Below are 115,343 nucleotides of genomic sequence, written 5' to 3'. Positions count from 1 at the left end.
AGGGGGATGCCCCGCTCCGCGGCGGCCGTGATCAGGGGTAGGCAGATGCCGGCCTTGTCGGGATCACAGGGACCGGGGGAGAGGACGATGGCCTCCGGCTTCAGGGCCAGGGCGTCATCCACACTCAGGGCATTGTTACGCCAAACGGCCACGTCGGCGCCCAGCTCGCCGATGTAATGGACGAGATTGTACGTGAAGCTATCGTAATTATCGATGAGCAGCAGCATGATCTGGGAACCCGTTTGGGGAATTGGACGTGGCCAAAGGTGGCCTACACTAGTCCTGAGGCCGCGCGCAGGGCAACCGGATTGGGTGCGGGTCCGATAAGCGGCATACTCCACCTTGGAGATTGCCAGCATCAGCGGGGCTGTAGCAGTACTGGTGGCCGGCCCTCACCACAACCGGCCACGCGCGCGAAGGGGCAGTCATGACCGTTTCCACCACATCCGTTTTCCACAACAGACGGTTCCGCTGATGCCCCGCCGCGTCACCCCGCCGCCGCCCTTGGGGCGGCCGGGACAAAAGACCCCCAAGCGCGCGCCTGCCCGGCGGCGCAAGGGCGCCAGGATCAGCCTTACTCGGGCGCAGCTGGCGGGTATCGTCGGCCTGACGGCCATCGTGGCCCTGCTGGGCGCTTATGTGCTGGGCAATCGTCATCCGCACAAGCCCACGGTGGCGACGGCACCGCCGCCATCGGGGACGGGCAAGACCAGCCCCCGTCTGCCCAGCGCGCCGCCGGTTCCCCCCGTGCCGCCGCCGGAACAGCATGCCGAGGCACCGGTGACGCCGCCGCCGGCTCCTCCTCCCAAGACCGAACCGCCGAAGGTGGAGCCGGGCAAGGGGGGCGCCGCCTGGCGGCGCAACGCCGTGCCGTCGCCCCAGATGGCGGCTCCGGCGCCGGGGGCGGCGCATGCCCGCATCGTGCTGGTGATCGACGACCTGGGTGTGGACCGGCCGCGCTCCACCCGCGCCGTGGCGCTACCGGGGCCGGTCACCACCGCCTGGCTGCCCTATGCCCACGACCTGGCCGACCAGACCAGGGCCGCCAAGGCGGCGGGGCATGAGCTGATCGTGCATGTGCCCATGGAGCCGGTGGGCAAGGCCGATCCCGGTCCGGGCGCCTTGACCGTGAACCTGAGTGACGAGGAGGTGCAGCGCCGGCTGGAGGCCGATCTTGCGTCGTTCGACGGCTATGTCGGCATCAACAACCACATGGGCAGCCGCTTCACCGCCAATGAGGGCAAGCTGTCCATCGTTCTGGCCGAACTGTCCCGCCGGGGCCTGATGTTCCTGGACAGCCGCACCACCCCGGACACCAAGGGGCCCGAACTGGCCGCGCGCTACCGCCTGCCGCTGGTCAGCCGCGATGTCTTCCTGGACGACGACCAGTCGCCCAAGGCGGTGCAGGCCATGCTGGCCAAGGTGGAGGAGGTGGCGCGCCGCCACGGCACCGCCGTCGCCATCGGCCACCCGCATGACGTGACCCTGACCGCGTTGGAGCATTGGTTGCCCACCTTGGCCGCCAAGGGCTTCACCCTTGTGCCATTGACGGCCGTCATAGCGGCCACGCCTGGCGGCACATAAAGATCATTAATTGACCGGCGGCAGTTGGAGAGCGAGATGAGTGCTTCTTATCGAATCGACGGCATGACCTGCCAGGGCTGCGCACGCTCGGTGACGAAGGCCATCCAGGCCGTGGCGCCAGCGGCCGAGGTCGACGTGGATGTGGAGGCGGGTGTGGTGACCGTCACCGGTCCCGCCGACGGCGCCCAGGTGAGGGGGGCCGTCGAGGATGCCGGCTTCGACTTCGTCGGCCCTGTCTGACAGTTCGGTTGAGCGGCACCATGCGTATCCTGGCCCTGTCCGGCAGCTTGCGGGCGGTCTCGTCCAACACCGCCGTGCTGATGGCGGCGGCCCTGCTGGCTCCGGCAGGGGTGGAGATTCGCCGCTGAAACCATCGCGGTGGATCCGGAACTACCGGGGCCGTTGAGGGATGCGTTGATGACATTGGTGGATGGGGACAATAAGTGATTTCGTATATACAATAATGGTGTTTGCCGTATTATCGTATATACGAAATTAGAGCATGGACATCTGGGACGAAGCCAAACGCCAGGCCAATCTTGAAAAGCATGGCGTGGATTTCATCAGCCTGGATGCATTCGATTGGGCTAACGCGATCTATGTTGAGGACCTGCGTCAGGAATACGGCGAGGTTCGGCTGATCGCTTTGGGCCTCTTAGGGAACCGCGTCCATGTCGTGGTGTTCACCGAGCGTCCTGAAGGCCGGCGCCTTATTTCAGCTCGTAAGGCCAATAGCAGAGAGATAGCACGCTATGTCCAAGAGATTGGCATATCCCACCCCTGAGGAAGATGCCGACATTCAGGCGGCCGCGGCTGATGATCCAGACACAATTCCGGATTTGGATGAGGCGTTGGCGACTGGTCAGGTTCGTCGTGTCGGTCGTCCAAAATCGGCAATCGTCAAGCAGGCCGTCAGCATTCGCTTGGACCAGGACATCCTGGACCATTACCGAGGCACGGGCGCCGGTTGGCAGACCCGGCTTAATGAAGATCTTCGCCGTCTTTTGAAAGACAGCGCGGCTTAAACTCTGAGCCAGGAATCAGGAAGGGGCGGCCCGTTGGGACCGCCCCTTCCAAAAACACTGAACCTAAGCCTCAGATGTTCCGCGTCGACCGCTTTTCCTGGGCGTAGCGCACGGCTTCCTCGGCGGCCTTGAACAGGGCCTTGGCCTTGTTCACGGTCTCCTGGTATTCGGCTTCGGGATCGCTGTCCGCGACCACGCCGCCGCCGGCTTGCACATGCATGACGCCGTCCTTGATGACGGCGGTGCGCAGCGCGATGCAGGTGTCCATGGTGCCGTTGGCGGCGAAATAGCCGATGCAGCCGCCGTAGATGCCGCGGCGGGTGCCTTCCAGCTCCTCGATGATCTCCATGGCGCGCACCTTGGGCGCGCCGGAGACCGTGCCGGCGGGGAAGCCGCCCACCAGGGCGTCGATGGCGTTGAAGCGGGACTTGTCCAGCTTGCCCTCAACGTTGGAGACGATGTGCATCACGTGGGAATAATGCTCGATGGTGAAGCGCTCGGTCACCGTGACCGTACCCACCTCGGCCACCCGGCCCACGTCGTTGCGGCCGAGATCCAGCAGCATCAGATGCTCTGACAGCTCCTTGGGATCGGCCAGCAGGTCGGCCTCCAGTTCCTTGTCCTCCGCCGGGGTCTTGCCGCGGCGGCGGGTGCCGGCGATGGGGCGGATGGTGACGGTGTCGTCGCGCAGCCGCACCAGGATCTCCGGGCTGGAGCCCACGACCGACAGGTCGCCGAAATCCAGGAAGAACAGGAAGGGCGAGGGGTTGATGCGGCGTAGCGCGCGGTACAGCGCGAAGGGCGGCAGGGCGAAGGGGACGGAGAAGCGCTGGCTGGGCACCACCTGGAAGATGTCGCCGGCGCGGATGTATTCCTTCGCCTTCTCCACCATGGCGTGGTAGTCGGCGCGGCTGATGTTCGAGGAGGGGTCGGGCAGGGCCTCGATCTCACTGCCCGCGTCATGCCCCACCGGCAGGGGCCGGTCCAGGTCGGCCACCGCGTCGGCCAGGCGTTCCCTGGCGGCGAGGTAGGCCGCCTCTGCCGACACCCCGGCCTGGGGGCGTACCGGAGTCACCAGGGTGACCACGTTCTCGATGCTGTCGAAGATGGCCATGATGGTGGGGCGGATGAGAACGGCGTCCTCCACCCCCAGCGCGTCCCGGTTCTTCTCCGGCAGCTTCTCCATCAGCCGGACCATGTCGTAGCCGAGATAACCGAACAGGCCGGCCGACATGGGCGGCAGGTGGGCCGGCAGGTCGATGCGGCTCTCCTCCAGCACGTCGGCCAGGGCGTCCAGCGGGGCGGCGGACAGCGGCTCGAACGCCGCCAGGTCGGTGGCGGCCCGGCGGTTGATCCAGGCCTGGGTCCCCTTGCTCTTCCAGATCAGGTCGGGCTTCAGCCCGATCAGGGAATAGCGGCCGCGGACGGAGCCGCCGGTGACCGATTCCAGCAGGAAGGAGAAAGGGCGCCCTTGCGCCAGCTTCAGCATGGCGGCGACGGGCGTCTCCAGATCGCTGACCAGCCGCGTCCAGACGACCTGCGCCTGGCCCGCGGCGTAGGCCGTGCCGAAGGCCGTCTCATCGGGGAAGGGGGTCACGACGCCTTACTCCTGGTGTTCAAGGCGCTGCAGCAGCGTCCGGTTCTCGGTGATGCGATAGCGCTGGCGCAGGGCGTCCAGGAACTGGACGTAGAGGTCGCCGGCCACGCCGTCGCGCAGCTGCTTGGCGGCCACCGTGGCGCGGTCGGCCAGCAGCGGTTCCGGCATGGGCACCAATGCCGCCAGGCGCACCACCATCTGGCCGTCGGCGGCGGCGCCGGTGGTGACTTCACCCGGCTTCAGGGTGAACAGGGCGTCCACCAGTTCCGGCGTCAGGGGGCTATCCTTGGGTGGGGTGCGGCCCACGGGCGGCTGGCGGGTGTAGACGGCACCCGTCTCCTTGGCCACCTGCTCCGCCGTGGCGCCGGCCTTCAGCTTGTCGGCGATGTCCTTGGCCTTGGCCTTGGCGGCCTCGTCGCGCTTGGAGGATTTCCAGTCGGCAATGACCTGATCCTTCACTTGGTCCAGCGGCTTCAGGGCCGGGGCCTGCACGCTGTCCACGCGCACGGCGAAATAGCTCTTGTTGCGCTCGCCCTCGGTGGTGCTGCTGTTGTCGCCCGAGGCCAGGCCGAAGGCGGTCTGCACCACCTTGGCGATGGGGACGGCCAGGCCGGTCACCGGCTTGCCGGCAGGGTCCTTGCCCTCGCGGTCCACGGCGGCGATCTTGGTCACCGCCGCGTCCACCTTCTTGGCGGCCTCTTCCAGGGAGGCGCCGCCGGAAATGGCATCGTCCAGCTTGTTCGACAGGTCGTACAGCTGGTCAGTGGCGCGCTCGGCCTTCACCTGCTCCACCAGCTGGGCCTTCACCTGGTCCAGGGTCTGGGTGCTGCCGGGGACGATCTTGGTGACGGCGACGACGTGCCAGCCGAAACCGCTCTTCACCGGTTCCGACACCTTGCCCTGGGGCAGGGAGAAGGCGATGTCCTGCAACTCGGCAGGCAGGTCCGCCTTGGTGATGTTGGCCAGCGGCAGCATGGACACGCCGGCGGCCTTGGCGGCGTCGGCCAGCGACTTTCCGCCGGCGGCGGCCTGCGCCACCTTGTCCGCCTGCTCTTTGGTGTCGACCAGCACCTGGTCCAGGTCGCGGCGTTCCGGCTTCACGAATTCCTTGGACCGGGCGTCATAGGCCTTCTTCAGGTCGTCATCGCTGACCTCCTCGGTCTTGGCGATGGCGTCGGTGGACAGGGTGACGACGGTCAGGGCGCGGTATTCCGGGGCGGTGTAGCGGACGGCCTGGGCCTTGTGGAAGGCCTCCAGCGCCGCCTGGTCGGGCGTGCCCGGGTCCGGCATGGCCTTGTCGGCCACGAACAGCGTCTCCGCCCCGCGCTGCTCGCCGCGATAGCGCACCAGGTCACGGGCCAGGGTCTGGGGCACGCGGATGCCGGCGGCCAGGGCCTCCGTCACCTCGGTGCGGGCCATGTCCTCGCGCACCTCGCCGACGATCTCTTCCTCGGTCAGCTGGTTCTGGCGCAGCAGGGCCCGCATCAGCAGGGGATCGAACTGGCCGGACTTGTCCTTGAACACCGGCATCTCGGCGATCTTCTGCGCCGCCGCCTGTTCCGAGACGCGCAGGCCGAAGTCGTGCGTCGCCTGCTTGATCAGGGCGCGCTGAATCTCGTCCTGCAGCGCCGCGCGCATCAGGCCCATCTGCTTGGCCTGCTCGGCCGTCAGCTCCGGCCCCATGGTCTGGCGCAGCCGGTTCATCTGCTGGCGGAAGGCGCGGTCCACATCCTGCGGGGTGATCTCGGTGTCGCCGACGCGGGCCACAGCTTGGTCACTGACGGTGGTGCCCACCCGTCCCACACCCCAGATCCCGAAACTGATGATCAGGAACACGAACAGGATCTTGGAGAACCATGAGCCCGAGAATTTGCGGATGAACTGAAGCATGTGCCTGCTGCGTCTTGCGAATTGCTTGTCAGTGGGAACAGGGCCTGAGCCCTGGATATCCCACCCTCCCATCAGGGCGCGGCATCATAGAAGCAGGGGGCGGGGGCGGCAATAGATGGTTGGGCGGGCGACGCGCATGGGCCGGACGTGCCGACTCACGGTCTTGTCACGGCCTGAATCATGGAAATGCCGGCCCATGACTGTTACAGCATGACGACAGGGACAACCGTGACAAGGCGGGCCACCCAAACCTAAAAGGCCCCCGCGCGGATGCTTCCCTTTTGAGTGCGTTAAACTCGGGGAGAACAAAGGAAATGCGCCGCAAATTCATTGTCGGTAATTGGAAGATGCACGGCCTGCGGGAAGGGGGGACGGCATTGGCCTCCGACCTCGCCGGCCGCATGCTGGGGGCGGGTGACGTCGCTTTCGACATGCTGCTGTGCCCGCCCGCCACCCTGATCCACACCGTGGTCCAGGCCGTGTCCGACGCGCCGGTCAGCGTCGGCGGCCAGGATTGCCATGGCAAGGATTCGGGGGCCCACACCGGGGACATCGGGGCCCCCATGCTGGCCGACGCCGGCTGCCGCTACGTCATCGTCGGCCATTCCGAGCGGCGGCAGGGCCATGGCGAGCAGAGCGTGGAGGTGAGGGCCAAGGCCGCCGCCGCCCACCGCGCCGGCCTGATCGCCATCGTCTGCGTGGGTGAGACGGAGGCGGAGCGCGACGCCGGCCGCGCCATGGACGTCATCGCCCGCATGGTGGACGATTCCATGCCCGAAGGCGCCACGGCGGCCAACACCGTGGTGGCCTATGAGCCCGTCTGGGCCATCGGCACGGGGCGCACGCCCACGCCCAGGGACGTGGCAGCCATGCATTCCATGATCAGGGGACGTCTCGCAACGCTGGTTGATCAGCCGGACGCGGTGCGCATCTTATATGGCGGTTCCGTTAAGCCGGACAACGCGGCCAGCCTGTTGCACATCGACGATGTCGATGGGGCCCTGGTTGGCGGCGCCAGCTTGAAGGCGGACGAATTCTGGGCCATCGCGGAAACTTGCCGCTAGCGCCCCGGGTTCGGACTGGGTAAAGAGATGCGCGAGCAGGTCGGCCGCCCCCGGACGGGGCGGCCGGCTATTTCATGTTTTGCCATAACCATTGTTTGGCCTGCTGGATAGGATTGCTGCTTCGATGTCCACCGTCGTCCTGGTTTTGCACATTCTGATCGGCATCGCGCTGGTCGGTGTCGTCCTGGTCCAGCGCTCTGAAGGTGGCGGGCTGGGCATGGGCGGCGGCACCATGGGCGGCTTCATGACGGCCCGGGGCAGCGCCAACCTGCTGACCCGCACCACCTCCATCCTCTTCGGCGCCTTCCTGGTGACCAGCCTGGTGCTGGCCCTGCTGAACCGCGCGGCCACGCACCACGATTCGGTGTTCGACAAGCTGCCGGCCGCCGCCGCTCCGGCCCCGGCCGCGCCCGCCCCGGGTGCCGCGCCTGGCACCGTGCCCTCCGGCGACCAGCCGGCGGCCCCTGCGGGCGCTCCGGCGGCGCAGCAGCCGGCACCGGCGACCACCTCCCCGGCTCCCACCTCTGGCGAGCCCAAAGTTCCGACCGGCCAGTAAAGGCAGGCGACACTAACGGAGGCGGCGAAAGCCGCCTCTTTCAATTCGGGGGGCCGGCGCATTCGCGTTGGCCCGACATGCGGCCTTTAGCTAAACTAGGCTTCCATGACGCGCTTCATTTTCATCACCGGCGGCGTGGTCTCTTCCTTGGGTAAGGGACTGGCGTCGGCCGCTCTGGGTGCTTTGCTCCAGGCCCGTGGCTACAAGGTCCGCCTGCGCAAGCTCGACCCCTACCTGAACGTCGACCCCGGCACCATGAGCCCCTACCAGCATGGTGAGGTGTTCGTGACCGACGATGGCGCCGAGACCGACCTGGATCTGGGCCATTACGAGCGTTTCACCGGCGTCTCGGCCCGGCAGACGGACAACATCACCACCGGCCGCATCTATTCCAACGTGATCGCCAAGGAGCGCCGCGGCGACTACCTGGGCGCCACCGTGCAGGTGATCCCGCACGTCACCGACGCCATCAAGGAGTTCATCCTGGGCGACGTGAAGGATGAGGACTTCATCCTGTGCGAGATCGGCGGCACCGTCGGCGACATCGAGAGCACCCCGTTCCTGGAGGCGATCCGCCAGCTGGGCAACGATCTGGGGCCGGAGCGGGCGCTGTTCATCCACCTGACCCTGCTGCCCTACATCCCGTCGGCGGGTGAGCTGAAGACCAAGCCCACCCAGCACTCGGTGAAGGAGCTGCTGTCGGTCGGCATCCAGCCGTCCATCCTGCTGTGCCGCTCCGACCGTCCGATTCCGGAGAACGAGCGCCGCAAGATCGCCCTGTTCTGCAACATCCGGCAGGAGCGGGTGATCGCCGCCCTGGACGTGGACACCATCTACCACGTGCCGGTCAGCTATCACGAGCAGGGCTTCGACGAGCAGGTGCTGCGCTACTTCGGCCTGCCGGCCGACGAGGCGCCGGATCTCTCCCGCTGGAAGGAGATCGCCGCCCGTGTCCGCCAGCCGGAGGGCGAGGTCACCATCGCCGTGGTCGGCAAGTACACCAGCCTGCTGGACAGCTACAAGTCGTTGGCCGAGGCCCTGACGCACGGCGGCATCGCCAACAACGTCAAGGTCAAGCTGGATTGGATCGATAGCGAAATCTTCGAGGGCGGCGGCGCCGTGCAGCGGCTGGAAGGGGTGCACGGCATCCTGGTTCCCGGCGGCTTCGGCGAGCGCGGGTCCGAAGGCAAGATCCGCGCGGCCCAGTTCGCGCGTGAGCGCAACGTGCCTTATTTCGGCATCTGCTTCGGCATGCAGATGGCGGTCATCGAGGCCAGCCGCCACCTGGCGGGCCTGGAGGACGCGGGCTCATCCGAGTTCGGGCACAAGTACAAGCATCCCGTGGTCGGCCTGATGACCGAGTGGGTGCGCGGCAACGAGATGGAGAAGCGCGGCGCCGAGGGAGACCTGGGCGGCACCATGCGGCTGGGCGCCTATCCCTGCCAGCTGCTGCCGGGTACCAAGGTTGCGGAGGTCTACGGCGCCAACCATATCGAGGAGCGTCACCGCCACCGGTATGAGGTGAACATCACCTACAAGGACCGGCTGGAGAAGGTGGGCCTGAAGTTCTCCGGCCTGTCGCCCGACGGCGAGCTGCCGGAAATCGTCGAGATCCCGTCGCACCCCTGGTTCATCGGCGTGCAGTTCCACCCGGAACTGAAGTCCAAGCCGTTCGAGCCGCACCCGCTGTTCACCAGCTTCATCAGCGCCGCCATCGCGCAGAGCCGGCTGGTTTAAGCAGGGCACCCCGTGTAACCCTTGGCATGGGGCTTGGTCCCAGGTCAAGGGAGGCCGGCGACGGCCGGCCCGGGCCGTTAGGCCCGTAAGCCAAGCCGGCGGATGCCGGCGCCCGGCGCCTGAGGGCTAAAAGAGTCCCCAGGGGCCGCCGCATTGTCAGCGGCGGCCCTTTGGCTTTTGGGAGCATTCTTGAGATGACCGATATCCGCACTGTCCGCATCCGTGACCTGGACGTGGCCAACGACAAGCCCTTCATGCTGATCGCCGGCCCCTGCCAGCTGGAAAGCCGCGAGCACGCGCTGGAGATGAGCCAGGCCCTGGTGGAGATCACCGCCAAGCTGGGCATCGGCCTCGTCTACAAGACCAGCTTCGACAAGGCCAACCGCACGTCGGTCAGCACCGCGCGCGGCCTGGGCATGGAAAAGAGCCTGCCCATCCTGGCCGAGGTGCGGGAGAAGTTCGGCTGCCCCGTCCTGACCGACGTGCACACGGCGGAGCAGTGCGCCCCCGTGGCCGAGGTGGTGGACGTGCTGCAGATCCCGGCCTTCCTCTGCCGCCAGACCGACCTGCTGCTGGCCGCCGGCGAAACCGGCAAGGTCATCAATGTGAAGAAGGGCCAGTTCCTGGCGCCGTGGGACATGAAGAACGTGGCGGCCAAGATCGCCTCCACCGGCAACGAGAACATCCTGCTGTGCGAGCGCGGCGCCAGCTTCGGCTACAACACCCTGGTCAGCGACATGCGCAGCCTGCCCATCATGGCGCAGACGGGCTATCCGGTGGTGATGGACGCCACCCATTCCGTGCAGCAGCCGGGCGGGCAGGGCACCACCAGCGGCGGCCAGCGCGAATTCGTGCCGGTGCTGGCCCGCGCCGCCCTGGCCGTGGGCGTGGCCGCCGTCTTCATGGAGACGCACGAGAACCCCGACTGCGCCCCCAGCGATGGCCCCAACATGGTCAAGCTGAAAGACCTGCCGGCCCTGCTGGAAACCATGGTCGCCATCGACCGCATCGCCAAGGCCAACCCGATCTTCTGATCGGCGACTTCGGCCATCGCGTTTCAAGGATGGACACCGGCGGCGGGGCGACCTGCCGCCGGTGTTTCATTTGGAGGAATGCGCCGCCAGCCAGCGCGCGGTGGCTGGCATGGCGTAGAGCACCGTGCGTTCCGCCAGGGTGTGGCCGTCCTCGTCGCGCCCGTCCGGGCTGGCGCCCGCCCGCAGCAGGCGTACAGCGATAGCGTCGTTCCAGGTTGCGAAGACAGGTCCCAGGCCGTTCTCGTCCCGGATCGTTACATCGGCGCCGTTGGCCAGCAGTGTCTCCACCATGTCCAAATCGTCTGCTTCGAACAGCGGAGTGCGGCCCCGCCTGTCACGATGGTTGGGGTCGGCCCCCAAGGCAAGGAGCCGTTTGGCGGTGGCCAAGCGGGCGTCACGGGATTTCCATCGGAAACTTTGGAGGGAAGCCAGCGCCGTCTGTCCACCGACGTTCTGCCGGCTTGGCTCAGCCACTGTGACGGCATCGACGGGGATCCCTGCCGCCACAGCGGCTTCAGCCAGGGCTGGGTCGCACGCGGCGGCCCAACGCGCGAATAGGTGACTGGCCTCACCGGGTCGCAACCGGGCCAGCCAACCGGCGGCGACCAGTCGTTGGAAAACTGGCGCGCGCCCCTCCTTTATCGCATCGCGCAGCAAATCGAGGCCCAACAAGCTGTTGGACTGGCCGTCACGTCCCTTGGTGACCGTCTCCAGCGGCAGGCCACGGTCGATCATGCTCAAGAGTGTTTCAGTGGGCGGCACATCGGGACCGTGCAGGGCGATGGCGGCGGCGGATACGGACGTGAAGTCGAACCCGGTGGCGGCCAGCCAGTCAACCAGCCCCGGTGCACCGTTAACCCATCGGGCGGTATCGGCGACGCGGTCGACCTCATCCTCCAGCGTTTTGACCACGGCGGGCATTCCCATCCCGGTTCCGGCATAATCCTCGACATGCTTGGTGCCCCTGTCGGTTTCCAGGGTCAAGCTGTAGTGCGGCGCATCGGTGACCATGGCGAGGTCGCTGTCAGCCAGTTCGAAGAAATGCGCCTCTTCGAAACGGCGCGCCAGCGCGGCCACCGCTTCGGGCGGCACATGGTCCTCCTGCCGGCCGGGCACGACCACGTCGGAGGAAAAGAAGGGCGGACGGCGATAGACGGTGGTGGGAAAACGCTGGCCCGCCGGCAGATCGCCGCCGCCGTCGAAGACGACACGGCCCGATCCCTCGATCTCCACACTGTACTGTGGGCAGCGCCCTATGCCGCATCCCAGGCGGGTCAAGGTTATCCGCAGCTTGCTGGCGTCCCCGGCGGGAAACGACTGCGGCTCGGGAGCCGCCCGGGCTGGGAGGCCCGCCAGGGCCAGGAGCAATAGCCCGGCCATGCTGAACCGGTGGAATGGCAAGGCAGGAGCCCCTGGCAACGGTCTCATGTTTTGCCGCCTGGGGACGTCGTTTGTCTGTGCGCGGCCAGCCAGCGGGCGGTGGCGGGCATGTTGTATTGCTCTGTCCGTTCGGCCAGGGTGTGACTCTCCTCGTCGGCAAGAAGCGGGAGCAGGGCGGCGAGTAGGGACGCGATATGGCGCGGCGCTTGCGGCAAGGCGGACTCCCCAACGGCAAAGTCCCGACAACTCTGCCATAACGGGTATAAGACAGCCAATCTTCCCGTAAGAAAGAGGCGGCCCAGGCAAGCGGGGTAGGGGCTGGGCCACCCCACAACCGCAGCCTTCAAATCGTCATAGGCGATACCGCGCCTGCCGGTCTTGCCTGGGGCCGGCCCTAAAGGCTATGACGGGCACCGTCCCGCCACGACGCATTCGCCGTCACGACGCATAAAGGGAAGAACCCATGTCCGCGATCATCGATATTCAGGGCCGCCAGATTCTCGACAGCCGGGGCAACCCGACCGTCGAGGTTGACGTTCGGCTGGAGTCCGGCGCCTTCGGCCGCGCCGCCGTGCCCTCCGGCGCCTCGACCGGTGCCCATGAGGCCGTTGAGCTGCGCGATGGCGACAAGAGCAAGTACCTGGGCAAGGGCGTGCTGAAGGCGGTCGAATCGATCAACAGCGAGATCTTCGACACCATCGGCGGTCTGGAGTCCACCGACCAGGTGGCCATCGACACCGCCATGATCGAACTGGACGGCACCCCGAACAAGGCCCGCCTGGGCGCCAACGCCATCCTGGGCGTGTCGCTGGCCGTGGCCAAGGCGTCGGCGGCCGAGCTGGACCTGCCGCTGTACCGCTATGTCGGCGGCACCAACGCCCGCATCCTGCCCGTGCCGATGATGAACATCATCAACGGCGGCGCCCACGCCGACAACCCCATCGACATCCAGGAGTTCATGGTGATGCCGGTGGGCGCGGAGAGCTGCGCCGACGCCATCCGCATCGGCGCCGAGATCTTCCACGCCCTGAAGAAGAAGCTGAAGGACGCCGGCCACAACACCGCCGTGGGTGACGAGGGCGGCTTCGCCCCCAACCTCGCCTCCACCGACGAAGCCCTGTCCTTCATCATGAAGGCCGTCGAGGCCGCCGGCTACAAGCCCGGCGACGACGTGGTGCTGGCGCTGGACGCCGCCTCCACCGAGTTCTTCAAGGACGGCAAGTACGTGCTGGCCGGCGAGAACAAGACCCTCGATCCGGACGCCATGGTGCGTTACTGGACCGACCTGGTGGGCCGCTACCCCATCGTCAGCATCGAGGACGGCATGGCCGAGGACGACTGGGCCGGCTGGAAGGCCCTGACCGACGCCATCGGGTCCAAGGTGCAGCTGGTGGGTGACGACCTGTTCGTCACCAACCCGGCCCGCCTGTCCGACGGCATCAAGAAGGGCGTCGCCAACTCCATCCTGGTGAAGGTCAACCAGATCGGCAGCCTGACCGAGACGCTGGAGGCCGTGCGCATCGCCCAGAGCAACGGCTACACCGCCGTGATGTCGCACCGCTCGGGCGAGACCGAGGACGCCACCATCGCCGACCTGGCCGTGGCCACCAACTGCGGCCAGATCAAGACCGGCTCGCTGTCGCGTTCCGACCGGATCGCCAAGTACAACCAGCTGATTCGGATTGAAGAGGCGCTGGACTTGGCGGCCGTGTTCCCGGGCCGTGGCGCCCTGAAGCGCGGCTGAAACCGGGCATCGTTCCGGTATCGTCCGGAATAGCCGGAAAGTGGGGGTGGAGGCGCTGCTTCCACCCCTTTTTCTTGGTGAAGTCGTGATTCAACGCCGACCGGCGGTTGGTATTCACATGAATTAAATACGGCGCACAGACTAGATGCCGCTTTCCATTTGACGGTTGCGGAACCCTTGTGGAACCATGGCCCCCATGATTGGCGCCCGTTCTTTCCGTACCGCATTGAACCGCGCCCTACGCCAGGTGGTCGCACCGGTCGTGGGGGCGTCCGTTGTCGCATACTTCGCCTACCACACGGTGCAGGGCGAACGCGGGCTGATGGCGCTGACCCAGCTGCAGACCCAGGTGACCCAGGCCAAGGCCCAGCTGGACCAGGTTCGCGCGGAACGCGAGGCCATGGAGCGCCGCGCCCGCCTGCTGCGCCCCGACAATCTGGACCCCGACATGCTGGAGGAAGAGTCCCGCAAGGTGCTCGATTTCTCCCGTCCGGATGACCTCGTGATCCTTCTTCCGGGCAAGCCTGCCCCGCATGAAGATAAGGACGCGCCGGCGAAAACGCCGTAAACCGCTGATAATCCTTCGATTAACCTGAATTCTGTTAATCGTAAATAATCCTTTTGAAGCAATGTTTTGCAGTGCACACTCCTTGCGTTGCGCTGCACTTGTGGTTAGCAGTGATGCCGTGCCGGCCGACCCGGCCCGGAATGCCCCCGGGGCTGCCCCCTAGGGAATTGCGACGCTAAACGCCCACGCTTGAGAAGGGAGACGCCAGTGGCCACGACCACGAGACGCCGTGCCAAGCCCGCTGAGAACGCAGCGCCGGAGCCGACCCAGGAGGAACTCCTCCACTACTACAAGGAGATGTTGCTGATCCGCCGCTTCGAGGAGAAGGCCGGTCAGCTGTACGGCATGGGCCTCATCGGCGGTTTCTGCCACCTCTACATCGGCCAGGAGGCCGTGGTGGTGGGCATGCAGGCGGCGCAGCTGCCGGGCGACAGCGTCATCACCAGCTACCGTGACCATGGCCACATGCTGGCCTGCGGCATGGAGGCCAAGGGCGTGATGGCGGAACTGACCGGGCGCGCGGGCGGCTATTCCAAGGGGAAGGGCGGCTCGATGCACATGTTCTCGCGCGAGAAGAACTTCTACGGCGGCCACGGCATTGTCGGCGCCCAGACGCCCATCGGCACGGGCCTGGCCTTCGCCCACAAGTACAAGAAGGACGGCTGCATCGACGTCTGCTACCTGGGTGACGGCGCCGTCAACCAGGGCCAGGTCTATGAGTCCTTCAACATGGCCGCCCTGTGGAAGCTTCCGGTGATCTACGTCATCGAGAACAACAAGTACGCCATGGGCACCTCGCAGCAGCGCGCCTCGGCGGGTGAGCTGTACCTGCGCGGCAGCGCCTACGGCATCCCGGGCAAGCAGGTCAACGGCATGGACGTGCTGGAGGTCAAGAAGGCCGCTGACGAGGCCGTGGCCTACGTCCGTGGCGGCAACGGCCCCATGATCCTGGAGATGAAGACCTACCGCTACCGCGGCCACTCCATGTCCGACCCGGCCAAGTACCGCACGAAGGAAGAGGTCAACAAGATGCGGTCGGAATATGACTGCATCGACCATCTGAAGTCGCTGCTGTTCACCAAGGGCTACGCCGACGAGGAAAGCCTGAAGGTCATCGACCGCGATGTGAAGGCCGTCGTCACTGAGGCCGCCGACTTCGCGACCAACAGCCCCGAGCCCGACGCGTCGGAGCTGTGGACCGATATCCTCGTCGAAGCCTGACCGCTGGCCGGAGAATAAGAAAATGCCCATCGATATCCTGATGCCGGCCCTGTCCCCCACCATGACCGAAGGCAAGCTGGCCAAGTGGGTGAAGAAGGAAGGCGACACGATCAAGGCTGGTGACGTCATCGCCGAGATCGAGACCGACAAGGCCACCATGGAAGTGGAAGCGGTCGACGAAGGTACCCTGGCCAAGATCCTGGTGCCGGAAGGCACCGAGAACGTGGCCGTGAACACCGCCATCGCCCTGCTGGCCGGTGAAGGCGAGAGCGCCAGCGACGTGAGCGCCGCCAAGGCCCCCGCCGCTGCCGAGGCCCCCAAGGCCGAAGCGCCCAAGGAAGAGGCCAAGCCGGCCGCCGCCCCCGCCGCCCCGGCGGTGAAGGCCCCGGTGGCCCCGCCGCCGTCGGACGAGGACCGCTTCTTCAAGAACACCCAGACCATGACGGTGCGCGAGGCCCTGCGCGACGCCATGGCCGAGGAGATGCGCAAGGACGGCAGCGTCTTCGTCATGGGCGAGGAAGTGGCCGAATACCAGGGCGCCTACAAGGTGACCCAGGGCCTGCTGCAGGAATTCGGCCCCGACCGCGTGATCGACACCCCCATCACCGAGCACGGCTTCGCCGGCCTGGCGGTGGGTGCGGCGTTCGGCGGCCTGCGCCCGGTCGTGGAGTTCATGACCTTCAACTTCTCGATGCAGGCCATCGACCACATCATCAACTCCGCCGCCAAGACGCTGTACATGTCCGGCGGGCAGATGGGCTGCCCCATCGTGTTCCGTGGCCCCAACGGCGCCGCCGCCCGCGTGGCCGCGCAGCACAGCCAGGAATACAGCAGCTGGTACGCCCACATCCCGGGCCTGAAGGTGGTGTCGCCCTATAGCGCCGCCGACGCCAAAGGCCTGCTGAAGGCGGCCATCCGCGACCCGAACCCCGTGGTCTTCCTGGAAAACGAAATCCTGTACGGCCACAGCTTCGAGGTGCCGACCGATCCGGACTTCATCATCCCGATCGGCCGCGCCAAGATCGAGCGCGCCGGCACGGACGTGACCATCACCGCCTTCTCGCTGCAGGTGGGCATGGCGCTGGCCGCCGCCGACAAGCTGGCGGAGCAGGGGATCAGCGCCGAGGTCATCAATCTGCGCAGCATCCGTCCCCTGGACGTCCACACCATCGTGGAAAGCGTGAAGAAGACCAACCGCCTGGTCTCGGTGGAAGAGGGCTGGCCCTTTGCCGGCATCGGCGCGGAAATGTCCGCGGTGATGATGGAACACGCCTTCGACTACCTGGATGCGCCCGTGGTGCGCGTGCACGGCAAGGACGTGCCCATGCCCTACGCCGCCAACCTGGAAAAGCTGGCCCTGCCGCAGGTGGATGACGTCGTCACCGCCGCCAAGGCCGTGCTGTACCGCTGAACCGGCCGGGAAGGCGCCCCGACCCTGTCATGGGAAGGGGCGCCTTCTGCCGCATCCGTCAGAGATTTGGGGCGCCTGGCCTGACGCCACGGCCCCCTGGGGGAGATCAAACCCATGCCGATCGATATCCTGATGCCGGCCCTGTCGCCCACGATGACCGAGGGCAAGCTGGCCAAGTGGGTGAAGAAGGAAGGCGACACGATCAAGGCCGGTGACGTCATCGCCGAGATCGAGACCGACAAGGCCACCATGGAAGTGGAAGCGGTCGATGAAGGTACCCTGGCCAAGATCCTGGTGCCCGAGGGGACCGAGGGCGTGGCGGTGAACGCCAAGATCGCCGTCCTGCTGGAGGAAGGCGAGAGCGCCGACGCCCTGAACGCCGCGCCGCCGCCCGCCGCCGCGCCCGCGCCGGCCAAGACCGAAGCCGCCGCTCCGGCCCCGGCCAAGAGCGAGGCCGCCCCGGCCGCCGCCACTGCGGCTCCGGCCGCCGCGCCGGCACATGACGGCAAGCGCGTGTTCGCCAGCCCCTTGGCCCGCCGCATGGCCGCCCAGTCGGGCCTGGACCTGGCAAAAGTCTCCGGCACCGGCCCGTCCGGCCGCATCGTGAAGGCCGACGTGGAAGCAGCGTTGAAGGGTGGTGCCGCCAAGGCCGCCCCGGCCGCCGCTGCTGCCCCCACCGCTGCTCCGGCCGCCGCCACGCCGGCTCCGGCCGCTGCCGCCGCACCGAAGGGCATCGACGCCAAGGCTTTGGCCGACAAGCTGGGCATGAAGTACAAGGTCCTGCCCAACAGCGGCATGCGCAAGACCATCGCCAAGCGCCTGACCGAAGCCTGGCAGACCATCCCGCACTTCGGCCTGCAGGTCGATTGCGAGATCGACGCCCTGCTGGCGCTGCGCGCCCAGCTGAACGAGAAGTCGGGCGAGAAGGTGTCGGTCAACGACTTCGTCGTGAAGGCCGTGGCCGTCGCCCTGCGCAAGGTGCCGGAGGCCAACGTCTCCTGGCATGAGGACGGCATCCTGCAGTACGAGGGCGTGGACGTCTCCGTGGCCGTGGCCACCGACGGCGGCCTGATCACCCCCATCGTGAAGAACGCCGACCAGAAGGGCCTGGCCACCATCTCCGCCGAGGTGAAGTCCCTGGCCGCCAAGGCCAAGGAAGGCAAGCTGAAGCCCGAGGAGTTCCAGGGCGGCACCTTCAGCGTGTCCAACCTGGGCATGTTCGGGATCAAGAGCTTCACCTCCATCATCAACCCGCCGCAGAGCTGCATCCTGTCCGTGGGTGCCGGTGAGAAGCGGCCGGTGGTGAAGGGCGATGCCCTGGCCGTGGCCACGGTCATGAGCCTGACGCTGACGGTGGACCACCGCTCGGTCGACGGCGCCGTGGGTGCGAAGTACCTGCAGGTCCTGAAGAAGCTGATCGAAGACCCCATCACGCTGATGCTGTGATGCCGTATCCCCGGAAGCGCCCGCCGCTTCCGGGGATTTCTCCTGTCGTTGACCAAAAGCGCAGGGCGAGCGCCCCACGGGTTGGGCGGTCCCGGCGCCTTTTGAAGGGAACAGACCGAAATGGCCGATACCGAATTCGACGTGCTGGTCCTGGGCGCCGGCCCCGGCGGTTATGTCGCCGCCATCCGCGCCGCCCAGCTGGGCCTGAAGGCCGCGGTGGTGGAACGTGAACATCTGGGCGGCATCTGCCTGAACTGGGGCTGCATTCCGACCAAGGCCCTGCTGCGCTCCGCCGAGATCTACGGCTACATGAAGCACGCCGACGCCTACGGCCTGACCGTCAGCGGCGTGGGCTTCGACCTGCCCAAGGTGGTGAAGCGCTCCCGCCAGGTGGCGAACCAGCTGTCGGCCGGCGTCAAGGGCCTGCTGAAGAAGAACAAGGTGCCGGTGTTCGACGGCACGGCCAAGCTGGCCGGCGGCGGCAAGGTCACCGTGACCGCCAAGGACGGTGCCAGCCAGACCCTGGCGGCCAAGCACATCATCATCGCGACGGGCGCCCGCGCCCGCTCCCTGCCGGGCCTGGAGCCTGACGGCAAGTTCGTCTGGTCGTACAAGGAGGCCCTGGTCCCCGACACCATGCCGAAGTCGCTGCTGGTCGTGGGATCCGGCGCCATCGGCATCGAATTCGCCAGCTTCTTCCGCACCCTGGGTGCCGAGGTGACGGTGGTGGAGGTCATGGACCGCGTCCTGCCGGTGGAGGATGAGGAAATCTCCGCCTTCGCCCGCAAGCAGTTTGAAAAGCAGGGCATGAAGATCATCACCGGCGGCAAGGTGACCAAGCTGGACAAGGGCGCCACCACGGTGACGGCCCATGTCGAGGTGGGCGGCAAGGTAGAGACCCTGACGGTGGAGCGTGTCATCACCGCCGTCGGCATCCAGGCCAACACCGAGAACATCGGCCTGGAGAACACCAAGGTGAAGCTGGACCGCGGCCACATCGTGACCGACGGCTACCTGCGCACGGGCGAGCCGGGCGTCTACGCCATCGGCGACGTGGCCGGCGCCCCCTGGCTGGCGCACAAGGCCAGCCATGAAGGCGTGATCTGCGTGGAGAAGATCGCCGGCGTGAAGGACGTTCACCCGATGGACAAGCTGAACATCCCGGGTTGCACCTACTGCAATCCGCAGGTGGCCAGCGTTGGCCTGACCGAAGCCAAGGCCAAGGCCGCTGGCTATGAGATCAAGGTCGGCCGCTTCCCCTTCATCGGCAACGGCAAGGCCATCGCCCTGGGCGAGGCCGAGGGCCTGGTGAAGACGGTGTTCGACGCCAAGACCGGCGAGCTGCTGGGCGCCCACATGGTGGGGGCCGAGGTGACGGAGCTGATCCAGGGCTACGTCGTCGGCAAGACCTTGGAGACCACCGAGGCCGAGCTGATGCACACCATCTTCGCCCACCCGACCTTGTCGGAAATGATGCATGAGTCGGTGCTGGCCGCCTACGGCCGCGCGATTCATTATTGATTTTCCCTCAGGTGCCGGGCGCCCGCGTCCGCGGGCTTGGCTTCCTCGCTGCGCCCTGCGGTACTCGCTGCGGGGCTGGCGGTCGCCAGCCTGGCTAGAGTTGAGGGGTAGAGTGCTGGGGCGATATCGGGGTCGGAACGGAGGGGCGATGCATGCGTGGGGTTCGCCCGGCGCACTTGGCCTTCCGCTCCGGCCCCCTTATGTTTCAGGAAACATTCGTTTCAAAGGCTGCATGCCCATGACCGCCGACAAGATCCGCCATCCGGAAAAGCAGAACCGCCCGGACAACCCCATCCAGCGCAAGCCGGAATGGTTGCGGGTGAAGGCCCCGGCCGGCGGCGTGTTCAACGAGACGCGCAACCTGATGCGCGGCCTGAAGCTGAACACGGTGTGCGAGGAGGCGGCGTGCCCCAACATCGGGGAATGCTGGAAGCAGCGCCACGCCACCTTCATGATCCTGGGCGCCGTCTGCACCCGCGCCTGCGCCTTCTGCAACGTGGCCACCGGCCGCCCGGACCTACTGGATCCGCATGAGCCCGACAACGTGGCGGAGGCCGTGGCGCGGCTGAAGCTGCAGCACGTGGTGGTCACCTCCGTCGACCGCGACGACCTGCCCGACGGCGGTGCCGAGCATTTCGCCCGCACCATCCGCGCCATCCGCCGCGAGGCGCCAGAGGCCACCATCGAGGTGCTGACGCCCGACTTCATGAAGAAGCAGGGCGCCATCGAGACGGTGGTGGAGGCCCGCCCCGACGTCTTCAACCATAACTTGGAAACGGTGCCGCGCCTGTACCCGGGCATCCGCCCCGGCGCCCGCTATTTTACCTCGCTGTCCCTGCTGGCGCGCGTGCGCGAGCTGGACCCCAGCATCTTCACCAAGTCCGGCATCATGGTCGGCCTGGGTGAGACCAAGGAAGAGGTGGGCCAGGTCATGGACGACCTGCGCGCGGCGGATGTGGACTTCATCACCATCGGCCAGTACCTGGCGCCCACGCCCAAGCATGCGCCGGTGGACCGCTTCGTCACGCCGGATGAGTTCGCCAGCTATGCAACCTTGGCCCGGGGCAAGGGGTTCCTGATGGTGTCCAGCTCCCCGCTGACCCGCAGCAGCCATCACGCCGGCGATGATTTCGTGAAGCTGCGCGCCGCCCGCGAGGCCAAGCTGGCCGGCCGCCCGCTGCCGTCCCAGACGGTTCCCGGGGCGACCGCCGCCGAAGCCGCCGCCGAGTAAGCCTGATGCCCACGCACGCCGAGAAGCGCGTCCTGCCCTACACGCCGGAACAGCTGTTCCAACTGGTGGCGGACGTGGAGAAGTATCCGGAGTTCCTGCCCTGGGCGGTGGCGGCCCGCATCCGCCGCCGCGAGGGCAACACCTTCTGGGCCGACCTGGTGATCGGCTTCAAGATGGTGCGGGAGCGCTTCACCTCCAAGGTGGTGCTGAGCGAGCCCGGCCGCCGCATCGACGTGGCCTATACCGAGGGCCCGTTCCATTACCTGAACAACCACTGGATCTTCGAGCCGCACGCCGACGGCTGCCTTTTGGACTTCTACGTGGATTTCGAGTTCCGCAACCTCATCCTGCAGAAGATCATCGGCGCCCTGTTCGGCGAAGCCGTCCGCCGCATGGTCGCCGCCTTCGAGGCCCGGGCGCACCAGCTCTACGGCGCGCCCGGCGGCCGGCCGGTGGGGGCGGTCTGAACTACTGGAATGTAGCTTGGTTGACAGAGGCCGATGTCCCGCCCATTTGCTCGTTTTGAGCAAATTGCATAAACTGCTCGGACTGATGCGATGGGAGCGGCGGACATGCTGAAGGTATCGGCGGCTGATTTTCAGCGCGATCTAGGGCGCTACCAGGACATCGCATTGCATGAGCCAGTGGCCATTAGCCGCGATGGCCGGGATGCCACCATCCTGATCTCCATCGAGGAATATGCGCGCCTGAAGCGTCGGGACCGGCAAGTGCTGGGCCTGAACGATTTTTCGGATGCAGACATTGCGGCGCTGGAACAGGCGCGTCCCGACCCGGAATCGGCGGCGTTCGACGCTGAAGTCCCGCGCTGACCCGTGACCTTTCCGAAGCCCACCCAAGGGTTGGTGTTGTGCTACAGTTATCTGTGGCGGCGGGAGTATTTGCGTGGGCAGGATGAAGGCGTCAAAGATCGCCCCTGTGCCGTCATTCTCGTGACTACCGCGGAGGACGGGGACGAGGTGGTAACGGTGTTGCCTATAACTCATACCCCGCCGTCCAATCCCGATCATGTGGTTGAAATCCCATCGGCGACTAAACGCCGCTTGGGATTGGATGGTGAGCGGTCATGGGTGGTGCTCACTGAAGCTAATCGCTTTGTTTGGCCTGGCCCCGACTTACGGCCGTTACGCGTGGGGGATGCTGCGAGCGTCGCTTATGGCTTGCTACCCTATGCGCTGATGGACGCCATTCGGCTTAAATTCATCGCTTTGCTGAAAGTGAACCGCAGTTCTGTTGTACAGCGAACGGAGTGAGGCTGTTTCAATGGCGCGGCGTTTAACCCAGGCTTAAATTTTGATGCCGTTCCCCCGCCCTGGTATGGTTCCCCCAACGCGGGAACCATAAATAAGGCAGGGACAGGAATGAGAAAGTCTGTGACGCGCGCGCTGGCGGGCGCGCTGTTGGTCGGCTGCGCCTTCACGGCGCTGGGCGTGTCGGCCCAGGAGAAAAAGCCCCTCACGCACGAGACCCTGTGGATGATGAAGCGCGTGGGCGCGCCCCTCACCAGCCCCAACGGCAAGTGGGTGCTGTTCTCCCTGGTCGAGCCCTCCTATGAGCAGGACAAGTCGGTCACCGACCTGTGGCTGGTGCCCACGGACGGCAGCGCCGCCCCCCGGCGCCTGACCAACACCAAGGGCGGCGAGAACGACCCCGTCTGGTCGCCCGACAGCGGTAGCATCGCCTTCGCCGCCAAGCGTGAGGGTGACGAGGTCGAGCAGATCTACCTGCTGGACCTGGCCCAGGGTGGCGAGGCACGGCGCGTCACCACCGTCTCCACCGGCGCCAGCCATCCCCAATGGCGCCCTGACGGCAAGGCCATCCTGTTCGAGAGCCGCGTCTTCCCCGGCGCCACGGACGATGAGGCCAACAAGAAGATCGCGGCGGAGCGCAAGGCGCGGAAATACAACGTCCGCACCTATGAGCATTTCCCGGTGCGTTACTGGAACGAATGGCTGGACGACCGGCAGCCCACGGTGATGGTGCAGGGACTGGAGCCGGGGGCCGTGGCCAAGGACATCCTGTCGGGGACGGCCTTCGCCCACACCGACGGCTTCGGCGGCATGCAGGGGGAGAGCAGCGTCTCGCTGTCTCCGATCTGGAGCCCGGACGGCGGCGAGATCGTCTTCGAGGCGACGCAGGCGCGCTGGAACGCCGCCTTCGCCCATGTGCCCTATCATCTCTACCGCATCCCGGCGGCGGGCGGGGCGGAGCCGCGGGAGGTCACGGCGGCGCCCGGTATCTACGGCCACGCGGCCTTCAGCCCGGACGGCAAGAGCCTGTACTTCACCTACATGCCGCAGAATGAGGAGGTCTACAACCTGCCGCGCTTGTCCCGGGTGGGGTGGCCGGCCGGCGGCGCCACCACCGTGGTGGCGCGCGACTTCGACCGCCAGCCGACGCAGTACGCCCTGTCGCCCGACAGCCGCACCGTCTATCTGCTGGCGCCCGACGGCGCGTCGGAGAACCTCTACAGCGTGCCGGCCGAGGGCGGCAAACCTGGCCTGGTGGCGCAACCCAAGGTCGGCGGCTACACCGCGCTGTCCCTGCCCAGGAACGGCAAGGTCCAACTGATCGCCCAGTACGGCAGCTCGGTGAACCCGGCGGAGATCGTGAAGATCGACCCGACCGGCAAAGCCGGCGGGACGGAGGGCGAGAAGGGCGGCCACACCAATCTCACCACTATCGACACCGCCATCGCCGCCGGCATCGACTGGCAGCCGCCGCAGCACTTCACCTTCACCTCGGCCAAGGGGCGGACCATCCACAGCATGATCGTGCTGCCGCCCCATTTCGATCCCAACAGGAAATACCCGCTGTTCGTCTTCATCCACGGCGGGGCGGCCAGCAACAACCCGGATCAGATCGGCCTGCGCTGGAACTATCACCTGCTGGCGGCCAGCGCCGGCGGCACCGTCATCCTGATGACGGACTACACCGGTTCCACCGGTTTCGGCGAAGCCTTCGCCCAGGCCATCAAGCTGGACCCGCTGAAGACCCCGGCCGATGAGATCAACCAGGCGGCGGATGAGGCCATCAAGCGCTTCCCCTTCATCGACGCCAGCCGCCAGTGCGCCGGCGGCGCCAGCTACGGCGGCCACCTGACCAACTGGCTGGAGGCCACCACCACCCGCTACCGCTGCCTGGTCAGTCACGCGGGCGAGGTCGACCTGCTGACCCAGTGGGGCGAGAGCGACGGCATCTATAATCGCGAGATCAACAACGGCGGCCCGCCCTGGGAAGGCAACGCCATCTGGCGCGAGCAGAGCCCCATCACCTACGCCGCCAACTGGAAGACGCCCATGCTGATGAGCATCGGCGAGCGCGACTACCGCGTGCCCCTGGGTAATACGCTGGAGGCTTGGGCGGTCCTGCAGCACCAGCACGTGCCCAGCCGCCTGCTGGTCTGGCCCGACGCCTGGCATTGGATCACCAAGCCCGAGGACAGCCGCCACTTCTACCAGGAGGTGGGGGACTGGCTGGCCAGGTACCTGCAGGCGACCTCACCTTAAGGCTAGGGACTGATCCTTTTCACCGCCTCAGGCGTATCGCCCACCGTCGCCAGTCCTTCCAGGCCGGCGGCAGGGTGGCGTGGTCAGGATGCGTGAGGGTGATGGGATGATGGGCTGCAACGGTCTGGCGCCGGACGGATGCGCCGTGGTGGTCGGGGCAGGGGGGCTGGGCCGGGCCCTGGCCGTCGCGTTGGAGGAACGTGGCGCCCACGCGCGCGTGATCCTGACCGGCCGGTGGGAGAATCCGCCCTGCGATATCACCGACGATCGCGCGGTGGCCGCCCTGGCCCAGCGGGTGTGGGATACGGGCCTGTCCCTGCGCACCGCCATCGTCGCGACGGGCTTCCTGCACGGGCCCGGGCCGGAGCCCTATCAAGCCTTCGCGCCGGAGAAGACCTGGCGCCAGCTGGACCCCGCCCACCTGGCCCATGCCTTCGCCGTCAACGCCATCGGCCCGGCGCTGCTGGCCAAGCACCTGCTGCCCCTGTTCCCGGCCAGCCGGCGCTGCGTTTTCGCCGCCCTGTCCGCCAAGGTCGGCTCCATTGCCGACAACAGCGCCGGCGGCTGGTACGCCTATCGCGCCAGCAAGGCCGCGCTGAACCAGATCGTCCGCACCGCGGCCATCGAGTTGGCCCGCACCCGTCCCCTGTCGCTCTGCGTCGCCGTCCACCCCGGCACCGTGGACACGCCCCTGTCGGCCCCCTTCGCCAAGACCGGCCTGGAGGTGCGCAAGCCGGACCGGGCGGCACCGCAAATTCTGGACATGCTGGACCGCTTGACCCCCGACGACACCGGCCGCTTCTGGGCCTATGACGGGCGGGAGCTGCCGTGGTGACGGGATCAGGCCCCCGCCAGGACCGCCCACTCCAGCCCGAACCGCTGCAGATACTTCCGCAGCCGGTCCGCGTCGTTGGATGACGTGCGGCGGGTGCGGGAGGCACTGAACAATAGACGTCCTGCCTCCGACAGGCTGCGGCAGGCGCGGCAGACACGGACCACTTCGGCCAACTGCACCCGCTCGAACGGGTCCAGGGTATCCAACGCATCGGGCGTGAGCAGCGCCGCCAGGCCATCGTCTGTCGCGGCGGGGGCCCACAGGCGGCGCAGGCGGGTAATCTCCTGTTCCACCGTGTCCTGGTCGATGCGTGCCGAGGGGGCCAGGGTGGCCATGCGGGTGACGCTGGCCCCCAAGTCCCGGAAATTGCCTGGCCAGGGGGCCTCCGGCCCAGTGGCGAAGGCCAGGTAGCGCGCCCGCGCCTCCTTGTTGAAGGTCACGCGCTGGCCGTCGCGCTGGGCATGGCGGTCCAGTTCATAGTCGAGGTTGGGCTCGATATCCTCCCGCCGGGCGCTGAGGCCGGGCAGGGTGAAGGTCCACAGGTTCAGGCGGGCGTAGAGATCATCGCGGAAGGCGCCCTTGGCCACGGCGGCGCCCAGATCGCGGTTGGTGCCGGCGATCAGCTGGAAATCCGACGCCACTTCTTTGTCCGAGCCCACGGGCAGGAAGCGCTTGTCCTCAATGGCCCGCAGGATCATGGCTTGCTCGTCCAGGCCCAACTCCCCGATCTCATCCAGGAACAGCATGCCGGTGTCGGCCGCGCGCAGCAGGCCAGGCCGGTCGCTGACGGCGCCGGTGAAGGCGCCCTTGCGGTGGCCGAACAGGGCGGACATGGCGCCCTCACCCCGCAGGGTGGCGCAGTTCACCTCCACGAAGGGGCCGGCCACCTGGTGCTTCAGGCGCTTCAGCTCATAAACGCGGCGGGCCAGGTGGCTCTTGCCGGCGCCGGTGGGGCCCATCAGCAGTAAGGGGGCGCGGCTGCGCAGGGCCACACGCTCGATCTCATCCACCATGCGGTTGAAGGCGGCGTTGCGCGTCTCGATGCCGGATTTTAGGAAGGAGGACCCTTCCGCCGCCGCTGCCGCGAAGCGGGTGGCGATGCTGTCATAGCGCGACAGGTCCAGATCGATGCTGCTCCATTCCCCGGCGGGGTTGAGGCCTTCGCCGCGCGCCGGCTGGGTCTGCAACAGGCGGCCGGGCAGGAAGCGCGCCTCCGTCAGCAGGAACAGGCAGATCTGGATGACGTGGGTGCCGGTGGTGATGTGGATCAGGTAGTCCTCGCGCTCCGGCTCGAACGGGAAGGCGCGGGCGAAGTCCAACAGTTTGCCGTAGACCTCCTCGAAGTCCCACGGGTTGGTGAAGCCTAGGGTGCGCTGTTCCACCGTCGTCTCGGGGGAGACGGTGCGGATGTCCTCCACCACCTGCTCGGCCAGGCGGCCGTGCCGCTCCCCATGCAGCAGCACGAAGCGGTCCACCCGCAAATCCTCATGCATGCAGATACCCACGCTGGGCCGCCACTTCTGCCAGCGGCTGGGCCCGAACTTGGCGGCGTCCAGGGTGGAGCCCAGGAAGCCGATGACGGTGAGGGGGCGGGACACAGGACTTATCCGTTTTTATAAAGTCGTATCGCTTAATATCCGATTTTCTTGATCACCAAAAGAGGCTTTATGGAAGCTGATTTTGAATGATCGATGAATAATCATTAATTATCAATATGATGTAAAATTTCTTCATCCTATCACCGCTCTCTGGCACGGCCGTTGCTTTATATCCCTGCATCGGATCGGGGCCGCCGGAATGTGCCGGCGGCCCTTGGGGCGACAGCCCCCAGGAGAGAGGAGTGAGGACCATGGCCAACAAGCAGCTGTTCGCGTCGATGATCGCGAAACTGATGCCGGATGCGCGCAATCGTGAGGGCGCGCCGGCCTACAGCTATGGTCCGGAGCACACGCTGGCCCAACTGGCGGCCACCGGCACGCTGAATGACGGCTTCTACGGCACGGCCGAGGCCCAGTTGGCCGAGGTGCTGGCCGTGGCGAAGGCGGTTGACCCGCGCTTCGTGGCCCAGGCCGCCGTCTATGCCCGCACCAAGGGCGTGATGAAGGACATGCCGGCGCTGCTGACCGCCTGGCTGACCGTGGCCGATCCCGACCTGTCGGTGGCCGTGTTCCGCCGCGTCATCGACAATGGCCGCATGCTGCGCACCTTCGTGCAGATCATGCGGTCGGGCGCGGTGGGCCGCACCTCCCTGGGGACGCGACCCAAGCGTCTGGTGACCCAGTGGCTGGAGCAGGCGTCGATGGCGCAGTTGATGCGAGCGGCGACGGGCAGCGACCCATCACTGGCCGATATCGTCAAGATGGTGCACCCCAAGCCGGTCGATGCGACCGCCCGCGCCTTCTACGGCTGGTTGATCGGCAAGCCGTACGACGTGGCGGCCCTGCCGGCGGAGGTCGCGGCGTTCGAGGCCTGGAAACGGGACCGTTCGCTGCCCCTGCCGCCGGTGCCCTTCGAATGGCTGACGGCGGAGCCGCTGACGCCCGCGCAATGGGCGGAGATGGCGGACCGTATGGGCTGGCAGGCGCTGCGCATGAACCTGAACACCCTGGCGCGCCACGGCGCGTTCGCGGTGGAGGGGTTGGCGGAGCGGGTGGCGGCGCGGCTGGCGGACGCCGACGCCATCGCCAAGGCCCGTGTTCTGCCCTATCAGCTGATGGCGGCGCGGGGCATGGTGGGCAAGGACGTGCCGCCGGTGGTGGCGGCGGCGCTGGAAACGGCGCTGGAGCTGTCGCTGGCGTCGGTGCCGGTTCTGCCCGGCCGGGTGGTGGTGTGCCCCGACGTGTCGGGGTCCATGACCAGTCCCATCACCGGCCACCGCAAGGGGGCGACGACGGCGGTGCGCTGCATCGATGTCGCCGCCCTGGTGGCGGCGGCGGTGATGCGGCGCAACCCCGGCGCCCTGGTGCTGCCGTTCGAGACCAAGGTGGTGCCGCTGGACCTGGACCCCCGGGCCCCGGTATCGGTGAACGCCGCCAAACTGGCCGCCATCGGCGGCGGTGGCACCACCGTATCCGCCCCGCTGGCCTTGCTGAACGCGCAGCGGGCGGTGGCGGACCTGGTGGTGATCGTTTCGGACAACCAGTCCTGGGTCGACGCCCGGCGCCAAGGCGCCACTGCGACGATGCAGGAGTGGGAACGCCTGAAGCGGCGCTGCCCCCGGGCCAAGCTGGTCTGCATCGACTTGCAGCCTTATGGCACCACCCAGGCGGTGGAGCGCCCCGACGTGCTGAACGTCGGCGGCTTCTCCGACGCCGTGTTCGAAACCCTGGCCCGTTTCGCCGCCGGCGGATCAGATCGGGATTGGGTTGCGGAGGTGAGCGCGACGGTCGTCTGACCGGGATGATGCGTTGGGTCGTGGCGAATGCTGATGGAACTACATCTTCCACAGAAAGCCCGTGGTAGAGCGCCCAGCCTGCGAGGGAGGGGAGATGCGGTTCGAGCCCGCCTTGGAAAAGATAGCTCAAAGGGCGGTTCCATCCCCCCTGGTCGCCACGACCCAGCCCGTCCGTCTTCGGTCACCGCCGGTGAATGCGGTGGGGAGTCCATGTCAGGAAGGGCCGAAAGGCCTGCGGTTCGACTCCGCTAACCTCCCCATTCCCCTTGTCACCGGCGGCTTGGCCGTCGTGCTTTCCGACGCGAGCGGCGCTGGCGAATGCTGGCCGGACTACAGGTAGAGCGCCCGTCGCAAGGCGGGAGGTCGGCGGTTCAATTCCGCCTCCGGTCCATTCTCTGGGATGGCTGGATAGCTCAGTCATTGTCTGGCCATCCCTCGTCGTCGGCACCGTTTTTTCCAGGATGCATCTTCCGGGCGAATGCCGTGGGGAACTCCGTCACCTGCAAGGTCGCCGGTGCAAGTCCGGCCGCGCCAGGCCCATTCGGGGCCGGGCGCGTAGCTCAGCAGCAGAGCATGCAGCCCCTGTTTCCCACACCACCTCGTCGCCTCGTTTTTGTCGTTGGCGCCGGCGAATGTCCCAATCCCGCCGATACCGTTTTTGATTTTGCTGAGTGCGGATTTCCGGGCGAATGCCGCGGGGAACTACAGGGTTGCCGGTTCGAGTCCGGCCGGGCGCCTACCTTCCGGTGCCTGTAGCTCAATAGGTAGAGCATGTGCCGTTTCTCGCACTCCCTCGTCGCCACTTTTGCCGTGCGCTGTTAGAGATATGAAGGACTTGAAGGAAATGACCATGACTGAACATGGCTTCGAGGTGACGGTGGCCGATGGCGCCGTGCCCATCAAGATGTGGACCAAGGGCGTGGCCGTGGACGACCAGGCCCGTGCCCAGCTGGCGCGGGTGGCGCGTATGCCCTTCGTGTTCAAGCATGTGGCGGCCATGCCCGACGTCCATGTCGGAATCGGCGCCACTGTTGGTTCCGTCATTCCCACGCTGGGCGCCGTCATTCCGGCGGCGGTGGGGGTGGACATCGGCTGTGGCATGATGGCGGCCCGCACCTCGTTGGCGGCCGCCGACCTGCCGGACAATTTGGCCGGGCTGCGCACGGCTATCGAGCGCGCGGTGCCCCATGGCCGGGATGTGGGGCGCGGCCGGCGCGACAGCGGTTCCTGGGGTGACCCGCCCGCCGACATCGTGGCGGCGTGGGGCACCCTGGCCGAGCGCTTCGCCGGCATCACCGCCAAGTATCCCAAGCTGGCCGGCGCCAACACGCTGGTGCATCTGGGGACGCTGGGCACCGGTAACCACTTCATCGAGCTGTGCCTGGATGAGGCGGGCCAGGTGTGGGTGATGCTGCATTCCGGATCGCGCGGGATCGGCAACGCCATCGGCACCTTCTTCATCGAGCTGGCGAAGAAGGATATGCGCCGCTGGTTCATCAATTTGCCGGATGAGGATTTGGCCTACTTCCCCGAGGGCACTGACCACTTCAACGACTATGTCGAGGCGGTGGGCTGGGCCCAGGATTTCGCCGCGCTGAATCGGCGCATGATGATGACCAACGTCATCGCCGCGATGCGCACCGTCATCACCAAGCCGTTCGACGCGGCGATGGAGGCCATCAACTGCCACCACAACTACGTCCAGCGGGAGCGTCATTTCGACCGAAACGTCCTGGTCACCCGCAAGGGGGCGGTGAACGCAGGCAGTGGGGTGATGGGCATCATCCCCGGATCCATGGGCGCCAAGTCCTTTATCGTGCGCGGCAAGGGGAACGCGGAGGCGTTCAACAGCTGCTCCCACGGGGCCGGGCGCCTGATGTCCCGGCATGAGGCCAAGCGGCGCTTCACGCTGGAGGACCACGCCCACGCGACCGAGGGGGTGGAGTGCCGCAAGGACGCCGACGTCATCGATGAGACGCCGGCCGCCTACAAGCCCATCGAGGCCGTCATGGCGGCGCAGGCCGACCTGGTGGAGATCGTTCATACGTTGAAGCAGGTCCTGTGTGTGAAAGGCTGACGCCTTCACACGGGGAAGCAGGTCCTGGGCATGAAGGGGTAGGATCCTTCACGCTTCAGGACGGGGGGATACAGTGATCATCATTGATGGATCGGAAGGCGAAGGGGGTGGGCAGGTGCTGCGCACCGCCCTGTCCTTGTCGCTGGTGACAGGCCAGGCGTTCCGCATCGACAACATCCGCGCCAAGCGGGAGAAACCCGGCCTGATGCGCCAGCATCTGACGGCGGTGGAGGCGGCGTGCGCCATCAGCGGCGCCACCGCCGACGGGGCGGCCATCGGCGCATCCTGCCTGACCTTCACGCCGGGCCGGGTGAGGGCGGGCGACTACACCTTCGCCGTGGGCACGGCGGGCAGCACGGGCCTGGTGCTTCAGGCGCTGCTGCCGCCCCTGTTGCTGGCGGATGGCCCGTCACGCCTGGTATTGGAGGGCGGGACGCACGCCCATGCGGCACCGCCCTACGATTTCACAGCGGCCACCTTGTTGCCGTTGCTGTCGCGTATGGGGCCGACGGTGACGGCCAGCCTGGTTCGCCCGGGCTTCTATCCCGTTGGGGGCGGGCGCATCGAGGTGTCGGTGACTCCGGGCCCCCTGCGGCCTCAGGAGCTTGTGGAGCGGGGCGCCTTGCGCGGGGTGCGCGGCCGGGCGCTGCTGTCCAACTTGCCAGCCAACATCGCGGAACGGGAGGTAGCGGCCGCCCGCCAAGTGCTGGGCTGGCCGGATGAGGCCTGGGCCGTTGAGACGGTGGCGGAGGGGCGGGGACCCGGCAACATCCTGATGCTGTCGGCCTGCTTCGACCAAGTGACGGAGGTGGTCAGCGCCGTGGGCCGCATTGGCCTGCGGGCCGAGGATATCGGCCGCCAGACGGCCAACCGCCTGGCGGGCTACATCGCCTCGGGCGCCTTCGCTGGGCCCTATCTGGCGGATCAGCTGCTGTTGCCCCTGGCGCTGGCCGGCGGCGGTTGTTTCACCACCGTGCGGCCGACGCAGCACAGCCTGACCGGTGCCGCCATCATCCGCCGTTTCCTGGATCGGGATATCCAATTCCAAGCCCGGGAGGACGGCACCCATCTGGTAACGGTGGCGTAAGCCCCAACCGGGGCGCCTACTTCGCCACCGTCGTCACCTTGACCGCGTTCTGCGGGCCGGCGGTGATGGTGGTGCCGGTGGCGTCGGGGATGAAGCGGATGGGCACCTCGATCTGCTTGGTGCAGGTGCGCAGGGTCCACACCTCACGCCAGGGTGGGGATTTGCCGCCGGGGGCGGGGGTTGCGTCACGGTCCACGAAGCGGGTGTCGGCCACATACTCGCGGGCGCAGCCTTCCTCGGTGGCGCCGGGGGTGATTTTCACCAGTTGGTCCACCTGCTGTATGGCGTCGCGCTGCAGCAGCACGTCGGTATGCGTGCCGCCGGGCAGCAAGGCGCCCATGCCGATGGCCTGGCCCGCCTGCTTCCAGCCGATGACGTTCAAGGTGCGGGTGACGCCGCAGCCGGCCAAGGTCACCTGCTGGCGCCAGATGCCGGTCTGCAGCTGGCCGGCGGCATCGAACACCAGGGGCTGGAACACCGCCACATCGGTCGACACCGTGGCCTGGGCGCTGGGGCAGGGCTCGTTCATGACCACGGCCGATTGCTGGGCGGCGGCCAGGGTCATCTGCCGCACCCCGGGATCGGCGAACAGCCTGGCGGTATTGGCCTGGTCATCGGCCAGGGCCGTGCCTGATGCCAGGAACAGGGCGAGGGCGGTGGCGATCCCGGTGTGCGTCATGGTCTCATTCCCCGAGGCTATACTGCGCCGGTTCCCAGACATAGCTCTTGGGGTCGGCCTTGCCGTCGGTGGCGTCCTTGGGACGGATGTGGCCGATGCCGGGGAAGGAGATATGGGCGGCGGCCACCCAATAGCCGTCCTTGGCGGCCTCGGCGAAGATTTTGGCCCGTTCCTTGTACGCGGCGGGGCTGTCGCTATCGAACTGGACGGTGGTGGCGGGGGTGTCGAACTGCACCGCCGCCACATGCATCAGGTCGCCCCAGAACAGGATCTTCTGGCCCTTGCTCTCGGCCGCGTAGACAGTGTGGCCGGGGGTATGGCCGTGGGCGGGGATGGCGGTGATGCCGGGGAACAGCGAGGTCACGCCATCGAAGGTCTTCAGCTTGCCGGCGGCGGCATAGGCGTCCAGCAGCTTGTGCGCGGTGGTGAAGCCGCCCCGTTTGTCGGCGGGCGCCTTGGCCTCGGCTTCGGCGTTCAGCCAGTGGCCCTTCTCCGCCGCGTCGACATAGAGGGTGGCGTTGGGGAAGGTCATCTGGCCATCGGTCATCAGGCCGCCGATATGGTCAGCGTGCATGTGGGTGATCAGCACCGCGTCCACCTGGTCCGGCGTGTAGCCGGCGGCCTTCAGGTTGGCCAGCAGATGGCTGGGGGCCTGGGGACCCGCCAGGCCGTTCAGGCCGGTATCGACCAGGATCAGTTGCGCCCCGGTGTTGATCAGGAAGGCATTGACCGAGGTGGGCGTGGGGCTGGGCTGATGGTTGCGCGCCAACGCCGCCGCCACCTTGGCCGGCATGGTGTTGGTCATCAGCTTGTCCATGGGCAGCGTCAGGATCGTGTCATTCAGCGCCGTGATCTCGAAATCCCCCAGCATCAGGCGGTAGTAGCCCGGCGCCTGGGTCTTCACCTGGGGCGCGGCGGCGCGGGCGGTAGAGGGCAGGGTCACCAGGGACAGCGACAGGGGCGCGGCGGCGAGCGCCAGGGCCAGACCAAGGGAACGCGGCGACATGGGGAAACTCCGGCAGGCGGGACCGTGAAGGTGGGGTCCGACACGTTGAACTGGGCGCCAGACTATGCCCCAGCCTCCACGGCATGCAACCGGGGCAGAGCCCTGGCGCCGCTCTTTCTCCTGCCGCCCTATTCCCCTGCCGTTAGGTGTCCCGGCGCCTTCGGTTGACGTGGGGTCGACCCGTCCCCCAAGCTGCCAGGGTGGGGAAGCAGGCTGGGGGACGGGATGCGCGGGCGTGTCGTTGGGGTGTTGGCCTGCCTGCTGCTGCTCATAGCGGTGCCGGCGCGGGCGGATGACCTGGTTCATCTCACCGCCCGGCCGCAGGTTCCGCCCCCGGTGGCGGAGGGAACCGTTGGACCTGTGCGGCTGGGCGATGGCATCGTCCTCATTCCCGGATCCTACCGACCGGGCCAGCCCTTGCCGCTGCTGGTGATGCTGCATGGCGCCAGCCAGCGGGGTGCCGACATGGTGGCCCGGCTGGCGCCGGTGGCGGAGGCCCGGGGCGTCATTATCGCGGCCCCCGACTCCGGGGATTATACCTGGGACATGCTGGCGGCGCGCAAGCATGAGGCGGATGAGCGCTGGGGACCCCGGTATGGCACCGACCCGGCGCGCATCGACGCCTTCCTGGCCCAGGTCTTCGCCCGCTACGCCGTGGACCCGACCCGGGTGGCGCTGGCGGGATTCTCCGATGGGGCGACCTACGCCCTGTCGCTGGGGCCGGAAAACCTGGACCTGTTTACCACGCTGATCGCCTTTTCCCCCGGGCGCATCGCCCCGTTGCATACTCAAGGGGATCCGCCCGGCGTTGGCCAGGCGCGGGTCTTCATCAGCCACGGCAAGGCCGACCGTGTGCTGCCTCTGGAAGAGACGGCGCGCACCACCGCGCCGGCGTTCAAGCGGCGTGGCTTCCTGGTGGAGGTGCGGGTGTTCGATGGCGGGCATGTCCTGCCGCCGGAGGTGATCGAGAGAGCGTTGGACTGGTGGTTGGGCTCTCGCTGACTCTGTCCTACGCTGTCGCGCCGTCACCCGTCGCGGCCAAGCCCATCGCCAGCGCCCGTGCCACGGCCGCCAGGCGCACCGCCTCACGGTCGCCGGGGAAGACGTGCCGCTCCACCACCATGGGGTGGTCGCGGCGGGCGCAGCCCAGGTAGACCAGGCCCACCGGCTTTTCCAGGCTGCCCCCGCCGGGGCCGGCGATGCCGGTGACCGACAGGGCGATGTCGGCGCGGGAGCGGGCCAGCAACCCCTCCGCCATGGCGTGGGCCACCTCGCGGCTGACGGCGCCGTGCAGGGCGATCAGGCCGTCGGGCACGCCCAGCAGGTCGACCTTGGCCTGGTTGCTGTAGGTGACCACGCCCCGGTCCACCACGGCGGAGGAGCCTGAGATCGCGGTGAGGCTGGCGGAGATCAAGCCGCCGGTGCAGGACTCGGCCGTGGCCAGCCACAGCCCGTTCGCCTGGCAGGCGGCCAGCAGGCGTTCGGCCGCGCGTGTGATCTCCGCCGGGAACATGGGGGTCAGGCCTTTGAAGCCGGCCAGGGCAGGCGGACCGTGCAGGTCGCCATGGCGGCGATGCCCTCGCGCCGGCCGGTGAAGCCCAGGCCTTCGGTGGTGGTGGCCTTCACGGAGACACGGTCGGGCGCGATCCCTAGCAGGTCGGCCACGCGGGCCACCATGGCCTCGCGGTGGGGCCCCACCTTGGGACGCTCGCAGATGACGGTGATGTCGCAATGGGCGATGGCCCCGCCCTTGGCCTTCACCAGGCTGGCGGCGTGCTGCAGGAACTTGCCGCTGTCGGCGCCGCGCCAGCGCTCATCCGTGGGGGGGAAGTGGCTGCCGATGTCGCCTGCGCTGATGGCGCCCAGGATGGCATCGGTCAGGGCATGCAGGCCCACGTCGGCGTCGGAATGGCCCTCCAGCTTGTGGGTGTGCGGCACCTTCAGACCGCAGAGGACGATGTGGTCGCCTTCCGTGAACTTGTGCACGTCATAGCCGTGGCCCACGCGAACGTCGCCCAAATCGTTCATGATGATCTTCTCCGCCCGCGCCAGATCCTCGGCATGGGTCACTTTCAGGTTGTCGGGGTTGGTGGGCACCAGGCGCACGGGGAAGCCGGCCTTCTCCGCCACGGCGGCGTCATCGGTCAGTTCCTGGCCCGCCAGGTCGCGGTGCGCCTTCAGGATGTCGGGGAAGCGGAAGCCCTGCGGGGTCAGCGCCCGCCACAGGGCGGTACGGTCCACCGTGGCGGCCACGGCGCCATCCTGGTCCGCCCGCTTCAGCGTGTCGCTGACGCTGGCCGCCGCCAGGGCGGCCGGCACCTCGGCCAGCGCCTTGATGACGGCGGAGATGCTGGCGGCGTCCACCAGGGGGCGGGCGGCATCGTGGATCAGCACCAGGTCGTAGCCGCCATCGGCGGCCGCAGCCTCCAGCCCATTGCGCACGCTGTCCTGGCGGGCCGCACCCCCGGCCACGGGCGGGAGCAGGTCCAGGCCGGCCACCGCCTCTTCATACAGGTCGCGGTGGGCCGGGTTGATCACCACCCGCACGGCCGTCACCTCCGGATGGTTCTGGAACGCGGCCACGGTGCGGGCCAGGACGGGCTGGCCGGCCAGGGACAGATATTGCTTGGGCATGTCCCCGCCGAAGCGGGAGCCGCTGCCGGCGGCGACGATCAGGGCAAGGCAGGACGGCATGGTTGGTCAAGACACCATGAATATGAGACGCGGACGAGGGATGGTGACAATTATCCCTATTTCCCGATGAGAGATATCTCCCCTTAAGACCTTGCCGCTAGGCTTGTTTGTCCGCCGGCGTCCACGATCTGCCATGCCACCGCGCCATACCATAGTCGCATCCGCCGTCTTCGGCGGCGTCGCTTCCCTTTGGCGGGGGCTCATGATAGCTTGAACGCCTAATTTTGTAGCAGTCATGGAAAGCGCCTAGGAAATGGGCAGTAAGTTAGCGCCGATTCAGGTCGGTCCCGTCACGATTCAGGATCCGGTGATCCTGGCGCCCATGTCGGGCGTGACCGACACGCCCTTCCGCCGTCTGGTGAAGCGCGCCGGCGCGGGCTTGGTCGTTTCCGAGATGATCGCCAGCCAGGCGATGATCCGCGCCACCCGTGAATCCGAAAAGAAAATCGACCCCAACGCCCAGGAGGGCGTGCTGTCCGTCCAGCTGGCGGGCTGTGAGCCCGAGGTGATGGCGGAGGCGGCGAAGCTGTGCGTGGACCGGGGCGCCTCCATCATCGACATCAACTTCGGCTGCCCGGTGAAGAAAGTGGTGAACGGCTATGCCGGTTCCGCCCTGATGAAGGACGAACCGCTGGCCGGCCGCATCCTGGACGCTGTGGTCAAGGCCGTGTCCGTGCCCGTGACCCTGAAGATGCGCAAGGGCTGGGATGAGCGGAACCTGAACGCGCCGCGCCTGGCCAAAATTGCGGAGGAGTGCGGCATCCGCATGATCACCGTGCACGGCCGCACCCGCAACCAGATGTACAACGGCGTCGCCGACTGGGCCTTCATCCGCCAGGTGAAGGACGCCGTGTCGCTGCCGGTCATCGCCAACGGCGACATCGTGGATTTCCCCGACGTGACCCGCTGCCTGGAAGAGAGCGGCGCCGATGGGGTCATGATCGGCCGGGGCACCTATGGCCGCCCCTGGTTCATCAACCAGGTCATCCAGATGCTGCGTACCGGCGCGGCCCCGGCCGAGCCCACGCTGGTGGAACAGCGCGACCTGGTGCTGGAGCATTACGACGCCATCCTGGAGCATTACGGCACCGACGCCGGCCTGAAGATCGGGCGCAAGCACATCGCCTGGTATTCCAAGGGCCTGCCCGGTTCCGCCGAGTACCGCGCCAAGGTCAACACCATCGAGAAGGCGGAGCTGGTGCAGGACTTCGTGCGCGGCTGGTACCAGGATCTGCTGGACCGGGGCATCGTGGGGCGCGATCTGTCCGGCCGGGGCCTGACCGCGGAGGCCGGTTGCGACGTTGAGGACGACGACAGCGCCGGCGAAAAGAAGGTGGCCGCCTGATGGGGCGGACGGCGGCCCTGCCTGCCCCGGCGCCCGGCATGGTCGATCCCACGGCCATCCTGTCCGCCCTGCCGGAACCCATCCTGGTTATCGACCGGCAGCGCCGCATTCATTTCGCCAACCTGCAGGCGGAGGAATTCTTCGACGCCAGCGCCGCCCTGCTGGTGGGCAGCCAGCTCGACACGCTGATCCCGGGCGACAGCCCTGTCCACTCCCTGATCGATCAGGCGCGGATGACGGGCGGCAGCGTGTCGGACTACAGCATCATGCTGGAGACGCCGCGCATCGGCCTGCATTTCCTGACGGCCAAGGCGGCCCCCCTGTCCGATCCGCCGGACCTGGTGGTGCTGTCGCTGCATGAGCGGTCCATCGCCCGCAAGATCGACAACCAGCTGACCCACCGGGGGGCCGCCCGGTCCGTCGTCGCCATGGCGGCCATGCTGGCGCACGAGGTGAAGAACCCGCTGTCCGGCATCCGGGGGGCGGCCCAGCTGTTGGAAGAGAACGCGTCCGAGGGGGACCGCATGCTGACCCGCCTCATCTGCGATGAAGCCGACCGCATCGTGGCCCTGGTGGACCGCATGGAGGTCTTCACCGACGGCCGGCCGCTGGAAAAGACGGCGGTGAACATCCATGGCGTGCTGGAGCATGTGCGCCGCGTGGCGCAAAGCGGATTCGGCCGCGCCATCCGCTTCGTCGAGCGCTACGACCCGTCGCTGCCGCCGGTGCTGGGCAACCGCGACCAGCTGATCCAGGTCTTCCTGAACCTGGTGAAGAACGCGGCCGAGGCCTGCCCGGAAAAGGGTGGGGAAATCGTCCTGTCCACCGCCTACCAGCATGGGGTGCGCCTGGCGGTGCCGGGGTCCGACAGCCGGGTGCACCTGCCGCTGCTGATCAGCGTGCAGGACAATGGCGACGGCATTCCGGAGGACTTGCGGGCCAACCTGTTCGATCCCTTCGTCACCACGAAGATGAACGGGACCGGCCTGGGCCTGGCGCTTGTCGCCAAGATCATCGGCGACCATGGCGGGGTCATCGATTTCGACAGCGTGCCGCGTCGCACGATCTTCAAGGTTTCGCTGCCGGTCGCCCCTGGGCGGACGGCGTCAGAGGGGGGCGTTTAATCCATGGGTCCATCCACCATCCTTGTCGCTGACGACGACAGGGCCATCCGCACCGTTCTGAACCAGGCCCTGCTGCGCCTGGGCCATGACGTGCGGGTCACCGGCAACGCCGCGACCTTGTGGCGCTGGGTCCAGGATGGGGAGGGGGACCTGGTCATCACCGACGTGGTGATGCCGGATGAGAACGGCCTGGACCTGTTGCCGCGCATCAAGAAGCTGCGCCCCGAACTGCGCGTCATCGTCATGAGCGCGCAGAACACGCTGCTGACCGCCGTGAAGGCGGCGGAGCGCGGCGCCTTCGACTATCTGCCCAAGCCCTTCGACCTGAAGGATCTGATGGGCATGGTGGAACGCGCCCTGTCCACGCCCCAGCCAGCCCCGCCGGCCGCCGCCGGCGCCGCGGCGGCGCAAGCCGAGGAGGAGGCGCTGCCCCTTATCGGCCGGTCGGCGGCCATGCAGGAGATCTACCGCGTCCTGGCGCGCCTGATGGGCACAGACCTGACGGTGATGATCACCGGCGAGTCGGGCACCGGCAAGGAGCTGGTGGCCCGCGCCCTGCACGATTACGGCAAGCGGCGCAATGGACCCTTCCTGGCGGTCAACATGGCCGCCATCCCCCGCGAACTGATCGAGTCCGAGCTGTTCGGCCATGAGAAGGGGGCCTTCACCGGCGCCACCGTGCGGTCCACCGGCCGGTTCGAGCAGGCGCAGGGCGGCACCCTGTTCCTGGACGAGATCGGCGACATGCCGCTGGACGCCCAGACCCGCCTGCTGCGTGTGCTGCAGGAGGGGGAGTACACCACGGTCGGCGGTCGCACCCCCATCAAGACCGACGTGCGCATCGTGGCCGCCACCCACCGCGACCTGCGCACCCTGATCCGCCAGGGCCAGTTCCGCGAGGATCTGTTCTATCGCCTGAACGTGGTGCCCATCCGCCTGCCGCCGCTGCGCGAGCGGACGGAGGACATCCCGGCGCTGGTCCGCCACTTCTTCGGCCTGGTGAACCAGCAGGGACTGCCGCTGAAAAGCATGGACAACGCCGCCCTGGACCGCCTGCGCCGCCATCGCTGGCCCGGCAACGTGCGTGAGCTGGAGAATATGGTGCGGCGTCTCGCCGCGCTGTACACGCAGGAAGTCATCACCATCGATGTCATCGAGCAGGAGCTGGCGGACTTCGCGCCCGCCGCCGCCCCCGCGGAGGAGCCGCAGAACGAAGGCCTGGGGGCCGCGGTGGAGCGGCACCTGAAGGACTATTTCGCCGCCCATAAGGACGGCGTGCCGGCCGCCGGCCTGTATGATCGCGTGCTGCGCGAGGTGGAACGGCCCCTGTTGTCGCTGTCGCTGATCGCCACCCGGGGCAACCAGATCAAGGCCGCGCATATGCTGGGCCTGAACCGCAATACCCTGCGCAAAAAGATCCGCGACCTGGACATCCAGGTGGTCCGTGGCCTGAAGTAACAGCGGACACCTCTACCAACGGGCGTAAGACGGACGGCTGGAAACACGCGTGGCATTCTGGTAACAGAGGTGGGCGCCCGGGCAACAGCAGCCCCTGCCGGGTGACGCTCCTTCGGCTTTGGCCAGACGGGCGTCGCCTGACGGATGTTGTCCGCACCACCTCCGCGCCGGGGGTGGCGTTTGCGCCGTGCAAACCACCGGCCTGGCAGGAACCGTGCTTCGTTTCGCCTTTTATGCGGTCTCACCCCCCGTCGCAGCGACGCCCACCCTGGCGCCGGCCTTGATCTTCGCGCCTCTGACGATGTCCGGGGTGGCGGCGGTCCGGATGCCTTTGCCATGACCGAGGTTCCTCCGGCGCTGATCACACCGCCCAGCCCCCCGGTTCCACCGCACGTCCCTCCCAAAAGCGACAGCTGGTGGCGGCGCCTGTCCGTCTGGTCGGCCCGCCTGGGCCTGGGCAACAAGCTGGCGGTGGCCTTGGCCTTCGCCGCCGTGCTGTCAGGCTTCGCGACATACGCGGCGCTGACACAGCAGCCGCCCTTCGGCAACAGCCCCAACACGGTCAGCCTGCTGCTGACGCTGGACGGCGCGCTGCTGCTGATGCTGCTGGCGCTCATGGCCCGGCGCATCGTCGGCCTGTGGATCGAGCGGCGCCGGGGCCTGGCCGGATCGCGGCTGCACGTGCGGCTGGTGGCGGTGTTCAGCCTGCTGGCGGTGCTGCCCGCCATCGTCATGGCCGCCTTCTCCGCCTTCTTCTTTTACCTGGGCCTGCAGTCCTGGTTCAGCGACCGGGTGCGCACGGCGGTGAATGAAAGCCTGGTGGTGGCCCAGGCCTATCTGGACGAACACCAGATCGCCATCCGCAACGACGCCTCGTGGGTCGCGAACGACCTGCTGGCCGCGCGCCAGGGGCCGCTGGTCACGCTGGACCCGCTGTTCATCTACGCCTTCCTGCGCAACGAATCCTTCCAGCGCTCCTTCACCGAGGCGGTGATCTTCGACGGGCAGGGGCGGCAGTACGGCAGCTATACCCTAGGCTCCGTCTTCCAGCCCGACGTCATGCCCAAGGAACGGCTGGAGCGGGCGCGCAAGGGCGAGGTGGACTTCGAATTCAATGAGAAGGAGAAGCGTGTCACCGCCCTGATCCGCCTGGATCCGGACTTCGACATTTTCCTGCTGCTGGGCCGCCCGGTGGAAGCCAAGGTGATGGAGCACCTGAACGCCGCCCAGACGGCGGTGCGCGAATATACCGAGCTGGAAGGCCAGCGCTTCGGCCTGCAGACCAAGATGACGCTGATCTTCATCATCGTCTCGCTGCTGCTGCTGCTCGTGGCTATCTGGGCCGGCCTGAATTTCGCCAACACCCTCATCACACCCATCAGCGCGCTGATCATCGCGGCGGAGCGCATCCGCACCGGTGACCTGACGGCGCGCGTGCCGGAAACCTTGCCGGGACCGGAGGATGAGCTGACCTCGCTCAGCCGCGCCTTCAACCGCATGACCAGCCAGCTGTCGTCGCAGCGTAGCGATCTGGTGGAAGCCAACCGCCAGCTGGACCTGCGCCGCCGTTTCACCGAGGCGGTGCTGGCCGGCGTGTCGGCCGGCGTCATCGGCCTGGACGAGCAGGGCTTCATCAACCTGCCCAACCAATCGGCGGCCCAGCTGCTGGACATCCCCGACGTGCACGAGATGATGGGGCGCGACATCCTGGCCGTGGTGCCGGAGCTGGAAGATCTCATGTCCGCCATCCGCCGGCGCCCGTCGCGCCTGGTGGAAGGCCAGGTGCAGATCCGCCGGGGCAACACCCAGCGCACCCTGCTGGTGCGGGTGGCGGCGGACACCAGCGGCAACGGCATCCGCGGCTTCGTCATCACCTTCGACGACGTGTCGGAACTCTTGTCGGCGCAGCGTAAGGCCGCCTGGGCCGACGTCGCCCGCCGCATCGCGCATGAGATCAAGAACCCGCTGACCCCCATCCAGCTGTCGGCCGAGCGCCTGCGGCGCAAGTACCTGAAGGAAATCCAGAGCGATCCGGAGACCTTCAAGGCCATGACCGACACCATCGTTCGCCACGTGGACGACATCGGCCGCATGGTGGACGAGTTCTCCGCCTTCGCCCGCATGCCCACGCCGGTGATGAAGCCGCAGAATATCCAGGAGCTGTGCCGTCAGGCCGTGTTCCTGCAGGCCACCGCCCAGTCTGGCATCAAGTTCGACAGCATCCTGCCGCCTGAGAAGGTGGAGGTGGAGTGCGACGGCCGCCAGATCTCCCAGGCCCTGACCAACCTGCTGAAGAACGCGGTGGAGGCCATCGAGGGACGCATGGAAGAGGACGCGGCCGATGGCCACGACTCCCCGCCGGGCCATATCTCCCTGAAGGTGGAGGCCATGGACGACCACATCGTCCTGACCATCGCCGACAATGGCAGGGGCCTGCCGGCCGAGGGCCGGGACCGGCTGACGGAACCCTATGTCACCACCCGGGCCAAGGGCACCGGCCTGGGCCTGGCCATCGTGAAGAAGATCCTGGAAGACCACGGCGGCACCCTGGGGCTGGACGACAACCCTGGTGGCGGCGCCCGCGTCACCCTGATCCTACCGCTTGTGCAAGCGGCGGCTCCGCAGGACGCGGAAACGGCCGCCAGCCCGGCCCTGGTGGCCGGGACCAGTGCCTCCAAAAGCGTTTGACCCAAAGGCGTTGACCCATGGCGCATGATATTCTGATCGTCGATGACGAGGCCGATATCCGGATGCTGATCTCCGGCATCCTGGAAGATGAAGGCATGAAGACCCGCGAGGCGGCGGACGCCGACCAGGCGCTGGCTGCCGTCGCCGCCCGCCGGCCCAGCCTGATCATCCTGGACATCTGGCTGCAGGGCAGCCGCCTGGACGGCCTGCAGATCCTGGATGAGATGAAGCGCGATCATCCCGACGTGCCGGTGGTCATGATCAGCGGCCACGGCACCATCGAGACGGCGGTGGCGGCCCTGAAGAAGGGCGCCTACGACTTCATCGAGAAGCCGTTCAAGTCTGACCGCCTGCTGCTGCTGGTGGAGCGCGCCATCGAGGCGGCCCGCCTGCGCCGTGAGAACCGCGAGCTGCGCCTGCGCGCCGGCGGTGAGGTGGAACTGATCGGCCGGTCGCTGATGATCAACCAGCTGCGCCAGTCGCTGGACAAGGTGGCGCCCACGGGCAGCCGCGTCCTTGTCAGCGGCCCGCCGGGCAGCGGCAAGGAGATCGTGGCCCGCATCATCCATGAACACTCCCGCCGCGCCGACGGTCCCTTCGTGGCGCTGAACTGCGCCACCATGCGGCCCGACCGGCTGGAGGTGGAGCTGTTCGGGACGGAGCATCCCATCGACGGGGCGGGCCGCAAGGTCGGCACCTTCGAGCAGGCGCACGGTGGCACCCTGTTCCTGGACGAGGTGGCGGACATGCCGCTGGAAACCCAGGGCAAGATCGTGCGCGTACTGCAGGAGCAGACTTTCGAGCGCGTGGGCGGCAGCACCCGGGTGGAGGTGGACGTCCGCGTCATCGCCAGCACCAACCGCGACCTGGCGGCCGAGATCGAGGCGGGTCAGTTCCGCCAGGACCTGTACTACCGCCTGGCGGTGGTGCCGCTGAAGGTGCCGTCGCTGCGGGAACGCCGGGAGGACATCCCCCTGCTGGCGCGTTATTTCCTGCAGCGCTCCGCCACCGCGTCGGGTCTGCCGCAGCGTGTCCTGGGCGAGGACGCCATGGCCGCCCTGCAGGCCTATGAATGGCCCGGCAACGTGCGCCAGCTGCGCAACGTCATGGACTGGCTGCTGATCATGGTGCCGGGCGACCCGGATGAGCCCATCCGTGCCGACATGCTGCCGCCGGAGATCGGCTCCATCACCCCGACGGTGCTGCGCTGGGAAAAGGGCGGGGAGATCATGTCCCTGCCGCTGCGCGACGCCCGCGAGGTGTTCGAGCGTGAATACCTGCTGGCCCAGGTCACCCGCTTCGGCGGCAACATTTCCCGCACCGCGTCCTTCGTGGGCATGGAGCGTTCGGCCCTGCACCGCAAGCTGAAGTCCTTGGGCGTGCATGGCAATGAGCGCGGTGATGGGAAAGGTGAGGAATAAGCGGCAACCCGCTGATCTGTTGGTAATATCTGCCGCTTCTTAAGATTTAAGGTGAGGTTTGCCCTATGCCGCGGACAGCCTATGTCAACGGTCGCTACGTGGCCCACGGCGACGCCCATGTCCATATCGAGGACCGGGGTTTCCAGTTCGCCGACGGTGTCTATGAGGTGGTGTCGGTGGTCGATGGCGTCTTCGCCGACGAAGACGGCCACCTGGCCCGCCTGTCCCGCTCCTTGAATGAGCTGGAACTGCCCTGGCCCATGCACCCCATGAGCCTGCGCTTCGTGATGCGCGAGGTGGCGCGCCGCAACCGGGTGCGCAACGGCCTGGTTTACGTCCAGATCACGAGGGGGCAGGCGCCGCGCGACTTCCGCTTCCCGGTGGACCCGGCACCGACGCTGGTGGTCACCTGCCGTTCCACCAAGTTCAGCGCGCCGCAGCAGCTGGAGAAAGGCGTCTCGGTCATTACCATCCCCGACATCCGCTGGGCCCGGCGCGACATCAAGTCGGTGGCCCTGCTGCCCCAGGTGCTGGGCAAGCAGCGTGCGGCCGAGGCCGGGGCGTTCGAGGCCTGGCAGGTCGACCCCGACGGCACGGTGACGGAGGGCTGCTCCAGCAATGCCTGGATCGTCACCAATGAGGGCGTGCTGGTCACCCGCGCCGCCAGCACCCGCATCCTGAACGGCATCACCCGCCTGTCGCTGCTGGCCGAGGCCGAGGCGGCGGGTATCCCGTTTGAGGAGAGGGCGTTCACGGTGGAAGAGGCGTACGCTGCTCGGGAAGCCCTGATCTCCAGCGCCAGTACCTTCTGCGTGCCGGTCACCCGCATCGACGGCAAGCCGGTGGGCGATGGGGTGCCGGGCCCCCTGGGGCGGCGTCTGCGCCAGGCCTACCTGGCGCATGTGGGGGTGGATGACCCTGTGGTGACCAAGCTGTGACCGTGACCGCGCGCGATATCCTGGAAACCCCCGCCCTGGCCCTGCCGCCCCTGACGTTACCAAGGGCGGTGTTGTTCGATTGGGACAACACCCTGATCACCAACTGGCGCTGCGTCCACGCCGCCACCAACGCGGCGCTGGAAGCCTTCGGCATGCCCGTCTGGACGCTGGAGGAAAGCTACACCCGCGTGCGCCAGAGCCTGCGCGACGCCTTCCCGGCGCTGTTCGGGGATGGGTGGGAACGGGCGCGGGACATCTTCTACGCCCATTTCGAGACCCACCACCTGGACTACCTCGATCCGCTGGCGGGGGCGGGCCAGTTGCTGGAGGCGCTATCCGCCCGCGGCGTCTATGTCGGCGTGGTCAGCAACAAGACCGGCCGTTTCCTACGCACCGAGGCCCGGGCCCTGGGCTGGGATCGCTGGTGCGGCGCCCTGGTGGGGGCCGGTGACGCCGAAGCCGACAAGCCGCATCCGGCGCCGGTGCATCTGGCGCTGCAGCCGGCGGGCTTGGCCCCGGGGCCGGATGTCTGGTTCGTGGGCGACGCCGACGTCGACATGGAGGTTGCCCACCGCACGGGCTGCGTACCCCTGATGGTGGGGGCCACCCCGCATGGGGAGGGGGCGCTGAGCATTTACCCGCCGCATCGCCGCTTTGCCGGCTGTGACGAACTTTGCACCTTGGTGGATGGGCTCTAGCACCCCATATCACTTCCTGTGCTAGGATGGCGGACGCCCCGGGGTGTGCCCAGGGCCGCCGGCACTTTCACGCACGGCTCCATAACCGCCGGAAAGGCAACCCCGGGCGCTCCGTAGAGGGCCCCAATAAAGAGCGAGGCATGCAATGTCCGAAAAGTCGCAAAACGTTCAGGACGTGTTTCTGAACCACGTGCGGAAGAACAAGACCCCTGTGACGGTCTTCCTCGTCAACGGCGTGAAGCTGCAAGGCATCATCACTTGGTTCGACAATTTCTCGGTGCTGCTGCGCCGCGACGCCCATTCGCAGCTGGTCTACAAGCATGCGATTTCGACCGTGATGCCGGCCCACCCCATCCAGTTGTTCGAATCGGCCAAGGAAGGCGACCACGATTGATGAGTGTAAACAGTCGGCGGCCCCCCATCGTGGGATGGTCCAGCCGGTTGACGGGAAGGACGGCGGCGCTGTGACGGATCGTCCGGCGGATGAGCCCGCCCTGCTTCCTTCCCTGAATCCCGAAGGGTCGCCGGAGGCGCCGCCGGCGGAGAAATCCGCCCGGCGCGCCCTGGTGATCCATCCCATCCTACGCGAAGAACTCGACGACAAACGTCCGCCGGAGTCGCGGCTGGAAGAGGCCGTTGGCCTGACCGCCGCGATTGAGCTGGACGTGGTGGCGGCGGAGTGCGTGCGCGTCACGCGGCCCAAGCCCGCCACCCTGCTGGGCGGCGGCTACCTGGAAGAGGCGGCCAAGCGCGTCGCCGAGCTGGGCATCGGCCTAGTCGTCGTCGACCATGCGCTGTCGCCTGTGCAACAGCGCAATCTGGAACGCGACCTCAAGACCAAGGTCATCGACCGCACCGGCCTGATCCTGGAGATTTTCGGGGCGCGTGCGCGTACCCGCGAAGGCCAGTTGCAGGTGGAACTGGCGGCACTGACCTACCAGCGCTCGCGCCTGGTGCGGTCCTGGACCCATCTGGAACGCCAGCGCGGCGGCTTCGGCTTCCTGGGCGGCCCTGGCGAAAGCCAGCTGGAAATGGACCGCCGTCTCATCGGCGACCGCATCATCAAGCTGAAGGCCGAGCTGGAGGAGGTGCGGCGCACCCGCGGCCTGCACCGCAAGGCGCGCGAGCGCGTGCCGTATCCGGTGGTGGCGCTGGTCGGCTACACCAACGCCGGCAAGTCCACGCTGTTCAACCGCATGGCGCGGGCGGACGTGTTCGCCAAGGACCTGCTGTTCGCCACGCTGGACCCGACCATGCGGTCCATCGTGCTGCCGTCGGGGCGCAAGATCATCCTGTCGGACACGGTGGGCTTCATCTCCGACCTGCCGCACCATCTGGTGGAGGCGTTCCGTGCCACCCTGGAGGAGGTGCTGGCCGCCGACATCATCCTGCATGTGCGCGACGCCGCCCATCCGGACAGCGAGGCGCAGAAGCGGGACGTGGAGACGGTGCTGGCTGAACTGGGCATCGAAGCCGAGACCGATCCCCGGGTGGTCGAGGTCCTGAACAAGATCGACAAGCTGCCGCCCCTGGATCGGGAGACCCTGGTGCGCCAGAGCCGCCGGCCGGATGGCCTGGTGGCTGTGTCGGCCCTGACCGGCGACGGGCTGGAAAGCCTGTTCAACGTCCTGGACCGCCGCATGGTGGCGGGCCGCGATGTGGTCAAGGTCAGCGTGCCGGTCAGCGACGGCGCCGCCATGGCCTGGCTCTACGCCAAGGGCGAGGTGACGGAGCGTGAGGACGATGACGACTACGCCCACTTGACGGTGGCGCTGGAGCCGGCGGACGTGGCCCGTTTCCGCGATCGTTTCCCTGCCTGTTCCGTGACCGAGACCCCGCCGCTTGCCGAACGGGTTGCCCCGGACAGGCAGGCCCAGGCGTCCTGACCCCCACCATTCGTACCGCGCCCGCGCATCTGCGCTTCCGGCCGCCGCGGCGGCTGGGGTAAGGTGCCGGCCACCCGACGCCGGTCCGATTCAAGAGAAGGGGCCGGCGCCTATTCCTGGAGGTTCCAAATGAGTTTCAGGCCCCTGCACGACCGTGTGGTGATCCGGCCCATCGAGCAGGATCAGAAGACCGCCGGCGGCATCATCATCCCCGACACCGTCAAGGAAAAGCCCCAGCAGGGTGAAGTCCTGGCCGTGGGCAGCGGCGCCCGCAACGAAAAGGGCGAGATCGTCGCCCTGTCCGTGAAGGCCGGCGACAAGGTGCTGTACGGCAAGTGGTCCGGCACCGAGGCCAAGATCGACGGCAAGGACGTGCTGATCATGCGCGAGTCCGACCTGCTCGGCATCCTTGAATAAAATCAGCGGCATGGGGAACCCCATGCCGTAGCCCGCGACTGCGGGCGCCGGAGGTTTTCGGGAAGCGTCAGCGGACGGGAAACCGAGGATAAGCCAAGCGGCCGGATGGCCGCGCCCGGCGCCTGAGGGAAAACGATAAAGGAACTAAAAATGGCTGCCAAGGACGTGAAGTTCAACACGGATGCCCGCGATCGCATGCTGCGCGGCGTGGACATCCTGGCCGACGCGGTGAAGGTGACCCTGGGCCCCAAGGGCCGCAACGTGGTCCTGGACAAGAGCTACGGCGCCCCGCGTATCACCAAGGACGGCGTCAGCGTCGCCAAGGAGATCGAGCTGGCCGACAAGTTCGAGAACATGGGCGCCCAGATGGTGCGCGAAGTGGCCTCGAAGACCAACGACGTCGCCGGTGACGGCACCACCACCGCCACCGTGCTGGCCCAGGCCATCGTGCGCGAGGGCGTGAAGGCCGTGGCCGCCGGCATGAACCCGATGGACGTGAAGCGCGGCATCGACCTGGCGGTGACCGCCATCGTCGACGACCTGAAGGGCCAGTCGCGCAAGGTCTCCACCTCCGGTGAGATCGCCCAGGTCGGCACCATCTCCGCCAACGGCGAGGCCGAGATCGGCGAGATGATCGCCAAGGCCATGGACAAGGTCGGCAACGAGGGCGTCATCACGGTGGAAGAGGCCAAGAGCTTCGACACCGAGCTGGAAGTCGTCGAGGGCATGCAGTTCGACCGCGGCTACCTGTCGCCCTACTTCGTGACCAACGCGGAGAAGATGACGGCTGAGCTGGAAAGCCCCTACATCCTGCTGCACGAGAAGAAGCTGGGCAGCCTGCAGCCCCTGCTGCCGGTGCTGGAAGCCGTCGTGCAGAGCAGCCGTCCGCTGCTGATCGTGTCGGAAGACGTGGAAGGCGAGGCGCTGGCCACCCTGGTGGTGAACAAGCTGCGCGGCGGCCTGAAGATCGCCGCCGTGAAGGCCCCGGGCTTCGGCGATCGCCGCAAGGCGATGCTGGAGGACATGGCCATCCTGACCGGCGGTCAGGTCATCTCCGAAGACCTGGGCATCAAGCTTGAGAACGTGTCGCTGGACATGCTGGGCACCGCCAAGAAGGTGGTGATCACGAAGGACGCGACCACGATCGTGGACGGCGTCGGCGCCAAGGCCGACATCGAGGCCCGCATCGGCCAGATCAAGGCGCAGATCGAGGAGACCACCTCGGACTACGACCGTGAGAAGCTGCAGGAGCGTCTGGCGAAGCTGGCGGGCGGCGTTGCCGTCATCCGCGTCGGCGGCGCCACCGAGGTCGAGGTGAAGGAGCGCAAGGACCGCGTTGACGACGCCATGCACGCCACCCGCGCCGCGGTGGAAGAGGGCGTGGTGGCCGGCGGCGGCACTGCCCTGCTGCGCGCCACCCGGTCACTGGCCAATGTGAAGCCGGTGAACGACGACCAGCGCGTGGGCGTGGACATCATCCGCAAGGCCCTGCAGTCGCCGGTCCGTCAGATCGCCTTCAACGCCGGCACCGACGGTTCCATCGTTGTCGGCAAGCTGCTGGACAACAACGACGCGGCCTTCGGCTACAACGCCCAGACCGGCGAGTTCGGTGACATGTTCGCCTTCGGCGTCATCGACCCGACGAAGGTCGTGCGCACCGCCCTGCAGCATGCCGCCTCCGTGTCCGGCCTGCTGATCACCACCGAAGCCATGGTCGCCGAGAAGCCCGAGCCCAAGTCGGCCCTGCCGGACGGTGGCATGGGCGGCGGTATGGGTGGCATGGGCGGCATGGGTGGCATGGGCTTCTAAGCCCTTGCGTCATCCCGACGCCCGGCTTTCCGGCCTGGTTTGAAGGAAGGGATCGCCTGCTGGTTCGTCCAGGGGGCGGTCCCTTTCTTTTTGGGGCTTTATGGTTTGGCCTATCGATTCTATTCCTAGGGGGCACGACCGCCGCCGCCAACCATAGATGTCCCCATGACCGCGCCCCTGCCTGCACCCGACATCCCCGCCATTGATGTGGCCGTTGTCGACGCCCTCATTCGTTCCGTGGCCGAAACGGAAATCCTGCCCCGCTTCCAGCACCTGGACGGCGGCGATATCCGGGAGAAGGGACCGGGCGACCTGGTGACCGTGGCGGACGAGGCCTCGGAACGGGCGCTGACCGCCCGGCTGACGGCGCTTTTGCCCGGCAGCACCGTCGTGGGGGAAGAGGCCGTCTCGGCTGACCCCGCCGTGCTGGATCGCCTGCTGGGTGCGGATCCCGTCTGGATCGTCGACCCCATCGATGGTACCGCCAATTTCGTGGCCGGCAAGCCGCGCTTCGGCGTCATCGTCGCCCTGGCCGCCCATGGCCGCACCGTGGCCGGCTGGATCCACGACCCCGTGGGGCGGCGCACTGTGCGCGGCCGGTTGGGCCAGGGCGCCTGGCTGGTGGGGGCTGACGCCGCCGAGGCCGGCACCCGCTGCGTCGCCCTGCCGCCCGTGGCGGTGGAACAGATGCGCGGCATCGCCAACATCCGCTTCTTCGACAGCGACATGCGCCGCCAGCTGACCCAGCGGCGGGAGCGGGTGGCGGAGGCCTACACCCAGCGCTGTTCCGCCCACGACTACCTGGACCTGCTGACCGGCCAGGCGCACTTCAGCCTGAACAACATGATCAAGCCCTGGGACCACGCGGCAGGCGCGTTGCTGTTTGCCGAGGCCGGCGGCCACGCGGCCAAGTTGGACGCCAGCCCGTACAATCCCACCGACCGTACCGGCGGCCTGCTGATGGGGCCCGACCCCGACAGCTGGCGGGCGTTGTATTCAGCGTTGTTCGACGCGTGATCGGTGGGCCGCAGCTACCAAGCTCCCCGGCTCAGCATGTCAACCATGATATCCTGGGCCGGATATCCCGACTGGAAGGCGCTGCGATCATGACGTCTCGAGCCCACTTTCCGGCGGTCGCCCCGTTTCTGCGGCTGGCGCCCCTTCCTATCATCGCCGCGGCCTCGCTGGCCATTCGCACGCCGTGGGCGGCGGCGCACGCCGGCTTGGCGGCTCTGCTGTTCCTGTGGATCACGGCGGACAGCTTGGCCACCGGCCTGATCGTGGCGGAGCGGATGCGTTTGGGCCGGTCGCCGGCGGCGCGGGTGGTGTTGGCCGCCATCGCCCTCGGCTTGGTCAGTGGTGTGCTTGGCCTGACGCCACCCTTACGTTCAGCCCTGGTGGACATGCCCTGGGTTGTCACCGTGGGGACCGCCTTGGTTGGGGGGCACCTTCTCTATGGGGTGGCCGGGGCTTGGACCGTGCTGCGCCGGCCCGGTGTGGCGAAGTTGGAGGCCGCCGTCGCTTGCCTTGTTCCGCCGCCGCTCGCCCAGTTTGTGGCCAAGGAATTGGCGTTGCTGCATCTGGCCTTGTTTCGCTGGCGCTCGCCGCCGGACGTGCCGCCGGGCTGCCAGGCCTACAGCTATCATCGCGATCTGATGCCCCTGATGGGGGGCCTGCTGGCGGCCCAGGTCATGGAAATCGTAGTGGTGGATGTGGCGCTGGGCATCCATCACCGCACGGCGGCGCTGGTCCTGTTCGCCGTGGGGGATATCGGCTTCATCTATCTGCTGGGGCTGACCAAGTCCCTTCGCCTGCATCCGGTACTGCTGACGCCGCAGGGCGTTCGGATACGCTTTGGCCTCCTGGCCGACCGGCTGATCCCCTACGACGCCATCGCCCACGTCGGCACCGCCGACGGTCTGGAACGGCGCGGGCCGGAGAACCTCAGTCGGCTGGTGGTGCCCAATGTGACGCTGACCCTGGCGGTGCCGGAGGCGCGCCGTCGCTTCCTGCGGCCCGCCCTGACCCTGACCAGGCTGGCCTTCGCCGTCGATGAGCCCCGGGAATTCATTGGCGCTGTGCGCGAAAGACTAGCCGACCCTCAAAAACCCCTTGAATAGGATATTGTATAAATTCTTAAATGGCTTCTTCGATCAAGGGGGAGCCGTTCATGCGCCGTCGTTCGTTTATTGCCGCCCTGCCTGCCGCCGCGGCGGCGGCCCATGCCCTGGGCGCCCGCGCGGCGGTTGAGACGGCCGGGACGGCCGCGCCACTTCCCACGAGCGCAGCGCCGGCTGCCGGGCTGGTGCCGACGGAGGCGGATTACGAGCGCGCGCTGTCCTTGCGGGACCGCTGGATCGGCCTGACGGAGAACGTGGCTTGGCCCGCCCGCTGGGTGGGCAAAAGCGGGCGCCTGCTGTACCGCAAGACCGTGCCGGGCGGTTTCCAGTTCACAATGGTTGATGCCGCCACCCTGCGGAAGGAACCAGCCTTCGATCATGACAGGCTGGCGGCGGAGTTCAGCAAAGCCGCCGGGCAAAGCTTTACCGGCCTGCATCTGCCGTTTGAGCGCGCGCGCTTCAGTGAGGACGGCCAGACCCTTACCTTCGAGTGGGAGGAGGCGGAGTGGTCCTGCCGACTGTCGGACTACGCCTGCAAGCGGGAGCCGGAGGAGGGCGGCCGCCGGCCCCGGGGCTTCGGCGTGGTGCGCGACCTGACCCAGCAGGGCGACAACGGCCCCAAGGCCTCACCCGACGGACGGTGGGAGGCGCTGATCCTGAACCAGAACCTGGCGCTGCGCGAGGTCGCCACCGGTACCGTGACGCCGCTGAGCACCGACGGCAGCGAGGGCGATTTCTATGATGGCGAGACCATCGCCTGGTCGCCGGATTCGCTGCAGCTGGCGATTTATCGCGTACGCACTGGATTCCGCCGGGACGTGCACAAGGTGGAGTCCTCGCCCAAGGACCAGATCGAGCCCAGGCTGCACACCCAGCTCTACCCCAAGCCGGGTGACGCCGTGGATCAGGAGCAGCCGGTGTTGTTCCATGTGCCCCGCGCCGGTGCGCCCGGCCGGAAGCTGGATGTCGACGCGGCCCTATTCCCCAACCCCTACCTGATGACGGATTTCGAGTGGCGGGCCGACAGCGCCACCGTGGTGTTCGAATACACCCGCCGGGGCCACCAGATGGTGCGGGTAATCGAGATCGACGCCGCCACCGGCACCCCGCGCGCCGTGGTGACGGAGACGGCCGCCACCTTCGTGAACAACGAACGCCGCTTCCGTCATGACGTGAAGAAGGGCGGCGCGGAAGTCATCTGGCTGTCGGAAAGGGAGGGCTGGAGCCACCTCTATCTCATCGACGGCCGCACGGGGAAGGTGAAGACCCAGATCACCAAGGGCGACTGGGCGGTGCGCCACGTGGCCAAGGTGGATGACGAGCGCCGCCAGATCTACTTCGCCGCCAACGGCATGCGCCCGGGCGAGGATCCCTACCTGCAGCATTTCTACCGTGTGGATTTCGACGGCCGGAACCTGGTGCCGCTGACCACCGCCGACGCCTATCACGACGTCAGCCTGTCCGATGACCTGGCCTATTATGTCGACACCTATTCCCGCGTCGACATGGCCCCGGTCATGGAACTGCGCCGTACCGCCGACCGGTCGCTGGTGGCGGAGATCGAGCGGGGCGACATCAGCCGCCTGCTGGCCGCCGGCTTTCGCCCGCCGGAGGTGTTCAAGGCCAAGGGCCGCGACGGCAAGACCGACATCTGGGGCGTCATTGTCCGCCCCCTGGGCTTCGATCCCGCCCGCCGCTATCCGGTCATCGAGAACATCTACGCCGGGCCGCATGACAGCTTCGTGCCCAAGACCTTCTGGCCCTTCGGCTTCCATTCCGGCGGCGACAAGGTCATCGGCATGCAGGCGCAAGCGGAGATGGGCTTCGTCGTCGCCCAGATCGATGGCATGGGCACCATGAACCGATCCAAGGCCTTCCACGACGTGTGTTGGAAGAACCTGAAGGACTCAGGCTTCCCCGACCGCATCAAATGGTGGCAGGCGGCGGCCGCGCAGTACCCCCACCTGGACATTGCCCGCGTGGGCATCTACGGCGGTTCCGCCGGCGGGCAGAGTTCACTGGCCGCCCTGCTGTTCTTCGGTGATTTCTACAAGGCCGCTTTCTGCTACGCCGGCTGCCATGACAACCGCATGGACAAGATCAGCTGGAATGAGCAGTGGATGGGCTGGCCGGTGGATGAGAGCTACGCCCAGTCGTCCAATGTCGACAACGCCCACCGGCTGACGGGCCAGGTGGCCCTGGTGGTGGGCGAGTTGGACGACAACGTCGACCCGTCCTCCACGATGCAGGTGGTGAACGCCCTCATCAAGGCGGACAAGACCTTCGATTTGTTGGTGGTGCCGGGCGAGGGGCATTCCGCCGGCCGCTCCACCGGGCCCATCCGCTATGCCTTGCGTAAGCAGTACGGGTTTTTCCTGAAGGCGCTGGGCGGCGCCGACGCGCCCGACTGGAACGCCCGCACCAGCACGGCGGCGGTCGTGCCGCCAGCTAGCGGTAACGGCTAAAGCTGGGCTGGAGGGGCGCCTGCAGGATCTGCTCCCTGAACTCATAGACCAGGGGGTGGAAGATGTCGCCCAGCAGCTCCGTCCATTTCAGCGGGTAGGGCGATGGCGTACCGTCCGGCAGCAGAATGCCCTGGCGGTCCAGCGGGTGGATGGCGGGATGGCGCCGCAGATCCGGCAGCTTCCGGTCCAGCAGCGCCTCCGTCCGCGCCAGCCAGGCGGCGGTGAGGGGCGTGCCCTTGCGGAAGATGAAGGCGCAGAGGCCGATGAGGTCGGTATAGGACCGCCGCAACTCGTCGCCCAGGGGGCCCTCCAGGGGGGCGACGCCGTTGGCCAGCTCCTGATAGCCCAGGGCCAGCTTGTCCGACTGGCCCAACTGGTCGAAGAAGGGGCCCCAGGCCTTCGACGTGGTCTTGATGTCGGTGTAGCCGCCACCGTAGTGGTGCATGAGGTAGCAGCGCAGATAGTCCGCCTTGTGCGTGGCGCTGAGGTGGGGCCAGGCCGGATGCAGCGGATGCTCCGGCTTCACCCAGTCGCCCAGCGTGTCGCGGTTCAGGAAGGCGACGGCGCAGCCGGTGGTGCGGAAGATGGTCCACAGCGCCCGCAGGCGGTCGTCCGACATCGCCTCATGTCCCGTCCACAGGCAGAACAGGGTGCGGCTTTCCAACGCGTCCAGGTCGTGCGGCACGGATCACACCATCTCGGGCGTGACGGGGATGTTGAAGCTGTTCAGCAAGGCGGCGCGCCGTTGGCCCAGCTCGGCGTCGGGGGCCTTATGGCGGCGGTAGACGTAGAGATAGTCGAACACGGCGTTGTAGTCGTGGGACTGCTGGCTGACGCCGCGCCGCTCCGACTCCGCCCCGCTGTCCTTGAAGATGCGGGCGCCGATGACCGGCACGTGCTGGGCCTTCTGCCGGGCATAGACCGCCAGCATGAATTCCCAATCCTCGTACGCCCGCATGTGCACGTCGAACTTCAGCCCGGCCAGCAGGGCGCGGGGGAAGGCGAAGCAGCAGACCGGGATCTGGTTCTTCAGGTAAATCTCATCGGTCAGGCGGCCGGCCATATCGACGCCCCCCTCCGACAGGATGGCGGCGTCCGCGCCCCGGCGCTCATTCACTATGGCGCAGTTGAAATAGACGGGCAGGCCCTGGCGCACCGCCGGCTGGTCCTTCAGGGCGGCCAGGAAGCCCTCGTACCAGGCGTCGTCATCATCCAGGAAGAGGATATAACTGCCCTTGGCCAGGCTCAGGCCCATGTTACGGCTGGCGGAGGGACCAGGCGCTCCGTTGCGGCGCACGTACATGTCGGCGGGGGTCAGCAACTCGGCGCAGACGGCGTCGGTGTCGCCGTCGGTGGCGTCGGAGACCACCAGAATCTCCACCCCGCCCACGCCCTCGCGCTGGGCGTTGATGGACGCCAGCGTCCGGCGCAGCAGGCTGGCCCGCTTATGGGTGGGCACGATGACGGAAAAGAACGGCAACTCGGCCATCAGGCCCCCCCAGCCCCCGAAAGGACATACCCGGAATGAAGACGGCCCGCGCTTGGGACCGTGACGTCAGTCTCTCAAACCGGCGCGGAGATGCCAAGGCGGGCCTGATGCGCGGTTAGTTGGACGCCGAACGCCTCAATTCTTTTTAAACCGGTGGACAGCCAAGCCGGCCGGTGCTTGGACCGTAGGCATGATTTCCACACGGTTGACATTGAAGTGCGGGGGCAGGGTGGCGGCCCAGGTCACCGACTCCGCCACATCCTCCGCCGTCAGCGGCGTGGTGCCAGCGTAGACCTTGGCGGCCTTCTCGGCGTCGCCCTTGAAGCGCACCAGGCTGAAGCTGGTCTCCACCATGCCCGGCTCCACCGAGGTGACGCGCACGCCGGTGCCCAGCAGGTCCGCCCGCAGGCTGAGGCTGAACTGGGTGACGAAGGCCTTGGAGGCGCAATAGACATGGCCGCCGGGGTAGGGGTAGCTGCCGGCGGTGGAACTGAGGTTGATGATGTGGCCGCCCCCTCGCTCCACCATGCCCGGCAGGATCAGGCCGGTCATGATCGCCAACGCCTTGTCGTTGGTGTCGACCATGATCTCCCAGTCGTCCAGGTTGGCCTTCTGCGCGGGTTCCATGCCCAGGGCCAGGCCGGCGTTGTTGATCAGCAGGTCGATGGCGGCGAAGTCCGCCGGAATGCTGGCCACCGCCGCCTCCATGGCCTTGCGGTCGCGCACGTCGAAGGCCAGGGTGTGGGTGGGCACGTCCAAGCTGTCGGCCAGGGCCTTCAGCTTCTCCGTATTGCGGCCGGTCAGGATGAGACGGCTGCCCAGGGCCGCGAAGCGGCGGGCGAAGGCGGTGCCGAAGTCACCGGTGGCCCCGGAGATCAGGACGATGCCGGGGATGTGGGGCGGGGCGTAACTCATCAGACTGCCTCCTTATTTGCTTTGGCGTTCCAGGCCCTTGGCCTGCTGCCACAGGGATTCCATCTCTTCCAAGGTCGCGTCGCCGGGCCCGCGGCCGCCTTCGGCCAGCCAGGCCTCGATCTGGCGGAAGCGCCGCTCGAACTTGGCATTGGTGCCGCGCAGGGCCGTTTCGGGATCCACGTCGATATGGCGGGCCAAGTTGGCCAAGGCGAATACCAGGTCGCCCAGCTCATCCTGCATGCGGGTTTTCTCCGGCACCGCGTGCTCCATCTCCGCCCGCAGCTCGCCGATCTCCTCCTCGATCTTGTCCAGGATCTCCTTGGCCTGGGTCCAGTCGAAGCCCACGCGGGCGGCGCGCTTCTGCAGCTTCACCGCCCGGGTCAGGGCTGGCAGGCCGCTGATGACGCCGTCGAGGGCGGAGGCCTTGGCGCCGCTGGCGGCGGCCTTGGCCGCGCGCTCCCCCGCCTTCTGGGCTTCCCAGTTCTTCACCTGGTCGGTGGCGTCGGCCACGGCGCCGACCTCCTCACCGAACACATGCGGGTGGCGGCGCACCATCTTTTCGCTCAGCGCCGTGGTGATGTCGTTGAAATCCCACAGGCCCCGCTCGCTGGCCATCTGGGCGTAGAACACCACCTGGAACAGCAAGTCGCCCAATTCCTCCTTCAACGCCGCCATGTCGCCCTGCTCGATGGCGTCGGCCACTTCATACGCCTCCTCGATGGTGTGCGGGGCGATGGTGGGGAAGTCCTGTTCCAGATCCCAGGGGCAGCCGCCGTCGGGATCGCGCAGCTTGGCCATGATGGCCAACAGGCGGTCGATGGGGGCGGTCGCGGACGGGCGGTCGGTCATGGGCTGGTCCCGGAAAGGCGAAAGGGGAGCCGGATGGCCCCCCTTCCTACACCGAACCATGCGCCCGAGGCCACCGGCCCGGCGGCATGCGACATCACTTCTTCAGGCCGATCTCGCGCAGCCGTTGGTCCAGGTACTCCCCGGCGGTATAGGCGTCGCTCAGGCGCACGTCCGGCCGGGGGTGGAGGAACATGGGCATGGAATAACGCGAGACGTTGTGCTCCGGCGGCGGGTTCACCACGCGGTGGGTGGTCGCCGGGAAGTAGCCGCCGGACGCCTCCTTCAGCATGTCGCCGCCGTTGACGGCGATCATGCCGGCGTCGCAGGGCACGTCGTGCCAGTTGCCGGCGGTGTCCTTGGCCTGCAGGCCGGGCTCGCTGCCCGTGACCAGCAGGGTGATGAGGTTGATGTCCTCATGCGCCGCGGCGCGCACGGCGCCCGGCTCGAAGCCGTCCGCCAGGGGCGGGTAGTGCAGCACGCGGAACAGGCTCTGCGTGCTGCCCACCATCATGTCCGGCAGGGCGACGGAGAACTTGGCCTTCACCGCGTCCGGCGTGTGCTGTTGTAGCCAGCCCAGCAGGTCGGCGCCCAGCTGGGTCAGGGCCGCGTACATGGCCTCTGTCGCTTCCTTCACGCCCGCCGGCAGGGGCCGGTTGGGATAGACGTGATAGAATTCCTTCAGGTCCTTGATGGGGCTGTCCTTGGCGTTTTCCGAGCGGAAGGGGAAATAGCCGTCCTGTGTCTCGGGCGAGAACAGGTGGTCCATCTTGGACTCCGACGCGAAGAAAGCCGCCCATTCCTTGTACAGGCGGTCGATCAGCGCCGGATCGATGGGGTGGTTGCGCAGCACGGCGAAGCCGGTCTCGTGCATGGAACGCACGAACTCGGCCGGGGCCGTGGACTCGGTGCAATCAACGCTGGCGATATCGAACATGGGTGTTCCCTGATGGCGCCCGTCCGCCCCGCCTTTGCGGGTAAGGGGTGGCACGCGGACGCCGTTACATCCGCCCCCGGGCCGCGGGCCAGGGACTGTTTTAAGGATCAAGGCCGGCCGCGGGCAGCCATGTCGAATTTCGGCGACTATCAGCAGGCGGGCGGTCCGCCGTCAACCACGCAGATGTTGGAGAGTGTTTCCGTTTTTTGCAGGGGTATGGTGAAGTTGCAGCACCCCGTCCGGAGGTCTCCATGCGCCTATTCCTGGCCGCCGCCCTGATGCTGGCCTCCACCACCGCCTGGGCGCAGCAAAACCCGCCGGCCTACAACCCGCCCACCTTGGCGCCCGCCCTGGTGCCGTTGGGCTTCCTGCTGGGGGATTGGAGCGGTGGGGGCAACACGGCGGACGGCGGCACGGCGCGCGGCACCTCCACCATCCAGGCCGTGGCCGGCGGCGGCGGGCTGCTGCGTCAGGACCATACCGACCTGATGGGCAAGGATGGCAAGCCGGTGCCGGGTGCCGGCTTCGACCAGATCATGCTGATCTATCCGCAGGACGGCACCCTGCATGCCGATTATCTGGATGGCCAGCACACCATCCACTACACCAGCGGCCAGGTGACGGCCGGGGAAAGCGTGACCTTCCTGGCCGACGCCACGCCCGCCACACCGGGCTTTCGCCTGGGCTATACCAGGCTGGACGCCGGCACCCTGCACGTGAAGTTCGAGATGCTGCCCCCCGGCGCCCCCGGCTACATGACGGTGGCCGAGGGCGACGTGAAGCGGCGCAAGTAGGCCTCAGGCCCTCTTTTTCCGGGCCGGTGCCTTGGCCGCCTGCGCCGCCGCCTTGTGCACCCAGTCGCGCAAGGCCGGTGCATCGGCCAGCAGGCCGTCAGGCACCACGACGTAGGTCTTGCTGACCGGCTGGTCCGGTCCGTACTGCAACGGCTTGGCGCCCGGCAAGGCCAGCAGCACCGTCTGGTCAGCGCCCGCCAGCTTCAGCGCCAGCCCGACGTCGGAGAGCGAGGCGACGGGCTTGCCCCCCGCATAGGCCAGGATGCCGCCGAACATGGGCTTGTAGGTCAGTTCCAGATCCGGCACCGCCGTCGCCATGATGGTCTGAAGTTTCTTGGGATCGTGCGCCATAAGGGGCCCTGTCGTTAGGCTGGTAACGGGGAATTTAGCATCCCGGGCGTGACAGGTGCTGGCAGGATGGTGGCCCCCACCCCGGCGAAGGTGCGCCCGTCATGAACTCCCCCCAACTGACCTGGCAATTCTGGGCCGTGCTGTCGGCCCTGTTCGCGGCGCTGACCGCCATCCTGGCCAAGGTGGGGGTGGAAGGGGTGAACTCCGACTTTGCCACCCTGGTACGCACGGCGGTGATCCTGCTGGTCATCGCGGCCCTGCTGCCCATCACCGGGCAATGGCAGCCGCCGGGCAGCGTGTCGGCCCGCAGCTATCTGTTCCTGGGGCTGTCCGGTCTCGCCACCGGCGGTTCGTGGTTGTGCTATTTCCGGGCGCTGAAACTGGGGGAGGCGGCGCGGGTGGCCCCCATCGACAAGATGAGCGTGGTGCTGGTGGCGCTGTTCGGCGTGCTGTTCCTGGGCGAAAGGCTCAGCCTGCCCAACTGGCTGGGTGTGGCCTTCATCGCCCTGGGCGCGGTGTTGGTGGCCTGGCGGGGGTGACGGCGGTAAGGGTTTTTTAACAGCTTCGGCACCATCCTACAGTGATAAAATAAAAATATTTTCAACGGGGGATGGTTAATGGATGGGCTGGAGCTGGAACAGTCGAGCGAGCAGTTCCTGGCGGCGGCGCCCAAGCTGCGCGCCATTTTCCGCGCGCAGAACCAAGCCTGTGCCGGCAGCCTGCACATGGTCGGGCTGGACAGCCTGCGCGAGCGACTGGGGACCCGCTGGCCGCGGGTGGCGGACCGTGTGCACATGTTGGCGGAACGCCTGCTGGGGCAGCTGCTGACGCCCAAGGATACCTGGTTCCGCCATGGGGAGGAGGGCTACATCGTCGTCTTCGCCCAGCTGGGCAAGCGCGAGGCCGGCTTGGTATGCGCCAAGGTGGTGGAGCAGTTGCAGCGCCTGTTGCTGGGCGATGTCGACACGGCCGCCGTGCGCGTACATTCCGCCGTTCATCAGATGGGCCGCGAGTTGCTGTTCCAAAGCAACAGCCTGAACGAAATGCTGGCGGGCGCCGCCACGCTGGCCGTGGAGTCCACGACGGCCGCGACGGTGGCGGAGACCGGCAAGGCGAATGCCTGGTGGACCCATGCCGCCTTGCAGGAGCAGCCGGCGCAGGTCGTCTACCGGCCCATCTGGGACGTGCGCAAGGAGGTGCTGTCGATCTACATGGCGCGCATCATGCGACCACGCCGGGGGCGGCAGCCCTTATGGGGATATGACTGCGTCGCCGACCCTCAGGACATGCAGCAGATTCTGGCGCTGGATATGGAGGTGCTGCGGCAGACCATGGAAGTGTACGGGGAATTGTATGCGAACCAGTTCCGCTGCTTCCTGTCGGTGCCGGTCCATTTCGAGACGCTGGCCAGCGTGGGGCGGCGGCGGGAATACCTGTCCGCCCTCCAGGCCGTTCCCCGGGAGCTGCGGGCCTTCCTGGCCTTCCACCTCGTGGGTTTCCCGCAGGGGATCCCCGCCAGCCGCGCGGCCGAGATGGTCGCCTTCCTGAAGCAGTTCAGCCGGGTGGTCACGGCCATAGTGGAAAACGGCTCTCAGGATTTGCCCGCCCTGGCCGCGGCGGGCGTCTACATTTCCATCATACTGCTGCCGCCGGGCGCCTCGCCCAAGCATTGGGCGATCGATCTCAAGCGCTTCTCGCACGAAGCCACCCGCCTGCGCATGCGCGCCGGCATCAAGGGCGTGGATACCGCCGCCATGGCGTCCTGTGCCGATGACGCCGGCTTTCACTACATGGCCGGTGATTTTATCGGTCCCTGGTCCGAGGTTCCGGAAAACGCCCTGCGGTTCACCCGCAACGACCTCAGAGCCCGCATGGATGCAGGGCGGAGGGCCTGACGCTCTTCATTCCCGCCGTCGCAGGGGCGCAGGATGAGCTTCGGCGACAAGCCTTTCTTAACCACCCTACTGGCAATCTGAAGCCCTAGGGATGGGGAGTTTTGGGATTGTCGGTCATGGACGGGTTGGCACAGCGGGAACCGGCGGGCGGTCACTTCACCGAGGCGGCGCCCAAGCTGCGCGCCATTTTCCAGGCTCAGACCCAGGCCGCCGCCGGCAGCCTGCACATGGTGGGACTGGACAGCCTGCGCAGTCGCCTGGGCGCACGGTGGCCACGCGTGGCCGACCGGGTGCACATGCTGGTGGAGCGCCTGTTGCGGCAGATGCTGAACCCCAGGGACGCCTGGTTCCGCCATGGGGAGGAGGGCTATATCGTCGTCTTCCACCAGCTGGGCCGGACAGAGGCGGGCCTGGTCTGCGCCAAGGTGGTGGAGCAGCTGCAACGCCTGTTGCTGGGCGACGTCGACACCGCCGCCGTGCGCATCCATTCCGCCGTGCATGAGATGGATGGGGAGTTGCTGTTCCAGAGCAGCAGCCTGCATGAAATGCTGGCGGGCGCCGCCTCGCTGGCCGGCGCGGCGGTCGCGGCGGAGACCAGCGCCGACAAGGCCAATCCCTGGTGGGCTCATGCCGCCCCGCAGGAAGAGCCGTTGGAGGTCGTCTACCGTCCCATCTGGGACGTGCGCAAGCAGGTGTTGTCCATTTACCTTGCCCGGGCCATGAGGCCCCGCCGGGGGCGCCTGCCGCTCTGGGGCTACGACTGTGCCGCCGACCCGCAGGACATGCAGCAGATACTGGGCCTGGACCTGGACGTGCTGCGCCAGACCATGGAGGTCTATGGCGAACTGTACCGCAACCAGTTCCGCTGTTTCCTGTCGGTGCCGGTGCATTTCGAGACGCTGGCCGGCATAGCCCGGCGGCGCGAATATCTGGCGGCCTTGCAGGCCATTCCGAAGGAGCTGGTGGCGTTCCTGGCCTTTCATGTCGTGGGCTTCCCCCAAGGGGTGCCGGTCAGCCGGGCGACGGAGATGGTGGCGTTCCTGAAACAGTTCAGCCGGGTGGTCATCGCCGTGGTGGAGAGCGGCTGCCAGGATCTGCCGGCCCTGGCGGCGGCCGGCATCTACATCGTCACCATGCTGCTGCCGCCCGGCGCCTCGCCCAAGCGCTGGGGGCCGGAACTGTCACGCTTCTCCCACGAGGCCTTGCGCCTGCGCGTACACGCGGGCGTGGAGGGCGTGGACACCAGCCTGATGGCCTCTTACGCCGATGGCGCCGGCTTCCACTACATGGCCGGTGACTTCATCGGCCCCTGGTCAGAGGTGCCGGAGAACGCGCTGCGCTTCACCCACGCCGACCTGCGCGCCCGCATCGTCGCGGATTGATTGCGATTGTCGCGTGCTTCACGGTTCAGGTGATGCCACCTGAACCGACCACGCTAATCGTCCAGTCCCTTGCCGGCCAGGATCAGGGGCGCGCATTTCTCGAGGCGGGCCAACCGGGTCTTGGCCTGCTTGGCGGAGGAAAGGTGCAGCAGGTAGCCCCGCTGCCGGCCGGGTGTCAGGGCGTCGAACGCCGCCTTCAGCGCTGGATCGCTGTCCAGCCGGCTTTGGAATTCCTCGGGCACGGCGAATTCCCTGGTCGGCTTGAAGTCCACCTTCAGGCCCGCCTTTTCCACGGCGATGGCTTCCAGGATGTAGGCTTTCAGCGTGGGCGCCAACTGGGCGATCTCACCGCTATTGGTGAAGCGAATCTGGCGGCCGGCCTGCACATTCTCCGTCTGCTGGATCAGGATGCCGTTGGGGTCCGTCATGAGCGCACCCTTGAAGAACAGCAGGGCGCAATACTCCTTGAACCCGTGGATCAGGACGATGTTGGCGCCGTCTGAGGTGTAGCAGGGGTGGCCCCACTTGAAGTCCTCCACCAGCGGGCAATCCAGCGCGATGGCCCGCAGCCTGGCGACTTCCTCGTGCCATTTGCCGGCCTTCTCCACATAGGCGTCGACCTTGGGATGGGTCATGCGGTCCTCCCGACCGATTATCTTGATTGTCTTTATTGTATGGGTCAGAGCGTCTGGGACTGGCTTTGGCCTTGGCCGTCCTGGATTTGCGCCTGCCGCAGGGCGGGCGGTTCATCCCCCACCTCTTCAACATCCACGCTGACATTCAGGGCGTGGGTGTCGCCGCCCAGGATGACGCCGCGCAGGGGGCAGACGTCGTCATAGTCGCGGCCATAGGCCAGGGTGATGTGGTTGCGATCGATCAGCGTGTCGTTGGTGGGGTCCATGTCGACCCAGCCGACGTCGGGCCCGCACCATACCTGCACCCAGGCGTGGCTGGCGTCGGCCCCTTGCAGGCGCGGCTGGCCGGGTGGTGGCAAGGTGCGCAGATAGCCGCTGACGTAGCGGGCGGGCAGGCCCAGGGCGCGCAAGGCGCCGATCATGACATGGGCGAAGTCCTGGCAGACGCCGCGCTTGAGCGCCAGCGCCTCCAGCACGGGCGTAGTCACGCTGGTGGCGGCGGCATCGAAGGCGAAGCCATCGTGGATGCGGCGTGCCAGATCGCGGGCGCCGGCGCCGATGGGCCTGCCAGCCGGGAAGCTGCCGGTGGCGAAGGCCGCCAGATCCGGGCTGGGCTGGGGCAGGCGGGGGGACGCCTCGATGAACTCCGCCACCGCCAGCCGCCGGGGCGCCTCGGCCGCGATCGCCTCCCACGCCGGTGTCGCTTCCAAGTCCGGGGCCGGCCGCGGCGACAGGATGACGTCCAGCTCCACCGTCATGGACAGGTCCAGGTGGGGGGTGTCGATGGCGACATAGCTGGTGGGGTTGCCCAGCCAATCCAGTCGGTCCGCCACCACGGCGGGCTCCGGCTCCACTGTCAGCGCCACCACCTGCGCCCGCTGGCCCGCCGCGTCGCGCGGCCCCAGATGGGCGATCAGCTGGGAGGAGACGACCTGCACCGTGTAGCTGTAGCGCGTGGTGTGGCGGCAGCGGTAGCGGACGGGCGCTAGGCGGGGCTGGTCAGGCGGCACGGGCGCGGACATGGCTGAAATAGGCCTGTGACAACAGATTGGACATGTCGGGCAGCGCCCAGCCCAGCTGGAACAGGGTGGCGCTCAACAGCCCCATGTCCCGGGTCAGGGCCAGATCCTGCACGCGATAGCTGGCTTGCGCCACCAGATCCGCCAGGCGCATCAGCGGATCCGTGCCACCGGCGGCGCCGAAGGCGGGCAGGGAGGGCAGGCGGGAAACTTGGCGGCGTATGGTCTCCAGCTGGAACAGCAGGGAATGCGGATGTTCCGGATCGGTCAGCAGCAGGCTCAGCGCCGCCTCGCGCTGGACCCCCACCGGGAAACGCTCGCGGTAGGCGGGTCCGGCCTCCGCCAGTTCCAGCAGCACCTCCTGCGTGGCGGCGTCCGGCCGTTCATGGGCGATGCCGCTGGCCTGCAGCCGCTCCACCGCGTCGATGGCGCGCTCCAGCCGGCGGCCCAGCACCAGGAAGCGCCAGCCGGCGCCCCGGGGCATGCTGTCCAGCTCCAGCCCCGTCTGCGCCGCCAGCACCTGACTGAAGTCGCCCAGCAGCACGGCCAGCGCCGCGCGATCCGCCTTGGCCAGGCGGGCGCCCAGCACGTCCAGGCGGCCCAGGATCTGGCGGCTGTCCAGGGGCAGGCGATCGCGCACGCTGCCCATGGCGCGGCGCAGCCGGCCGGTGGTGGCCACCAGACTGCCCGGGTTGGCGGGATCGACCGCGATTTCCAGCGCCTGGCGCATGCCGCGCACGGCGTCGCTGTCGGGCAGCTGCGCGATTTCCTGCGGGATCAGGGTGGCGCGGCCCATCAGGCGCAACAGGGGCGACAGTTCCTCCCGCGCGGCCGGGCGGCTGTCGTCGGACAGGCGCAGGGTGGCGCCGCGCAGCAGGCGCACGGCCGACGCCGCGCGCTCGGCGTACCGGCCTACCCAGAACAGGTGGTCGGCCGCGCGGCTGGGAAGGTTGCCGGGCACGGGGCTGGGCTCGCGCGCGCCATCAGGCGGGCTGATCAGGCGGCGGATCGTGCCCGGCGGCTCCGCCCCGACAATCCAGAGATCCTTGGAGCCGGCCCCCTCCTGCAGGGACACGGCGGCATGGCGCGCGTCGGCGCTGATGCGCACCAGGCCGCCCGGCATGACCGTCCAGCCGCCGTCGCCGCTGGCGCACAGGAAGGCGCGCACGACCAGGGGGCGCGGTTCCACCCGGCTGTCCCGCCACAGCGGCGCGGTGGAGGGGGCGACCGGCAGCTGGCCCGCCCAGTCCTGCGGCCGGGCGCGGATGCGCGCGGCCAGATCCCCGCGCGCGGCCTCATCCAGGTCGGGCCCATTGGCGACGTGGCCGGGCAGGCTGGAGAAGGCCGGCCGCATCACCATGCGGTCCAGCTGCGCCAGCAGCGCCTCGCGCTGTTCCGGGTCCCCGCCCCAATACGTCGGCACGTTGGGCAGCAGCAGATCCTCGCCCAGCAGGCGCCGGCTCAGCGCCGGCATATGGGACAGCAATGCCATGCTTTCCGCCATGCCGGACCCCAGGGCATTGACCACGGCGACGGATCCGGCGCGCACCGCCTGCAGCAGGCCGGGGACACCCAGCGCGCTGTCCACGCGCAATTCCAGCGGGTCGCAGAAGGCGTCGTCCACGCGGTGCAGGATGACGTCCACCCGTTCCAGCCCCGCCAGGGTCTTCAGGTAGACGGCCTGGTCGCGCACCACCATGTCCGCCCCTTCCGCCAGGGTCATGCGCAGATGGCGGGCGAGGTAGGCGTGCTCGAAATAGGCCTCGTTGAAGGGGCCGGGGGTCAGCAGCACGGCGCGGGGATGCCCATCCACCCCGGAGTGCTGGGGCGCGGCGCGGGCGACGGCGGCGCGCAAGGATTCAAAAAAGGGCGACAGCCGCTCCACATTGCAGGCGCGGAAGGGGTCGGCCAGGGTTTGGCTCAGCACCGCCCGGTTCTCTAAGGCATACCCCACGCCGGTCGGCGCCTCCGTCCGGCAGGTCAGCACCCGCCACTGGCCGTCGCCGTCGCGCACCAGGTCGGCGGCGAACAGCACTAGGCGCCGCCCGCCCGGCACGTCCATGCCCTGGCAGGCGCGCAGGTAGCCAGGATCGGCATAGAGCAGGCTGGGCGGGATGGCGCCGTCGGACAGCAGGGTCTGGGGACCATAAAAATCCTCCAGCACCTTTTCGACCAGGGTGGCCCGTTGCACCAGCCCGGCGCTGATCGCCTGCCATTCCGGGGCAGAGAGCAGCAGGGGCACGGGATCCAGCGGCCAAGGCCGTTCCGTTCCCTGCGGATCACGGTAGGAGTTGAAGGTAACCCCGTTCAGGAACAGCCGCTGGCGCGCCGCCGCCCACCGCGCCGCCATCTGCTCCGGCGTGAACGGGCCATGGGCGGCGAAGAACTGCTGCCAGTGCGCGCGCAACTGCCCCGTGCCGGTCACCATCTCGTCAAAGATGGGACCGGTTCCATAACCGAGGTCGCCGGCGTCGCTGAACAGCGAAGGCTGCTCCGGCAATATGGGGTCAGCGGGCTCTGCCAAAAGCGGGTCAGCTCAATCTCAGGTCCAAGGTCATGGGATAATCCGGGTTCCGTGTTTCCGGCGGGATGGCCATGGGCCCCGGCGTATGCCCGAAGGGATGGAAGCGCGCCAGCCGGCGCCCTTCCGCTTCGTTGGCATTGACCGGGAAGGTGGTGAAGTTGCGCCCTCCTGGATGGGCGACGTGATAGGTGCACCCGCCGACGGACCGTTCCGTCCACAGATCCAAAATATCGAAGACCAGGGGCGTATGCACGGGGATAGTCGGGTGCAGGCATCCGGGGGGCTGCCAGGCGCGATAACGGACCGCCGCCACATATTCCCCCTCCGTGCCCGTGGGGTGCAGGGGCAGGCGGCGGCCGTTGCAGGTGACGGCATAGCGGTCGCCCACCATGCCCGTCATGCGGACCTGAATGCGTTCCAGGCTGCTGTCGACATAGCGCACGGTGCCGCCGCCGCCCGGCTCCTCGCCCAGCACGTTCCAGGGCTCCAGCGCCGTGCGCAGTTCCAGGGTCAGGCTGCGCTGGCTGATGCTGCCGATCTTGGGGAAGCGGAAGTTCAGGTGCGGGGCGAACCAGGCCTCCTCGAAGGCGTAGCCGGCCTCGCGCAGCTCCGCCACCACGTCCTGGATGTCCTGGGTCACGAACTGCGGCAGCAGGAAACGGTCGTGCAGCTTGGTGCCCCAGCGCACCAGGCCGGCGCGATAGGGCTCCCGCCAGAACCAGGCGATCAGGGTGCGCAACAGCAACTGCTGCACCAGGCTCATCTGCGCGTGGGGCGGCATCTCGAAGCTGCGCAGTTCCACTAGGCCCAACCGGCCGGTGGAACTGTCGGGGCTGTACAGCTTGTCGATGCAGAATTCGGAGCGGTGGGTATTGCCCTGCACGTCCACCAGCAGGTGGCGCAGCGCCCGGTCCACCAGCCAGGGCGGCGGGTTGGGGCCGGCGCGGTCCAGCTCCTTGAAGGCGATCTCCAGCTCATACAGGCTTTCGTGCCGCGCCTCGTCCACCCGGGGGTGCTGGCTGGTGGGGCCGATGAACATGGTGCTGAACAGGTAGGACAGGCTGGGGTGGTTCTGGAAATAGGCCAGCAGGGAGCGCAGCACGTCCGGCCGGCGCAGGAAGGGGCTGTCCGCCGCCGTCGGGCCGCCCACCACCACATGGTTGCCGCCGCCGGTGCCGACGTGGCGGCCGTCCAGCGCGAACTTCTCCGTGCCCAGGCGGGTCTGGCGCGCGTCTTCGTACAGGGTGGTGGTGGTGTAGACCAGATCCTGCCAGTTGGACGAGGGATGGATGTTCACCTCGATGACGCCGGGATCCGGCGTCACGGCCATGCTGTTCAGGCGCGGGTCGCGGGGCGGGGGGTACCCTTCCAGGACGACCGCCAGGTCCAGGTCGACGCAGGTGGCCTCGATCTGGGTGACCAGCTCGATCCAGTCCTCCAGATAGCTGGTGGGCGGCAGGAAGATGTAGAGGCGGCCGTCGCGCGGCTGAATGCACAAGGCCGTGCGCACCAGCCACCAGGCGCTGGCGCCTTTTTCCGGCACCTGGTCGCGCACGTCGGCCATGGCGTGCTGGCGCAACGGTTCCGTCTGGCCCTTGCGCAAGACCATCTGCCGTTCCAGGTCCTCACGCGACGGCAGGTCCGGCCGGCTGTCGAAGGGATCCTGCTCGTAGGAATAGACACGGTCGATGGTGTCGACCCAGGGCAGGGAGCCCAGGGGCAGGCGGTAGCCGATGGGGCTGTCGCCCGGGGCCAGCAGCAGCCTGTCGCTGCGCGTGGGCCAGGCGCTGGACAGCCAGACGGGGCCGCTGGCCTCATGCCGGCGGCTGATGGGCAGGGCGTAGCCGACGGCGGTGCCCAGGCCGGTGTCGAACACCTTGGCCAGGCGCGCCCGCTCCTCCGCGTTCTCCAGCTTGCTGTCGAACGGGTCGACGTTCACCGGCAGCTCGCGTTCCTTGCGGATGTAGTGCCAGGGATCCTCGAAGGCGCCCCGCGCGTAGTCGGGATTGATGCCCAGCCGTTCCGCCAGGCGGCGGATGAACCGCTCGGACTCGGCCAGGCCATAGCCGTAGTGGCGGCGCTCATCGGCCAGGTATTCGGCATGGGTCCACAGGGCGTCGCCGTCACGCCGCCAGAACAGCTGCAGCGCCCAGCGCGGCAGACTTTCCCCGGGATACCACTTGCCTTGGCCGAAATGCAGCAGGCCGCCCTGGGCGTAGCGGGCCTGCAGGCGGCGGATGAGGTCGCCGGACAGCAGGCGCTTGGTGGGGCCCAGCGCCGCCGTGTTCCACTCCGCCCCCTCCATATCGTCGATGGAGATGAAGGTGGGCTCGCCGCCCATGGTCAGGCGGATGTCGCCGTCCACGATCTCGCGGTCCACCTGCTGGCCCAGACGGTCGATGGCGCCCCACTGGTCGGGGGTGTAGGGCTTGGTGGTGCGCGGCTGCTCACGGATGCGGGTGACCGACATCGCGTGCTCGAACGTCACCTCGCACATGTCCAGGCCGCCGGTGACCGGGGCGGCGGAGAAGGGGTCGGGCGTGCAGGCCAGCGGGATGTGGCCCTCGCCGGCGAACAGGCCCGAGGTGGGATCCAGCCCGATCCAGCCGGCGCCGGGCAGGTAGACCTCCGTCCAGGCGTGCAGGTCGGTGAAGTCGGCGGTAGGGCCGTCCGGCCCCTCCAGCGGCTTCTGGTCGGCCACCAGCTGTACCAGGTAGCCGGAGGCGAAGCGGGCGGCCAGGCCCAGGTTGCGCAGGATCTGCACCAGCAGCCAGGCGGTGTCGCGGCAGGAGCCCGTGCCCAGCTGCAGCGTTTCCTCCGGCGTCTGCACGCCGGGTTCCAGGCGGATGACATAGCCGATGCGCTGCTGCAGCTTCAGGTTTACATCGGCCAGGAAGGCGACGGTGCCCGTGGGCGTGAGGTCGATATCGGCCAGCAGCGCCTTGACCAGGGGCCCGGGCTCGTCGGCCTCCAGGAAGGGCTTGAGGTCCTTGGCCAGCCACGGCTCATAGGTGAAGGGGAATTTCTCCGCCGCCGGCTCCAGGAAGAAGTCGAAGGGGTTGATGACCGCCATGTCGGCCACCAGGTCCACCTCCAGCGTGAATTCCTCCGTCTTTTCGGGGAAGACCAGGCGTGCCAGCCAGTTGGACTGGGGATCCTGCTGCCAGTTCAGGAAGTGCTGCTTGGGCGTGACCTTCAGCGAATACGACAGGATGGGTGTGCGGCAATGCGGCGCCGGCCGCAAGCGCACCAGCTGCGCCCCCAGATTGATAAGCCGGTCGTAGCGGTAGCTGGTCTTGTGATTGATGGCGACGTGGATGCTCATGACTTCCCCTGTTCGCGGAAGCGATGGCGACCCATAGCCCCCGGTGCCCTGACCCGGTCACGGTACCATCAATGCCAGCAGGCGTTAAAGTGCATTACAGCATGTTTTTTGGGCAGCGCAAAAAATAGGCAATGCGCCGCCCAATCGCGCCGATTAGGTCCGGCCGCCGATATCAAACGCGACGGTCGTGCGTGTTTGCTCGCTGTGGAAGGGGATGGTGCCGTGCCACATGTAGCTGGGGAACAGCACCAGCAGGCCGGGGCGCGGCTGGATGGCCCGTTCCCACGGCAGGGTGGCGCCGGTCCCCTGGGCGAAGGCGCCGAAGGTGATCCAGCCCTGCTTGCCCTCGGCATCCTTCACCACGTCGGGCATGTCCACATAGTAGCAGCCGCTGATCCAGCCCTCGGGATGGATGTGGTTGGTGTGATAGCCCTGGTCGCGCAGGCGGGCGGACCATGATCCTGCCCAGACCAGGGACTGGCCCTTGCGCCGCAGGAAGGGATGGTCGGGATCGTCCGGCAAGGCCGCGATATAGCGGTGGGTGGCGGCCAGGATGCTGTCGCGCAGCGCCTGGATGGCGGGGGCCACGCCCACGCGCGTGAACAAATTCTCCCGCGTCTGCGTGCCGTTGCGCAGCGTCTGCTCGATGGGTTCGTGCGTGGCCACGTGCTGGGCGTCCAGCGCCGTCATCAGGTCGGCGTGGAAGGCCGCCAAATCGGCGTAACCTGCCGGCGGCGCCAAGTCGATAGATTGGATGAAACGGTCGTAATCGTAAAGGCCGCGCGGGTCCGGCTGGCTCAGCAGTCGGTGGGCGGTGGCCTGGAAGGCGGCGGCGAACTGGCTGTCCCGCGCCACGGCGTCCAGGCGATGGGCTGCCTCCAGCGCTTCGGCCGGCCGGTTCAGGCGCAGCGCGGACTCGGCCACCCGATGCAGCAGCAGCTGGTCGTCCGGCGCGGCGACCAAGCCTTGGCGGGCGGCTTCCAGCGCCTCCTCCACCCGCTGCTGGGCCAGCAGCAAGGTGGTGCGCAGGCGGGGAAGGGCGGGGGCGTCGGGCTCCAGGGCGGCGACGGCGGCGATGTTGGCCTCCGCCTCCTCATGCCGGCCGAACAGGATGTAGGCCTCCGCCGCCATCTTCAGCAGTTCAGGGTCGTTGGGTTTGCGTTCCTTGGCCCATTCATAGGAGTTCAGCAGCTGGGTGTGCTGCCCGGTTTCCCACAGCGCCTGGTTCAGGGCGCTTTGCGCGGCGTAGTTGGCGGGATCCAGCACCACTACTTTCTTGAAGCAGACGATGGCGTCGTCCATCTGGCCCAGGGCCAGGAAGGTGTTGCCCAGGTTCAGCCAGATTTGCCAGCGGTCCGGGGCCCGCTCGGCCGCCCGCTTCAGATGGGGGGCCGCTTCCTCGAACCGCTGCTGGCGGCGCAGCGCCGTGCCCAGGCTGTTGTTCAGGTAGAAGTCGTTGGGCAGCCGGGTCAGGCCGGCGCGCAGCACCTCTTCCGCCTGCTGCGGCTCATCCAGTTGCAGGTACGCCTCGGCAAGGCCCACGCGGGCGCCGACAAAGTCGGGCTGCAGCTGCAGAGCCCGGCGGTACAGGGGCAGGGCCGTTTCCAGCAGGGAGCGGGCGTTGGCCGCGTCCACCCCCGCCAGCGTCGTCAGGCATTCGGCACGGTTGCTGTAGGCCTCGGCATAGTCGGCCTTGTACAGGATGGCCTTTTCATAGAAGGGCAGCGCCTCGGCCGGGCGGCCGGTGTCCTTCAGCAGGTTGCCCAGGTTGTAGTTCACATGCGGCTGGCGACTGTTCACGACCAGCGAGCGGCGCAGCAGCTGTTCCGCCAGGTCCAGCTTGCCGTTGCGCTTGGCGATCAGGCCCATGAGCTGCAGCGCGTCCGGTTCCGAGGCGTCCACCGCCAGCACCTGCAACAGGATCTGTTCCGCCTCATGCAGCTGGCCCCGCGTCTGGAAGGTCAAGGCCTGCTGGATGAGCGCCTGGATGCGCTGTCGCTGGGGCGCCGAAACGGACGGAGTGACGGGGATGGAGAAGGGGGACTGGCCGTTGGTCATGAGGCGTGCGCCGATGCGTCGTGAACGGGAGTGAGAAACGGCGGGCCCCTGGGTAGGGACCCGCCGCGTGTCGAGATTATACGATAAGCCGCTCCGGGAGTCGGCGATTAGAAATCGGCGGTGATACCCAGAAAGAAGGTCCGCCCCAGCGTGTCGTAGATGCCGGGGTAGGTGTTGCCGTTGCCATAGGTGCCCAGCACGCTGACATAGTCGTCGTTGGCGGACTGGATGGGCGGGTCCTTGTCGAACAGGTTGTTGACGCCGAACCGCAGCGTGTAGTGGTCCATCAGGTTGATGGTCCCGGCGAGGTCGAAGTAATTGTACGCGGCGATCTTGCCGTCGATGTTGTTGTAGATGCCGGAACCGGCGTTCAGGCTGGGGTCGGTGCTGTTGTTGTCCAGGCTGGTGCCGCCGATGTAGCGCCAGTTGACCGACAGGTCGGCGTTCCACGGCGTGTTCCAGGTGACGCGGACCTGATGGCGCCAATGGGGCGTTGGCTGGCCGCAGGTGCTGCCATAGAGGCCGGCGCAGTCATACTTGGCCTCGTGCAACAGCGGCTGGTAGCGGTTGAACTGCGTCCAGGAACCGATGAACTTCAGGGTCACGCCACCCAGGTCCTTGATCCCCAGATCCTCCAGGTCCTGGCGGTAGGTGCCGGAGATGTCGATGCCCGCCTGCTGGCGGTAGCCGGCGTTGATGTCGGTGGTGATGAAGTAACCGTCACTGGAGTTCAGGCTGCCCGCGGCGCCGCGGTGGATCAGGTCGCAATAATAGGAATTACCGGTGTTCAGGCATTGCGACATGATCTGCGAGGTCGGCACCGTGCCGATCAGGTCCTGGATCTTGATGTTGTAGTAGTCGACCGTGGCCGCGAAGTTGGGCATGAAGGTCGGCGTGAAGACGAAGCCGGCGGTATAGGTGTCCGCCGTTTCCGGCTTCAGCGCCTTGTTGCCGCCGCTCAGCGTGTTGCAGCCGTCGACGGAGGTGCATTCGGAGATGTTGCCGTACTGCGCGGCCGTGACGCCGGTGCGGCCGCATTGGGCCAGTGAGGCCGACGGGCTGGAACCGGAGCAGGGGTCCAGCGCGCCGCCGATGCCCGAGGTGCTGGTCTGGAACAGTTCGATGATGTTGGGCGCGCGGACGGCGTGGTTGTAGCCGCCGCGGAAGGCCACGTCGCTGATGGGGGCATAGTTCAGGCTGGCCTTGTAGGTGTTGGCCTTGCCCGCCAGGTTGTAGTCCGACCAGCGGTAGCCGGCGTCGATGGACAGGTCCTTGATGAAGGGTTGGTCCGACACCAGCGGCAGGCGCAGTTCGCCGAAGATGTCCTTCACCTCGGTGGCGCCCACGGCCGGCTGGGTGGTGCCGGCGCCGGAGCCCGACAGGTCGCCGGACAGCACGTTCTCGCTGTACTTCAGGTCGATGGCATCGCGCCGCCACTCGCTGCCCAAGGCGACGGCCACGGCATCCTTGGCGAAGGGGCTTTTCACGCCCCAGGCGCCGAAGTCGCCGGAGACGGTGCCGCTGACGATGTCCTGGGTGGTGCTGCCTTCCTTGAAGCTGGTGGTGTAGACGTAGTTGTAGGCGGCGCTGCTGATCTTCCCCAGCTGGAAGATGTTGATGGGCACGCAGGCCGTATCCGTGCCGCTGATGACGGATTCGCAGGTGGCGACGCCGTTGACGTTCTTCGCCAGCAGCGCGTTCTGCAGCTTGGCGATGGAAACGTCGTTCTGGTAGGTCTCGTTGTAGATCACCGCCGAATGCTGGGCGTAAACGTCGTAGGACCAGCCGCCACCCAGGTCGCCCCTGGTGCCGATGACATAGCGGTAGTCGGTGTGCCGCAGGTCATCGTAGCGGGGTGCGTTGTTGTCGGTGAAGCGATAGGCGACATAGCCTTTCCAGGTGGCGCTGGCGCTGCCGGCGTTGGCGCCGCACAGGGTCGTCGCTTCGGATGCCGACATCAGCGGGTTGTCGCAGTTGATGGAATAGGTGGTGCCGCTGAAGAAGCCCGACGGCGCGATCTGCGCCTTGGTGTGGTCGGACATGAACATGAAGTCGGTGTAGACGTCGAACGCCGGGCTGATCTCATAGTGCGCGAAGGCGCCGCCTGTGTACCGCTCATCCTGGCGCTGGATGTAGTTGTAGGGGCCGTAGTTGAAGGCCAGCGCGCTGTTGTATTTCACGAAGGATGCGGAGCCGTCTGGGTTCAGCGAATAGCCGGTGCCCGAGCCGTTGGTGCGCAGGCGGGCATAGGCGCTGTTGGACGAGCCCGAGCAGTAGCGCTGGTTGTCCTGGGTGGCGAGCGCATCCTCATTGCTGCTGGTGGTGGCCATGGTGCACGCCGACCAGTCGCGGGTCGCCTGCGTCACCGGTTCGGTCCAGCGATATGTGGCGTAGGCCGTGACGTTGCCCTTGTTGTTGGGTGAGTTGACGCCCATGACGAAGGAGCTGTCGCGGACGAAGCCGTCGAAGCGGTCCCCGGGGATGGTCACCGGATAGGCGCTTTTCTTGAGGACGCCTTGCGCGTCACCATTCTCGTTGCTGTGCTGCGCGGCGGAGAATTGATAGTCGACCTTCACCCCTTCGAAGTCGCGCTTCATCTTGAAATTCACCACACCGGCCACGGCGTCCGAGCCATAGACGGCCGAGGCGCCGCCGGTGACCACGTCCACGCTTTCCACCAGCGCGCCAGGGATGAAATTGACGTCCGCGTAGGGGTAGGTCGGGTCGCCCAGCGGCATGCGGCGCCCGTCGATCAGCACCAGGGTGCGTGCTTCGCCCAGGTTGCGCAGGTTGATGGTGGCGGTGCCGGTGGCGCCGTTGGACTGGGCGTTGGTCTGGGCCGCCGTGATGCCGGGCAGGTTGTTCAGCATCGTTTCGACGTTGGTCGTGCCCTGCAGCTTCATCTCGATACTGTCGACCGTCGTCAGCGGGCTGTCGCTGGTCAGGTTCGCGGCCTGTTTGATGCGTGAGCCGGTGACGACGATTTCCTGCATATCGGTGCTGGCGCTGGCCGATTGTTGCGCCGCAGCATCCGCCGCCGCCGCCAAGGCGCCGACAAGCATGGTCGAGGACAGCAGCAACGCGCGCCGCCCGAATTTTGGCATGCCCATGGATTTCCCCGCTGTTCTGGAGATTGTTGATATTGCTGGCCCCAACCAGACAAATCTCTTCTGAAATCGTGTCCCCTTGTGATCGGGGCCAACGAGGAAAGGCTATTTTGGATAATTTATGCTCGTCAATGCTGCGTCGCAAAATTGACGATTTCAGCAACCGGTTTCACTCCGGAGTGTAACTGCTGTGTAACAGTCGTGCGCATCTCTGAAACGATTCAGAAACATAATTACCGGCAAATTTGCCTATATCGAACGGAATAGACAAAAGTGGTGCCGAATCGCGCCACTTCCCAACAGGCCTAGGTCGCCCAGCGTAATTTTCGGAAAGGGGGCGAGACCGTGCCGAACGGTGCCGAGGCGACTCAAAAAAAGGAGCGGGCGCCCCTAACGGATTGCCCCTTCAGCGCGCCAGGCGCCGAGACAGGATGATGGAGGAGTTGGTGCGCTCCACCCCCTCCACCGCGCCGATGTCGTCGATCACCATGTTCATCTCGGCGATGGATTCGGTGGAGACGACGGCGATCATGTCGAAGGGGCCGCTGACGGCGTAGAGCTGGCGCACCTGGGGCATGGCCTTCAGCCGCGTTTCCACCTGTCGCGCCGCCTTGGGCAGGAGGGTGATGGCGACATGGCCCTGGATGCGCCGTGCCAGGTAATCCTCATCCAGGCGGATGGTGAAGGCGCTGATGACCCCGCGCGACACCAGGCGTTCCAGCCGGGCCTGCACCGTGGTGCGGGACACGCCCAGGCGCTTGGCCAGCGTCACTGTGGGCAGCCGGCTGTCCGCCTCCAACAGGCGCAGCAGGGCGATGTCCAGGTCGTCAGGTTGAAAACTGTCGGTCTGATTGATCATTCTGCCCACCATTTTCCGTCAGATTGGTCGCATTGACTGTTCATTCCGTCAAGGGTTTGCCCGACAGTCGTTTCGACAGGGAACTTTGAACGGGAGAGCACACATGCGTCGCATCGTCGTCGTCGGGGCGGGCAAGATCGGGTCCATCATCGCGGAGAACCTGGCGGGGTCGGGCGATTTCCTGGTGACGGTGCTGGACCGGTCCGCCAAGGCGCTGGAAGGCGTCTCCAAACGCCTGCCCATCGAGCGGCGCGAGGTCGACATCAGCGACGTGCCCGCCCTGACCGAGGCGCTGACCGGCGCCTATGCCGTGCTGAGCGCCGCCCCCTATCACCTGACCATCAAGGTGGCGGAGGCCGCGGCCATCGCCCGCTGCCACTACCTGGACCTGACGGAGGATGTGGCCACCACCCGCCGGGTGAAGGAACTGGCGGCCAACGCCCCCAACGCCTTCATCCCCCAGTGCGGCTTGGCGCCGGGCTTCATCTCCATCGTCGCCGGCAGCCTGGCCAAGAAGTTCGACACGCTGGAGGCCGTGCGCCTGCGCGTCGGCGCCTTGCCGCGCTACGCCAGCAACTCCCTGGGCTATAACCTGACCTGGAGCACCGACGGCGTCATCAACGAGTATTGCGAGCCCTGCGAGGCCATCGTGGAGGGCGCGCTGCGCGAGGTGCCGGCGCTGGAGGAGCGGGAGGAGTTCTGGCTGGATGGCGTGCCGTACGAGGCGTTCAACACCTCCGGCGGCCTAGGCAGCCTGGCGGAGGTGCTGAAGGGCCGGGTACGCACCTTGAACTACAAGACCATCCGCTATCCCGGCCACTGCCAGCTGATGAAGACCCTGCTGAACGATCTGCGCCTGCGCGACCGGCGCGACCTGTTCAAGACGGTGCTGGAGGGGGCTTTGCCCGCCACCATGCAGGACGTGGTGGTCATCTTCGTCACCGTCAGCGGCATGCTGGACGGCCAGCTGACCCAGGAAAGCTATTCCAGCCGCGTCTTCGGCGACTACGCCCATGGCCGGCAGCGCACCGCCATCCAGACCACCACCGCCGCCGGCATCTGCGCCGTGCTGGACATGCTGGCCGACGGTCGCCTGCCGTCGCATGGCTTCATCCGCCAGGAAGACATCGCCCTGGATGATTTCCTGGCCAACCGCTTCGGCCGCGCCTATCAGGGGGCGAACCCGGTGGACCAGGTGGTGGCGCGCGTCGCCTGATTGGTCCAGCCGTTCAATTAAAAAGCAGCATGAGGCCAAAAAGCAGCATGAGGGAAGAAGCGATGACGGCAGTGAGCGGAACCCGGGATGACGTCCTGGCGGTGCTGGACCGGCTGGGCGTGGACCGGGCCGTGCTTGCGGGCGGCGATATCGTGGCGCGCAGCCCCATCGATGGCGGCGAAGCGGGCCGGGTGACGACCCTGTCGGCCGCCGATGTCGACGCGCTGGTGCGCAAGGCGCATGCCGCGCAGCTGGCTTGGCGCGTGGTGCCGGCCCCCCGCCGGGGTGAGTTGGTCCGCCTGCTGGGCGAGGAACTGCGCGCCGTGCGCACCGACCTGGGCCTGCTGGTGACGTTGGAAGCCGGCAAGATCCTGTCCGAAGGCCTGGGCGAAGTGCAGGAGATGATCGACATCTGCGACTTCGCGGTCGGCCTATCCCGCCAGCTCTACGGCCTGACCATCGCCACGGAGCGGCCGGGCCATCGCCTGATGGAAACCTGGCATCCGCTGGGTGTCTGCGGCGTCATCAGCGCCTTCAACTTCCCCGTGGCGGTCTGGTCGTGGAACGCCGCCCTGGCCCTGGTCTGCGGCAACAGCGTCATCTGGAAGCCGTCGGAAAAGACGCCCCTGACCGCCATCGCCGTGCAGGCGGCCTTCGAGCGCGCCGCCGCCAAGTTCGGTTCCGCTCCGGACGGCTTGTCCATCCTGGCCCAGGGGCATGCCGACGTGGGCCAGGCGCTGGTGGACCATCCGCTGGTGCCGCTGGTCTCCGCCACCGGCTCCACCCGCATGGGCCGCGCCGTGGCGCCCCGCCTGGCGGCGCGCTTCGCCCGCGCCATCCTGGAACTGGGCGGCAACAACGCCGCCATCGTGGCGCCGTCGGCCGATCTGGAACTGGCGGTGCGCGGCATCGCCTTCGCCGCCATGGGCACGGCCGGCCAGCGCTGCACCACCCTGCGCCGTCTGATCGTGCACGAGGCCGTGGCCGACCGCCTGCTGGACCGGCTGGCGGCCGCCTATCGCAGCGTCAAGGTGGGCGACCCGCGCGAGGCCGGCACCCTGGTGGGCCCGCTGATCGACAAGGCATCCTACGACGGCATGGTCAAGGCGCTGGCCGCCGCCAAGGCCGCCGGCGGCACCGTCATTGGCGGCGACCGGGTGGATGTGGGCTCGGGCGACGCTTATTACGTGCGCCCGGCGCTGGTGGTCATGCCGGACCAGGCCGGCCCCATGTTGGAAGAAACCTTCGCCCCCATCCTCTACGTCGTGCGCTACCGCGACCTGGACCAGGCCATTGCCTTGCAGAACGGCGTGCCGCAGGGGTTGGCCTCCAGCATCTTCACCACCGACATGCGCGAGGCCGAGACCTTTATGAGCCCGGCCGGTTCCGACTGCGGCATCGCCAACGTCAATCTGGGCCCCTCGGGGGCCGAGATCGGCGGCGCCTTCGGCGGCGAGAAGGAGACGGGAGGCGGGCGCGAGGCCGGGTCGGACAGCTGGAAGGCCTACATGCGGCGGGCCACCAACACCATCAATTACTCGAGATCGCTGCCGCTTGCCCAGGGCGTGCAGTTCGACATCGGTTGAGGAGGGACAGTCCCATGAAGACGCCCACCGTCCAGAAGATCGCCCAGGGGCTGGTCGGTTCGGAGGAGGCCGGCCGGCTGATGGAGATGCTGGCCCTTCATCCCGATTTCCTGACGGACCATGGCGACGCGGTGCCACGCGCCGCGGTGGCCCAGGCCCTGAACATGCTGCTGTTCCGGGGCCTGCTGCGCGAGGTGCCAGAGGGGGCCCGCTATGTGCGGGAGCAGGGCGGGCGCATGGTGTTCGACCACGGCGCCCTGCGGACGGTGAACGCACCAAGGTTGGGGGCGCTGCCGCCCGGCCACGCCGCCTTCGCCCGCGTGCTGGAGCCGCTGGGCTATCACGTCGGCGGGACCTACCCGCTGGAGCGGCTGCGCATGATGGGCTACGCCTACACCCACCGCGATTATCCCGACGACATTGCCCAGTTCTTCGTCAGTGAAATCTTCCCCGACCGCTTCTCACCCGAAGTGCAGGCGGCGGCACAGCAGGTGTTCCAGGTGAAGGTGGATCCGTTGGCCGCCGAGGCCAAGGGCCTGCTGGACCGGCTGGCCGCCGGCGGCACGCTGAGCCTGGACGAGGCGACAGGCCTGGTGGGCGAACTGGTGCGCCTGTTCGACCGCCACCACCCGGTACCCACCCTGGCGCAGTACGAGACGCTGCTGGCGGAATCGGCGGAACTCGCCTGGATCGCCACCGAAGGCAACCGGTTCAACCACGCCACCGACCGGGTGCCGGATGTGGAGGCGCTGGCGGAGGAGCTGAAGGCCCGGGGCTATGAGATGAAGCCCAAGGTGGAGGTGTCGCGCAACGGCACGGTCCGCCAGACGGCGCTGCGGGCGGCCATGGTGGAACGGCCGTTCGTCGACGCCCGGGGCGCCACGGTCAGCCGCGTGGTGCCGGGGTCGTTTTATGAGTTCATTTCGCGCGACCTCATCGACACCGAAGCGGGCCGCCGGCTGGACCTGCGATTCGACAGCGGCAACGCCCAGGGCATCTTCAAGATGACGGCGGCGGCCTCGGTCTGCTGACCATTTGTGACGGTATGCGCGCCCGGTCCCATCCTTATGAACAGGGTGGGGCCGGGGTGACGCGGCATGGGGCGGTCGAGCCCGTCGCCGGATGGAGCGAGAGGTTGACCGGATACCGGCTTCTCCCCACAATCCCGTGTCTGATCGTTGTCGCCCCGGGGGCTGGGGCACCCGGGCCCGGGCGGTATCGCGTCCTAAACAGAAAAAAGCATATCCATGACCAATAAAGAGGACCCCGCGCCCGCCACCGCATCCACCGGCGGTTCGCGCACCCCCCTCATCGTGATCGGCCTGCTGCTGCTGCTGGGGCTGCTGACCGTGGGCGGCATCATGCTGTACCAGCATCACAAGGCCAGCTCGGCCAAGTCCACTGCGGCCGAGGCGCAGAAGCCGGCGGGGCCGCCCTGGGCCAAGAATTGCGCCAAGGACGCCAATGGCGGCGACGTCTGCTATGTCGAGCAGTTCGCCATCGCCAACCCGGGCAACGCCATCGTGCTGCATGTCCAGATCGGCTACATGTCGGCCGACGGCAAGCCGGTTCTGGTCATCACCGTGCCGCTGGGCACACCGGTGCAGCCGGGCCTGCAACTGACGCTGGACGGCGCCAAGCCCATCCCCCTGCCGCTGACCCTGTGCCAGCAGGGCGGTTGCATCGCCTCCGCGAACCTGGACCAGGATGTGCTGAAGCAGTTCACCACCGGCAAGGTATTGATGGTGCGCTACGCCAAGCCGGACAAGACGCCGATGGACGTGCCGGTGCAGCTGGGCGGCCTGGCGCCCGCGCTGCAGAGCCTGGGGCCGCCGCCGGCCCCGAAGCCGGCTGACAAGCCCGCCGACAAGCCGGCGGACCAGCCGAAGAAATAAGCCGGGTCCGGATCAAAGAAAAAGGGCGGCGTCTCATGCGGGCGCCGCCCTTTGTCGTTTGGGGGCTCCCCTATATCAGGTTCCCCGGGCCTTGGACTTGGCATCCAGCGCCGTCGCGGTGCGCGGGGTCATGTCGTCCAGGTTCCAGTCGGCGGGGTTGAAGGGCCGGGTGCTGGGCTTTTCATTGGGATAGCCGTGGATGTCGTCCTGGCTGTTGATGATTTCACCCCGGCCCTCGGCCACGTCGGCCAGCAGGCGCACGTCGTCGTAGTCGCGGTCCCAGGGGCGGGCCCCGGCGTTGTGCAACACGGACTTCTGCACCTCGGCCGCGGGCAGGGGCGTCAGGCCTTCCGGCCACAGCGGCGGCTTGTCCATCTCGATCACCTTGGCGGGCGAGGTGGTGTAGCGGCCCATCAGGGGCAGCGGCTCGCCCGCGCGGTCCACGGCGATGTTGTCCTTGCCATAGTACTCCAGGTCGCCATAGCCGCCGATCTCCAGGAACGCCAGCGGCGTGGGGGTGGAGGGGCCGGCCCGCAGCACGTTGCCCACCGCCGCCATCTGGCCCACCTGGTAGGGATGGTCGCCCCACTCCTCGGCCTGCAGGTTGTAGTGCACCGCCCGCTGGCCGGGATCGTAGATCAGGTTATTGACGATGACGCCGTGGACGCCGCCCTTGAACAGGGGGCTGCGCTCCACATTGTGGGCGTACAGATTGCCGACGATCAGGATGTCGGTGATGTTGTCGTGGATGAGCGAGCCCTTGGAGTGTTCGATCTTCAGGTGGGTGGCGCGGGCCAGGCCCTCGGCGATGATGTTGTTGGAATAGGTGATGCGGTGCGAAGTGTGCTCGCGCCATTCCTCCGGTGTGTTGCCATTGAAGCGGGGGCCGGAGGCGGACAGGTTCTCATCCGTGGCCCAGGTCAGGCTGCAATGGTCGACGATGACGTTGTAGGCGGCCTTCATCGTGCTGAAGGCGTCCTCTTCCCAGCCACTTTTCTTGGGGGCGCCGGCATCGCCCACGCGGATGCGGATGTGCTGCATCACCACGTCGTGGGCGCTGACGTCCATGCCGCCGCGGATCAGGGTGATGCCGGGGGAGGGGGCGGTCTGCCCGGCGATGGTGACGAAGGGCTCATCCAGCTTGAGGGTCTTCTGGTTCAGGTCGATGACGCCGCCGACCTCGAACACGATGATACGCGGGCCCTTGGTCTCGATGGCCTCGCGGAAGGAGCCGGGCCCCTCATTGTTCAGGTTGGTCACCTTGATGATCTTGCCGCCGCGCCCGCCGGGCGTGTGCGCCGCCCAGCCCACGGCGCCGGGGAAGGCCAGCTGGTCCGCGTTCTCGGCGGCACCGGCGCTGCTATTGGCCACGCCACCGGCGGCCAGCAGCGTGGCCATGGCGGTGGTGGCCAGAATACGTCTGATCAACGGTCTATCCTCCCAGATGTTTGTTATGGCGATGGCGGGCCGCGACACGTCAAGCGTGCTGGACCCCGCTCTCGGCGTCAATAAATGACACCGGTTTCCTAAGGGGGCAAGAGTACAGTTCCGGGGGTGCGGCGGAATGACGCCCGGGTGGGGGGAGGGGCCGGGGCAAGGGCCGTGGGAAAGAAAAACAAATCTCTTTTGCGGCGGCGCGCGGGACGCGGCATGGTAGGATTTTGGAAACAGGCACTTCAAAAAGAAGTCCTGAAGAAGAACGAGAAGACCAGCGATGACCCAGGATGCCGCGCCGCGTAGGGGGCGCCCCCGGCGGGGACGTGCCGCCGCCATCCAGACCGTGGCCGTGGAGGCCGTGACCTGGACCCTGGACCGGCCGCCCACCATCAATGATGTGGCCCGCCTGGCGCACGTGTCCAAGAAGACGGTGTCGCGCGTCATCAACCAGTCGCCCTTCGTGAATGAAGAGACGCGCACCATCATCAACGGCATCATCGAGCAGATCGGCTACGTGCCCAGCCCCCAGGCGCGCGGGCTGGCCTTCCAGCGGTCCTTCCTGCTGGGCCTGGTCTATGACAACCCCAACGCCCAGTTCATCGTGAATATCCAGGAGGGTGTGCTGGCCGCCTGCCGCCTGGCGGGGTTCGAACTGGTGGTGCATCCCTGCGACCAGAAAAGCCCGCATTTCCTGAACGACGCCAAGCAGTTCGTGCAGCGCCAGAACCTGGACGGCGTCATCGTCGTGCCGCCCGCGTCGGAAAATCCGCAGCTGGTCGAGGTGCTGCGCGACCTGGGCTGCCGCTATGTCCGCCTGTCCGCCGTGTCGCTGGACGAGGCCGCCAACATGGTGGTCTACAACGACCGCCAGGGGGCGGCGGAGGTGGCGGAACATCTGGCCGCTCTGGGTCACCGCGACATCGGTTTCATCGCCGGCCCGTCGCGTCACCGCTCCGCCCACGAACGCCGCGAAAGCTTCGTCAGCGCTTTGAAAAGCCACGGCATCACCCTGCGTCCAGAGATGGTGGAGGAGGGCGCTTACACCTTCGAATCCGGCGAGGTCTGCGCCACCCGCCTGCTGACGCGGGAACCCCGGCCCACGGCCATTTTCGCCAGCAACGACGAGATGGCGGCCGGTGTCTACAAGACGGCGCAGCGCCTGGGCATCAGCATTCCCCGCGACCTGACCATCGTGGGCTTCGACGACAGTCCCATCGCCACCCGGCTGTGGCCGTCGCTGACCACCGTGCGCCTGCCGGCCAAGGATCTGGGGCGGCTGGCGGCGGAAAAGCTGATCATCCGCATTTCCAGCGATGAGGAGGAAGGACACACCGCCACCGGCGTTGTCAGCCGCATGGTCGTGCGCGAGTCCTCTGTGCCGCCCCGGGGTTGATCTCCAACCTTCGCCTGTTTCGGCACCGAATGTGCGATGCGAAATTGACACCGGTTACCAAGACCGTTACCAAATGGGGCGGGAGGAGAGCGGCCTACCGGACATCCGGACGCCGTTCCTGCAACAACGTTTGCCGCATCTTGGCGGATAGTGAAGGAAGGCCCGATGGCCCAGAATCTGACCCTGCACGACGATCGCCTATTCCCCGCCGATCCTGCGGTCCGCGCCATCGCGCGGCGCCTCTACGCGGCGGTGAAGGGACTGCCCATCATCAGTCCGCATGGCCACACCGACCCGTCGTGGTTCGCCGGTAACGAGGCCTTCCCCAACGCCACCGCCCTGCTGCTGCAGCCCGACCACTACCTCTACCGCATGCTGTACAGCCAGGGCGTGACCTTGGAGCAGCTGGGCATACCGGCCGCCGGCCAGCCGGCCCCCGATGTGGACCCGCGCGAGGCTTGGCGCCTGCTGGCCAGCAATTTCCACCTGTTCCGGGGCACCCCGTCCTCCACCTGGCTGAACCATGTCTTCACCCAGGTCTTCGGCCTGGATGTGAAGCTGAGCGCCGAGACCTCTGACCTGTACTTCGACACCATCACCGCCAAGCTGGCGATGGAGGAGTTCCGCCCCCGCGCCCTGTTCGAGCGCTTCAACATCGAGGTCATCGCCACCACGGAAAGCCCGGTGGACACGCTGGCCCATCATGAGGCCATCCGCGACAGCGGCTGGACGGGCAAGGTCATCACCGCCTATCGCCCGGATGCCGTCATCGATCCGGAGCATGAGAACTTCCGTCCGGCCATGGAGCGGTTCGCCGCCATCACCGGCGAGGACGTTTACAGCTGGCGGGGCTATCTCGACGCGCACCGCAAGCGCCGCATCGACTTCAAAGCCGTGGGCGCCACCAGCAGCGACCATGGCCACGTCACCGCCGCCACCGCCGACCTGTCACCGGCCGAGGCCGAGGCCCTGTTCGCCCGCGTGGTCAAGGGTACCTTCACGGCGGCGGATGCCGAGCTGTTCCGCGCCCAGATGCTGACCGAGATGGCGGGCATGAGCCTGGAGGATGGGCTGGTCATGCAGATCCACCCCGGTTCCTTCCGCAATCACAACCACCAGATCTTCCAGCGCTATGGCCGCGACAAGGGCGCCGACATCCCGCTGCGTACCGAATATGTCCATGCGCTGAAGCCGCTGCTGGACCGCTACGGCAACGATCCGCGCCTGTCCGTCATCCTGTTCACCCTGGATGAGACGGTCTATGCCCGCGAGCTGGCGCCGCTGGCCGGACATTACCCGGTGCTGAAGCTGGGCCCCGCCTGGTGGTTCCACGACAGCCCGGAGGGGATGATGCGCTTCCGCGAGCAGACGACGGAAACGGCGGGCTTCTACAACACCGTGGGCTTCAACGACGACACCCGCGCCTTCCTGTCCATCCCCGCCCGGCACGACGTGGCCCGTCGGGTGGATTGCGCCTTCCTGGCGCGCCTGGTGGCGGAACACCGCATCGATGAGGACGACGCGGCGGAGGTAGCGGTGGACTTGGCCTACCGCTTGCCCAAGCGCGCCTACAAGCTGGACTGATGCCGGGGCGGCGCCGGGTGTTGAGGCCCGGCACCGCCTCCTTCCCCTTCCGGGGAGAACCACAAACAAACGGGGAGAATGGCCATGTTCAAGAAGGTCTATCAGGCGACCCATCCCGACATGATGGATGGCGCCCGTAACCAGCAGCTGCGCGACCGCTACCTCATCACCGACCTGTTCGTGGCCGGTGAGGTCAGCCTGAATTATTCCCACAATGAACGCTTCATCATCGGCGGCGCCGCGCCGGTGGACGCCTCCATCAACCTGCCCCTGCAGACGGAACCAGCCTCGGCCGCCGGCAAGCCTTTCCTGGAGCGTCGGGAACTGGGCATCGTCAACGTCGGCGGCCCCGGCACGGTCACGGTGGATGGCACGGCCTACGACCTGGCGTCGCACGACGGCCTGTATGTGCCCATGGGAACGGAGATGGTGGTGTTTGCCTCGGCCGATGCCACCCACCCGGCCAAGTTCTACCTGGCCAGCACCCCGGCCCACGCCCGTTTCAAGACAGTGAAGATCTCCATCGACCAGGCCGTGCCGCTGGAGCGCGGGGCGCTGGAGACCAGCAACGAGCGCACGATCTACCAGTACATCGTGCCCCAGACCTGCCAGTCGGCGCAGCTGCTGCTGGGCCTGACCATGCTGAAGCCGGGCAGCGTGTGGAACACCATGCCGCCCCACCTGCATGATCGCCGATCAGAGGTCTATTTCTACTTCGATATCAAGGATGACCAGCGCGTCTTTCATTTCATGGGTGAGCCGGAGCTGGCCCGCCACATCGTGGTCGCCAACGAGGAGGCCGTGGTGTCGCCGCCCTGGTCCATCCACATGGGCTCCGGCACCGCCAACTATTCCTTCATCTGGGCTATGGGCGGGGAAAACCTCGACTACACCGACATGAAGGTCCTGGATATCTGCCAGCTGCGCTGAGGGAGGGCGATCCCATGGCTTACAACCCGTTCGATCTGACCGGCCGCGTGGCCCTGGTCACCGGCGCAAACACCGGCCTGGGGCAGGGACTGGCCGTGGCGCTGGCCCGGGCCGGTGCTGACATCGTGGCCGCCGGCCGCAGCACGCCCTTGGAGACCGAGGCCGCGGTGACGGAGGCGGGCGCCCGCTTCCACTTCGTTCATGCCGATCTCGACAGTGTTGGCGTGGTGCAGCAGGTGGTGGACCAGGCCGTCGCCGCCTTCGGCCGCATCGACATCCTGGTCAACAACGCCGGCACGATCCGCCGGGCCGACGCCCTGGAATTCTCCGAGGACGATTGGGACCTGGTGATGAACGTGAACCTGAAGACGCCCTTCTTCCTGGCCCAGGCCGTGGCGCGCCGTATGGTGAACCAGGGAAGCGGGGGCCCAGGGGGCGGCAAGATCATCAACATCGCGTCCATGCTGTCCTTCCAGGGCGGCATCCGCGTGGCGTCCTACACCGCCAGCAAGAGCGGCATCGCGGGCTTGACCAAGCTGTTGGCCAACGAGTGGGCGGCCAAGGGCATCAACGTCAACGCCATCGCCCCCGGTTATTTCGCCACCAACAATACCGAGGCGCTGCGCAACGACGAGACGCGCAACCGCGACATCCTGGCCCGCATTCCCGCCGGCCGCTGGGGGCATCCGGAGGATTTGGGCGGGGCGGCGGTGTTCCTGTCCTCCGCCGCTGCCGACTATGTGCACGGCACCGTCCTGGCGGTCGATGGGGGGTGGCTGGCCCGGTGATCCCCGCATGCGGGAAACCGGGGCCGGCGAGGGTGCCCGTCAGGAAATGCTGGCCGAAAAAGTTCTATGGCACCGGCTGATGCGGTAGATATGGTCGATTGCAGGTCGCGACAGCGATACTATCAAGCGAGCATCGACCGTGACCGACACGCCTCTTCCGCTGATCAGCCGACCGACCGTCGGGCGGCATCTGGCCGGTTCCCTCGCCGTCAAGATTCTGGCCATCGTTGTCCTGTCCGCGTTGCTGGTCAGCCGTGACGCGGATTGGGTGATGCATCCGACCCTGTGGGCTGAGGATGGCGTCATCTGGTTCCAGAACGCCTATACCAAGGGCCTGAGGGTGCTGGTCATGCCCAGCGCCGGGTACATCAACCTTTTCCCCTATGCCATGGCCCTGGTCGCCCGGGCCCTGCCGCTGGGATGGCTGCCGGGGTGGATGATGGCCGGCGGCTTCATCGCCCAAGTGGCGCCCGCCGTTCTTTTGCTTTTGCGGGGGGCGCCGCTTGTCCCGTCCCTCTGGGCGCGCGGGGCGCTTGTGCTCTTTTACCTGGGCGTTCCCAATTCGTATGAAATCCATTTGAACCTGACCAATGCCCAATGGCACCTGATGCTCCTGTCCTTCCTGATGCTGGTGCTGCCGGCGCCGCAGGGGCGGGGCTGGCGGGGGCTTCAGTACGGCGTGTTGCTGGTCAGCGGGCTCACCGGGCCATTCTGCGTGTTCCTGGCCCCCGTCGCCCTGTGGCAATGGCTGGGTGCTGCCCCCGATCAACGGCGCCATGCCTTCATTCAGGCGGCGATCGTCGCATCCACCGCCTTGATCCAGGTCCTGTGCCTGCTCACCCTTGGGGCGGGGGAGCGCCAGAGCCTGGTGCTGGGCGCCAGTGCCACGCGGCTGGCGCGCATGCTGACGGATCAGGTGTTCCTCAGCGGCGTGTTGGGCACCGCCAACGTCGGCGTCCTGAAGCAGGGCGCGCTATGGCAGGAGCCCGCGATGGCATGGGTTATCGCCCTGGCGGGCCTGTCCATCATTGCCTTCGCGCTGGTGAAAGGGCCGTCGAGCTTCCGGAAATTCTGCCTTGCCGGGCTTATCCTGCTGGCCTGCGCCCTGGTAAGCCCAGCCGGCTCGCCGGTGGGTGACCAATGGGCCCTGCTGGGCATGCTGGGATACGGTGGCCGCTATTTCGTCATTCCCATCCTGATCTTCTTCATCGCCTGCCTGATCCTGGCGTGCAAGGCGCCGGCCAAGTTCCGCATTCCCGCTTGCGCCCTGCTGTGCGTCTTCATGGTCGGGGTGTGGGCGGATTGGCTGTACCCGACGCGCAGCGGCACATTCGAGGCTTATCACCAAGCGGTGGAGGCTTTCGACAATGCCCCGCCGGGAACCCAGATCTCCTTCCCGGAAGCCAGCCCCGGTTGGAACATGGTGCTGACCAAGCGCTGAGACCGGCGGGCGGTCTTATTGGGGAAACGGCGTCGGTCGCGTTCTCAACTCTCCCAAGGCCATTCGGGGCCATTGTCTATGAGCCTACGGTCCCGCGATAGCGCCGTGGGCCTACCCCGGTCACGCGTTTGAAGGCGTTGCTGAAGGCGCTTTCGGAGGCATAACCAAGGCGGTGGGCCAGTTCGGATACGGGCGCGTTCTGTTCCTTCAAGGCCCGCTCCGCCAGCCGCATGCGCCAAGCCGTCAGATAGGCCAGGGGCGGAATGCCGGCCACCGCCTTGAAATATTGAGCGAAGGTGGTGCGCGACATGGCGGCGGCCTTGGCCAGTTCGCCCAGTTGCCAGGCACGCCCGGGGTCGCCGTGCATCAGCCGCAGGGCCGGGGCCAGGCGGGCGTCGGTGGCGGCGCGCAGCCAGCCGGCGGGCAAGGGGGCCCCCGCCACCAGATGGGCCCGCAGGATGCGGATGAACAGCAGATGCGCCAGTTGCGCGGCGGCGATGCCAGCGCCCGGCAGGTCGGCGGCGTGCTCGCGTACCAGTTGGTCCAGCAGCCAGTGCAGGCCGTCGGCCTCTGGCGCCGTATGGCGGACCAGGATCACCGGCGGCAGGATGTCGGCCAGCAGCCAGCCGTAGGCCGGGTCCAGCACCACATGGGCGCCCAGCAGGAAGAATTCATCACCATCGCCCACCTGGCGGATGCCGCAGCCAGTGTTGGGTCCGAAGACGGTTCTGGCCTCCACGGGGGTGGCCCTCAGGTCGCTGCCCAGCCGGAAAGGCCGTTGCGCCGGCAGCAGGAACACGTCGCCCGCATCCAGGCGGTGCGGTGCCGGCTCCCCCTCGATATCCAGCCAGCCACCGCCCCGCAGGATGGCGAAAAACTTGATCTTGCCCGGTGGCGGAAAGCGGATGCACCAGGCGCCACCGGCGGTGAAGCCGCCCGACACCACCGTCTGGGCGTCGGCGAATTTCAGCAGATCGGAGAAGGGGTCGAGGGGAGCTGAACTCATTTCCGGATTCTCACGCAAGTAAGGCGGACGGACAAGCATTCATCGTTCGGGGACGGGTATCTACCTTTGAGGTCCCTTCGTTTCATCAAAGGTATTCGTCATGCCTGTCCGTCAGGAACCCATCGTCTCCGGCTTTGGTGCTGCCTCCACCGCCCTTGACGTCATCGCCGGCATTGATCTGGCCGGGAAGGTCGCCATCGTCACCGGCGGCTATGCCGGCATCGGGCTGGAGACCGTGCGGGCGCTGCGATCCGCCGGCGCCACCGTCTTGGTGCCAGCCCGCGATGTGCCCAAGGCCCAGGCCGCGCTGGCCGGCCTGGACGGCGTGGAGATCGGCGCCATGGATCTGCTGGACCCCGCCTCTATCGACGCCTTCGCAGCCGACTTCCTGGACAGCGGCCGGCCCCTGCACCTGCTGATCAACAACGCCGGCATCATGGCTCACCTGCTGACCCGCGACGCGCGCGGGTTTGAGGCGCAGTTCGCCACCAACCACCTTGGGCACTTCCAGCTGACGGCGCGGCTGTGGCCGGCGCTGCGCCAGGCGGGAGCCGCAGGGGGCGTCCGCGTCGTCTCGCTGTCCTCGCTGGGCCACCGCTTTTCCCCGGTCGTGGTTGAAGACCCTAACTTCGAGCGGCGGGACTATGACCGCTGGTCGGCCTATGGCCAGTCCAAGACCGCCAACATCCTGTTCGCCCTGGGGCTGGAGGCGCGCGGCGGCGCCCACGGTGTCCACGCCTTTTCCGTCCATCCCGGCACCATCGTGGACACGGACCTGAAGCGTTACATGACGCAGGAGGAACTGATCGCCTTTGGCGTGTTTGACGCGGAAGGCAAGGCCATCCATGACCCGGCGCGCAACCTGAAGACCGTTGCGCAGGGGGCGGCGACCACCCTCTGGTGCGCTACCAGCCCGCAGCTGGAGGGCCATGGCGGCGCCTATTGCGAGAACTGCGACATCGCCCAACTGCTGCAGCCGGGGGAAGAAGCCGCCCTGGGCACCCCGACTACCCGCCGTCCCGGCGCCGTCATGGGCGGTGTACTGCCTTATGCTGTCGATCCGGCGGCGGCCGACCAGCTGTGGACGCTCAGCGAACGGCTGCTGGGAATCACTTTCCGGCCGGCCTGACCCTCCAGTCTCCGTCCCTCAAATCTCCGCATGGAACCGGAGGCCCAGCACATTCGCCGGGCCCCGGTCGCGGTTGTAGGCGGGGTTGGCCACGAACTGGTAGTCCAGCGTCAGGTTGATGCCCGTCCACAGGGCGGCGCTGTAGTACGCCTCCAGGATGCGCTCGCTGCTGTAGCTGAGGCGGCCGTCGCCCACCAGGATGCCCAGGCCGCCGGCCGCCAAGTAGTCGCGGGCGTCGGCGTTCAGCATGTTCACCACGCCGGCCAGCCCGGCGGTGTCCTTGTCCCGGCCCCAGGAGGTGCCGGTGAGGGAGGCGCCGACGGACAGCGACTTGTTCACGTCGGTGAACTCATAGGCCTCCTTGCTGCCGTCATTGGCGCTGGCGCGCAGGAACAGGCCCCAGTCGTCGCCCATCTGCTGTTCCGCATTCAGGGCGAAACCGGCACGGGTGGCGTAGCGGCGGACGTCACCCGTGTCGGGTACCCCGCCGGTCAGCGCGGCCGCCCGCACGGCATCGCCGTAGCTGCCCATGTTGGCGTGGTTCTGGAAGACCAGCAGCTTCACCTTGCCGTCGCGGCCCATCAGCTGGTGCCGCTCCTCCGCCTCCACCACCAGTTCATACTGGCCGAAACCGCGCACCAGGGCCTTGTCGTTGGGCTTGCGCGACAGGTCGAAGACCCCGGCGCGCAGGGTCCACCAGCTCTGCGTCCATTCCGCCGCCGCGCCATAGCTGTAGCCCCAGGCGTCGGCGGCATAGTCGAAGGCGCCGCTGTCCACCACGGTCCAGTTCAGGAAGTCCTTGCGCGGGTCGTGGGCGTAGGTGTTGGCGTCGAAGATGTCGGTGACGGAGAATTTGCCAGCGGTGATGACGATGTTGTCGGCCGTGCGGCTGCCGCCCAACTGGTTGGCGGCGGCCTCCAGCGGCTGCGTCTCCCCACCCAGATTGAAGGTCTGGCGGAAGAAGGCGCGGTCCAGGCGGATGTAGGGCTCGCTCTCGCCCACCTTGTAGGCCTCGGCACTGGGGAAGCCCGCCACGCCCAGCGTGTTGCTGAGGCCGAAGCCCTGGTCGATCTCCGGGTTGGCGTAGAACTCCATGCCCGGCCACAGGCGCACGCCGGCATAGAGCGTGGCGTCCGTCGTCTCATTGCCGCGCGCGCCCGGATCCAGGCTGTTGGCGCCCCGGTAGGGGGAGCTGAAGCTGGGGTGGTACTGCTCCACCAAAGTGAATTGGCCGTGCAGGCTCCAGCTTTCCGCCTCCGGTATGTCCGCCTCGGCGGCCAGTGCCGCGCCGCAGGAAAAGACAAGGATAGGCGTGATGGTGAGAAGCATTTTCATTTAAATAACTCGCTCGCCGGAGCATGAATTCAACAACTGCGTTCCTTTGGCAAAGTTCCGTTACGGATATGCGATGGGGAACGCGGTCGTTATACGGTTTCGGCGGGCGGTATGCGCCCATACGAAGGTTTGGGCAAGTCGGGCGTTTTGTCGCAGTGCTCCTTGATTGTTCTGTTATTTCATAACGTTAGTGACGTTATTTCATAGCATTGGGCAGCCAAAGCGACAGGAACGGTATGTAGGAGACGAGCATCAGCACCACGCCCGCCGCCAAGTAAAACGGCCAGATGGACCGCATGAGCTGGCCCACCGGCACCTTGCCGATGGCGCTGCCCACGAACAGGACGGAACCGATGGGTGGGGTGATCAGGCCGATGCCGCCATTCAGCATCATGATGACGCCGAACTGCACCGGGTCGATACCGAAGGCCTTGGCCACCGGCAGGAAGATGGGGGTGCAGATGATGATCTTGGGGCCCATGTCCATGAAGGTGCTGAGCGCCAGCAGGATCAGGTTCATGATCAGCAGCACCATGACCTTGGTGCCGGCCATGGCCTTCAGCGCATCCACCGCTGCCGCCGGCACCTGCAGGTAGGACATCAGCCAGCCGAAGGCGCTGGCCGCCCCGATCATGAACAGGATGATGCCGGTGGTGTGAGCCGAGCCGGCGCAGCACTCCTTGAAGTCGGCCCAGCCCAGGCGGCGGTAGACCGCGACCGTGACGATGACGGCGTAGACCACGGCGATGGCGGCGCTTTCCACCGCCGTGAAGATGCCGGCGCGCACGCCGCCGAACACCAGCACCACCAGCAACAGGCCGGGGCTGGCGGAGATCAGGCGCCGCACCACTGCCGCCATGCCGGGGAAGGGCTCGACCGCATACCCGCGCTTGGCTGCGATGAGGTAGGCCGTGACCATCAGGGCGACGGCCATCACCACGGCGGGCAGGATGCCGGCGGCGAAGAGGTCGGCGATGGAGATGCCGCCGCCGCCCGCCGCGGAATAGAGGATCATGTTGTGCGAGGGCGGCACCATCAACGCCACCAGGGCGGAGGTGATGGTGACGTTGACAGCGTAGTCGCGGTCGAAGCCGCGCGCCACCATCTGCGGGATCATGGTGCCGCCGATGGCCGAGGCGTCGGCGATGGCGGAGCCGGAGACGCCGCCGAAGAAGGCGGAGGCCAGGACGTTCACCTGGCCCAATCCCCCGCGCAGATGGCCCACCAGGGCGGAGGCCAGGCCGATGAGGCGTTCGGAGATGCCGCCGCGCATCATCAACTCACCCGCGAAGATGAACAGCGGGATGGCGATCATGGCGGTGGAACTGATGCCCGAGGTCATCTGCTGCACCAGCACCATGGGCGGCAGGCCCAAGGTGGCGATGGCGGCCACGGACGCGGCGGCGAGTGAGAAACCCACCGGCACGCCCAGCAGCAACAGGACGGCGAAGGCGCCGAAGAGGACGGCGATATCCATGGCGCTCAATCCTCCACAACCATGTGATCGGGGGTGGGCAGCGGCACCACCAGCCGTTCCGCCGCGAACAGCGCGATCAGCGCCCCGCCCAGCGACAGCGGCAGATAGTTCAGTCCCTCCGGCAGTTCCGTGCCGGGCATGGCGATGGACCAGTTGTCGGCCATCAGGTCCCAGCCCCAGATGGCCAAGGCGGCGCCAATGGCCAGCACCACCAGGCGGGCGAAGGCGTTGAGCGCCGCCTGCACCCGGGGCGGCGCCACCTGGGCCAGCGCGATGAAGCGGAAGTGCATCTCCCGCCGCACGGCCACGGCCGCCCCCATCAAGGCGGTGGTGGTCATGAACAGCAGGGTCAGGGGTTCGGTCCAGCCGGGGCTGTCGTTCAGGACATAGCGGGCGAAGACCTGCCAGCCTTCGGCCAGGCTCATCCCCACCATGCCGATGGCGGCCAGTACGGTGGCGGCATGGGACAGGCCAGTGAGAAGGGTGCCGGCGAGGCCCGTTGGGGCAGGTACGGCTTGGGTCGCGTGCATGGTTCAGGCCTCCTGCCGGATGCGGCGATAGAACCGGTTGCGGTCTGGGTCGGCCAGGTAGGTCTTGAGCACCGGTTCCGTGGCGCGACGGAAAGCATCCTTGTCCACCTCCGTCACCTGGACGCCATTGGCGATGCAGTGGGCCCTGGCGGCAGCCTCGTCCTTGTCCCACAGCGTGCGCATCATGGTGACGGACCGGGTGGCCAGATCCAGCACCAGGTCGCGGTCGGCCGGGGTCAGAGCCCGCAGGCTGCGCTCGGAGATGAACAGCAGTTCCGGTGACATGGAATGATGGGTTTCCGCCCAGTGGCGCGCCACCTCGAACTGGCGGGTTGAGTCCAGGCTGGGCCAGTTGTTCTCCGCCCCGTCGATCAGATGGGTCTGCAGGGCGGTGAACACCTCACCGAAGGATAGCGGCGTCGGGTTGGCACCCATGGCTTGCGCCATGGACATGAAGATATCGGACAGGGGCACGCGGATCTTCATGCCGCGCAGGTCGCCCGGTTCATGCACCGGCCGGCGGCCGTTGTAGATGCACCGCGCGCCGCTGTCGTAGAAGCAGGCGGCCACCAGGCCGCGCTGGCTCAGGGCTGCCAGCAAATCCTTGCCCACGGTGCCGTCCAGCGCCCGGCGCATGTGCCCCACATCGTCGAACACGTAGGGCAGCGTCAGCACGCCGGAGACGGGGAAGATGTTGGTCAGCGCCGCGAAGTTCACGCGGGTGAAGTCCAGCGCGCCGTAGCGGGTCAGGTCTATGGTGTCGTTCTCCCGCCCGATCTGGCCGGAGTGGTAGACGCGCATGGACAGGCGCCCACCCGTCTCCTTGGCCAGTTGCTCGCCGATCCACTGGATGGCCTGGACGGTGGGATAGTCCTTCACGTGCACGTCGGACGCGGTGAAGGTGCCGGGCGGCGGGGCGCCGGCCTGGGCATGGCCGCCGGCGAGCGCCACGGCCGCGCCGGCGGCCATGCCCCCCAGCAGTTGTCGGCGCTTGATCAATCCATCCTCCCGTTCGCTTATTTCTTGTAACCCTGGCGGTGTCGTTGCGCCGTCAGGGGGGCCCATCAGGGGGCGTCGCCGGCACCGCCCGGCAGTGCAGGACACCGTCGGGGCCGAAGTCCACCTTGGCCGTTTGGCCGGCCACGATATCGTGGATGCCGGTGGTGGCGCCGGTGGATACCAGGTCGCCGCTTTTCAGCGGGCGCCCGCGCGCGGCCAGATGGCTAGCGAGGAAGCGCAAGGCCGACAAAGGCCCACCGGGGATGGACGGTGCGCCACCCACGCCCACTCTGGTGCCGTCGATGATCGTCTCGCAGCGCATGCTGTCCCAGCCGCGCGCGCGCCACCCGGTGATTTCCGGCCCCAGAATCAGGCCGGCATTGTTGCCGAAGTCCGACACCACCACGGGCGGCCCCAGGTCGTTGATGGTGGCGAGCGGGCTGCCCGCCGGCTCGATCCCGATATGGAGCGCGCCCACCAGGTCCGCCGCCTCATCCTCCGTCCAGCTCACCTTGCCGGCCGGCGCGTCGGCGCTCAAGCGGAAGACGTATTCCGCCTCCACCGCGGCGAAGCCGCCGACAAAGGTGGGAAAGGGCGTCACGGCGCCGCTCTCGGCCAGCCAGACGTTGCGGGCGAAGATGGGGCCGGCCAGACGCGGCTCGCCCAGCGTCTCCTCCCAATCGGGGGGAATGCGGCCGATTTTCCAGCCGGCGATGCGATCGGGCCACAGGCCAATCGCCACCTCCTGCGCGGCATAGCCCTGGGCCAGATCTATAGGCGCGGGCCCCGGATAGCCTGGCAGAAAATGTGCCGCCCGGCGGGCCGCGACGAAAGCGGCGGCGGCATCGGCGGGGGAATAGGCGGCGGTCATGACCGCACCCCGCGCATGCAATTCCTGTCCCGCCAAATCCTACTCCGGACGATGGCTGCCGCAGCGGCAGGCACGGCACGCCGAGCCATGGTCGCCCCTCCCTGGGATCCCGTCATTTCTGTCCATCGTGTCTAAAGGAAACCGGTGTCATTTACAAGCCAACTCTGAGATCGGATGGGAGTCATCCGACCTCAGGTTGTTATTGCAGGCTTACAGCGCCGCGACGGCGGCCAGCACCGCGTCGCGCCCGCCATCGCCCAGGCGGGCATAGGCGTCGGTCAGCGCGGCGCGGAAACGTGTGTCGGTGGCCAGCGCCGGCGCGAACATCACCTCCAGCGCCAGGAAGCGGTCCACATCGGCGCGTGTGCCGTCGCAGCGGGCGCCGATGTCCAGCAGAGTGGGGGCCAGTGGGTCGGTCAGGCCGGCGCCCTCGGTCGCGCGGCGGCGGACGAAGTGCATCCAGCTGGCGACCACCAGGGCGGGGCGGGATATCGACAGGCCCTGGGCCAGCCGTTCCTCGATCACGCCGAACAGGCGGTAGGGCAGCTTCTGCGAGCCGTCCCAGGCGATCTGGGCCAGCAGGTGGCGGATGGCGGGGTTGCGGAAGCGCTCCAGGATCTGCCCGGCATACCGGGCCAGATCATAGCCCGCCGGCGGCATCACCGTGGGCAGCACGTCCTGCAGCATCAGCCGCTCCAGGAAGCCCGCCAGTTCCGGCGTGGTCATGGCGTCGGCCACGGTTTCCACGCCCGCCAGGCCGCCCAGGTAGGCCAGGGCGGAGTGCGGGCCGTTCAGCAGGCGTAGCTTGGCCAGGCCGAAGGCGCCGACGTCGCTGGTCAGGATCACGCCGGCCTTGTCCCAGGCCGGGCGGCCGTTGCAGAAGCGGTCCTCGATCACCCATTGGGTGAAGGCCTCGCGCTGGATGGGCCAGGCGTCGGCCACGCCGGTCACGTCCAGCACCCGCTGACGCAGGGCGTCGTCGGTGGCCGGGGTGATGCTGTCCACCATGGTGCTGGGGAAGGCGACATACTCCCGTACCCAGGCGCCCAGGTCGGCATCCAGGGCGGCGGCGTATTGCGCCGTGGCACGGCCCAGGCGGCGCCCATTGTCCGTCATGTTGTCGCAACTGATGACGGTGTAGGGCGGCAGGCCGACGGCGCGGCGGCGGCGCAGGCCGGCGACGACATAGCCGATGACGCTGATCGGCGTTTCCGGGTGGGCCAGGTCATGGACGATGTCCGGATGGCTGGTGTCCAGCTCACCCGCCGCGGTCAGGCAGTAGCCCTTTTCCGTCACGGTGATGGTGACGATGCGGGTGGCGGGGTCGGCTAGGCGGTTCAGAACCTGGTCCTGCGCCTCCGGCGCGCACAGCACCTCGCGGATCGATCCGATGACCCGGTGGCCGATGGTGCGGTCCAGGGTCACCAGTGTGTACAGGCCGTCCTGTGGCACCAGCGCGTCGCGCACGCCCGGGCTTTTCAGCGACACCGCGCTGATGGTCCAGTCGCGATTTTCCGGATTATTGGCCTCCAACGCCAGAGCGTCGTCCGTGTAGACGGCCTGGTGGGCGCGGTGGAAGGCGCCCGGGCCGAAATGGACGATACCGATGCCGCACACCGCCCGGTCATAGCCGGGCCGGGCCACGGTCTGGGGCAAGGTCGGCAGGGTGTCGGGGGACAGGTGCGGGGTCATCAGGTTCAGGCTCCGGAAGGCGGGTATCAGCGACGGACGTCCAGCCCGCCGGCGTCCTGGGCCGCCAGGATGTCGGCCTCGGGCAGGGGCAGGGCGTCGCCGGGAATGGAATGTTTCAGCGCGGCGGCGGCCACGGCGAAGGACAGGGCCCGGTCGGGCTCCCACCCCCGGATCAGGCCGTGCAGCAGGCCTGCGGCATAGGCGTCGCCGCTGCCGATGCGGTCGACGATGCCGGCCAGCGCGTGGGTGCGGCTCTGGTGCAGGCTGTGCCGGGTGGCGAGCTTGCCGTAGAAGTCCTGTTGGTCCACGCCGTGGTGGCTGCGCACCGTGGTGGCGATGGTCTGCAGGCGGGGGCAGGCGTCGAACAGGGCCCGGGCCGCGGCGGGGAAGCGCGCCGCCTCCTCCAGCTTGTCCACATCCAGGTCCAGCAGCAGCGCGGCGTCACGCTCATTGGCGAACAGCAGGTCGCACTGCTCGATGAAGCCGCGCAGGATGGCTGGGGCGTTGCCGCCGCGCGCTGTCCACAGCTTCTGCCGGTAGTTGCAGTCGAAGGAGATCTTCAGGCCCAGGGCGTGGGCCGCCTGCAAGGCGGCGCGGGCTGCCGTCTCGGCCTGCGGGCTGACGGCGGGGGTGATGCCGCAAATGTGCAGCCAGTCGGCCCCGGCCAGCAGCGCCTGCCAGTCATAGGCGGCCGGGTCCGTCTCAGCGAAGGCGGAACGGGCGCGGTCATAGATGACGTCGGACGGGCGGGTCACGGCGCCGGCGGACAGGAAGTACAGGCCCATGCGGCCGTCGGCGTAACGGATGCCGTCCGTGCCGACGCCATGGCGGCGCAGCTCACCGGCGCAGGCGCGGCCGATGGCGTTGTCGGGCAGGGTGCTGACGGCGCGCACGGTATGGCCCAGGTGGGCCAAGCCGACACCGACATTGGCCTCCGCCCCGCCGAACAGGGCTGTCAGGCTGGGGCTTTGCAGCAGCAGTTCGTGGCCGGGGGCGGCCAGGCGCAGGAGCAGTTCCCCGAACACCACGACATGACCGCGCATCACAGGCCCACCCATTCCGTTCATCTCTCTTGGCGTCCATCCTGGTCGCTGCCGCGGGGTGATCAAGGCCAACCCACGCATCCTCCCGGCCCCGTCTGTGCCGCGGGCTTGCCCGACGCACTGTGCCAGCGGGACCGGACCGGATCAATGACCAATTGACACCGGTGACATTAAAGGCGGCCTTTCCCGTACGGAAGGACCATCACGGCATCATCCCTAGGCCACGCACCCAGGCGATGTAAAGGTCCGGCCACGCCGCGGCCGGCAATCCCGTGACGCCCCGGATACCGAAACCGTGGCCGCCCTTTTGAAAAATGTGCAGTTCGGCCGGGACCTCGGCGGAATGTAGGGCGGCATAGAAGCGCAGGCTGTTCTCCACCGGCACGGCCGGATCGTCGTCGGCGTGCAACAGGAAGGTGGGCGGAGTCCGGGCCGTCACCGCCAGGTCCGTGGAGTAGGCCGCGTCCTGCGCCGGGGTGGGATTGTCGCCTAGCAGCTGGGCGCGCGATCCCAGGTGGGCGATGGCCGGATCCATGCTGACCACGGGGTAGACCAGGGCCAGGAAGTCGGGCCGGGCGCTCAGCCGGTCGGCCGCGTCCTGTGGTGTATAGACCGGGGCGTCATAGCGTGTGCCCAGGCTGCCCGCGACGTGGCCGCCGGCCGACAGGCCCATGGCGCCCACCTTGTGCGGGTCCACGCCCCATTCGGCGGCGCGGGCGCGGATCAGGCGCATGGCGCGCTGCGCGTCCTGCAGGGGCACGTCGGCGGCATGGACGTGGCCGTCGCCCGGCAGGCGATACGTCAGGACGAAGACGGTGACCCCGGCGGCGCTCAGCCGCCGGCCGATCTCATCGCCTTCCTTGTCCACCACCACCCGGAGGTAGCCGCCGCCCGGCATGACCAGCAGGGCGGTGCCGTTGGGGTGGGCCGGGCGGTACAGCGACAGGTGCGGCCGGGTGATGCCCACGGTGTAGCGGTCGTGCCGCGCGGCGGGATCGGCGCTACGCTCCACCACCGTCTCCTGCACCGTCACCCCTTCCGATCCCGGGCCCACGCCGCCGGGCCAGATGGGGAAGGGGGTGAGCGGATCATCGGCCAGGGCGACACCCGGAAGCACGGTCACCAGGACGGCCCAAACGACGCCGGCCGCAAAAGCCCTCTTCACAAACACATGGAAACCGGTGTCATATATCGGCCCGAGATTGGGACGGGTGCGATCCATAGGTCCTCCCTGTTCTTGTTCTTCGGCCATAAAAGGAAGTGGGAGGAAGCATGAACCCGGGTCGACCGTTCCGCCAAGCGGAAAGTCGCGTTTCCTTGTCATCATTCGATCGCCGAGAGGCGTTGGGGTTGGGCATGGCCGCCGCCGCGGCGCTGACCCTGCCGGCGCGGGCCTGGGCCGCTTCCGATCCGGTGGTGACCACCGCCTACGGCCGGGTGCGCGGCACCCGCCACGATGGCGTCCAGGTATTCAAGGGCATCCGCTATGGCGCCGACACCGGCCCCCGCCGTTTCCAGGCACCGCAGCCGCCGGCCCCCTGGCGCGAGGTCAAGGGCGCCCTGGCCTATGGCGCCGCGTGTCCCCAGACCCGGTTCGATGAACCGCAATCTGAGGATTGTCTGTTTCTGAACGTCTGGACGCCGGAGGCCAAGGCCGGCGGCAACCGGCCGGTCATGGTCTATATCCATGGCGGCGCCTATTCCCACGGCTCCGGCAGCGACGCGCTGTATGACGGCACGCGCCTGGCCCACCGGGGCGACGTGGTGGTGGTGACCTTGAACCACCGCCTGAACGCCTTCGGCCATTTGTATCTGGGCCGCCTGGCTGGGCCAGCCTACGCCCAGTCCGGCAACGCCGGCATCTTGGATCTGGTGCTGGCCCTGCAATGGGTGCGCGACAACATCGCCGCGTTCGGCGGCGATCCCGGCCGCGTCATGCTGTTCGGCCAGTCCGGCGGCGGGGCCAAGATCGCCACCCTGATGGGCACGCCGGCGGCCCAGGGCCTGTTCCACCGCGCCGCCACCATGAGCGGCCAGCAGGTCACCGCCTCCGGGCCGTTGAACGCGACCGCTCGCGCGAAGACTTATCTGGAAGCCCTGGGCCTGACGCCGGAACGCGCGGCCGAGGCGGCCACCCTGCCGGTGGAAAAGTTGTTGTCGGCCCTGAACGCTGCCGATCCCATCCACGGCGTTGCCGGGCAGGGCATGGGCGGGCTCTACTGGGGGCCCGTGCTGGATGACCAGGTGCTGGCCCGCCATCCCTTCTATCCGGACGCCCCGGCGCAGTCGGCCGGTATCCCCATGATCATCGGCAACACCCATGACGAGACGCGGCTGCTGATCGGCGGGAGCGATCCGTCCACCTTCACCCTCACCTGGGACCAGGTGCCGGCCCTATTGGCCAAGCACATGCGGGTGGACATCAACCCCGACCTGGTGCTGGCGGAATATCGCCGCCTGTATCCGAACTACAGCCCAAGCGACGTCTTCTTTTCCGCCACCACGGCCGGCCGCTCCTGGCGCGCGGCGGTGATGGAGGCGGAGGTGCGCGCCGCCCAGGCGCAGGCATTAGGCCAAGGGGCGGGGGGGCAAGGGGCGGGGGGAAAGGGGGCGGCGCCGACCTACGCCTATCAACTGAACTGGGGCTCGCCCAAGGATGGCGGCAAGTGGCGGGCGCCGCACACGCTGGACATTCCCCTGGTGTTCGACAACACCGGCGTGCCCGACTCGCTGTCCACCGACAGCGCCGAGGCGCGACTCATGGCGGAGCGGATGAGCAACGCCTTCATCGCCTTCGCCCGCACGGGCGACCCCAATGCCGGCGGCGCGCCGCGCTGGGCGCCGTATACCTTGTCGGGGCGGGAAACCCTGGTGTTCGATCTGGACTGGCGCCTGGAACAGGACCCGCGTGGTGCCGAGCGGCGCCTTTTTGCCCGGGTGCCTTTCACTCAGCAGGGGACCTGAGCGCCGATTAAACGGCGCATTCCCTAACGGTTTCGCCAAGAATGGCTCTGCGGGAGCAAGATGGCGCTGCGAACAACTCTTGGTGCTTGCATCGGTCGGTAACCGGTGTCATTTTAGGAACAACGGCGATGGCCAAAAGGCTTAAAGACGCCGACATAATGGGAGGGTGTGGGAATGCCATCACGCAGGGGCATGGGCTGGGGTGCCGTCGGCGGCTGCCGCGCCCGATCGATTTTTCGAAACACACGATCTGGATATCAGGGGTTCCGCCGGCTGTTGGCGCGGCACTGACGTCGCCTGACGGCGGTCGTTCACGGCGGGCCCGGAGCCGGTCATTGTCTGCGGATTAAAAATGACACCGGTCCCAATAACGGGCTGGACGGACGGGGAGGTCGGACGGGTGGCATGACCAGGCGACAACGTCTGGTTTTTCTGGGAACACTCCGGGCCGGGGGAACAACCGGCCGGTGCTTCCCCGGGCACACGGGCCGGCAAAGCAAAACAACAAGGTTGAACGGAGGATTACGTCAAATGCTCAAGAGCGTGAGCCGGACGCGGCGCCACACATTGTCCACCCGCGTGTCCCAGGTGGCGTTGTTGCTGGCCTTGGCAGCGGGGGGAACCGGTGTGGCCCATGCCGCCGACCAGGCGGCGGGGCAACCCGCGGCGCCAGTGGGCCAGGGCGTGGACCAGGGCATGGACCAGGCGCGCGCGCCGGCCGACCAGGCGATCCAGGCGCCGCAGTCGGCGCCCCAAGGTGAAGCGGCGGCTCCGGGCGGCGGCGATGGGCTGGAGGAAATCATCGTTTCCGGCTTCCGCCGCAGCCTGAACGTGGCCCTGCAGGCCAAGCGTGAAAGCTCGGGCGTGGTCGACAGCATCGTGGCGGAAGACATCGCCAAGTTCCCCGACAAGAACCTGGCCGAATCCCTGCAACGCATCCCCGGCATCGCCATCACCCGCGACGCGGGCGAGGGGCGGCAGATTTCCGTGCGCGGCCTGGGCCCGGCCTTCACCCGCGTGCGCATCAACGGCATGGACGCCATCGCCACCACCGGCAGTTCCGACGCCCAGGGCGGCAACAACCGCTCCCGCGCCTTCGACTTCAACGTCTTCGGTTCCGACCTGTTCAGCAACCTGACCGTCCACAAGACGCAGTCCGCGGATCAGGAGGAGGGCTCGCTGGGCGCCGGCGTGGATTTGTCGACGCCCCACCCGCTGGACTTCGGTGGCTTCAAGCTGGCCATCAATGGCAAGGCCACTTACAACGACCAGAACAAGAGCAAGGAGCCCAACGGCGCCGTGCTGGTCAGCGATACCTTCGCCGACGGCAAGCTGGGCTTCCTGGTGGGCCTGTCCTATTCCAAGCGCGACACGCAGCAGCTCAGCTCCGAGACCACGCGTTGGGCGTCCAACGCCTCAAACGCCTCGGGCAGCTATAACGGCGGTATCACGGCGCCGTCTTCGCTGTCCGCCGTCAACGGCCCCAACGTCTTCATGCCGCGCATCCCGCGCTACAGCGTCTATGACTACAACCAGAGCCGGGCCGGCCTGGTGACCTCGCTGCAGTGGAAGCCGGACGAAGACACCGAGATCAGCTTGGACGGCGTGTTCTCCGACCTGTGGGGCACCCGCTCGGAAAACGACCTGGAGGCCATCAGCTTCAGCCAGGCGCGCACCACGGTGGGCAGCATCGTCACCGGCAAGCCGGTCATGCAGATCGCCTCGGGCACCCTGGACGCCAACGGCAACCTGATCGCCGGCACCTTCAACAATGTCGGCATCCGGTCGGAGGCGCGCTACGACGTGCTCAGCACGCAGTTCGGCCAGGAAACGCTGAACATCAAGCACAGCTTCTCCCCCAGCTTCCGCATGAACGCGCTGGGCGGCTACTCCGTCTCCGCCTTCAACAACCCGGTGCAGACGACCATCACCCTGGATCGCACCGGCAGCAACGGCTATTCCTACGACTACCGCGCCAACAGCCGCCTGCCGGTCCTGTCCTACGGCTTCGATGTCACCGACCCGGCGAACTGGAAGCTGGTGAACGGCCTGTCCAACATCCGCCTGCGGCCCAACGGCACCCAGAATACCTACGGCAACGGCGACCTGGATTTCGAATACGACATCAGCAACGAGCTGACGCTGAAGGCCGGTTTCCAGTTCAAGGACTTCACCTTCTCCACCTACAACAAGACCCGCGCCTCGGAAATCGCCGTTCCCAATCTGCCGGCCGGTGTCAGCCTGGCCAGCCTGACCAAGATCGGCGGCGGTGTTGGCGGCTTCGCCCCGGCGGGCACGCCCACCAACTGGCTGGTGGCCGACATCGACGCCTTCGCCAACGCGCTGAACATCTACAGCAAGACCGGCACCTTCTCCGTCAGCCAGACGGGCACCGGCTCGCTGGGCAGCAATTACGCGGTGGAGGAGAAGGACTACGGCGGCTACGCCCAGGCCAATTTCAAGACCGACCGGCTGGGCCTGCCCATCCGCGGCGACATCGGCGTGCGCTTCGTCACCACTGACCAGAACTCGTCCGGCTACCAGGCGGTGGGCAGCACGCCCACCTGGGTGACCGTGGGCACGGACTATCATGATGTGTTGCCGTCGATGAACCTGGTGGGCGACGTCACGGATGACTTCCTGGTGCGCCTGGGCTTGGCCAAGGTGATGGTGCGCAACGACCTCAGCGGCCTGAACCCCGGCGGCAGCGTCAACGTGGCCGGCACCAACCGTACGGTGACCTCGGGCAACCCGTACCTGAAGCCCATCCGCGCCAATACCGCCGACCTGTCCTTCGAATATTACTACCAGCCGGGCGCCCTGATCTCGCTGGGCCTGTTCTACAAGGACATCAACAGCTACGTGCAGACCTTGAGCGAAAACAAGGTCTACAACAGCTCCGGCCTGCCGCTCAGCCTGCTGAACGGCACGGGCCTGACCGGCAGCGAGGTGTTCACCTTCAGCACGCCGGTGAACACCAAAGGCGGCGACCTGAAGGGCCTGGAGGTGAACTTCCAGCAGCCGTTCAGCTTCCTGCCGGACTTCTGGAGCAATTTCGGCATCCTGCTGAACTACACCTACGTGCAAAGCCGCATCAATTACCTGCTGGCGGCGACATCGACCACCACCACCCTGGCCGACCTGGTGGGCCTGTCGAAGAACGCCTACAACGGCACGCTCTATTACGACGATAAGGTGTTCAGCGCCCGCATCTCCGCCGCCTACCGCAGCGGCTACCTGACCCAGGTGCCGGGCCGCAATGGCAACGACGTGGAAGGCACCAATTCCACCATGAACGTGGACTTCGCGTCCTCCTACGCCGTCAATGAGCGCCTGACTTTCATGTTCAATGCCATCAACCTGACGAACGAGTGCAATGACCAGTACGTCGGCTCGGTCAACCGCCTGAACTACTACAACTGCACCGGCCGCATCTATGAGGCCGGCTTCTCCTTCAAATACTGAGCGCTTTTTAAAAGCCGGGCGGCGGGTGAGGCGGCGCCCCGGTTCTTTCCCCCAGCCTCATGAGACCCTTCATTTGTGTTCCACCTCCCTGACGCGCGCCGGCACCCGTTCGGCGCGCGTTTTCTTTGCGGCCGGCGCGCCATAGGTTGTGCGGGACCGGCCGCCATGGTCCACTGACCATAAGAATGGGCGGCGGATGGGGCGGGGCATGCGGCGTGCGCAGTGGCGGTATTTCGCGGTTGTCCTGCTGCCGTTCATGGCGGACCCCGTCCTGGCGCAATCCCAGCCCTCAATGCCGCCGCAAATCACCCTGACGCCCGCGGTGCCCAAGGCCGGCCCGCAACCGACGCCGGCACCTAGGCCACCGGAACCGTCCACCCCCGAATTCATCATCCAGGCGCCGCATTTCGTCCTGCCCGATCCATTGGAACAGGAACAGTTCCTGCGGGAGGAGGCGGAGGCCTGGCGTTTCAATCACATGGAAACGTATCTGGGCGCGGATAAGGAGGACAAATACCTGCGCCTGCCGGAGATGAACACCGGCACGACGCTGGATCAGCGCTACCTGGGCAGCCTGCTCCACCCCTGCAAGATCAACCAGGACCACGTCCTGACGTGCCGCTGACGGTCGTCTTGACAGCCCCGCTGGCGCTCAGCTTGACGGCCCCGCTGACGCTCAGCGGTCGCTGATCTGGTGGGCGCCCGGGCGGGCCAGCGCCTCCGCCGCCAGCGCCCGCGTCAGGTCGCCGGCGGGCAGGGCGCGGCCCAGGCGCGCCGCCTGGCCGGCCCACTGGTTGGTGAAATCGCCGGATCCGGCCGCCTCGGCCCTGGCGCGCAAGGGGGCGAGGGCGCCGCCGGCGGTGGGGAAGGCGGTCGGCGCGTCGGACAGGGGGCCGACCTCGCGCATCAGGCGGTTGATGAGGCCACGCGCGGGGCGGCCGGTGAACAGGTTGGTCAGGGCGGTGCCGTCATCCGTGGCGCTTTCCAGCGCCTGGCGGTGCACCTCGGGAATCTTGATCTCCGGACAGAACAGATAGGCTGTGCCGATCTGCACGGCGGAGGCGCCCAGCGCCAGCGCGGCCACGATGCCGCGCGCGTCCGCGATGCCGCCGGTGGCGATGACGGGGACCGAGACGGCGTCCGCCACCTGAGGTACCAGGGCGAAGGTGCCGACTTGCGTCGCCATGTCGTCGGACAGGAAGTTGCCCCGGTGGCCGCCGGCCTCCAGCCCCATGGCGATGACGGCGTCGACGCCGTGATGTTCCAGCCAGCGCGCCTCCGCCACCGTGGTGGCCGAGGCGATGACCTTGGCGCCGGTGGCCTTCACCCGCTCGACCAGCAGCTTGCCGGGCAGGCCGAAATGGAAGCTGACCACCGCCGGCTTCACCTCCTCGATCAGGGCGCAGAAATCGGCGTCGAAGGGCGTGCGGCCGCCGACCGGTGGCGTGTCGGCGGGATCAAGGCCCAACTCGACATAATAGGGCGCCAGCCGGGCGCGCCATGCCATCAGGCGGGCCGGGTCCGGCACCGGCGGAGTGTGGCAGAAGAAGTTGAGGTTGAAGGGCCGGCTGGTGCCGTACCGCACCTCGGCCACCGCGGCCTTCAGCCCGTCCAGGGTGTATTGGGCGCCGGGCAGGGCGCCCAGCCCGCCCGCCGCGCTGACCGCCACCGCCATGGCCGGCGTGCTGGCGTTGGCCATGGGCGCCTGCAGGATGGGATGGTCGATGCCGAACAGATCCAGGATGCGGCGGTCGGGCCAGGCGGTCATGGGGCAGGCTCCCTCGGTCGGTGGCGACATGCCCGGGATATGGGCCCCAGGCATGTCCCCAGATATGTATGGATTCCGCCGCCAGCTTGCCATGGATGACGCGGCCGCTGGCGGCGAAATCGGTGGGATATCCTCAAGACAATGGCGCGAAGATGCGGCGGATGTGGCCCGCGATCTCCGCCACATGGGTTTCCAGCGCGAAGTGGCCGGTGTCCAGCAGATGCACCTCGGCGTTGGGGTTGTCCCGGCGATAGGCGTCAGCACCCGCCGGCAGGAAGAAGGGATCGTTACGGCCCCAGACAGCCAGCAGCGGCGGCCGCTTTTCCGCGAAATAGGCCTGGAAGGCGGGGTAGAGGGCGACGTTGCTGGCGTAGTCCAGGAACAGGTCCAACTGGATTTCGTCGTTGCCCGGGCGGCTCAGCAACGCATGGTCCAGCACATAGGACTCCGGGGCCACCGTGCTCTCATCCGGGACGCCGTGGGTGTACTGCCACTTGGTCGCCTCCAAGGTCAGCAGGCTGCGGATGGCGTCGCGGTTGGCCTGCGTGGGGGCCCGCCAATAAGCCTGGATGGGGTTCCAGCCGTCGCTCAGGCCTTCCTCATAGGCGTTGCCGTTCTGCGAGATGATGCCGATCACCCGCTCCGGCCGGCTCAGGGCCAGGCGGTAGCCGGTGGGGGCACCGTAGTCGAAGACGTAGATCGCGTAACGCGTCAGGTCCAGGGCGTCGGTGAAGCCCTCCACCACCTTGGCCAGGGCATCGAAGGTGTAATCGAACTGGCCGCGCGGGGGCGACTTGGTGAAACCGAAGCCGGGCAGATCCGGCGCCACGATGTGGAAGCGGTCGGCCAGCAGCGGGATCAGATTACGGAACATGTGGGAGGAACTGGGGAAGCCGTGCAACAGCAGCAGCGTCGGGTTCGTGCGGTCGCCGGCCTCGCGATAGAACACTTCATGGGCGCCGACGGTGACGGAACGATGGTGGGTCATGACGGGCTCTCCTGGGGAATTGGTAACCATTCAAATTTCATTTAAACGGTTAAGGTGCCCGACAGTAACTTGTCAATTCAATTTTTTCAGGTTACTGCTATCGCACGATCGATGCCGGCATGCCCGTCCGCCGGTGAGGAGTTGAATGGGATGAATGCAGATACGGCCGCCATCCGCCCCGCCCCGATGTTCGTCGGCGACCATCTGGCGATGGATTTCCTGAACAGCGTGGCCCTGCCGGAAAATCCGGTGGAATGGCTGCGCGATGGGCGCGACCTGGTGGCATGGCTTGAACAGGCCGGGGCGATCGAGGCGTCGGTGGTGCAGCTTTTCCGGTCCCAGGCGAGGCCGACGCTGGATGCGGTGGCCGTGCAGGCGCGGGAATTGCGGGAATGGTTCCGGGGTGTGGTGACGGCCCATGCCGGTCAGGCCCTGACGGCGGCGGACGCGAGCGCGGCGCTGGCGCCGCTGAACCAGGTACTGGCCAAGGATGATAGCCGCATGCAGGTGCTGCCGGCGGATGGCGGGTCACCCCACCCGCATCATCACGTGCACGCCCCCGGCGTTGCGCCCAACGGGCTGGCGCTGATCCGGGTGCGCCGCTGGACGTCACCGGAGCAATTGTTACAGCCTATCGCCCTGGCGATGGCGGACCTGATCACCCAGGCGGATTTTCACTTGGTGAAGGCCTGTGAATCCCACAACTGCACCCTGATGTTCCTGGACCGGACCAAGGCCCACGTCCGGCGGTGGTGCAGCATGGCGGTCTGTGGCAATCGCGCCAAAGCCGCGGCGCACCGTGCCCGATCCAGGCGTCCATAGCGTCCCCGGTAAAGTGCCCTAGTAATGTGTCCTAGTAGTGTGGGGGCGGCTTTTCATCCTGGGGGGAGGGGCGCCAGCCGCCCTCCGCCTCCTGCAGGCGGGCCAGCAGCCGGTGCACGCGGGCGGTCAGCATGTCGATCATCTGGCCCTGGTCCGCCACCACCTGCGACAATTCCTCCGCCATGCGTTCATGGTGGGTGATGCGCATCTCCAGGTCGATAAGGCGTTGTTCGACGGAATCCATGGGGACGGTCCTAAAGGGATGATGGCGCCTCTATAGCACCACGGGACCCGGGACCCCTCGTGATTATTTTGCCGGCGCCGGATGGGCTGGTCAGGCGGCCTGCGGCTCGCCGGTAGCCGCCGCGTCGGCCCGCGAACGGGGGCGCTGATCAGGGTATTCCTGCTGCGCGCGTCGCCGCCAGGCCGCCGGTGTCACCCCCATGGTCTGCCGGAACAGCCGCGTCAGGTGCGCCTGGTCGGCCAAGCCGCAGGTCAGCGCTATGTGGGAGAGCGGTTCCGCGGTGGTCGTCATCAGGTGCCTGGCCTGCTCCATGCGCTGGTGGATGACATATTGGGTGAAGGGCACACCGAAGGTGATGCGGAAGGCGCGTGAGAAATAGCTGGTGCTGAGGCGGACCAGCACCGCCACGTCACGGATGCGGATGGGCGCCGCCAGATGGTCATGGATATACGTTTCGACCCGGCGCACCTGCCAAGGCACTAGGCCGCCCGTAAGCGGCGGCGCATCGACCGTCAGGTCGCGCAGCATGTCCGCCGCCCGCTGCAGGCAGGTGGCCGCGGCAGCGCCGTCATTGTCCAGGAGGACCAAGGCGTTGCGCAGCAAGGCAGTAATCTCATCCCGGCGCCGCGCGCAAGCGGTGGCGGGCCCCGGTACGACGGTCAGCATGATTTCATCCCCGGATTGATCCCGGGACATTGTCGACACCTTCGTCGGGCGCTGTCGAATAAATGAGTGCAAATCGATGCAAGCCGGTAGCCAGCCGGTAGCGAGCCCAACGCCACGACGCGACGTTCATACTGTGCAAAGTTCAGCTCTTTATTTCCATAATTATCCTTATCGGTTTTTTCGTATGTAGGCGCAAAGTTAAAATGTCAGGCCTGTGCAAAGTAGAACTGTCAGTCTTCCGGTTGGCTGTGTCCGACGTGGGAGGCTGCGGTGGGCTGGGTCGTGATGAGCGAACGGGATGTTCGTCGGGTTGAGGTGCTGTCGGATGTCGTGGGCGGCCGGCTGACGGTGTCGTCAGCGGCGGCTGTTCTGGGCTTGAGCGAGCGTCAGGTATGGCGGTTGCTGGGCCGGTATCGGTCAGGCGGCGGTGGTGCCATCGTGCACCAGGCGCGAGGGCGGCCGTCGAACCGTCAGCTGGGTGCTGGGTTGCGCGAGTTGGCGCTGGAACTGGTGCAGCGGCATTACGCGGATTTTGGTCCGACGCTGGCGGCGGAGCAGTTGGCGGAGCGTCATGGGCTGGCTGTGTCGCGGGAGACGCTGCGGGGGTGGATGTCCGCGGCGGGGTTGTGGGTGTCGCGGCATCAGCGACGTCAGTTCCACCGCCCTCGCCTGCGCCGGGAGCGCTTGGGCGAACTGGTTCAGATCGATGGCAGCGAGCATCGGTGGTTTGAGGACCGGGCGGGCCCGTGCAGCCTGCTGGTGTTCATCGACGATGCGACGGGCCGGTTGATGGAACTGCGGTTCGCGGCGTCGGAGAGCGCGTTCAGCTACTTCGCGGCGCTGGAGGGGTATGTGACGCGGCATGGGCGGCCGGTGGCGTTCTACTCCGACAAGCACACGGTGTTCCGGGTGGCGAAGGCGGAGGCGCGGACGGGGCAAGGGATGACGCAGTTCGGTCGGGCCTTGGCGGAGTTGGGGATCGAGATTCTGTGCGCGAACTCCAGCCAGGCGAAGGGGCGGGTTGAGCGGGCGAACCGGACGCTGCAGGACCGGCTGGTGAAGGAGTTGCGGCTGGCGGGGATCAGCGACATGGCGGCGGGGAACGCCTTTTTGCCCGGATTCATGGAGCGGTTCAACGCGCGGTTTGCCGTGGTCCCTGCCCGGCCGGAGGACGCGCACCGACCGCTAGGAGCCTTGGCTGAGCGGTTGGGGGACATCCTGTGCTGGCGGGAGCGGCGGTATGTGGGGCGGCAGCTGACGCTGTCGTATGAGCGCCGGCGTGTGATGCTGGAAGAGACGGCGGTGACGCGGGGGTTGGTGGGGCAGTATGTGGACAGCTACGCCTTTGCCGACGGGCGGGTGGAGTTCCGCTGGCAGGGCGTTGCCCTGCCCTACACCGAGTTCGACAAGACCCAGCGGGTGAGCCCGGGGGCGGTGGTTGAGAACAAGCGGCTGTCGGCGGTTCTGGCAGAGATCAGGACGATGCAGGACACCAGGCTTGCGCCCCAGGTGCAGACCAATAGCGAGCGCATCGGTTATGCCAAGACGGGGGGAAAGCCGGGTCGCAAGAGGGGCTCGACGTCACTGTGTGCTGGGGGTGGCCGGTCCACTGCGCCTTCGGCTCCGCTCCCCGCCCACCCCCAGCACTGACAGTTCTACTTTGCGGGACACCCTGACACTTCTATCCGGTTGAAACATTCGTATGTAGGCGGTGTAGGCGCAAAGTTAAAATGTCAGGCCTGTGCAAAGTAGAAGTGTCAGTCTTCCGGTTGGCCAAGGGCGCCGGCCCGCATGACCGGCGCCCTTCTTCGCTTTCGGGACTGGTGCTGTCAGTGTCTGCCGGCGTCCTTGGAAGCGCTGGGGCGCAGCAGCCTGTCTTCTTCCCGGGCGTGGGCTTTGCCGCGGGCCTCGGCCCGTTCCAGGTCGCGGCCTTCCGGGCCGTCGACGGCGTCGGCCGCCTCGCGGGCCTTTTCCGCCACCTGGCCCGTTGCCACGAAATCGCGGGCGTGTTTGTCGTAGGCGCGGGTCGCGGTGCGGTTGCCCTCGCCTTCATTGCGGTTGGCCATGGGATGATCCTTCCCTGATGAGGCCCTTGATAAGGCGGCGTCAGCCGACCTTGGCCGGCCCAGACGGCTCGGATACGTCGCCCAGCGCCACCAGGGCCGACTTGACCTCGGACAATTGGTGGGCCGTCGTCGGTGGCAGGTCGGTGGTCATGTTCTCCTCGCTCGCCACCATGAGCAACTGCAGGTCATGTTCCCAATGGCGCAGCAGCAGGATCTTTTCCGCCCGGTTCAGGCGGTCGGTGACGACCAGGTCATGCGGCGTCTCGAAATACCGGGACACGTCACCCAGCAGCGTGTCGATGTCCGGAAGGGCCTCATGTACAGCGGTCATGATGCATCTCCTTTCAAGGCCTAAGGATAGCTCCGGCTGGCTACACCCTGCCTGTCAGAACCAGCACCAGGACGACGATGAGCACGATGCTCAACAAGCCGCTGGGGCCATAGCCCCAGCCACGGCTGTAGGGCCAGCTGGGAATGGCCCCCAGCAGCAACAGGACCAGGACAACAAGCAGGATGGTGCCGAGCATGGGGTGATCCTCCGTTAAGGACGGACTGTTTTTGCCCTTCTTGCCGTGGGCAGGTCCGTCAGGCGGCGATAGAGGGGGCCGGGGCTTGATGGGGCCCCAAGGCGTCCAGGGAAAGGGCCTCTAGGGAAAGCGCTGGACGCGGCGAGGGCGTCCAACCGCCCTCCCCGGCCCCGTCCCCAACCGGTTCAGCATGCGCATGGCGCTCGGCCAGACGGATGGGGGCGTGTCGCTGGGCCGCCAGCCATTGGGTGGACATGCGTCTCCACTGGTTGGCGTCCCGTGACCAAGGTTTCCTGTCAGGCACTTCACCTAAATCCTTATGCCAAGTGATTGATTCGCTTCGTTACGTCAGTGGCTGCTCACCGGATGGCTGGCATCCCAGGCGCTGGAGGTGCCCATGCCGGTGGGGGCGCCGAGGCCGGTGTCACCTGGGTCCATGCCCATGATGTCGGCCAGCCGCGCCCGGCCACGGTTCACGCGGCTTTTGATGGTGCCCAGGGCGCAGCCGCAAATCTCGGCCGCCTCCTCATAGCTGGCGCCGGCACCGCCCACCAGGACCAGCGCCTCGCGCTGTTCCACGGGCAGCTTCATCAGCGCCGCCTTCAGCTCGCGGCCGGCAATGCCCCATTCCTGCGCGGGGCTGATGGTCAGCCGCGCGGTATGAACACCGTCCGGGTCGCCCACCTCGCGCTGCTGGTGCTTGGCGACGGAGTAGTACCGGTTGCGCAGGATGGTGAAGAGCCAGGCGCGTAAATTGGTGCCTGGGGTGAACTGGCCCGCATGGGACCAGGCGCGAACGATGGCATCCTGCACCAAGTCGTCGGTGTCGGCGGCGTTGTTGGTCAGCGACCGTGCGAAGGCCCGCATGGCGGGGATCAGCTTGACCAGTTCGTCACGAAAGGTGGGCGATGTCTCAGCGGATGGCATGGGTCACACCTTTTTGTGAAAGCCCGCTGCGATTTTATTCTTCTTAAAGAAATCGCATGTGGATGCAGGCGATAATGGGTTCGGTAAGTCTCCGAATTCGTCTGTCTTCTACGGTTACTATAAGCAAACGTCGCCGCCAGCGTCTCTCCGTATTTCGGGAAGAACGCTAGGTTTATCGCTGTATTTATTCGGTCTATTTAACGGATGGACTATGACCATCCGATTATCCGGCATGCCGCTTTGATGAACGCTGGGATAGTATATTTAAAGGAGGGGAAGGGAAATTTTGCGGTACCGGCCGGCCCCTGCCCTACACCCATCGCCCCGGTGTCCTGCCGGCCGGCTTACACGGGAAGGGCGGCTATCCCGTTGCCGCGGTGGAACAAAGCCGCCGCTGGCTGCTTTAGTCATGGTGCGAAGGGCATAGGCCCGGGCTTTTGGGAAGGATGTCATGACCAAGCGGCAGAAAAGCATTGAGTTTCAGCGCACTCCGGCTCTGACGCCCGTTGTGGCGGCGGGATATTCCACGGCGGCGGCCTATGCCACCCCCTTCGACATCGTCCAAGACGCGGTGGATGTACGGATCCGGGAGATGTTCTGTGACGCCGTTGCCGAGCCCCTGCCGCCCGAGATCCATGCCCTGCTGGCCCACTTGCAGGGGAAAACCCTGCTGAATTAAGCCGTCCGTGGCTCCGGCGGCCCAGTGGCCGTCGCCCCGGCGGCGCCTGAAAATCGAAAGGCCGGTCCCGTCGCGGGGGCCGGCCTTTTCATAATTGGGATGCCGGGCGGAGTTTAGCGCGTGTGCCGGCCCTCGCGCACCTCCTCGATAATCTTGGCGACGAAGGCCGGCAGGTCGTCCGGGGAACGGCTGGTGATGACGCCGTTGTCTACCACCACCTCTTCGTCCACCCAATCGCCGCCCGCGTTCTCAACGTCCTTGCGTATGGATTTGTAAGAGGTAACACGGCGGCCGCGCAGGGCGTCGGCCTCCACCAGCAGCCAAGGGCCGTGACAAATGGCGGCCACCACCTTGCCGCTATTCAGAAAGCCCGTGACGCGGCGCATGGCATCCGGGTTCACCCGCAGCAGATCGGGGTTGATCTGGCCGCCGGGCAAAACCATGGCCTGGTAATCCTCCACCTTGGTGTCGGCGATGCGCAGGTCCGCCTCCACCGTCTCGCCCCAGTCGGTGTGGTTCCAGCCGCGGATGGGCTTGCCGTCCGGGGTGGCCACGTTGACCTTGGCGCCGGCTTTGCGCAGCTCATCCCGGGGGACGGTCAGTTCGGATTGCTCAAAGCCGTTGGCGGCCAGGATCAGGATGCGGGCGTCGTGGATGTCGGCCATAACCGGCGTTCCTTTTGCCGAGGGGGGATCGCCCGAACAACCCCTGCCCGTCTCCACCGGTTCCCCGCCTATTGGGGCATCGCCTGCGCCCGCGCCAGATAATCGTCCAACTGGTCCAGCGTGCCGCCCCAGCCCTGGCGCATGCTCTCGGCCCCGGCGGCGAAGGTCGCCTCCTCCTCCGCCGTCGCGTTGACCGGCACGGCGGTACAGTCCAGGCGGGTGCCGCCCTCGTCCGCGATGAAGGCCGTGGTACTCAGCATCTCCAGGGGCCAGGTGGGGCTCATGGGATGGCGCACCGGCGTGCCATCGGCGTCGGTGAAGGAGACGAGGAAGGACATCAAGCCTGGCGTCGATGGTGTGGGCGCCGTGATGTCGCGGAAGGTCCACTTGCCCCACA

General features: G+C 67.3%; 99 protein-coding genes (2 of these 99 running past the window's edge). 57 read left to right on the top strand and 42 right to left on the bottom strand.

Annotation, left to right across the window (positions count from 1 at the left end):
• Positions 1-227, bottom strand: partial view of an anthranilate synthase component II gene (locus Y958_RS07985; RefSeq protein WP_088871582.1) — the beginning only. Its footprint begins 397 nt before the window's first position; only the first 227 of its 624 coding nucleotides appear in the window; the start codon lies at positions 225-227; the stop codon falls past the left edge of the window.
• Between the two features lie 247 nt (positions 228-474).
• On the opposite strand from Y958_RS07985, the gene Y958_RS07980 reads away from it, so the two are divergent.
• The 4 genes from Y958_RS07980 (at position 475) to Y958_RS07965 (ending at position 2,609) form a co-directional block, all read left to right on the top strand.
• A complete protein-coding gene (locus Y958_RS07980; protein ID WP_088871581.1) occupies positions 475-1,584 on the top strand; it encodes a divergent polysaccharide deacetylase family protein in 1,110 nt (369 codons plus the stop codon).
• Between the two features lie 36 nt (positions 1,585-1,620).
• Positions 1,621-1,824: a heavy-metal-associated domain-containing protein gene (locus Y958_RS07975; RefSeq protein WP_088871580.1), complete on the top strand. Its 204-nt coding sequence runs from the start codon at positions 1,621-1,623 to the stop codon at positions 1,822-1,824.
• 262 nt (positions 1,825-2,086) lie between these two features.
• Positions 2,087-2,368, top strand: coding sequence for a BrnT family toxin (locus tag Y958_RS07970; RefSeq protein ID WP_088871579.1), 282 nt, complete (start codon positions 2,087-2,089; stop codon positions 2,366-2,368).
• A complete protein-coding gene (locus Y958_RS07965; protein WP_088871578.1) occupies positions 2,337-2,609 on the top strand; it encodes a BrnA antitoxin family protein in 273 nt (90 codons plus the stop codon). Before Y958_RS07970 ends, Y958_RS07965 begins: the two co-directional genes overlap by 32 nt.
• Positions 2,610-2,679: 70 nt before the next feature.
• Here Y958_RS07965 and trpE read toward each other — a convergent pair whose 3' ends face one another.
• Entirely contained in the window at positions 2,680-4,206 is a 1,527-nt protein-coding gene (gene trpE / locus Y958_RS07960) for an anthranilate synthase component I (RefSeq protein ID WP_088871577.1), read from the bottom strand.
• Between the two features lie 6 nt (positions 4,207-4,212).
• The gene (locus Y958_RS07955) at positions 4,213-6,096 is read right to left on the bottom strand and encodes a peptidylprolyl isomerase (protein WP_186291114.1); all 1,884 of its coding nucleotides are present in this window, start codon (positions 6,094-6,096) and stop codon (positions 4,213-4,215) included.
• 314 nt (positions 6,097-6,410) lie between these two features.
• On the opposite strand from Y958_RS07955, the gene tpiA reads away from it, so the two are divergent.
• From tpiA to kdsA, 4 genes are all read left to right on the top strand, one after another.
• Positions 6,411-7,160 (top strand): triose-phosphate isomerase, encoded by a 750-nt coding sequence (gene tpiA, locus Y958_RS07950; protein ID WP_088871575.1) that lies wholly within the window; start codon positions 6,411-6,413, stop codon positions 7,158-7,160.
• Positions 7,161-7,284: 124 nt separating this feature from the next.
• Entirely contained in the window at positions 7,285-7,716 is a 432-nt protein-coding gene (gene secG / locus Y958_RS07945; protein WP_088871574.1) for a preprotein translocase subunit SecG, read from the top strand.
• A gap of 105 nt (positions 7,717-7,821) precedes the next feature.
• Positions 7,822-9,453: a CTP synthase gene (gene pyrG, locus Y958_RS07940; protein ID WP_088871573.1), complete on the top strand. Its 1,632-nt coding sequence runs from the start codon at positions 7,822-7,824 to the stop codon at positions 9,451-9,453.
• Positions 9,454-9,647: 194 nt separating this feature from the next.
• The gene (kdsA, locus tag Y958_RS07935; RefSeq protein WP_088871572.1) at positions 9,648-10,487 is read left to right on the top strand and encodes a 3-deoxy-8-phosphooctulonate synthase; all 840 of its coding nucleotides are present in this window, start codon (positions 9,648-9,650) and stop codon (positions 10,485-10,487) included.
• A 66-nt stretch (positions 10,488-10,553) separates the two neighbouring features.
• Here the strand turns inward: kdsA and Y958_RS07930 are convergent, their stop codons facing one another.
• The gene (locus Y958_RS07930; protein ID WP_145727711.1) at positions 10,554-11,765 is read right to left on the bottom strand and encodes a DUF6438 domain-containing protein; all 1,212 of its coding nucleotides are present in this window, start codon (positions 11,763-11,765) and stop codon (positions 10,554-10,556) included.
• 565 nt (positions 11,766-12,330) lie between these two features.
• Between Y958_RS07930 and eno the strand changes: the two genes are divergently transcribed.
• The 11 genes from eno to Y958_RS07870 all read left to right on the top strand — a co-directional run bounded on the left by eno (position 12,331) and on the right by Y958_RS07870 (position 25,371).
• Positions 12,331-13,611 (top strand): phosphopyruvate hydratase, encoded by a 1,281-nt coding sequence (eno, locus tag Y958_RS07925; protein WP_088871570.1) that lies wholly within the window; start codon positions 12,331-12,333, stop codon positions 13,609-13,611.
• A 196-nt stretch (positions 13,612-13,807) separates the two neighbouring features.
• Entirely contained in the window at positions 13,808-14,179 is a 372-nt protein-coding gene (locus tag Y958_RS07920; protein WP_004272474.1) for an FtsB family cell division protein, read from the top strand.
• 207 nt (positions 14,180-14,386) lie between these two features.
• Positions 14,387-15,400 (top strand): pyruvate dehydrogenase (acetyl-transferring) E1 component subunit alpha, encoded by a 1,014-nt coding sequence (pdhA, locus tag Y958_RS07915; protein WP_040845202.1) that lies wholly within the window; start codon positions 14,387-14,389, stop codon positions 15,398-15,400.
• A 22-nt stretch (positions 15,401-15,422) separates the two neighbouring features.
• Positions 15,423-16,811 (top strand): pyruvate dehydrogenase complex E1 component subunit beta, encoded by a 1,389-nt coding sequence (locus Y958_RS07910; RefSeq protein WP_088871569.1) that lies wholly within the window; start codon positions 15,423-15,425, stop codon positions 16,809-16,811.
• 114 nt (positions 16,812-16,925) lie between these two features.
• Complete coding sequence (locus tag Y958_RS07905) at positions 16,926-18,257, top strand: pyruvate dehydrogenase complex dihydrolipoamide acetyltransferase (RefSeq protein WP_088871568.1); 1,332 nt, start codon at positions 16,926-16,928, stop codon at positions 18,255-18,257.
• A gap of 120 nt (positions 18,258-18,377) precedes the next feature.
• Positions 18,378-19,778 (top strand): dihydrolipoyl dehydrogenase, encoded by a 1,401-nt coding sequence (gene lpdA / locus Y958_RS07900; RefSeq protein ID WP_088871567.1) that lies wholly within the window; start codon positions 18,378-18,380, stop codon positions 19,776-19,778.
• A gap of 232 nt (positions 19,779-20,010) precedes the next feature.
• A complete protein-coding gene (lipA, locus tag Y958_RS07895) occupies positions 20,011-21,009 on the top strand; it encodes a lipoyl synthase (protein ID WP_088871566.1) in 999 nt (332 codons plus the stop codon).
• A gap of 5 nt (positions 21,010-21,014) precedes the next feature.
• On the top strand, positions 21,015-21,476 hold the full coding sequence (locus Y958_RS07890) for a type II toxin-antitoxin system RatA family toxin (RefSeq protein ID WP_088871565.1): 462 nt from the start codon (positions 21,015-21,017) through the stop codon (positions 21,474-21,476).
• 105 nt (positions 21,477-21,581) lie between these two features.
• Complete coding sequence (locus Y958_RS07885; RefSeq protein ID WP_088871564.1) at positions 21,582-21,839, top strand: type II toxin-antitoxin system Phd/YefM family antitoxin; 258 nt, start codon at positions 21,582-21,584, stop codon at positions 21,837-21,839.
• 549 nt (positions 21,840-22,388) lie between these two features.
• Positions 22,389-24,536, top strand: a complete 2,148-nt coding sequence (locus Y958_RS07875) for a S9 family peptidase (RefSeq protein ID WP_244909230.1) — start codon at positions 22,389-22,391, stop codon at positions 24,534-24,536.
• Between the two features lie 88 nt (positions 24,537-24,624).
• Complete coding sequence (locus tag Y958_RS07870; RefSeq protein ID WP_244909229.1) at positions 24,625-25,371, top strand: SDR family oxidoreductase; 747 nt, start codon at positions 24,625-24,627, stop codon at positions 25,369-25,371.
• Between the two features lie 5 nt (positions 25,372-25,376).
• Here Y958_RS07870 and rtcR read toward each other — a convergent pair whose 3' ends face one another.
• Complete coding sequence (gene rtcR / locus Y958_RS07865) at positions 25,377-26,969, bottom strand: RNA repair transcriptional activator RtcR (RefSeq protein WP_088871560.1); 1,593 nt, start codon at positions 26,967-26,969, stop codon at positions 25,377-25,379.
• 251 nt (positions 26,970-27,220) lie between these two features.
• Here rtcR and Y958_RS07860 point away from each other — a divergent pair, with 251 nt between their 5' ends.
• The 3 genes from Y958_RS07860 (at position 27,221) to rtcA (ending at position 31,929) form a co-directional block, all read left to right on the top strand.
• The gene (locus Y958_RS07860; RefSeq protein ID WP_088871559.1) at positions 27,221-28,765 is read left to right on the top strand and encodes a vWA domain-containing protein; all 1,545 of its coding nucleotides are present in this window, start codon (positions 27,221-27,223) and stop codon (positions 28,763-28,765) included.
• Between the two features lie 844 nt (positions 28,766-29,609).
• On the top strand, positions 29,610-30,842 hold the full coding sequence (locus tag Y958_RS07855) for an RtcB family protein (protein WP_276328572.1): 1,233 nt from the start codon (positions 29,610-29,612) through the stop codon (positions 30,840-30,842).
• Positions 30,843-30,915: 73 nt separating this feature from the next.
• The gene (rtcA, locus tag Y958_RS07850; protein ID WP_088871558.1) at positions 30,916-31,929 is read left to right on the top strand and encodes an RNA 3'-terminal phosphate cyclase; all 1,014 of its coding nucleotides are present in this window, start codon (positions 30,916-30,918) and stop codon (positions 31,927-31,929) included.
• A gap of 16 nt (positions 31,930-31,945) precedes the next feature.
• Here the strand turns inward: rtcA and Y958_RS07845 are convergent, their stop codons facing one another.
• Positions 31,946-32,608: a hypothetical protein gene (locus Y958_RS07845; RefSeq protein ID WP_088871557.1), complete on the bottom strand. Its 663-nt coding sequence runs from the start codon at positions 32,606-32,608 to the stop codon at positions 31,946-31,948.
• 4 nt (positions 32,609-32,612) lie between these two features.
• Positions 32,613-33,614, bottom strand: coding sequence for an MBL fold metallo-hydrolase (locus Y958_RS07840; protein ID WP_088871556.1), 1,002 nt, complete (start codon positions 33,612-33,614; stop codon positions 32,613-32,615).
• Between the two features lie 225 nt (positions 33,615-33,839).
• Between Y958_RS07840 and Y958_RS07835 the strand changes: the two genes are divergently transcribed.
• The gene (locus Y958_RS07835; RefSeq protein WP_050898147.1) at positions 33,840-34,616 is read left to right on the top strand and encodes an alpha/beta hydrolase; all 777 of its coding nucleotides are present in this window, start codon (positions 33,840-33,842) and stop codon (positions 34,614-34,616) included.
• Between the two features lie 7 nt (positions 34,617-34,623).
• Here Y958_RS07835 and Y958_RS07830 read toward each other — a convergent pair whose 3' ends face one another.
• Positions 34,624-35,127 (bottom strand): CinA family protein, encoded by a 504-nt coding sequence (locus tag Y958_RS07830; RefSeq protein ID WP_088871555.1) that lies wholly within the window; start codon positions 35,125-35,127, stop codon positions 34,624-34,626.
• Between the two features lie 5 nt (positions 35,128-35,132).
• The gene (locus Y958_RS07825; RefSeq protein WP_088871554.1) at positions 35,133-36,308 is read right to left on the bottom strand and encodes a bifunctional 2-C-methyl-D-erythritol 4-phosphate cytidylyltransferase/2-C-methyl-D-erythritol 2,4-cyclodiphosphate synthase; all 1,176 of its coding nucleotides are present in this window, start codon (positions 36,306-36,308) and stop codon (positions 35,133-35,135) included.
• 253 nt (positions 36,309-36,561) lie between these two features.
• Here Y958_RS07825 and dusB point away from each other — a divergent pair, with 253 nt between their 5' ends.
• The 14 genes from dusB (at position 36,562) to Y958_RS07755 (ending at position 54,677) form a co-directional block, all read left to right on the top strand.
• On the top strand, positions 36,562-37,653 hold the full coding sequence (gene dusB, locus Y958_RS07820; protein ID WP_088871553.1) for a tRNA dihydrouridine synthase DusB: 1,092 nt from the start codon (positions 36,562-36,564) through the stop codon (positions 37,651-37,653).
• Entirely contained in the window at positions 37,653-38,777 is a 1,125-nt protein-coding gene (locus tag Y958_RS07815; RefSeq protein ID WP_088871552.1) for a two-component system sensor histidine kinase NtrB, read from the top strand. Before dusB ends, Y958_RS07815 begins: the two co-directional genes overlap by 1 nt.
• 3 nt (positions 38,778-38,780) lie before the next feature.
• Positions 38,781-40,235 carry a nitrogen regulation protein NR(I) gene (gene ntrC, locus Y958_RS07810; RefSeq protein ID WP_004271807.1) on the top strand — a complete coding sequence of 485 codons (1,455 nt, stop codon included), beginning with the start codon at positions 38,781-38,783 and terminating at the stop codon, positions 40,233-40,235.
• A 336-nt stretch (positions 40,236-40,571) separates the two neighbouring features.
• A complete protein-coding gene (locus Y958_RS07805) occupies positions 40,572-42,923 on the top strand; it encodes a sensor histidine kinase NtrY-like (RefSeq protein ID WP_088871551.1) in 2,352 nt (783 codons plus the stop codon).
• 17 nt (positions 42,924-42,940) lie between these two features.
• A complete protein-coding gene (ntrX, locus tag Y958_RS07800) occupies positions 42,941-44,344 on the top strand; it encodes a nitrogen assimilation response regulator NtrX (protein ID WP_004271810.1) in 1,404 nt (467 codons plus the stop codon).
• Positions 44,345-44,409: 65 nt separating this feature from the next.
• Positions 44,410-45,282, top strand: coding sequence for a D-amino-acid transaminase (locus Y958_RS07795; protein ID WP_088871550.1), 873 nt, complete (start codon positions 44,410-44,412; stop codon positions 45,280-45,282).
• Positions 45,279-45,980, top strand: coding sequence for an HAD family hydrolase (locus Y958_RS07790; protein WP_244909228.1), 702 nt, complete (start codon positions 45,279-45,281; stop codon positions 45,978-45,980). The genes Y958_RS07795 and Y958_RS07790 overlap by 4 nt, the downstream gene beginning before the upstream one ends.
• Positions 45,981-46,125: 145 nt before the next feature.
• A complete protein-coding gene (gene hfq / locus Y958_RS07785) occupies positions 46,126-46,374 on the top strand; it encodes an RNA chaperone Hfq (RefSeq protein ID WP_040843434.1) in 249 nt (82 codons plus the stop codon).
• A 112-nt stretch (positions 46,375-46,486) separates the two neighbouring features.
• A complete protein-coding gene (gene hflX, locus Y958_RS07780) occupies positions 46,487-47,866 on the top strand; it encodes a GTPase HflX (RefSeq protein WP_486644349.1) in 1,380 nt (459 codons plus the stop codon).
• Positions 47,867-47,995: 129 nt separating this feature from the next.
• Entirely contained in the window at positions 47,996-48,283 is a 288-nt protein-coding gene (locus Y958_RS07775; protein ID WP_040843435.1) for a co-chaperone GroES, read from the top strand.
• Between the two features lie 150 nt (positions 48,284-48,433).
• Positions 48,434-50,092, top strand: a complete 1,659-nt coding sequence (gene groL / locus Y958_RS07770) for a chaperonin GroEL (RefSeq protein ID WP_088871548.1) — start codon at positions 48,434-48,436, stop codon at positions 50,090-50,092.
• Positions 50,093-50,257: 165 nt separating this feature from the next.
• Positions 50,258-51,109, top strand: a complete 852-nt coding sequence (locus Y958_RS07765; RefSeq protein WP_186291112.1) for an inositol monophosphatase family protein — start codon at positions 50,258-50,260, stop codon at positions 51,107-51,109.
• An 89-nt stretch (positions 51,110-51,198) separates the two neighbouring features.
• The gene (locus Y958_RS07760) at positions 51,199-52,212 is read left to right on the top strand and encodes a hypothetical protein (RefSeq protein WP_088871547.1); all 1,014 of its coding nucleotides are present in this window, start codon (positions 51,199-51,201) and stop codon (positions 52,210-52,212) included.
• Between the two features lie 50 nt (positions 52,213-52,262).
• On the top strand, positions 52,263-54,677 hold the full coding sequence (locus tag Y958_RS07755; protein WP_244909227.1) for a S9 family peptidase: 2,415 nt from the start codon (positions 52,263-52,265) through the stop codon (positions 54,675-54,677).
• Here the strand turns inward: Y958_RS07755 and Y958_RS07750 are convergent.
• The 5 genes from Y958_RS07750 to Y958_RS07730 form a co-directional block, all read right to left on the bottom strand.
• Positions 54,661-55,362, bottom strand: coding sequence for a glycosyltransferase family 32 protein (locus Y958_RS07750; RefSeq protein ID WP_088871546.1), 702 nt, complete (start codon positions 55,360-55,362; stop codon positions 54,661-54,663). The genes Y958_RS07755 and Y958_RS07750 overlap by 17 nt on opposite strands.
• 3 nt (positions 55,363-55,365) lie before the next feature.
• Positions 55,366-56,166 carry a glycosyltransferase family 2 protein gene (locus tag Y958_RS07745; protein ID WP_088871545.1) on the bottom strand — a complete coding sequence of 267 codons (801 nt, stop codon included), beginning with the start codon at positions 56,164-56,166 and terminating at the stop codon, positions 55,366-55,368.
• A 135-nt stretch (positions 56,167-56,301) separates the two neighbouring features.
• Complete coding sequence (locus Y958_RS07740) at positions 56,302-57,081, bottom strand: SDR family NAD(P)-dependent oxidoreductase (RefSeq protein ID WP_088871544.1); 780 nt, start codon at positions 57,079-57,081, stop codon at positions 56,302-56,304.
• Between the two features lie 12 nt (positions 57,082-57,093).
• A complete protein-coding gene (mazG, locus tag Y958_RS07735; protein WP_088871543.1) occupies positions 57,094-57,930 on the bottom strand; it encodes a nucleoside triphosphate pyrophosphohydrolase in 837 nt (278 codons plus the stop codon).
• Between the two features lie 94 nt (positions 57,931-58,024).
• Positions 58,025-58,864, bottom strand: coding sequence for an isopenicillin N synthase family dioxygenase (locus tag Y958_RS07730; protein WP_040843582.1), 840 nt, complete (start codon positions 58,862-58,864; stop codon positions 58,025-58,027).
• Between the two features lie 251 nt (positions 58,865-59,115).
• On the opposite strand from Y958_RS07730, the gene Y958_RS07725 reads away from it, so the two are divergent.
• On the top strand, positions 59,116-59,658 hold the full coding sequence (locus Y958_RS07725) for a hypothetical protein (protein ID WP_088871542.1): 543 nt from the start codon (positions 59,116-59,118) through the stop codon (positions 59,656-59,658).
• 3 nt (positions 59,659-59,661) lie between these two features.
• On the opposite strand, the gene Y958_RS07720 is transcribed toward Y958_RS07725, so the two are convergent.
• Entirely contained in the window at positions 59,662-60,009 is a 348-nt protein-coding gene (locus tag Y958_RS07720) for a TfoX/Sxy family protein (RefSeq protein ID WP_088871541.1), read from the bottom strand.
• A 101-nt stretch (positions 60,010-60,110) separates the two neighbouring features.
• On the opposite strand from Y958_RS07720, the gene Y958_RS07715 reads away from it, so the two are divergent.
• The 3 genes from Y958_RS07715 to Y958_RS07705 all read left to right on the top strand — a co-directional run bounded on the left by Y958_RS07715 (position 60,111) and on the right by Y958_RS07705 (position 63,286).
• Entirely contained in the window at positions 60,111-60,548 is a 438-nt protein-coding gene (locus Y958_RS07715; RefSeq protein WP_088871540.1) for an EamA family transporter, read from the top strand.
• 78 nt (positions 60,549-60,626) lie between these two features.
• Positions 60,627-61,904 (top strand): hypothetical protein, encoded by a 1,278-nt coding sequence (locus Y958_RS07710; RefSeq protein ID WP_088871539.1) that lies wholly within the window; start codon positions 60,627-60,629, stop codon positions 61,902-61,904.
• Between the two features lie 116 nt (positions 61,905-62,020).
• Positions 62,021-63,286, top strand: a complete 1,266-nt coding sequence (locus Y958_RS07705) for a hypothetical protein (protein ID WP_088871538.1) — start codon at positions 62,021-62,023, stop codon at positions 63,284-63,286.
• 53 nt (positions 63,287-63,339) lie between these two features.
• On the opposite strand, the gene Y958_RS07700 is transcribed toward Y958_RS07705, so the two are convergent.
• The 7 genes from Y958_RS07700 to Y958_RS07670 all read right to left on the bottom strand — a co-directional run bounded on the left by Y958_RS07700 (position 63,340) and on the right by Y958_RS07670 (position 76,813).
• Complete coding sequence (locus Y958_RS07700) at positions 63,340-63,921, bottom strand: YdeI/OmpD-associated family protein (protein ID WP_088871537.1); 582 nt, start codon at positions 63,919-63,921, stop codon at positions 63,340-63,342.
• Between the two features lie 44 nt (positions 63,922-63,965).
• Positions 63,966-64,943 (bottom strand): transglutaminase family protein, encoded by a 978-nt coding sequence (locus tag Y958_RS07695; protein ID WP_088871536.1) that lies wholly within the window; start codon positions 64,941-64,943, stop codon positions 63,966-63,968.
• Entirely contained in the window at positions 64,921-67,440 is a 2,520-nt protein-coding gene (locus tag Y958_RS07690; protein ID WP_244909226.1) for a circularly permuted type 2 ATP-grasp protein, read from the bottom strand. The genes Y958_RS07695 and Y958_RS07690 overlap by 23 nt, the downstream gene beginning before the upstream one ends.
• 31 nt (positions 67,441-67,471) lie before the next feature.
• Positions 67,472-70,789: a transglutaminase family protein gene (locus Y958_RS07685; protein ID WP_088871535.1), complete on the bottom strand. Its 3,318-nt coding sequence runs from the start codon at positions 70,787-70,789 to the stop codon at positions 67,472-67,474.
• Between the two features lie 153 nt (positions 70,790-70,942).
• Entirely contained in the window at positions 70,943-72,847 is a 1,905-nt protein-coding gene (locus tag Y958_RS07680) for a tetratricopeptide repeat protein (protein WP_088871534.1), read from the bottom strand.
• A 107-nt stretch (positions 72,848-72,954) separates the two neighbouring features.
• Positions 72,955-75,951, bottom strand: a complete 2,997-nt coding sequence (locus tag Y958_RS07675; RefSeq protein ID WP_244909225.1) for a TonB-dependent receptor domain-containing protein — start codon at positions 75,949-75,951, stop codon at positions 72,955-72,957.
• Positions 75,952-76,360: 409 nt separating this feature from the next.
• Positions 76,361-76,813, bottom strand: coding sequence for an Lrp/AsnC family transcriptional regulator (locus Y958_RS07670; protein WP_088871532.1), 453 nt, complete (start codon positions 76,811-76,813; stop codon positions 76,361-76,363).
• Between the two features lie 103 nt (positions 76,814-76,916).
• Between Y958_RS07670 and Y958_RS07665 the strand changes: the two genes are divergently transcribed.
• The 4 genes from Y958_RS07665 to Y958_RS07650 all read left to right on the top strand — a co-directional run bounded on the left by Y958_RS07665 (position 76,917) and on the right by Y958_RS07650 (position 81,510).
• Positions 76,917-78,029, top strand: a complete 1,113-nt coding sequence (locus Y958_RS07665; protein WP_088871531.1) for a saccharopine dehydrogenase family protein — start codon at positions 76,917-76,919, stop codon at positions 78,027-78,029.
• Positions 78,030-78,091: 62 nt separating this feature from the next.
• Entirely contained in the window at positions 78,092-79,615 is a 1,524-nt protein-coding gene (gene amaB, locus Y958_RS07660) for an L-piperidine-6-carboxylate dehydrogenase (protein WP_211098475.1), read from the top strand.
• Between the two features lie 14 nt (positions 79,616-79,629).
• A complete protein-coding gene (locus Y958_RS07655) occupies positions 79,630-80,646 on the top strand; it encodes a 2-oxoadipate dioxygenase/decarboxylase family protein (protein ID WP_088871529.1) in 1,017 nt (338 codons plus the stop codon).
• A 216-nt stretch (positions 80,647-80,862) separates the two neighbouring features.
• Positions 80,863-81,510, top strand: a complete 648-nt coding sequence (locus Y958_RS07650; RefSeq protein ID WP_088871528.1) for an invasion associated locus B family protein — start codon at positions 80,863-80,865, stop codon at positions 81,508-81,510.
• A gap of 75 nt (positions 81,511-81,585) precedes the next feature.
• Here Y958_RS07650 and Y958_RS07645 read toward each other — a convergent pair whose 3' ends face one another.
• Positions 81,586-82,938 carry a pectate lyase family protein gene (locus Y958_RS07645; RefSeq protein ID WP_088871527.1) on the bottom strand — a complete coding sequence of 451 codons (1,353 nt, stop codon included), beginning with the start codon at positions 82,936-82,938 and terminating at the stop codon, positions 81,586-81,588.
• 286 nt (positions 82,939-83,224) lie between these two features.
• Between Y958_RS07645 and Y958_RS07640 the strand changes: the two genes are divergently transcribed.
• From Y958_RS07640 to Y958_RS07620, 5 genes are all read left to right on the top strand, one after another.
• Positions 83,225-84,340 carry a LacI family DNA-binding transcriptional regulator gene (locus tag Y958_RS07640; RefSeq protein WP_244909224.1) on the top strand — a complete coding sequence of 372 codons (1,116 nt, stop codon included), beginning with the start codon at positions 83,225-83,227 and terminating at the stop codon, positions 84,338-84,340.
• A 165-nt stretch (positions 84,341-84,505) separates the two neighbouring features.
• A complete protein-coding gene (gene uxaC / locus Y958_RS07635; RefSeq protein ID WP_088871526.1) occupies positions 84,506-85,924 on the top strand; it encodes a glucuronate isomerase in 1,419 nt (472 codons plus the stop codon).
• Positions 85,925-86,008: 84 nt separating this feature from the next.
• On the top strand, positions 86,009-86,854 hold the full coding sequence (gene kduI / locus Y958_RS07630; RefSeq protein WP_088872548.1) for a 5-dehydro-4-deoxy-D-glucuronate isomerase: 846 nt from the start codon (positions 86,009-86,011) through the stop codon (positions 86,852-86,854).
• Between the two features lie 14 nt (positions 86,855-86,868).
• Entirely contained in the window at positions 86,869-87,642 is a 774-nt protein-coding gene (gene kduD / locus Y958_RS07625; protein WP_088871525.1) for a 2-dehydro-3-deoxy-D-gluconate 5-dehydrogenase KduD, read from the top strand.
• Between the two features lie 139 nt (positions 87,643-87,781).
• Positions 87,782-89,083: a hypothetical protein gene (locus tag Y958_RS07620; protein WP_088871524.1), complete on the top strand. Its 1,302-nt coding sequence runs from the start codon at positions 87,782-87,784 to the stop codon at positions 89,081-89,083.
• A gap of 76 nt (positions 89,084-89,159) precedes the next feature.
• Here the strand turns inward: Y958_RS07620 and Y958_RS07615 are convergent, their stop codons facing one another.
• A complete protein-coding gene (locus Y958_RS07615) occupies positions 89,160-90,089 on the bottom strand; it encodes an AraC family transcriptional regulator (protein ID WP_211098474.1) in 930 nt (309 codons plus the stop codon).
• Positions 90,090-90,189: 100 nt separating this feature from the next.
• Between Y958_RS07615 and Y958_RS07610 the strand changes: the two genes are divergently transcribed.
• Complete coding sequence (locus tag Y958_RS07610; RefSeq protein WP_088871522.1) at positions 90,190-91,218, top strand: oxidoreductase; 1,029 nt, start codon at positions 90,190-90,192, stop codon at positions 91,216-91,218.
• 18 nt (positions 91,219-91,236) lie between these two features.
• Here Y958_RS07610 and Y958_RS07605 read toward each other — a convergent pair whose 3' ends face one another.
• From Y958_RS07605 to Y958_RS07570, 8 genes are all read right to left on the bottom strand, one after another.
• Positions 91,237-92,553: a carbohydrate porin gene (locus Y958_RS07605; RefSeq protein ID WP_088871521.1), complete on the bottom strand. Its 1,317-nt coding sequence runs from the start codon at positions 92,551-92,553 to the stop codon at positions 91,237-91,239.
• A gap of 196 nt (positions 92,554-92,749) precedes the next feature.
• A complete protein-coding gene (locus Y958_RS07600) occupies positions 92,750-94,030 on the bottom strand; it encodes a TRAP transporter large permease (RefSeq protein WP_088871520.1) in 1,281 nt (426 codons plus the stop codon).
• 5 nt (positions 94,031-94,035) lie between these two features.
• Positions 94,036-94,560 (bottom strand): TRAP transporter small permease, encoded by a 525-nt coding sequence (locus Y958_RS07595; RefSeq protein WP_244909223.1) that lies wholly within the window; start codon positions 94,558-94,560, stop codon positions 94,036-94,038.
• A gap of 3 nt (positions 94,561-94,563) precedes the next feature.
• Entirely contained in the window at positions 94,564-95,559 is a 996-nt protein-coding gene (locus tag Y958_RS07590) for a TRAP transporter substrate-binding protein (protein WP_088871519.1), read from the bottom strand.
• A gap of 52 nt (positions 95,560-95,611) precedes the next feature.
• Positions 95,612-96,430, bottom strand: coding sequence for a 2-keto-4-pentenoate hydratase (locus Y958_RS07585; protein WP_088871518.1), 819 nt, complete (start codon positions 96,428-96,430; stop codon positions 95,612-95,614).
• Positions 96,431-96,640: 210 nt separating this feature from the next.
• A complete protein-coding gene (locus Y958_RS07580) occupies positions 96,641-98,122 on the bottom strand; it encodes a mannitol dehydrogenase family protein (RefSeq protein WP_088871517.1) in 1,482 nt (493 codons plus the stop codon).
• A 26-nt stretch (positions 98,123-98,148) separates the two neighbouring features.
• On the bottom strand, positions 98,149-99,165 hold the full coding sequence (locus Y958_RS07575; protein WP_088871516.1) for a sugar kinase: 1,017 nt from the start codon (positions 99,163-99,165) through the stop codon (positions 98,149-98,151).
• A 202-nt stretch (positions 99,166-99,367) separates the two neighbouring features.
• Positions 99,368-100,288, bottom strand: coding sequence for an alpha/beta hydrolase (locus Y958_RS07570; RefSeq protein WP_211098472.1), 921 nt, complete (start codon positions 100,286-100,288; stop codon positions 99,368-99,370).
• A 233-nt stretch (positions 100,289-100,521) separates the two neighbouring features.
• On the opposite strand from Y958_RS07570, the gene Y958_RS07565 reads away from it, so the two are divergent.
• The 3 genes from Y958_RS07565 (at position 100,522) to Y958_RS07555 (ending at position 106,219) form a co-directional block, all read left to right on the top strand.
• Positions 100,522-102,129 (top strand): carboxylesterase/lipase family protein, encoded by a 1,608-nt coding sequence (locus tag Y958_RS07565; RefSeq protein ID WP_088871514.1) that lies wholly within the window; start codon positions 100,522-100,524, stop codon positions 102,127-102,129.
• Between the two features lie 531 nt (positions 102,130-102,660).
• Positions 102,661-105,594 carry a TonB-dependent receptor gene (locus Y958_RS07560; RefSeq protein WP_088871513.1) on the top strand — a complete coding sequence of 978 codons (2,934 nt, stop codon included), beginning with the start codon at positions 102,661-102,663 and terminating at the stop codon, positions 105,592-105,594.
• A gap of 208 nt (positions 105,595-105,802) precedes the next feature.
• Entirely contained in the window at positions 105,803-106,219 is a 417-nt protein-coding gene (locus Y958_RS07555; protein WP_088871512.1) for a hypothetical protein, read from the top strand.
• A 51-nt stretch (positions 106,220-106,270) separates the two neighbouring features.
• On the opposite strand, the gene Y958_RS07550 is transcribed toward Y958_RS07555, so the two are convergent.
• Entirely contained in the window at positions 106,271-107,362 is a 1,092-nt protein-coding gene (locus Y958_RS07550) for an NAD(P)H-dependent flavin oxidoreductase (RefSeq protein WP_088871511.1), read from the bottom strand.
• A 133-nt stretch (positions 107,363-107,495) separates the two neighbouring features.
• Positions 107,496-108,350 (bottom strand): alpha/beta fold hydrolase, encoded by an 855-nt coding sequence (locus tag Y958_RS07545; RefSeq protein WP_088871510.1) that lies wholly within the window; start codon positions 108,348-108,350, stop codon positions 107,496-107,498.
• A gap of 150 nt (positions 108,351-108,500) precedes the next feature.
• Between Y958_RS07545 and Y958_RS07540 the strand changes: the two genes are divergently transcribed.
• Entirely contained in the window at positions 108,501-109,172 is a 672-nt protein-coding gene (locus tag Y958_RS07540; protein ID WP_088871509.1) for a CGNR zinc finger domain-containing protein, read from the top strand.
• 31 nt (positions 109,173-109,203) lie between these two features.
• Here Y958_RS07540 and Y958_RS07535 read toward each other — a convergent pair whose 3' ends face one another.
• Together Y958_RS07535 and Y958_RS07530 are read right to left on the bottom strand one after the other, a co-directional pair.
• Positions 109,204-109,416 carry a SlyX family protein gene (locus Y958_RS07535; protein WP_088871508.1) on the bottom strand — a complete coding sequence of 71 codons (213 nt, stop codon included), beginning with the start codon at positions 109,414-109,416 and terminating at the stop codon, positions 109,204-109,206.
• A gap of 90 nt (positions 109,417-109,506) precedes the next feature.
• A complete protein-coding gene (locus Y958_RS07530) occupies positions 109,507-110,082 on the bottom strand; it encodes a helix-turn-helix transcriptional regulator (RefSeq protein WP_186291110.1) in 576 nt (191 codons plus the stop codon).
• 270 nt (positions 110,083-110,352) lie between these two features.
• On the opposite strand from Y958_RS07530, the gene Y958_RS07525 reads away from it, so the two are divergent.
• Positions 110,353-111,732: an ISNCY family transposase gene (locus Y958_RS07525; protein WP_088871506.1), complete on the top strand. Its 1,380-nt coding sequence runs from the start codon at positions 110,353-110,355 to the stop codon at positions 111,730-111,732.
• 179 nt (positions 111,733-111,911) lie between these two features.
• Here the strand turns inward: Y958_RS07525 and Y958_RS07520 are convergent, their stop codons facing one another.
• The 4 genes from Y958_RS07520 to Y958_RS07505 form a co-directional block, all read right to left on the bottom strand.
• Positions 111,912-112,148 carry a hypothetical protein gene (locus tag Y958_RS07520; RefSeq protein ID WP_088871505.1) on the bottom strand — a complete coding sequence of 79 codons (237 nt, stop codon included), beginning with the start codon at positions 112,146-112,148 and terminating at the stop codon, positions 111,912-111,914.
• A 40-nt stretch (positions 112,149-112,188) separates the two neighbouring features.
• Positions 112,189-112,479, bottom strand: a complete 291-nt coding sequence (locus Y958_RS07515; protein WP_004274472.1) for a hypothetical protein — start codon at positions 112,477-112,479, stop codon at positions 112,189-112,191.
• Positions 112,480-112,519: 40 nt separating this feature from the next.
• On the bottom strand, positions 112,520-112,675 hold the full coding sequence (locus tag Y958_RS07510) for a DUF3309 family protein (RefSeq protein WP_004274473.1): 156 nt from the start codon (positions 112,673-112,675) through the stop codon (positions 112,520-112,522).
• A gap of 348 nt (positions 112,676-113,023) precedes the next feature.
• A complete protein-coding gene (locus tag Y958_RS07505) occupies positions 113,024-113,602 on the bottom strand; it encodes a sigma-70 family RNA polymerase sigma factor (RefSeq protein ID WP_040850156.1) in 579 nt (192 codons plus the stop codon).
• Positions 113,603-114,053: 451 nt separating this feature from the next.
• Here Y958_RS07505 and Y958_RS07500 point away from each other — a divergent pair, with 451 nt between their 5' ends.
• Positions 114,054-114,281 carry a hypothetical protein gene (locus Y958_RS07500; protein WP_088871504.1) on the top strand — a complete coding sequence of 76 codons (228 nt, stop codon included), beginning with the start codon at positions 114,054-114,056 and terminating at the stop codon, positions 114,279-114,281.
• A gap of 113 nt (positions 114,282-114,394) precedes the next feature.
• Here Y958_RS07500 and Y958_RS07495 read toward each other — a convergent pair whose 3' ends face one another.
• Positions 114,395-114,946, bottom strand: a complete 552-nt coding sequence (locus Y958_RS07495; RefSeq protein ID WP_088871503.1) for a type 1 glutamine amidotransferase domain-containing protein — start codon at positions 114,944-114,946, stop codon at positions 114,395-114,397.
• A gap of 68 nt (positions 114,947-115,014) precedes the next feature.
• A protein-coding gene (locus Y958_RS07490; RefSeq protein WP_088871502.1) for an SRPBCC family protein crosses the window boundary here: on the bottom strand, positions 115,015-115,343 show its 3' portion. Its footprint extends 205 nt past the window's final position; 329 of the gene's 534 nt are visible here — the last part of the coding sequence; the start codon falls outside the window, past its right edge; it ends in the stop codon at positions 115,015-115,017.

Origin of the sequence: Nitrospirillum viridazoti CBAmc, assembly GCF_000730165.1 — a bacterium.
GTDB classification, from domain to species: domain Bacteria; phylum Pseudomonadota; class Alphaproteobacteria; order Azospirillales; family Azospirillaceae; genus Nitrospirillum; species Nitrospirillum viridazoti.
The sequence above is the reverse complement of the archived record's forward strand: the minus strand, read 5'-3'. Positions and strand labels throughout refer to the sequence as shown.

What these genes read in the sequence shown, in the direction of transcription:
- Y958_RS07980 (WP_088871581.1), top strand. Translation starts at nt 475, where the DNA reads ATGCCCCGCCGCGTCACCCCGCCGCCGCCCTTGGGGCGGCCGGGACAA.
- Y958_RS07975 (WP_088871580.1), top strand. Translation starts at nt 1,621, where the DNA reads ATGAGTGCTTCTTATCGAATCGACGGCATGACCTGCCAGGGCTGCGCA.
- Y958_RS07970 (WP_088871579.1), top strand. Translation starts at nt 2,087, where the DNA reads ATGGACATCTGGGACGAAGCCAAACGCCAGGCCAATCTTGAAAAGCAT.
- Y958_RS07965 (WP_088871578.1), top strand. Translation starts at nt 2,337, where the DNA reads ATGTCCAAGAGATTGGCATATCCCACCCCTGAGGAAGATGCCGACATT.
- Y958_RS07955 (WP_186291114.1), bottom strand. Translation starts at nt 6,096, where the DNA reads ATGCTTCAGTTCATCCGCAAATTCTCGGGCTCATGGTTCTCCAAGATC.
- tpiA (WP_088871575.1), top strand. Translation starts at nt 6,411, where the DNA reads ATGCGCCGCAAATTCATTGTCGGTAATTGGAAGATGCACGGCCTGCGG.
- secG (WP_088871574.1), top strand. Translation starts at nt 7,285, where the DNA reads ATGTCCACCGTCGTCCTGGTTTTGCACATTCTGATCGGCATCGCGCTG.
- pyrG (WP_088871573.1), top strand. Translation starts at nt 7,822, where the DNA reads ATGACGCGCTTCATTTTCATCACCGGCGGCGTGGTCTCTTCCTTGGGT.
- kdsA (WP_088871572.1), top strand. Translation starts at nt 9,648, where the DNA reads ATGACCGATATCCGCACTGTCCGCATCCGTGACCTGGACGTGGCCAAC.
- eno (WP_088871570.1), top strand. Translation starts at nt 12,331, where the DNA reads ATGTCCGCGATCATCGATATTCAGGGCCGCCAGATTCTCGACAGCCGG.
- Y958_RS07920 (WP_004272474.1), top strand. Translation starts at nt 13,808, where the DNA reads ATGATTGGCGCCCGTTCTTTCCGTACCGCATTGAACCGCGCCCTACGC.
- Y958_RS07910 (WP_088871569.1), top strand. Translation starts at nt 15,423, where the DNA reads ATGCCCATCGATATCCTGATGCCGGCCCTGTCCCCCACCATGACCGAA.
- Y958_RS07905 (WP_088871568.1), top strand. Translation starts at nt 16,926, where the DNA reads ATGCCGATCGATATCCTGATGCCGGCCCTGTCGCCCACGATGACCGAG.
- lpdA (WP_088871567.1), top strand. Translation starts at nt 18,378, where the DNA reads ATGGCCGATACCGAATTCGACGTGCTGGTCCTGGGCGCCGGCCCCGGC.
- lipA (WP_088871566.1), top strand. Translation starts at nt 20,011, where the DNA reads ATGCCCATGACCGCCGACAAGATCCGCCATCCGGAAAAGCAGAACCGC.
- Y958_RS07890 (WP_088871565.1), top strand. Translation starts at nt 21,015, where the DNA reads ATGCCCACGCACGCCGAGAAGCGCGTCCTGCCCTACACGCCGGAACAG.
- Y958_RS07885 (WP_088871564.1), top strand. Translation starts at nt 21,582, where the DNA reads ATGCTGAAGGTATCGGCGGCTGATTTTCAGCGCGATCTAGGGCGCTAC.
- Y958_RS07875 (WP_244909230.1), top strand. Translation starts at nt 22,389, where the DNA reads ATGAGAAAGTCTGTGACGCGCGCGCTGGCGGGCGCGCTGTTGGTCGGC.
- Y958_RS07870 (WP_244909229.1), top strand. Translation starts at nt 24,625, where the DNA reads ATGCGTGAGGGTGATGGGATGATGGGCTGCAACGGTCTGGCGCCGGAC.
- Y958_RS07860 (WP_088871559.1), top strand. Translation starts at nt 27,221, where the DNA reads ATGGCCAACAAGCAGCTGTTCGCGTCGATGATCGCGAAACTGATGCCG.
- Y958_RS07855 (WP_276328572.1), top strand. Translation starts at nt 29,610, where the DNA reads ATGACCATGACTGAACATGGCTTCGAGGTGACGGTGGCCGATGGCGCC.
- Y958_RS07845 (WP_088871557.1), bottom strand. Translation starts at nt 32,608, where the DNA reads ATGACGCACACCGGGATCGCCACCGCCCTCGCCCTGTTCCTGGCATCA.
- Y958_RS07840 (WP_088871556.1), bottom strand. Translation starts at nt 33,614, where the DNA reads ATGTCGCCGCGTTCCCTTGGTCTGGCCCTGGCGCTCGCCGCCGCGCCC.
- Y958_RS07835 (WP_050898147.1), top strand. Translation starts at nt 33,840, where the DNA reads ATGCGCGGGCGTGTCGTTGGGGTGTTGGCCTGCCTGCTGCTGCTCATA.
- Y958_RS07830 (WP_088871555.1), bottom strand. Translation starts at nt 35,127, where the DNA reads ATGTTCCCGGCGGAGATCACACGCGCGGCCGAACGCCTGCTGGCCGCC.
- Y958_RS07825 (WP_088871554.1), bottom strand. Translation starts at nt 36,308, where the DNA reads ATGCCGTCCTGCCTTGCCCTGATCGTCGCCGCCGGCAGCGGCTCCCGC.
- dusB (WP_088871553.1), top strand. Translation starts at nt 36,562, where the DNA reads ATGGGCAGTAAGTTAGCGCCGATTCAGGTCGGTCCCGTCACGATTCAG.
- Y958_RS07815 (WP_088871552.1), top strand. Translation starts at nt 37,653, where the DNA reads ATGGGGCGGACGGCGGCCCTGCCTGCCCCGGCGCCCGGCATGGTCGAT.
- ntrC (WP_004271807.1), top strand. Translation starts at nt 38,781, where the DNA reads ATGGGTCCATCCACCATCCTTGTCGCTGACGACGACAGGGCCATCCGC.
- Y958_RS07805 (WP_088871551.1), top strand. Translation starts at nt 40,572, where the DNA reads ATGACCGAGGTTCCTCCGGCGCTGATCACACCGCCCAGCCCCCCGGTT.
- ntrX (WP_004271810.1), top strand. Translation starts at nt 42,941, where the DNA reads ATGGCGCATGATATTCTGATCGTCGATGACGAGGCCGATATCCGGATG.
- Y958_RS07795 (WP_088871550.1), top strand. Translation starts at nt 44,410, where the DNA reads ATGCCGCGGACAGCCTATGTCAACGGTCGCTACGTGGCCCACGGCGAC.
- hfq (WP_040843434.1), top strand. Translation starts at nt 46,126, where the DNA reads ATGTCCGAAAAGTCGCAAAACGTTCAGGACGTGTTTCTGAACCACGTG.
- Y958_RS07775 (WP_040843435.1), top strand. Translation starts at nt 47,996, where the DNA reads ATGAGTTTCAGGCCCCTGCACGACCGTGTGGTGATCCGGCCCATCGAG.
- groL (WP_088871548.1), top strand. Translation starts at nt 48,434, where the DNA reads ATGGCTGCCAAGGACGTGAAGTTCAACACGGATGCCCGCGATCGCATG.
- Y958_RS07765 (WP_186291112.1), top strand. Translation starts at nt 50,258, where the DNA reads ATGACCGCGCCCCTGCCTGCACCCGACATCCCCGCCATTGATGTGGCC.
- Y958_RS07760 (WP_088871547.1), top strand. Translation starts at nt 51,199, where the DNA reads ATGACGTCTCGAGCCCACTTTCCGGCGGTCGCCCCGTTTCTGCGGCTG.
- Y958_RS07755 (WP_244909227.1), top strand. Translation starts at nt 52,263, where the DNA reads ATGCGCCGTCGTTCGTTTATTGCCGCCCTGCCTGCCGCCGCGGCGGCG.
- Y958_RS07745 (WP_088871545.1), bottom strand. Translation starts at nt 56,166, where the DNA reads ATGGCCGAGTTGCCGTTCTTTTCCGTCATCGTGCCCACCCATAAGCGG.
- Y958_RS07740 (WP_088871544.1), bottom strand. Translation starts at nt 57,081, where the DNA reads ATGAGTTACGCCCCGCCCCACATCCCCGGCATCGTCCTGATCTCCGGG.
- mazG (WP_088871543.1), bottom strand. Translation starts at nt 57,930, where the DNA reads ATGACCGACCGCCCGTCCGCGACCGCCCCCATCGACCGCCTGTTGGCC.
- Y958_RS07730 (WP_040843582.1), bottom strand. Translation starts at nt 58,864, where the DNA reads ATGTTCGATATCGCCAGCGTTGATTGCACCGAGTCCACGGCCCCGGCC.
- Y958_RS07725 (WP_088871542.1), top strand. Translation starts at nt 59,116, where the DNA reads ATGCGCCTATTCCTGGCCGCCGCCCTGATGCTGGCCTCCACCACCGCC.
- Y958_RS07720 (WP_088871541.1), bottom strand. Translation starts at nt 60,009, where the DNA reads ATGGCGCACGATCCCAAGAAACTTCAGACCATCATGGCGACGGCGGTG.
- Y958_RS07715 (WP_088871540.1), top strand. Translation starts at nt 60,111, where the DNA reads ATGAACTCCCCCCAACTGACCTGGCAATTCTGGGCCGTGCTGTCGGCC.
- Y958_RS07710 (WP_088871539.1), top strand. Translation starts at nt 60,627, where the DNA reads ATGGATGGGCTGGAGCTGGAACAGTCGAGCGAGCAGTTCCTGGCGGCG.
- Y958_RS07705 (WP_088871538.1), top strand. Translation starts at nt 62,021, where the DNA reads ATGGACGGGTTGGCACAGCGGGAACCGGCGGGCGGTCACTTCACCGAG.
- Y958_RS07700 (WP_088871537.1), bottom strand. Translation starts at nt 63,921, where the DNA reads ATGACCCATCCCAAGGTCGACGCCTATGTGGAGAAGGCCGGCAAATGG.
- Y958_RS07695 (WP_088871536.1), bottom strand. Translation starts at nt 64,943, where the DNA reads ATGTCCGCGCCCGTGCCGCCTGACCAGCCCCGCCTAGCGCCCGTCCGC.
- Y958_RS07685 (WP_088871535.1), bottom strand. Translation starts at nt 70,789, where the DNA reads ATGAGCATCCACGTCGCCATCAATCACAAGACCAGCTACCGCTACGAC.
- Y958_RS07680 (WP_088871534.1), bottom strand. Translation starts at nt 72,847, where the DNA reads ATGACCAACGGCCAGTCCCCCTTCTCCATCCCCGTCACTCCGTCCGTT.
- Y958_RS07675 (WP_244909225.1), bottom strand. Translation starts at nt 75,951, where the DNA reads ATGCCAAAATTCGGGCGGCGCGCGTTGCTGCTGTCCTCGACCATGCTT.
- Y958_RS07670 (WP_088871532.1), bottom strand. Translation starts at nt 76,813, where the DNA reads ATGATCAATCAGACCGACAGTTTTCAACCTGACGACCTGGACATCGCC.
- Y958_RS07665 (WP_088871531.1), top strand. Translation starts at nt 76,917, where the DNA reads ATGCGTCGCATCGTCGTCGTCGGGGCGGGCAAGATCGGGTCCATCATC.
- amaB (WP_211098475.1), top strand. Translation starts at nt 78,092, where the DNA reads ATGACGGCAGTGAGCGGAACCCGGGATGACGTCCTGGCGGTGCTGGAC.
- Y958_RS07655 (WP_088871529.1), top strand. Translation starts at nt 79,630, where the DNA reads ATGAAGACGCCCACCGTCCAGAAGATCGCCCAGGGGCTGGTCGGTTCG.
- Y958_RS07650 (WP_088871528.1), top strand. Translation starts at nt 80,863, where the DNA reads ATGACCAATAAAGAGGACCCCGCGCCCGCCACCGCATCCACCGGCGGT.
- Y958_RS07640 (WP_244909224.1), top strand. Translation starts at nt 83,225, where the DNA reads ATGACCCAGGATGCCGCGCCGCGTAGGGGGCGCCCCCGGCGGGGACGT.
- uxaC (WP_088871526.1), top strand. Translation starts at nt 84,506, where the DNA reads ATGGCCCAGAATCTGACCCTGCACGACGATCGCCTATTCCCCGCCGAT.
- kduI (WP_088872548.1), top strand. Translation starts at nt 86,009, where the DNA reads ATGTTCAAGAAGGTCTATCAGGCGACCCATCCCGACATGATGGATGGC.
- kduD (WP_088871525.1), top strand. Translation starts at nt 86,869, where the DNA reads ATGGCTTACAACCCGTTCGATCTGACCGGCCGCGTGGCCCTGGTCACC.
- Y958_RS07615 (WP_211098474.1), bottom strand. Translation starts at nt 90,089, where the DNA reads ATGAGTTCAGCTCCCCTCGACCCCTTCTCCGATCTGCTGAAATTCGCC.
- Y958_RS07610 (WP_088871522.1), top strand. Translation starts at nt 90,190, where the DNA reads ATGCCTGTCCGTCAGGAACCCATCGTCTCCGGCTTTGGTGCTGCCTCC.
- Y958_RS07605 (WP_088871521.1), bottom strand. Translation starts at nt 92,553, where the DNA reads ATGAAAATGCTTCTCACCATCACGCCTATCCTTGTCTTTTCCTGCGGC.
- Y958_RS07600 (WP_088871520.1), bottom strand. Translation starts at nt 94,030, where the DNA reads ATGGATATCGCCGTCCTCTTCGGCGCCTTCGCCGTCCTGTTGCTGCTG.
- Y958_RS07595 (WP_244909223.1), bottom strand. Translation starts at nt 94,560, where the DNA reads ATGCACGCGACCCAAGCCGTACCTGCCCCAACGGGCCTCGCCGGCACC.
- Y958_RS07585 (WP_088871518.1), bottom strand. Translation starts at nt 96,430, where the DNA reads ATGACCGCCGCCTATTCCCCCGCCGATGCCGCCGCCGCTTTCGTCGCG.
- Y958_RS07580 (WP_088871517.1), bottom strand. Translation starts at nt 98,122, where the DNA reads ATGACCCCGCACCTGTCCCCCGACACCCTGCCGACCTTGCCCCAGACC.
- Y958_RS07575 (WP_088871516.1), bottom strand. Translation starts at nt 99,165, where the DNA reads ATGCGCGGTCATGTCGTGGTGTTCGGGGAACTGCTCCTGCGCCTGGCC.
- Y958_RS07565 (WP_088871514.1), top strand. Translation starts at nt 100,522, where the DNA reads ATGGCCGCCGCCGCGGCGCTGACCCTGCCGGCGCGGGCCTGGGCCGCT.
- Y958_RS07560 (WP_088871513.1), top strand. Translation starts at nt 102,661, where the DNA reads ATGCTCAAGAGCGTGAGCCGGACGCGGCGCCACACATTGTCCACCCGC.
- Y958_RS07555 (WP_088871512.1), top strand. Translation starts at nt 105,803, where the DNA reads ATGCGGCGTGCGCAGTGGCGGTATTTCGCGGTTGTCCTGCTGCCGTTC.
- Y958_RS07550 (WP_088871511.1), bottom strand. Translation starts at nt 107,362, where the DNA reads ATGACCGCCTGGCCCGACCGCCGCATCCTGGATCTGTTCGGCATCGAC.
- Y958_RS07545 (WP_088871510.1), bottom strand. Translation starts at nt 108,350, where the DNA reads ATGACCCACCATCGTTCCGTCACCGTCGGCGCCCATGAAGTGTTCTAT.
- Y958_RS07540 (WP_088871509.1), top strand. Translation starts at nt 108,501, where the DNA reads ATGAATGCAGATACGGCCGCCATCCGCCCCGCCCCGATGTTCGTCGGC.
- Y958_RS07535 (WP_088871508.1), bottom strand. Translation starts at nt 109,416, where the DNA reads ATGGATTCCGTCGAACAACGCCTTATCGACCTGGAGATGCGCATCACC.
- Y958_RS07530 (WP_186291110.1), bottom strand. Translation starts at nt 110,082, where the DNA reads ATGCTGACCGTCGTACCGGGGCCCGCCACCGCTTGCGCGCGGCGCCGG.
- Y958_RS07520 (WP_088871505.1), bottom strand. Translation starts at nt 112,148, where the DNA reads ATGGCCAACCGCAATGAAGGCGAGGGCAACCGCACCGCGACCCGCGCC.
- Y958_RS07515 (WP_004274472.1), bottom strand. Translation starts at nt 112,479, where the DNA reads ATGACCGCTGTACATGAGGCCCTTCCGGACATCGACACGCTGCTGGGT.
- Y958_RS07510 (WP_004274473.1), bottom strand. Translation starts at nt 112,675, where the DNA reads ATGCTCGGCACCATCCTGCTTGTTGTCCTGGTCCTGTTGCTGCTGGGG.
- Y958_RS07505 (WP_040850156.1), bottom strand. Translation starts at nt 113,602, where the DNA reads ATGCCATCCGCTGAGACATCGCCCACCTTTCGTGACGAACTGGTCAAG.
- Y958_RS07500 (WP_088871504.1), top strand. Translation starts at nt 114,054, where the DNA reads ATGACCAAGCGGCAGAAAAGCATTGAGTTTCAGCGCACTCCGGCTCTG.
- Y958_RS07495 (WP_088871503.1), bottom strand. Translation starts at nt 114,946, where the DNA reads ATGGCCGACATCCACGACGCCCGCATCCTGATCCTGGCCGCCAACGGC.